General features: G+C 68.7%; 83 protein-coding genes, 1 pseudogene and 1 riboswitch (1 of these 85 cut by a window edge). Of the genes and pseudogenes, 56 read left to right on the plus strand and 28 right to left on the minus strand.

The window, feature by feature from the left end; all coding sequences use genetic code 11:
- The 13 genes from HDC36_RS20355 to pbpC all read left to right on the plus strand — a co-directional run.
- Positions 1 to 516 carry the end of a nucleoside hydrolase gene (locus HDC36_RS20355; protein WP_179570686.1) on the plus strand. Its footprint begins 531 nt before the window's first position, so the window shows 516 of its 1,047 coding nt (coding positions 532–1,047); the start codon falls outside the window, past its left edge; the stop codon is at positions 514 to 516.
- Positions 517 to 1,543: 1,027 nt separating this feature from the next.
- Positions 1,544 to 6,481: an alpha-2-macroglobulin gene (locus tag HDC36_RS20360; RefSeq protein ID WP_255432842.1), complete on the plus strand. Its 4,938-nt coding sequence runs from the start codon at positions 1,544 to 1,546 to the stop codon at positions 6,479 to 6,481.
- 540 nt (positions 6,482 to 7,021) lie between these two features.
- On the plus strand, positions 7,022 to 9,922 hold the full coding sequence (locus HDC36_RS20365) for a TonB-dependent receptor (RefSeq protein ID WP_179570687.1): 2,901 nt from the start codon (positions 7,022 to 7,024) through the stop codon (positions 9,920 to 9,922).
- Positions 9,923 to 9,952: 30 nt separating this feature from the next.
- Positions 9,953 to 10,900: a glycerophosphodiester phosphodiesterase family protein gene (locus HDC36_RS20370; RefSeq protein ID WP_179570688.1), complete on the plus strand. Its 948-nt coding sequence runs from the start codon at positions 9,953 to 9,955 to the stop codon at positions 10,898 to 10,900.
- Between the two features lie 150 nt (positions 10,901 to 11,050).
- Positions 11,051 to 12,301 carry an HlyD family efflux transporter periplasmic adaptor subunit gene (locus HDC36_RS20375; RefSeq protein ID WP_179570689.1) on the plus strand — a complete coding sequence of 417 codons (1,251 nt, stop codon included), beginning with the start codon at positions 11,051 to 11,053 and terminating at the stop codon, positions 12,299 to 12,301.
- Positions 12,302 to 12,319: 18 nt separating this feature from the next.
- The gene (locus tag HDC36_RS20380; protein WP_179570690.1) at positions 12,320 to 13,090 is read left to right on the plus strand and encodes an ABC transporter ATP-binding protein; all 771 of its coding nucleotides are present in this window, start codon (positions 12,320 to 12,322) and stop codon (positions 13,088 to 13,090) included.
- Positions 13,087 to 15,528: an ADOP family duplicated permease gene (locus HDC36_RS20385; RefSeq protein ID WP_179570691.1), complete on the plus strand. Its 2,442-nt coding sequence runs from the start codon at positions 13,087 to 13,089 to the stop codon at positions 15,526 to 15,528. The genes HDC36_RS20380 and HDC36_RS20385 overlap by 4 nt, the downstream gene beginning before the upstream one ends.
- An 88-nt stretch (positions 15,529 to 15,616) precedes the next feature.
- Positions 15,617 to 17,011, plus strand: a complete 1,395-nt coding sequence (locus HDC36_RS20390; RefSeq protein WP_179570692.1) for a sigma-54 dependent transcriptional regulator — start codon at positions 15,617 to 15,619, stop codon at positions 17,009 to 17,011.
- An 805-nt stretch (positions 17,012 to 17,816) separates the two neighbouring features.
- Positions 17,817 to 18,323 carry an ATP-binding protein gene (locus tag HDC36_RS23345; protein ID WP_343204366.1) on the plus strand — a complete coding sequence of 169 codons (507 nt, stop codon included), beginning with the start codon at positions 17,817 to 17,819 and terminating at the stop codon, positions 18,321 to 18,323.
- A 323-nt stretch (positions 18,324 to 18,646) separates the two neighbouring features.
- Positions 18,647 to 19,831 carry an MFS transporter gene (locus tag HDC36_RS20400; RefSeq protein ID WP_179570694.1) on the plus strand — a complete coding sequence of 395 codons (1,185 nt, stop codon included), beginning with the start codon at positions 18,647 to 18,649 and terminating at the stop codon, positions 19,829 to 19,831.
- Positions 19,832 to 19,853: 22 nt separating this feature from the next.
- A complete protein-coding gene (locus HDC36_RS20405; protein ID WP_179570695.1) occupies positions 19,854 to 20,501 on the plus strand; it encodes an HAD family phosphatase in 648 nt (215 codons plus the stop codon).
- Positions 20,498 to 21,301 (plus strand): DeoR/GlpR family DNA-binding transcription regulator, encoded by an 804-nt coding sequence (locus HDC36_RS20410; protein ID WP_179570696.1) that lies wholly within the window; start codon positions 20,498 to 20,500, stop codon positions 21,299 to 21,301. The genes HDC36_RS20405 and HDC36_RS20410 overlap by 4 nt, the downstream gene beginning before the upstream one ends.
- A gap of 21 nt (positions 21,302 to 21,322) precedes the next feature.
- On the plus strand, positions 21,323 to 23,746 hold the full coding sequence (pbpC, locus tag HDC36_RS20415) for a penicillin-binding protein 1C (RefSeq protein WP_179570697.1): 2,424 nt from the start codon (positions 21,323 to 21,325) through the stop codon (positions 23,744 to 23,746).
- Positions 23,747 to 24,204: 458 nt separating this feature from the next.
- On the opposite strand, the gene HDC36_RS20420 is transcribed toward pbpC, so the two are convergent.
- Complete coding sequence (locus HDC36_RS20420) at positions 24,205 to 24,780, minus strand: ferritin-like domain-containing protein (RefSeq protein ID WP_179570698.1); 576 nt, start codon at positions 24,778 to 24,780, stop codon at positions 24,205 to 24,207.
- Between the two features lie 36 nt (positions 24,781 to 24,816).
- Positions 24,817 to 25,317 carry a peroxiredoxin gene (locus tag HDC36_RS20425; protein WP_179570699.1) on the minus strand — a complete coding sequence of 167 codons (501 nt, stop codon included), beginning with the start codon at positions 25,315 to 25,317 and terminating at the stop codon, positions 24,817 to 24,819.
- Positions 25,318 to 25,487: 170 nt separating this feature from the next.
- On the opposite strand from HDC36_RS20425, the gene HDC36_RS20430 reads away from it, so the two are divergent.
- Together HDC36_RS20430 and HDC36_RS20435 are read left to right on the plus strand one after the other, a co-directional pair.
- Positions 25,488 to 25,955 (plus strand): Hsp20/alpha crystallin family protein, encoded by a 468-nt coding sequence (locus HDC36_RS20430; protein WP_179570700.1) that lies wholly within the window; start codon positions 25,488 to 25,490, stop codon positions 25,953 to 25,955.
- Positions 25,956 to 26,091: 136 nt separating this feature from the next.
- Positions 26,092 to 26,982 carry a DnaJ C-terminal domain-containing protein gene (locus HDC36_RS20435; protein WP_179570701.1) on the plus strand — a complete coding sequence of 297 codons (891 nt, stop codon included), beginning with the start codon at positions 26,092 to 26,094 and terminating at the stop codon, positions 26,980 to 26,982.
- Positions 26,983 to 27,184: 202 nt separating this feature from the next.
- Here the strand turns inward: HDC36_RS20435 and pilH are convergent, their stop codons facing one another.
- Complete coding sequence (gene pilH, locus HDC36_RS20440) at positions 27,185 to 27,568, minus strand: twitching motility response regulator PilH (RefSeq protein ID WP_145701440.1); 384 nt, start codon at positions 27,566 to 27,568, stop codon at positions 27,185 to 27,187.
- 82 nt (positions 27,569 to 27,650) lie between these two features.
- A complete protein-coding gene (locus tag HDC36_RS20445) occupies positions 27,651 to 28,655 on the minus strand; it encodes an acryloyl-CoA reductase (protein WP_179570702.1) in 1,005 nt (334 codons plus the stop codon).
- A 143-nt stretch (positions 28,656 to 28,798) separates the two neighbouring features.
- Between HDC36_RS20445 and hflK the strand changes: the two genes are divergently transcribed.
- The 4 genes from hflK (at position 28,799) to HDC36_RS20465 (ending at position 32,753) form a co-directional block, all read left to right on the plus strand.
- Complete coding sequence (gene hflK / locus HDC36_RS20450) at positions 28,799 to 29,950, plus strand: FtsH protease activity modulator HflK (RefSeq protein WP_179570703.1); 1,152 nt, start codon at positions 28,799 to 28,801, stop codon at positions 29,948 to 29,950.
- Positions 29,947 to 30,810, plus strand: coding sequence for a protease modulator HflC (locus HDC36_RS20455; RefSeq protein WP_179570704.1), 864 nt, complete (start codon positions 29,947 to 29,949; stop codon positions 30,808 to 30,810). Before hflK ends, HDC36_RS20455 begins: the two co-directional genes overlap by 4 nt.
- A gap of 198 nt (positions 30,811 to 31,008) precedes the next feature.
- Complete coding sequence (locus HDC36_RS20460) at positions 31,009 to 31,194, plus strand: DUF2065 family protein (protein ID WP_179570705.1); 186 nt, start codon at positions 31,009 to 31,011, stop codon at positions 31,192 to 31,194.
- A 266-nt stretch (positions 31,195 to 31,460) separates the two neighbouring features.
- Positions 31,461 to 32,753, plus strand: a complete 1,293-nt coding sequence (locus HDC36_RS20465; protein ID WP_179570706.1) for an adenylosuccinate synthase — start codon at positions 31,461 to 31,463, stop codon at positions 32,751 to 32,753.
- A gap of 211 nt (positions 32,754 to 32,964) precedes the next feature.
- Here HDC36_RS20465 and HDC36_RS20470 read toward each other — a convergent pair whose 3' ends face one another.
- Positions 32,965 to 33,948 (minus strand): helix-turn-helix transcriptional regulator, encoded by a 984-nt coding sequence (locus HDC36_RS20470; protein ID WP_179570707.1) that lies wholly within the window; start codon positions 33,946 to 33,948, stop codon positions 32,965 to 32,967.
- 243 nt (positions 33,949 to 34,191) lie between these two features.
- Between HDC36_RS20470 and HDC36_RS20475 the strand changes: the two genes are divergently transcribed.
- From HDC36_RS20475 to HDC36_RS20525, 11 genes are all read left to right on the plus strand, one after another.
- Positions 34,192 to 34,476 (plus strand): DUF1778 domain-containing protein, encoded by a 285-nt coding sequence (locus HDC36_RS20475; protein ID WP_179570708.1) that lies wholly within the window; start codon positions 34,192 to 34,194, stop codon positions 34,474 to 34,476.
- A 1-nt stretch (position 34,477) separates the two neighbouring features.
- Complete coding sequence (locus HDC36_RS20480) at positions 34,478 to 34,777, plus strand: type II toxin-antitoxin system RelE/ParE family toxin (protein ID WP_179570709.1); 300 nt, start codon at positions 34,478 to 34,480, stop codon at positions 34,775 to 34,777.
- Positions 34,778 to 34,822: 45 nt separating this feature from the next.
- Positions 34,823 to 36,049: a hypothetical protein gene (locus HDC36_RS20485; protein ID WP_179570710.1), complete on the plus strand. Its 1,227-nt coding sequence runs from the start codon at positions 34,823 to 34,825 to the stop codon at positions 36,047 to 36,049.
- Positions 36,050 to 36,184: 135 nt separating this feature from the next.
- Entirely contained in the window at positions 36,185 to 38,872 is a 2,688-nt protein-coding gene (locus HDC36_RS20490; RefSeq protein ID WP_179570711.1) for a M1 family metallopeptidase, read from the plus strand.
- A 108-nt stretch (positions 38,873 to 38,980) separates the two neighbouring features.
- A complete protein-coding gene (locus HDC36_RS20495) occupies positions 38,981 to 39,631 on the plus strand; it encodes a MarR family transcriptional regulator (protein ID WP_179570712.1) in 651 nt (216 codons plus the stop codon).
- Entirely contained in the window at positions 39,615 to 39,812 is a 198-nt protein-coding gene (locus HDC36_RS20500) for a hypothetical protein (RefSeq protein ID WP_179570570.1), read from the plus strand. Before HDC36_RS20495 ends, HDC36_RS20500 begins: the two co-directional genes overlap by 17 nt.
- Positions 39,813 to 39,843: 31 nt before the next feature.
- Complete coding sequence (locus tag HDC36_RS20505) at positions 39,844 to 40,785, plus strand: hypothetical protein (protein ID WP_179570713.1); 942 nt, start codon at positions 39,844 to 39,846, stop codon at positions 40,783 to 40,785.
- A gap of 10 nt (positions 40,786 to 40,795) precedes the next feature.
- Positions 40,796 to 42,802: a hypothetical protein gene (locus HDC36_RS20510; protein ID WP_179570714.1), complete on the plus strand. Its 2,007-nt coding sequence runs from the start codon at positions 40,796 to 40,798 to the stop codon at positions 42,800 to 42,802.
- Positions 42,799 to 43,716 carry a hypothetical protein gene (locus HDC36_RS20515; RefSeq protein ID WP_179570715.1) on the plus strand — a complete coding sequence of 306 codons (918 nt, stop codon included), beginning with the start codon at positions 42,799 to 42,801 and terminating at the stop codon, positions 43,714 to 43,716. Before HDC36_RS20510 ends, HDC36_RS20515 begins: the two co-directional genes overlap by 4 nt.
- 103 nt (positions 43,717 to 43,819) lie before the next feature.
- Positions 43,820 to 45,067: an N-6 DNA methylase gene (locus HDC36_RS20520; protein WP_179570716.1), complete on the plus strand. Its 1,248-nt coding sequence runs from the start codon at positions 43,820 to 43,822 to the stop codon at positions 45,065 to 45,067.
- A gap of 359 nt (positions 45,068 to 45,426) precedes the next feature.
- Positions 45,427 to 45,723 (plus strand): hypothetical protein, encoded by a 297-nt coding sequence (locus HDC36_RS20525; RefSeq protein WP_255432843.1) that lies wholly within the window; start codon positions 45,427 to 45,429, stop codon positions 45,721 to 45,723.
- Between the two features lie 136 nt (positions 45,724 to 45,859).
- Here HDC36_RS20525 and HDC36_RS20530 read toward each other — a convergent pair whose 3' ends face one another.
- The 4 genes from HDC36_RS20530 to HDC36_RS20545 form a co-directional block, all read right to left on the minus strand.
- The gene (locus HDC36_RS20530) at positions 45,860 to 46,837 is read right to left on the minus strand and encodes an XVIPCD domain-containing protein (protein ID WP_179570718.1); all 978 of its coding nucleotides are present in this window, start codon (positions 46,835 to 46,837) and stop codon (positions 45,860 to 45,862) included.
- A gap of 27 nt (positions 46,838 to 46,864) precedes the next feature.
- On the minus strand, positions 46,865 to 47,224 hold the full coding sequence (locus HDC36_RS20535) for a hypothetical protein (protein ID WP_255432844.1): 360 nt from the start codon (positions 47,222 to 47,224) through the stop codon (positions 46,865 to 46,867).
- A 254-nt stretch (positions 47,225 to 47,478) separates the two neighbouring features.
- Positions 47,479 to 48,246: a LytTR family DNA-binding domain-containing protein gene (locus HDC36_RS20540; protein ID WP_179570720.1), complete on the minus strand. Its 768-nt coding sequence runs from the start codon at positions 48,244 to 48,246 to the stop codon at positions 47,479 to 47,481.
- Positions 48,243 to 49,343, minus strand: coding sequence for a histidine kinase (locus tag HDC36_RS20545; RefSeq protein ID WP_179570721.1), 1,101 nt, complete (start codon positions 49,341 to 49,343; stop codon positions 48,243 to 48,245). The genes HDC36_RS20540 and HDC36_RS20545 overlap by 4 nt, the downstream gene beginning before the upstream one ends.
- 6 nt (positions 49,344 to 49,349) lie before the next feature.
- Between HDC36_RS20545 and HDC36_RS20550 the strand changes: the two genes are divergently transcribed.
- Positions 49,350 to 49,937: a hypothetical protein gene (locus HDC36_RS20550; RefSeq protein ID WP_179570722.1), complete on the plus strand. Its 588-nt coding sequence runs from the start codon at positions 49,350 to 49,352 to the stop codon at positions 49,935 to 49,937.
- 210 nt (positions 49,938 to 50,147) lie between these two features.
- Here the strand turns inward: HDC36_RS20550 and HDC36_RS20555 are convergent, their stop codons facing one another.
- Positions 50,148 to 50,414 carry a hypothetical protein gene (locus tag HDC36_RS20555; protein WP_179570723.1) on the minus strand — a complete coding sequence of 89 codons (267 nt, stop codon included), beginning with the start codon at positions 50,412 to 50,414 and terminating at the stop codon, positions 50,148 to 50,150.
- Positions 50,415 to 50,627: 213 nt separating this feature from the next.
- On the opposite strand from HDC36_RS20555, the gene HDC36_RS20560 reads away from it, so the two are divergent.
- Positions 50,628 to 51,212: an alpha-ketoglutarate-dependent dioxygenase AlkB gene (locus tag HDC36_RS20560; protein ID WP_179570724.1), complete on the plus strand. Its 585-nt coding sequence runs from the start codon at positions 50,628 to 50,630 to the stop codon at positions 51,210 to 51,212.
- 67 nt (positions 51,213 to 51,279) lie between these two features.
- Positions 51,280 to 51,930, plus strand: a complete 651-nt coding sequence (locus HDC36_RS20565; RefSeq protein WP_179570725.1) for an HD domain-containing protein — start codon at positions 51,280 to 51,282, stop codon at positions 51,928 to 51,930.
- 417 nt (positions 51,931 to 52,347) lie between these two features.
- Here the strand turns inward: HDC36_RS20565 and HDC36_RS20570 are convergent, their stop codons facing one another.
- Positions 52,348 to 52,878, minus strand: a complete 531-nt coding sequence (locus HDC36_RS20570) for a DUF1993 domain-containing protein (protein ID WP_179570726.1) — start codon at positions 52,876 to 52,878, stop codon at positions 52,348 to 52,350.
- A gap of 472 nt (positions 52,879 to 53,350) precedes the next feature.
- On the opposite strand from HDC36_RS20570, the gene HDC36_RS20575 reads away from it, so the two are divergent.
- The 3 genes from HDC36_RS20575 (at position 53,351) to HDC36_RS20585 (ending at position 59,004) form a co-directional block, all read left to right on the plus strand.
- Entirely contained in the window at positions 53,351 to 55,057 is a 1,707-nt protein-coding gene (locus HDC36_RS20575; protein ID WP_179570727.1) for an FAD-dependent oxidoreductase, read from the plus strand.
- Entirely contained in the window at positions 55,054 to 55,359 is a 306-nt protein-coding gene (locus HDC36_RS20580; protein ID WP_179570728.1) for a UBP-type zinc finger domain-containing protein, read from the plus strand. The genes HDC36_RS20575 and HDC36_RS20580 overlap by 4 nt, the downstream gene beginning before the upstream one ends.
- A gap of 1,128 nt (positions 55,360 to 56,487) precedes the next feature.
- Positions 56,488 to 59,004, plus strand: a complete 2,517-nt coding sequence (locus tag HDC36_RS20585; protein WP_179570729.1) for an excinuclease ABC subunit UvrA — start codon at positions 56,488 to 56,490, stop codon at positions 59,002 to 59,004.
- 349 nt (positions 59,005 to 59,353) lie between these two features.
- Here the strand turns inward: HDC36_RS20585 and HDC36_RS20590 are convergent, their stop codons facing one another.
- From HDC36_RS20590 to HDC36_RS20610, 5 genes are all read right to left on the minus strand, one after another.
- Positions 59,354 to 61,636: a glycoside hydrolase family 3 N-terminal domain-containing protein gene (locus HDC36_RS20590; protein WP_179570730.1), complete on the minus strand. Its 2,283-nt coding sequence runs from the start codon at positions 61,634 to 61,636 to the stop codon at positions 59,354 to 59,356.
- A 188-nt stretch (positions 61,637 to 61,824) separates the two neighbouring features.
- Positions 61,825 to 62,424 (minus strand): hypothetical protein, encoded by a 600-nt coding sequence (locus tag HDC36_RS20595; RefSeq protein WP_179570731.1) that lies wholly within the window; start codon positions 62,422 to 62,424, stop codon positions 61,825 to 61,827.
- 144 nt (positions 62,425 to 62,568) lie between these two features.
- Positions 62,569 to 63,177 (minus strand): DUF4291 domain-containing protein, encoded by a 609-nt coding sequence (locus tag HDC36_RS20600; protein WP_343204363.1) that lies wholly within the window; start codon positions 63,175 to 63,177, stop codon positions 62,569 to 62,571.
- A gap of 131 nt (positions 63,178 to 63,308) precedes the next feature.
- Positions 63,309 to 63,578, minus strand: coding sequence for a hypothetical protein (locus HDC36_RS20605; protein WP_179570733.1), 270 nt, complete (start codon positions 63,576 to 63,578; stop codon positions 63,309 to 63,311).
- 248 nt (positions 63,579 to 63,826) lie between these two features.
- Entirely contained in the window at positions 63,827 to 64,894 is a 1,068-nt protein-coding gene (locus HDC36_RS20610; RefSeq protein ID WP_179570734.1) for an NAD(P)-dependent alcohol dehydrogenase, read from the minus strand.
- A 119-nt stretch (positions 64,895 to 65,013) separates the two neighbouring features.
- On the opposite strand from HDC36_RS20610, the gene HDC36_RS20615 reads away from it, so the two are divergent.
- From HDC36_RS20615 to HDC36_RS20625, 3 genes and pseudogenes are all read left to right on the plus strand, one after another.
- Positions 65,014 to 65,610 (plus strand): TetR/AcrR family transcriptional regulator, encoded by a 597-nt coding sequence (locus HDC36_RS20615; RefSeq protein ID WP_255432845.1) that lies wholly within the window; start codon positions 65,014 to 65,016, stop codon positions 65,608 to 65,610.
- A 676-nt stretch (positions 65,611 to 66,286) separates the two neighbouring features.
- A complete protein-coding gene (locus tag HDC36_RS20620; RefSeq protein ID WP_179570736.1) occupies positions 66,287 to 67,732 on the plus strand; it encodes a DUF763 domain-containing protein in 1,446 nt (481 codons plus the stop codon).
- A 499-nt stretch (positions 67,733 to 68,231) separates the two neighbouring features.
- Positions 68,232 to 68,726, plus strand: a pseudogene (locus HDC36_RS20625) (DUF6496 domain-containing protein); the annotation flags it as partial.
- A gap of 238 nt (positions 68,727 to 68,964) precedes the next feature.
- On the opposite strand, the gene HDC36_RS20630 reads toward HDC36_RS20625, so the two are convergent.
- From HDC36_RS20630 to HDC36_RS20660, 7 genes are all read right to left on the minus strand, one after another.
- Entirely contained in the window at positions 68,965 to 69,315 is a 351-nt protein-coding gene (locus tag HDC36_RS20630) for a nucleotide pyrophosphohydrolase (protein ID WP_179570737.1), read from the minus strand.
- Positions 69,316 to 69,388: 73 nt separating this feature from the next.
- Positions 69,389 to 69,691 (minus strand): hypothetical protein, encoded by a 303-nt coding sequence (locus tag HDC36_RS20635; protein ID WP_179570738.1) that lies wholly within the window; start codon positions 69,689 to 69,691, stop codon positions 69,389 to 69,391.
- A 330-nt stretch (positions 69,692 to 70,021) separates the two neighbouring features.
- On the minus strand, positions 70,022 to 71,230 hold the full coding sequence (locus HDC36_RS20640) for an SGNH/GDSL hydrolase family protein (protein WP_255432846.1): 1,209 nt from the start codon (positions 71,228 to 71,230) through the stop codon (positions 70,022 to 70,024).
- A 24-nt stretch (positions 71,231 to 71,254) separates the two neighbouring features.
- The gene (locus tag HDC36_RS20645; protein ID WP_179570739.1) at positions 71,255 to 72,007 is read right to left on the minus strand and encodes a glucose 1-dehydrogenase; all 753 of its coding nucleotides are present in this window, start codon (positions 72,005 to 72,007) and stop codon (positions 71,255 to 71,257) included.
- A gap of 39 nt (positions 72,008 to 72,046) precedes the next feature.
- Positions 72,047 to 73,351, minus strand: coding sequence for an MFS transporter (locus HDC36_RS20650; RefSeq protein ID WP_255432847.1), 1,305 nt, complete (start codon positions 73,349 to 73,351; stop codon positions 72,047 to 72,049).
- Between the two features lie 8 nt (positions 73,352 to 73,359).
- Complete coding sequence (locus tag HDC36_RS20655) at positions 73,360 to 75,603, minus strand: oligoalginate lyase (protein WP_255432848.1); 2,244 nt, start codon at positions 75,601 to 75,603, stop codon at positions 73,360 to 73,362.
- Positions 75,600 to 77,795, minus strand: coding sequence for a polysaccharide lyase 6 family protein (locus HDC36_RS20660; protein WP_179570741.1), 2,196 nt, complete (start codon positions 77,793 to 77,795; stop codon positions 75,600 to 75,602). Before HDC36_RS20660 ends, HDC36_RS20655 begins: the two co-directional genes overlap by 4 nt.
- Positions 77,796 to 78,076: 281 nt before the next feature.
- Between HDC36_RS20660 and HDC36_RS20665 the strand changes: the two genes are divergently transcribed.
- The 9 genes from HDC36_RS20665 to HDC36_RS20705 all read left to right on the plus strand — a co-directional run bounded on the left by HDC36_RS20665 (position 78,077) and on the right by HDC36_RS20705 (position 95,821).
- Positions 78,077 to 81,004 carry a TonB-dependent receptor gene (locus HDC36_RS20665; RefSeq protein ID WP_179570742.1) on the plus strand — a complete coding sequence of 976 codons (2,928 nt, stop codon included), beginning with the start codon at positions 78,077 to 78,079 and terminating at the stop codon, positions 81,002 to 81,004.
- A gap of 105 nt (positions 81,005 to 81,109) precedes the next feature.
- On the plus strand, positions 81,110 to 81,853 hold the full coding sequence (locus HDC36_RS20670; RefSeq protein WP_179570743.1) for a FadR/GntR family transcriptional regulator: 744 nt from the start codon (positions 81,110 to 81,112) through the stop codon (positions 81,851 to 81,853).
- Positions 81,854 to 82,330: 477 nt separating this feature from the next.
- A complete protein-coding gene (locus HDC36_RS20675; protein WP_255432849.1) occupies positions 82,331 to 91,009 on the plus strand; it encodes a glucoamylase family protein in 8,679 nt (2,892 codons plus the stop codon).
- A gap of 35 nt (positions 91,010 to 91,044) precedes the next feature.
- Positions 91,045 to 91,230, plus strand: a complete 186-nt coding sequence (locus HDC36_RS20680; RefSeq protein ID WP_241093206.1) for a hypothetical protein — start codon at positions 91,045 to 91,047, stop codon at positions 91,228 to 91,230.
- A gap of 186 nt (positions 91,231 to 91,416) precedes the next feature.
- On the plus strand, positions 91,417 to 92,580 hold the full coding sequence (locus HDC36_RS20685; RefSeq protein ID WP_179570745.1) for a zinc-dependent alcohol dehydrogenase: 1,164 nt from the start codon (positions 91,417 to 91,419) through the stop codon (positions 92,578 to 92,580).
- 223 nt (positions 92,581 to 92,803) lie between these two features.
- A complete protein-coding gene (locus HDC36_RS20690; RefSeq protein ID WP_255432850.1) occupies positions 92,804 to 93,784 on the plus strand; it encodes an acyl-CoA dehydrogenase in 981 nt (326 codons plus the stop codon).
- Positions 93,772 to 94,533 carry a PIG-L family deacetylase gene (locus HDC36_RS20695; protein WP_179570746.1) on the plus strand — a complete coding sequence of 254 codons (762 nt, stop codon included), beginning with the start codon at positions 93,772 to 93,774 and terminating at the stop codon, positions 94,531 to 94,533. Before HDC36_RS20690 ends, HDC36_RS20695 begins: the two co-directional genes overlap by 13 nt.
- Positions 94,530 to 95,126: a class I SAM-dependent methyltransferase gene (locus HDC36_RS20700; RefSeq protein ID WP_179570747.1), complete on the plus strand. Its 597-nt coding sequence runs from the start codon at positions 94,530 to 94,532 to the stop codon at positions 95,124 to 95,126. The genes HDC36_RS20695 and HDC36_RS20700 overlap by 4 nt, the downstream gene beginning before the upstream one ends.
- Positions 95,123 to 95,821, plus strand: coding sequence for a glycosyltransferase family 2 protein (locus tag HDC36_RS20705; protein WP_179570748.1), 699 nt, complete (start codon positions 95,123 to 95,125; stop codon positions 95,819 to 95,821). The genes HDC36_RS20700 and HDC36_RS20705 overlap by 4 nt, the downstream gene beginning before the upstream one ends.
- Positions 95,822 to 96,924: 1,103 nt before the next feature.
- On the opposite strand, the gene HDC36_RS20710 is transcribed toward HDC36_RS20705, so the two are convergent.
- Positions 96,925 to 99,027, minus strand: a complete 2,103-nt coding sequence (locus tag HDC36_RS20710; RefSeq protein WP_179570749.1) for a catalase — start codon at positions 99,025 to 99,027, stop codon at positions 96,925 to 96,927.
- A 475-nt stretch (positions 99,028 to 99,502) separates the two neighbouring features.
- Between HDC36_RS20710 and HDC36_RS23580 the strand changes: the two genes are divergently transcribed.
- Entirely contained in the window at positions 99,503 to 100,972 is a 1,470-nt protein-coding gene (locus HDC36_RS23580) for a GGDEF domain-containing protein (RefSeq protein ID WP_179570750.1), read from the plus strand.
- An 80-nt stretch (positions 100,973 to 101,052) separates the two neighbouring features.
- Positions 101,053 to 101,778, plus strand: a complete 726-nt coding sequence (locus tag HDC36_RS20720) for a hypothetical protein (RefSeq protein ID WP_179570751.1) — start codon at positions 101,053 to 101,055, stop codon at positions 101,776 to 101,778.
- A 78-nt stretch (positions 101,779 to 101,856) separates the two neighbouring features.
- Here HDC36_RS20720 and gcvP read toward each other — a convergent pair whose 3' ends face one another.
- Entirely contained in the window at positions 101,857 to 104,718 is a 2,862-nt protein-coding gene (gcvP, locus tag HDC36_RS20725; protein WP_179570752.1) for an aminomethyl-transferring glycine dehydrogenase, read from the minus strand.
- Positions 104,719 to 104,819: 101 nt separating this feature from the next.
- Positions 104,820 to 104,927, minus strand: a riboswitch (glycine riboswitch).
- Positions 104,928 to 105,258: 331 nt separating this feature from the next.
- On the opposite strand from gcvP, the gene HDC36_RS20730 reads away from it, so the two are divergent.
- The 4 genes from HDC36_RS20730 to HDC36_RS20745 all read left to right on the plus strand — a co-directional run bounded on the left by HDC36_RS20730 (position 105,259) and on the right by HDC36_RS20745 (position 108,100).
- The gene (locus HDC36_RS20730; protein WP_179570753.1) at positions 105,259 to 106,509 is read left to right on the plus strand and encodes a multidrug effflux MFS transporter; all 1,251 of its coding nucleotides are present in this window, start codon (positions 105,259 to 105,261) and stop codon (positions 106,507 to 106,509) included.
- A 52-nt stretch (positions 106,510 to 106,561) separates the two neighbouring features.
- Entirely contained in the window at positions 106,562 to 106,975 is a 414-nt protein-coding gene (locus HDC36_RS20735) for a hypothetical protein (RefSeq protein WP_179570754.1), read from the plus strand.
- Between the two features lie 4 nt (positions 106,976 to 106,979).
- Positions 106,980 to 107,510 carry a GNAT family N-acetyltransferase gene (locus HDC36_RS20740; protein ID WP_179570755.1) on the plus strand — a complete coding sequence of 177 codons (531 nt, stop codon included), beginning with the start codon at positions 106,980 to 106,982 and terminating at the stop codon, positions 107,508 to 107,510.
- A 95-nt stretch (positions 107,511 to 107,605) separates the two neighbouring features.
- Positions 107,606 to 108,100, plus strand: a complete 495-nt coding sequence (locus HDC36_RS20745) for an SEL1-like repeat protein (protein WP_179570756.1) — start codon at positions 107,606 to 107,608, stop codon at positions 108,098 to 108,100.
- Positions 108,101 to 108,190: 90 nt separating this feature from the next.
- Here the strand turns inward: HDC36_RS20745 and HDC36_RS20750 are convergent, their stop codons facing one another.
- The 3 genes from HDC36_RS20750 to HDC36_RS20760 form a co-directional block, all read right to left on the minus strand.
- The gene (locus tag HDC36_RS20750; protein WP_179570757.1) at positions 108,191 to 110,164 is read right to left on the minus strand and encodes a M2 family metallopeptidase; all 1,974 of its coding nucleotides are present in this window, start codon (positions 110,162 to 110,164) and stop codon (positions 108,191 to 108,193) included.
- Positions 110,165 to 110,269: 105 nt separating this feature from the next.
- Entirely contained in the window at positions 110,270 to 111,955 is a 1,686-nt protein-coding gene (locus tag HDC36_RS20755) for a phosphoethanolamine--lipid A transferase (protein ID WP_179570758.1), read from the minus strand.
- Positions 111,952 to 112,734, minus strand: a complete 783-nt coding sequence (locus tag HDC36_RS20760) for a phosphatase PAP2 family protein (protein ID WP_179570759.1) — start codon at positions 112,732 to 112,734, stop codon at positions 111,952 to 111,954. Before HDC36_RS20760 ends, HDC36_RS20755 begins: the two co-directional genes overlap by 4 nt.
- Positions 112,735 to 113,041: 307 nt before the next feature.
- On the opposite strand from HDC36_RS20760, the gene HDC36_RS20765 reads away from it, so the two are divergent.
- Positions 113,042 to 113,743 carry a response regulator transcription factor gene (locus HDC36_RS20765; protein ID WP_179570760.1) on the plus strand — a complete coding sequence of 234 codons (702 nt, stop codon included), beginning with the start codon at positions 113,042 to 113,044 and terminating at the stop codon, positions 113,741 to 113,743.
- Positions 113,733 to 115,025, plus strand: coding sequence for a HAMP domain-containing sensor histidine kinase (locus HDC36_RS20770; protein ID WP_179570761.1), 1,293 nt, complete (start codon positions 113,733 to 113,735; stop codon positions 115,023 to 115,025). The genes HDC36_RS20765 and HDC36_RS20770 overlap by 11 nt, the downstream gene beginning before the upstream one ends.
- The last annotated feature ends 318 nt before the right edge of the window (positions 115,026 to 115,343 follow it).

Raw genomic sequence — 115,343 nt, forward strand, 5'->3', positions numbered from 1 at the left:
GGCTATGGCAAGTCGCGCTACCGGCCGCCGAGCGCGCCGGCGCCGGAATACAACATCGTCTCCGACATCGGCGCCGCGCAGCGCGTGTTCGCCGCCGGCGTGCCGATCGTGATGCTGCCGCTGGACGCGACCCAGGTGACCCTGGAGGAACCGGAGCGGGTGGCGCTGTTCGCGCATGGCGATCCGCTGACCGATGCGCTGACCCAGCTCTACTACCAGTGGCGCGACACCGACCAGCCCTGGGCCAGCGCCACGCCGACCCTGTTCGACGTGGTGCCGGTGGCGCAGCTGCTCGACCCGAGCCTGTGCCCGACCGTGCCGTTGCGCATCGCGGTCGACGACCAGGGGTATACGCGGGAAGTGCCGCCTGGCGCGAGCGCGGCGGGCGGCGCTGCGGCCGTCGACGGTTCGGCGGATGGCGGCCATGCGGCGCCCGGCGCCGCCAACGCCCAGGTCTGCCTTGCGCTGGACCGGTCGCGGCTGATCGCGCTGTACATGCAGCGCTTGCTGCATTGAGGCGGCGGCGAGTCCGCCGCTTCGCTCGTCGCGGCTGAAGCCGCTCCTACAGGGAACTTGCGGCCATCCAACCGGCTGCACTGTAGGAGGGGCTTCAGCCCCGACCGATGGCCGAACCGTCGCGATTCCAGGCTTCGCTCGTCGCGGCTGAAGCCGCTCCTACAGGGAACTTGCGGCCATCCAGCTGGGTGCACTGTAGGAGGGGCTTCAGCCCCGACCGATTGCCGAAACCGTCGCGATTCCAGGTTCCGCTCGTCGCGGCTGAAGCCGCTCCTACAGGGAACTTGCGGCCATCCAGCTGGGTGCACTGTAGGAGGGGCTTCAGCCCCGACCGATTGCCGAACCGTCGCGATTCCAGGCTCCGCTCGTCGCGGCTGAAGCCGCCCCTACAGGGAACTTGCGGCCATCCAACTGGGTGCACTGTAGGAGGGGCTTCCAGCCCCGACCGATGGCCGAACCGTCGCGATTCCAGGCTCTGCTCGTCGCGGCTGAAGCCGCTCCTACAGGGAACTTGCGGCCATCCAACTGGGTGCACTGTAGGAGGGGCTTCAGCCCCGACCGATTGCTGAGCCGTCGCGATTCCAGGCTCCGCTCGTCGCGGCTGAAGCCGCTCCTACAGGGAACTTGCGGCCATCCAGCTGGGTGCACTGTAGGAGGGGCTTCAGCCCCGACCGATGGCCGAACCGTCGCGATTCCAGGCTCCGCTCGTCGCGGCTGAAGCCGCTCCTACAAGGGCTTGCGGCCGACTCCTACAAGGGCTTGCGGCCGACTGGTCGGGTGCACTGTGGGAGGGACTTCAGTCCCGACGGCATCCGGTCTGGGTAACCTGTGGCCTCATCGGCTGCTTCCACAGAGCCCGCACCGCATACACAGAAATCGCCGCGTGCACGGTCCGGCGGCGGGCGCCCGCCGCCGTCCCCGGCCGCCTTGCCGGGCGCCGGCGAACGCCGCGTCCGCAATCTCGATTTCGAGTCTCCGGCGGTCGCGTCCGCGTTCTATACTCGCGCCACTTTCACGGAGCGAACGTATGCACACGGATTCGAAGCGGCAGTGGCGCCTCCTGCGCGCAGGGTTGTTGAGCACCTTCCTGCTGCTGGGCCTGGCGTTGGCACTGGGCGGCTGCAAGCGCAACGAATCCGGGCAGTTGCCCGACGCCAGCGGCGAGCCGGTCAAGGGCCAGAAGGAAGCGATGAAGGGCTTCGGCCTGGTTCGCGCCTATCCCGACCAGAAGGGCGACGGGCTGTCGCTGGCGCTGGAGTTCTCGCGGCCGCTGGTCGGCACCCAGGACTTCGACAAGCTGCTGCGCTTCGAAGAGAAGGTCGGCACCGACGACAGCGCCTGGTCGCTGTCCGACGACGGCAAGACCCTGCGCTATCCGTACGTGGAGGCGGCCAAGGACTACACCGTACTGATCTCCGCGGACCTGCTCGCCGCCGACGGCAGCCGCCTGGGCAAGCCGCTCAAGCAGAAGGTCTACACCGGCGAACTGGAGCCGGCGGTCGGCTTCGCCTCGCAGGGCAGCGTGCTGCCGGCGCGCGAGAGCCGCGGCCTGCCGGTGGTGTCGCTCAACGTGCCGGAAGTGGACGTGGAATTCATGCGGGTCAAGGAAGGCTCGCTGCCGGCGTTCTTCGCCCAGTACCAGCGCGGCGGCCGCCGCGGCAGCTGGGAAATGGACAGCGACTACAGCGACCACACCCCGATCTCGCAGCTGGCCGAGTCGGTCTACGTCAACCGCTTCGTGCTCGGCGGCGACAAGAACGAGCGCGCGCTGACCTATCTGCCGATCCAGGACATCAAGGAACTGCAGGAACCGGGCCTGTACTTCGCGGTGATGAAGCGCCCGGGCCGGTTCGAGAACGAATACGACACCGCGTTCTTCACCGTCAGCGACATCGGCCTGCACGCGCGCGCCTACAAGGACAAGCTGTTCGTGCACACCGCCTCGCTGCAGAGCGGGGAGCCGTTGAAGAAGGTGGAACTGCGTATCCTCGACGCCAAGGGCGAGCTGTTCCTGAAGGGCGAGACCGACGCCAACGGCAACGCGCTGCTGAACTACACCCTCGACGCCGGCCAGGTGCTGGTGGCGCGCAGCGGCACCGACCTGTCGATGCTGCCGTTCAACCAGCCGGCGCTGGACCTGAGCGAGTTCGCCGTGGCCGGGCGCGAGAACGCCTGGTTCGACGTGTTCGCCTGGTCTGGCCGCGACCTGTACCGCCCCGGCGAGACGGTGCGCGTGTCGGCGCTGCTGCGCGACAACGACGGCAAGCCGGTGGCGACCAGCGGCAAGGGGGCGCAGCCGGTGTTCCTGCGGCTGAAGCAGCCCGACGGCAAGATCTTCCGCGAGACCCGCCTGCAGCCGGGCGAGCAGGGCTATTTCAGCTTCGAGCAGCTGATTCCCGCCGATGCGCCGACCGGGCGCTGGCAGGTGGAGTTCCGCACCGATCCGTCCAGCAAGGAAGCGGTGCAGGGCATGACCCTGCGCATCGAGGAGTTCCTGCCCGAGCGGATGAAGCTGGACCTGGACAGCGCGCAGAAGACGCTCAAGCCGGGCGAGCCGTTCAAGCTGCAGGCCACCGCCGCCTACCTGTACGGCGCGCCGGCCGACGGCAACCGCTTCACCGCCAAGCTGGCGGTGGCGGTCGAGCAGCATCCGGTCGAGTCGCTGCCCGGCTATTTCTTCGGCGACTCGACGCTGCAGCTGCCGCGCGAAGCCAAGGACGTGATCGATACCGAATTCGGCGCCGACGGCAAGATCGCCGAAGACCTGGCGCTGCCGGACGAAGCCAAGCCGACCAGCACCATCGCCGCGCTGGTCTCGGCCAGCGTGTACGAGACCGGCGGTCGCACCGTCACCCGCACGCTCAAGCGCGTGCTGTGGCCGGCGCCGGCGCTGGTCGGCGTGCGCCCGCTGTTCGACGACAAGGACGGCGCCGATGCCAACGCCAACGCCCGCTTCGAGCTGATGCGGGTCGACGCGCAGGGCAAGCCGCAGCCGGCCAAGGGGCTGAAGGTGACCCTGGTGCGCGAGCTGCGCGACTACCACTGGGCGTTCGCCGACAACCGCTGGGACTACGATTTCACCCGCCGCTTCGAAAACAAGCAGACCATCACCGTCGATGCCGGCAGCGCCGCGGCCAAGTTCGATTTCCCGGTGGAGTGGGGCGAGTACCGCGTGGACGTGTTCGATCCGTCCACCGGCCTGACCACGCGCTATCCGTTCCGCGCCGGCTGGAGCTGGAACGACGAGAACCGCGGCCTGGACGCGCGCCCGGACAAGGTCAAGCTGGCGCTGGACAAGACCGGCTACAAGGCCGGCGACACGCTCAAGGTCACCCTGACCCCGCCGCATGCCGGTCCCGGCGTGCTGATGGTCGAGAGCGACAAGATGCTGTACGTGCAGGACATCGACGTGAAGCCGGGCAGCAGCTTCGAGATCCCGGTGACCAAGGACTGGGAGCGCCACGACGTCTACGTCACCGCGCTGGTGTTCCGCGGCGGTTCGGCGCCGAGCAAGATCACCCCGGCGCGTGCGGTCGGCGTGGCCTTCGTGCCGATGGAGCGCAAGACCCGGCGCGTGGCGGTGGGCCTGGTCGCGCCCAAGCAGATGCGTCCGGAGCAGCCGCTGCCGGTGACGGTCAGCGTGCCGGAACTGGCCGGCAAGCAGGCGCACGTGACCATCTCCGCGGTGGACGTGGGCATCCTCAACATCACCCGCTTCCCGGTGCCCGACGCCAACGCGCAGTTCTTCGCGCAGCGGCGCCTGGGCGTGGACGCGTACGACATCTATGGCCGGGTGATCGAGAGCTTCGAGGGCGGGACCGGCAAGCTGCGCTTCGGCGGCGACATGGCATTGGCGGCATTGCCGCAGGCCAAGCGTCCGACCGCGCGGGTGCAGACCGTGGACTTGTTCTCCGGTTCGGTGAAGCTCGACGCCAAGGGCAACGCGCGGGTGCAGCTGCCGGTGCCGGACTTCAACGGCACGCTGCGGGTCTCGGCGCTGGTGTATTCGGACGAGCGCTACGGCAACCGCGACGTGGAGACGCTGGTGCGCGCGCCGATCGTGGCCGAGGCCAGCATGCCGCGGGTGATGGCGCCGGGCGACCGCAGCACGGTCACCCTGGACGTGCAGAACTTCACCGGGCAGGCGGGCGAGTTCAAGGTGCAGGTGGACGGCGAAGGCCCGCTGGCGATCGCCGAGAACGCGCGCAGCGCCAAGCTCGGCAAGGACGGCAAGGCCACGCTCAGCTTCCCGCTGGTGGCGCAGGAGGGCTACACCGTGGCCAAGGTGCGGGTGCGGGTCGACGGCAACGGCTTCAGCGTCGACCGCCGCTACGACCTGCCGGTGCGCGCGGCGTGGCCGTCGGTGCTGCGCGCGCAGACCCGCGTGCTGGATCCGCTGGCGCCGGTGACGCTGGGCATGAGCGATGCCGAAGGCCTGATGGCCGGTTCGGTCAACGCGCGCATGCTGGTCAGCGCGTTGCCGCCGATCCCGTTCGCCAGCGCGCTGCAGGGCGCGCTGAACTACCCGTACGGTTGCGCCGAGCAGACCACCAGCAAGGGCTACGCCGCGCTGCTGCTCGACGACGCCACCGCCAGGCTGCTCGGCGCCAAGGGGCTGGACGCTGCGACCCGCCGCGAGCGCATGGAAGGCGCGTTCGGCCGGCTGGCCTCGATGCAGATCTCCAGCGGCCACTTCTCGATGTGGGGCGACGACGGCTACGTCAATCCGGGCCTGACCCCGTACATCGCCGAGTTCCTGCTCGACGCCAAGGACGCCGGTTTCGCGGTGCCCGACAACGTGCTGCAGAAGGCCTTGAACCGGCTCAGCGAGGACCTGCTGTCCGGCGGCAACAACTTCTACGGCCAGGACCGCCGCGAGAACCTGAAGTTCGCCAACCAGGCCTGGTCCGGCTACGTGCTGGCCCGCGTCAATCGTGCGCCGCTGGGCACGTTGCGTGCGCTGTACGACAACGACCGCGGCAAGGCGCTGACCGGCCTGTCGCTGGTGCACCTGGGCGTGGCGTTGTCGCTGCAGGGCGACAAGAAGCGCGGCGAAGCGGCGATCGCGGCCGGCTTCGCCAAGGACAGCGGCGACCGCCCGCCTTACTTCGGCGACTACGGCAGCGTGATCCGCGACGACGCGTTGATGATCGCGCTGCTGCACGAGCGCGGCCTGGCCAAGCCCGAGTACGACGCGCGCGCGGTGGCGCTGGGCCGCGAGATCGACGCGCGCCGCCGCAGCGGCTGGCTGTGGCTGAGCACCCAGGAGCAGGTGGCCCTTGCGCGGATGGGCAAGGCCTTGCTGGTCAACCAGAGCAAGCTGGTGTCCGGGCAGTTGGCGGTCGGCGACAGCAGCGAGGCGATCGGCGCGGCCAAGGCGTTCGGCCGCCAGTTCGGCGAGGCCGAGCTGGCGCGCGGGGTCAGCTTCGTGCCGCAGGGCGAGGCGCCGCTGTACGCCAGCCTGGAAATCGCCGGCATCCCGCGCAAGGCGCCGGAGGTGGACGAGAGCACGCTGAAGGTGGAGCGCGAGTGGTACGGCACCGACGGCAAGCCGTGGACGCCGCGGCCGCTGAAGGAAGGCGAGGCGCTGATCGTGCGCGTCACCATCACCTCCAACGTGGGCATGCCCGACGCGCTGTTGACCGACCTGCTGCCGGCCGGCCTGGAGATCGAGAACTTCAATCTGGGCGATGCCAAGCAGTGGGCCGACGTGGTGGTGGACGGCATCGAGATCAGCGACCGTTCCAACGCCGCCGACGTCAAGCACGAGGAGTTCCGCGACGACCGCTACGTGGCCGCGCTGAGCCTGGCGCAGGGCGGCAAGGCGCAGGTGTTCTACCTGGTGCGCGCGGTGACCCCGGGGACCTACACGGTGCCGCCGCCGCTGGTCGAGGACATGTACCGTCCCGACCTGCGCGGGGTGGGGCGCAGCAACCCGGGCACGATCAGCGTCGTGCAGCCCTAGCGGGCGACGGTCCGGGCACGCGCCAGCGTGCCGGCCGCAGGTAGAACGGAGACGACGATAGGGCCCTTGCGGCCCTATCGTCGTTTTGGGCGGCTGTGTGCCGTGCGCCACCGTCGCGGCGCCACCGTCGCGGCGCTGCCGCGCCGTGCTGGACAATCGCTAGCGGCGCATTGTGCGGATGGTTCGTGGCCTTGTTGCTTGCAGTCCCTGCATCCGGCGCCGTCCGCACCTGCCGGCGTCTCCCTTCTCCCTGCGGGAGAAGGTGCCCCGAAGGGGCGGATGAGGGTACGGCGAAGCCTTGAACGTTTTCGGCATCGCCAGGCGGTCGCTTCCACCGCCCTCTCTCTTCCAATCCCTCCGCCGCGCTCTCGACACCCTGGACTCCATCGCCCACACCTGGCGCCCGCAGCGGCGGACCTGCAGCCAACCCGCCGCTCTCGCAACTGCCAACCCGGTGACATGGGCCTGTCATCGCCCCCTGGATAAAATTAACTACTTTGAAGTTATTAATTAATTTTGAAATTTTCCAGGGGATACGAGATGACGCGATCGCACCACCGCCACCAGCGCACGTTGCTGGTGTGCCTGCTTGCCGCCAGTTGCCAGGCCGCCCTCGCGCAGCAGGCCACGAGGCCGTTGCCGCCTTCCGCCGCGGACGGCGACACCACCGATATCGCCGCCGCTGCGCCGGCCGCTGCATCGCCGCCGGCCGCCGCCGCTGCGGGCGCGGCCAAGACCCTGGACAGCGTCGTCGTCACCGGCGTGCGCAAGGCCAATGCCGCGGCGATGGAGAGCAAGCGCGCGGCGACCAACATCACCGACGTGGTCAGTTCCACCGACGTGCGCGCGCTGCCGGACACCACCATCGTCGAGGCGCTGCGCCGCATCCCCGGCCTGTCGGTGCTGCCGGCGACCGACAACGAGCATCCGCGCGACGAGGCCGCCACGCCGGTGCTGCGCGGCCTCGGCCCGTCCTACAACAACGTCACCATCGACGGCCTGACCGTGGCCTCGCCGGGCACGCCGAACGGCACGCTCGGCTCGATCACCCGCGGCGTGCGCCTGGACATCCTGCCGGCGTCGATGGTCAGCGAACTGCAGGTGGTCAAGACCTTCACTCCCGACCTGGATCCCAACGCCACCGGCGGCGCGATCAACCTGCGCACGCGCAGCGCGTTCGAGAACGGCGGCAAGCCGTTCTTCACCAGCGAAGCCTCGCTCGGCCATGCCAACGACGTCGGCAAGCCGCGCGACCAGGACGATCCCGGTTATCGCCTCGGCGCCACCGGCAGCACCACCTTCGGCAGCGACCGGCAATACGGCCTGACCCTGTCGGGCAACTACCAGACGTTGAGCAGCTACACCGAAACCCACATGACCACCGACACGGTGCACTACGGGTTCTACGACGGCAACGGCGTGCTGCTCAGCGGCAGCAACCTCGGCAACGGCTGGGCGGTGCCGCAGCAGGACAAGTACTGGTACGTGATGGACAAGCGCGACCGCTACGGCCTGACCGGCAAGTTCGAGGCGCATCCCAGCGCCGACCTGCAGGCCTACGTCACCGCCGGTTACTACTATTTCAAGGACGACATGCAGCGCAACGAGCTGATCATCGATCCGCGCAACCGCAACCGCGTCGCCAACCAGACCGCGACCTCCGGCAGCTATCCGGCCGGCGACATCGAGGTCGGCTATTCCAACCAGATCACCACCACCCGCACCAAGCTCGGCCAGGCCGGCATGGAATGGCGGCCGGACGACCACCAGATGTTTTCCGCACGCGGTTCGTGGTCGGATGCGACCTACGACGAGCCGATCCAGATGTTCAAGTACGTCACCGGCGCATCGCGCCCGGCGGCGGTTCCGGTCGGCCAGACCGGCCCCGGCGTTACCGTTGTTCCCAGCGCCGACTACGCCTTCACTTACGACACCTCGGCGTTGAACCAGCGCTTCCCGGTGGCGCCGCAGGCGTACTCCAACTACGACAACTACAGCCTGTTGTACTGGCGCCCGGACTACAAGCGCAGCGCGCGCGACCGCATCCTCACCGGACGCCTGGACTACGGCTTCAACCAGGGCGAGCAGGACCGCGGCCTGGGCTTCGGCGCCGGCGTGTCGTACACCACCGACAAGCCGTCGTTCGACATCTACCGCGACGACTACGAGCCCAACCGCAGCGCGCCGGCACTGAACATCGCCGACGTGCTGGCGCCGTCCAACGCGCCGCTGCGCTATCTGGGCCTGAACCTGATCACCATCGATCCGAACAAGGCGCGGCACGTGCTGCAGTCCACGCCGCTGAGCGCGTTCAACAGCACCGATCAGTCGGCCTTCAGCAACCAGGACAACTTCACCCATACCGAAAAGATCTTCGGCGCCTACGGCCTGGTCAGCTACCGTGCCGAGGCGTTCAACGTGGAAGCAGGCCTGCACTACGACGACACCGACCAGTCCACCGTCGGCCGCCAGCGCCAGCTGGATACGGCCAGCGGCAAGTACGTCTACGTCGATGCGCCGACCGATTCGCACTACGCCAACCTGCTGCCGTCGGCGATCATGACCTACCACCTCAGCGAGCGCCTCGACCTGCGCGCCGGCGCCAGTCGCACGCTCGGCCGTCCGCCCTACGACGCCTACGCCGCGCGCACCTCGATCGGCTTCGTCAACAGCACCGATGCCGGCAATCCCAACGCCCAGGGCGTGACCGTGACCGTGGGCAATCCCGACATCAAGCCGCGCGTGTCGACCAACCTGGACCTGTCGCTGGAATGGCGCCTGCCCGACGAGGTCGACGGCATGCTGGCCGCGGCGGTGTTCGACAAGCGCATCCAGGACGAGATCTTCACTCTGTCGCGCACCGACCAGTTCAGCTACAACGGCACCACCTATTCGAACGTGCTGATCAGCACCCCGGCCAATGCGTCCAAGGCGCATATCCGCGGCCTGGAACTGAGCGCGGTGCTCAACACCTTGCTGCCCGGCGTGCCGGCGCTGTCCGGGCTGGGCGGCAGCGCCAACCTGGCCTTGTTCGACGGCGGCATGGACGTGCCGTACAGCGTCGGCAGCGCGCCGAACGTGAGCCAGCGTCAGCGCAGCGTCGATCGCCTGGTCGGCCAGCCCGGCTACACCGCCAACGCCTCGCTGTTCTACAGCGTCGGCGGGCTGGAGCTGCGCGCGGCCTACAACCGCCAGGGCAAGGCGCTGCGCGCCATCGTCAGCAACATCGACTGGCAGGATCTGTACTGGGCGCCGCGCTCGCAGCTGGACCTGTCGGCGACCTATGCGATCAACAAGCAGGTCAGCGTGGTCGGCCAGGTCAGCAACGTCACCCACAGCCGCATCACCAGCGTGACCGGGCCGGGCGAGAACCTGTTGAAGGACACCTACTCGGTGCCGACCACCTACTGGTTCGGCATCCGCTTCACGCCTTCTCTTTAAACCCTTTCAATCCTTCGGACGCCCATCGCCATGAAATCCACTCTGTTGCCGCTCCTGCTGCTGGGCAGCGCGCTGACCGGTCCCGTCGCTGCGGCCCCCGCCGGCAGCGCCGCCAGCCAGGCGCGCCTGGCCGATCCCGCCGGCGGCATCTTTGTCGTCGCCCATCGCGGCTGCCACAATCCGGCGCCCGCGCATGGCTTCCCCGGGCATGCGCCGGAGAACTCGCTGTCCGGCCTGGAGCGCTGCGTGGCGCTGGGCGTGGACATGCTGGAAACCGACATCCGCCGCGCCGCCGACGGCACCCTGGTGATGTTCCACGACGCCACCGTCGAACGCACCACCGACGGCAGCGGCAAGGTCGCCGAGCTGACCTGGGCGCAGCTGTCGCGGCTGCGCCTGCGCGACGACGAGGGCGGCGCCGATGCGCCGCTCACCGACCAGCATCCCGTGACCCTGGAGCAGATGCTGGCCGCGGCCAAGGGCCGGATCATGCTCAATCTCGACGTCAAGGCGCCGATCTATGCGGAGGTGGCGGACGCGGTGCGGCGTGCGGGCATGCAGCGCCAGGTGGTGCTCAAGACCGAGGCCGGCGTGTACAGCCAGCCGCTGGCGTCGTTGCCGCCGTTCGACCAGATCAACTTCACCCCGGTGCTGCTCAATCCGCCGGGCACCGACGACCTGCTGCAGACCGTGCGCACCCAGATCGGCGGCAAGGTCCGCCCGGTGGCGATCGAACTGCCGCGGATGCGCGCCGAGCAGTTGCCGGCGCTGGCCGCGTTGACCAGGCAGCAGCAAGTGCGGCTGCTGGTCAACACGCTGTGGGAAGGGTTCGTCGCCGGCTACGGCGGCGACGCCGACGCGGTGCGCGATCCGGATGCGGTGTGGGGGCGGCTGTACCGCGACGGGATCGGCGCGTTCCAGACCGACGAGCCGGAAGCCCTGCTGCGCTACCGCGCTTCGCTCGAAAAAAAGCCCTGACCGCGCGCGGTTCGCCGCGCAACTGTCCGTAATCGGTCGCCGATCGTCCGCTTGCGGACGCGGCGGCCGCGCCCGATGCGGGCGCCATGCAGTCGTTTCAATGGGTTATCGCGCTTCGCCGATTGGCATGCGGCCTGCTCTGCAGTAGGCATGGATATCGCGAAGTCTCCCAACCGTTCGATCTGGCGCCACCGGCGCCGCTGGCTGGCGCTGGCCGTGGCGGCCGTGCTGCTGCTCGGCGTGGTCCTGTTGGGTGCGGGCCGCGCCGCGCCGCAGGTAAGCCGCAGCGAGCTGTGGATCGACGCGGCCACGCGCGGCGAGATGCGCCGCGAGATCCGCGCCAACGGCGTGCTGGTGCCGCGGCAGATCCGCTGGATCACCGCCGGCGCCACCGCCACCGTGCAGCAGCAACTGGTCGATGCCGGCGCGCGGGTGCAGGCGGACACGCTGATCCTGCAACTGGCCAATCCCGAGCTGGATGCCGGCCTGGACCGCGCCCGCGCCGCACTGGCCGGCGCCGATGCCGACCTGGCCGCGCTGCACGCGGCGCTGGCCTCGCAACTGCTGGACCAGCAGGCGCTGCAGGCGCAGGCCGCGTCCGATCTGCAGATCGCGCAGATCAAGGCGCAGGCCTACCGGCGCGGCCACGACGGCGGCGCGATCTCGGCGATCGACCTGACCCAGAGCCAGATCGTCGAAGCGCAGCAGCGCGGCCGCGCCGGCATCGAAACCCAGCGCGTGGCCGCGTTCCGGCAGAACATGGCCGCGCAACTGCGCGCCGCCCAGGCGCGGCGCGCACAGGCCGCCAGCGCGCTGGCCATCGCCGCGCAACAGGCCGTTTCGCTGCAGGTGCGCGCCGGCAGCGACGGCATCCTGCAGCAGGTGGACGTGGAACCCGGCCAGCGCGTCGAGGCCGGCGCCAAGCTGGCGCGGGTCGCGCGCCCGGACGACCTGCTGGCGCGGCTGCAGGTGGCCGAGGTGCTGGCCAAGGACGTGATCGACGGCCTGCCGGTGGCGGTTGATACGCATAACGGCGTGGTCGGCGGGCGGGTGGCGCGGATCGACCCGGCGGTACGCAGCGGCAGCGTGGTGGTCGACGTGCGCCTGGCGCCGCCGCTGCCGCCGGGCGTGCGCCCGGACCTGTCGGTGGACGGGCGCATCGTGCTCGGCACCCTGCGCGACGTGGTCAGCATCCCGCGCCCGGCACTGGCCGCCCCGAATACCGCCGGCAGCCTGTTCGTGCTGCGCGACGGCGGCGCGCGCGCGCAGCGCATCCGCGTGCGCTTCGGCGCCGCCTCCAGCGACCGCATCGAAGTGCGTGCCGGGCTGCGCGCCGGCGAGCAAGTCGTGCTGTCCGACACCAGTCAGTGGAATGCCTACGCCACCCTGCGCTTACGCTAGCGCTCCAGGAGACCCAGAATGACCGCAATTCCCGTAAGTTCCGCCGAGCCGCTGATCCACCTGCACGGGTTGGGCAAGGTGTTCCATACCGACGAAGTGGAGACCCACGCGTTGGCCGAGATCGCGCTGGACGTGGCGCGCGGCGATTTCGTCGCCATCACCGGGCCGTCCGGCTGCGGCAAATCGACCCTGCTGTCGATCCTCGGCCTGCTCGATGCGCCCAGCGGCGGCACGTACCGGCTCAACGGCCGCAGCGTCGCGGAGCTGGACGCGGTCGGTCGCGCGCGCATCCGCAACGCCGAGATCGGCTTCATCTTTCAGGCCTTCAATCTGATCGCCGACCTCACCGTGGAAGAGAACGTGGCGCTGCCGCTGACCTATCGCGACGGCGCCGAGCGCGGCCAGATCCGCCAGCGCGTGCGCGAGGTGCTGGAGCTGGTCGGCATGCACCATCGCCACAAGCACTATCCGGGGCAGCTGTCCGGCGGCCAGCAACAGCGCGTGGCGGTAGCGCGCGCGCTGGCCGGCAACCCCTCGATCCTGCTCGCCGACGAACCCACCGGCAATCTGGACACGCGCAACGGCGAGGCGGTGATGCAATTGCTCGAACAGCTGCACGACAACGGCACCACCTTGTGCATGGTCACCCACGATGCGGCGTTCGCGCGGCGCGCGCAACGCATCGTGCACATGCTCGACGGGCGCATCGTCGACGAGGACACCTTCGAGCGCCTGCGCCACGAGCAGGACGTGGTGCTGCCCGCACGCGCCGCGGAGCAGGCGCGATGAGCGCCGCCGTGTACTGGGCCGAGGCCCGGCAATCCTGGCGCACGCTGGCGCGCAAGCCGGGCTATCTGCTGCTGGCGGTGCTGACCCTGGCACTGGGCGTGGCCACCACCACCGCGGTGTTCGCGTTGCTCGACCAGGCCTTGCTGAAGCCGCTGCCGTTTCCGCAGCCGCAGCAGTTGGTGACCCTGGGCAAGGCCGTGGATGGCGGCCACAACGTCGCCGCGCCGGGCTATTACCCGCCGCTGCGGCGCATGCCCGTCCTGCAGTCCATCGGCATCCTGCGCGGGTTTCCGGTGCCGGCCAACATCGCCCGCGGCGACAGCAGCGAAGTGGTCGCGGCGATCAGCGCCGACGCGGGCTTCCTGCGCACGTTGGGGCTGCCGATGGCGGCGGGGCGCAACTTCAACGCCGAGGAAGACCGGCCCGGCGGGCCGCAGGCGGTGATCCTTGCGCATCGTTTCTGGCAGCGCTATTTCGGCGGCGATCCGGCGGCGGTGGGGCGAACGCTGCAGGTGGAGGGCAAGCCGGTGCAGATCGTCGGCGTGTTGCCTGCGGACTTTCCCTGGGCCGAGCCGTTCGACGTGGTCCGCAACATGCAGCCGGACCTGGCCGCGACCAATCTGTCCACCAACGAGATCATCGTGGCGCGCCTGCGTCCGGGCGTCAGTGTGGCGGCCGCCTCCGCGCAGACCGCGGAGGTGCTCAAGGGCGTGCTGCGCAACAGCCGCTACATGACCGACGACTGGTGGCGCGAGCTGCAGCGCGAACCCCCCAATGCGTTGCCGTTGCAGGACAGCCTGTACACCTCCTACAGCGGCAACACGCTGTGGCTGTTCTTCGCCGCGGCCGCCTGCGTGCTGCTGATCGCGGCGATCAACCTGACCAGCCTGATGCTGCTGCGCGCGCTCGGTCGCAGCCACGACAGCGCGGTGCGCGCCGCGCTCGGCGCGCCGTGGCTGCGGCTGAGCCTGCCGGCGCTCGCCGAAGGCGTGCTGATCGGCGCGCTCGGCAGCCTGACCGGGCTGGCCTTGGCCTGGCTCGGCCTGCGCCTGCTCGGCGGTTGGGTGCCGCTGCTGTGGATGCGCGGCGCGGCCCCGCAGCTGACCGGCGCCAGCGCGCTGTTCGCCATGCTTGCCGGATGCGCGACCGCGGTGCTGGCCGCGGCGCTGGGCATCGTTCGCGGCCGTCGCCGCAACCTGGTCGCGGAACTGGCCGGCGGTGGCCGTGGCGGCTGGAGCCTGCAGACCGGCCGCCTCGGTCGCACCCTGGTGATTGCGCAGGTGGCCATTGCGGTCGTGTTGCTGATCGGCGCAGCGCTGTTCACGCGCACCCTGCAGAAGCTGGCCGAGGTGCCGATGGGCTTCGAGAGCCGCGCCGCGGTGGTGTTCACCCTCTCGCCGGTGAAGGAGCGCTACGCCATCGTGCAGGATGCGGTGGAGCAGACCCGGCGCATCGTCGCGCGGCTGCAGCAGGTGCCGGGCATCGAACGCGTCGGCGTGTCCAGCAATCCGCCGACGGCGACGCAGCTGAGCTGGAGCGTGGAGGTGGACGGGGCGTCCACCATCGATAGCCAATACCGCGTGGTCACGCCGCAGTTCCTGGAGGTGTTCCGCATTCCGTTGCTGGCCGGTCGCGGCATCGCCGACAGCGACGTGGCCGGTGCCGAGAACGTCTGCCTGGTCAGTGCGGCGTTCGCCGAGCGCTACCTGCACGGGCAGGCGCTGGGCAAGATCGTGACCGTCCCCGACGATGGCGACAACCACCGTTTGTCGATGCGCGTGGTCGGCGTGGTCGGCGACGTGCGCCACACCAGCCCGGCCGAGCCGCCGGAGCCGACGGTATACCAGCCACTGGCGCAGATGAGCGAGCCGATGTGGCAGATCATGCGCAGCTTCGGCGCGTTGACCTATGCGGTACGGCTGCATGCCGGCGCGTTGGGCGCCGACGAGCGCGCGCTGCGCGCGGCGATCGACGAAGTGGCGCCGCAGCAGCCGATCGCCGATCTGCAGCCGATGCAGGTGCTGGTCGCCAGCACCACCGGCGAACAGAAGCTCAACCTGTTGCTGGTCGGCCTGTTCGCGGCGCTGGCGCTGTTGCTGGCCGCGGTCGGCCTGTATGCGGTGATGGCGGTGGCGGTGGCCGCGCGCCAGCACGAATTCGGCGTGCGCGCCGCGCTCGGCGCGCCGCCGGCGCGGTTGCGGCGGCAGGTGCTGCGCGAGGCCGGCCTGCAGATCGGGATCGGGCTGCTGCTGGGCCTGGGCGTGGCGATGGCGCTGTCGCGGCTGCTGCAGCGCTTCCTGTTCGAGGTGCGGGTGGCCGATCCGCTGGCGATCGCCGCGGTGTTGCTGGTGCTCGCCGCGGCCGGCCTGCTCGCGGCGCTGGCGCCGGCGCAGCGTGCGGCCAGAGTGCCGCCGATGCAGGCGTTGCGCGCCGAATGAGGCAGCCGATGCACACGCAACGGATCGGCACCGTGCGCGCGGCGGTACTGGCGCATGCCGCAGGTGCCCAGCCGCTAGACTCTGCGCCATGAACGACACTCGCACGCCGCCATCGCCGCGCATCCTCGTCGTCGACGACCAGGCGGACGTGCGCGAGGCCTTGCGCATGCTGCTCAAGAGCGCCGGCTACGGCATGGTCGGTGCCGAGTCGCCGGAGCTGGCGCTGGCGTGCCTGCGCGGCGACGACTTCGCCGCGGTGCTGGTGGACATGAACTACGCCCGCGACACCACCTCCGGCGCGGAAGGATTGGCGCTGATCGCGCAGATCGCCGCGCAATGGCCCGGATTGCCGGTGATCGCGATGACCGCCTGGGCCAGCATCGAACTGGCGGTGGCGGCGATGCGCGACGGCGCGGTGGATTTCATCGAGAAGCCCTGGCAGAACGCGCGCGTGCTCGCGGTGCTGGACAGCCGCATCGCGCTGGATCGCAGCCGTCGCAACGCGCAGCGGCTCGGCGAGGCGCAGGCCTTGCTGCTGCAGGACGGCGCCGCCGGCTTCGTCGCCGAATCGGCGCCGATGCAGCGCCTGGTCGAGGACCTGCTGCGCATCGCCGGCAGCGGCGCCAACGTATTGCTGCTGGGCGAGAACGGCACCGGCAAGAGCCTGCTCGCGCAACTGCTGCACCAGTGGTCGCCGCGCCGCGCGCAGGCCTTCGTCAAGGTCAACATCGGCGGACTGGCGCCGACCCTGTTCGAAGCCGAACTGTTCGGCCATGTGCGCGGCGCCTATACCGACGCACGGCAGGACCGCGCCGGCCGCTTCGAACTGGCCGACGGCGGCACCCTGTTCCTGGACGAGATCGGCAACCTGCCGTTGCAGCAGCAACCCAAGCTGCTGCGCGCGATCGAGGATGGCGAGTTCGAGCGGCTCGGCTCCTCGCGCACGCAGCGCGTGGACGTGCGCATCGTCGCGGCGACCAATGCCGACCTGGATGCGGAAGTGGCGGCCGGGAATTTTCGCCAGGACCTGCTGTACCGGCTCAACACCTTCCAGCTGCGGGTGCCGCCGCTGCGCGAGCGCGGCGCCGACATCCTGCCGCTGGCGCGGCATTACCTGGCCGCCGCCTGCACGCGCTACCGGCGGCCGCTGCCGGCGCTGGCGCGCGACGCCGAGCGCGCCTTGCTCGGCTACGCCTGGCCCGGCAACGTGCGCGAACTGGCGCATGCGATGGAACGCGCCGCGCTGCTCGCCGACGGTACGACGCTGGGCAGCGACGACCTGCGCCTGCAGCCGGCGGCGGCTGCCGCGCCGGCCTTGTCGAGCCAGCTGACGCTCGAAGAAGCCGAGGCGTTGCTGCTGCGCCAGGCATTGGCGCAGCAGCAGGGCAATCTGCAGCGCGCCGCCGACCAGCTCGGCATCACCCGGCAGAGCCTGTACCGGCGCCTGGGCAAGCACGGCCTGCGCAGCGATGACGGCGGCTGAGCGGCAGCGGCGGCGACCGTTGTGGCTGGCGGCGCCGGCCTTGCTGGCGTTGGCGCTGGTGCTCGCGGTCGGCACGCCGCGGCCGCCGGAGGCGGTGTTGTTGATGCTGTGCGTGCTGGCGCTGACCGCGGCGCTGTGGCGCTGGCAGCAACGCGATGCCGGCCTGCGCCTGCGCACGCTCGGCGGCCTGCTCGAGGCGCTGCGCGAGGGCGATTACAGCGTGCGCGTGGCGCAGGACGCACGCGATCGCGACAGCGATGGCCTGCTGCGGCGTTTCAACGCGCTGGCGCAGCGGCTGCAGGACGAGCAGCGCGATTCGCACGAGAGCCTGCAGCTGCTGAGCAAGACCCTGGCGGCGCTGGACGGGGCGGTGTTCGCGTTCGAACAGGACCAGCGCCTGCGCCTGGTCAACCCGGCCGGCGAACGCCTGCTCGGCGCCGCCGCCGAGCACCTGATCGGACAGTCCGCACAGGCGCTGGGCCTGGCCGGATTGTTCGCGTTGCCGTCGGGCAGCATCCACGCGCATGCCTTCGCCGGCCAGCAAGGGCGCTGGCAGATCGGCCACGCCGCGTTGCGCAGCCGCAGCCAGGCCGGACAGCTGCTGCTGGTGCAGCCGATGGAGCGCGCGTTGCGCGAGGAGGAGGCGCAGGCCTTCCGCCGCCTGTTGCGCGTGCTCGGCCACGAGATCAACAACTCGCTGGCGCCGATCGGCTCGATCGCCGATACGCTCGGGCGCCTGCTCGCGGCCGCGCCGGACACGCTCGACGCCGAGCTGCACGAAGACCTGCGCAACGGCCTGGGCGTGATCGAACAGCGCAGTGCAGCGCTGCAGCGCTTCCTCGGCGGCTACGCGCGCCTGGCCAGGTTGCCGGCGCCGGTGCCGGCCACCGTGGAGCTGGCGCCGCTGTGCGCGCGGGTGCGGCGGCTGCTCGACGATGCGCGGGTGCGGGTCGAGGTCGATGCGCAGTTGCGGCTGCACGCCGACGCCGACCAGCTCGAGCAGGTGCTGATCAACCTGCTGCGCAATGCGCTGGAATCCGGCGGGAGCGCGCCGGTGACGCTGCGCGCGCGCCGCGACGCCAATGCCGCGCTGATCGAGGTCATCGACGGCGGCGCCGGGCTGCCGCCCAGCGACAACCTGTTCGTGCCGTTCTTCACCACCAAGCCCGGCGGATCGGGCATCGGCCTGGTGCTGTCGCGGCAGATCCTGGAGGCGCAAGGCGGCAGCCTGAGTCTCGAAGCGCGCACGGATGCCGCCGGCAGCGTGGCCACGCTGCGCCTGCCGCTGGCGGCGGACGGCTGCGGGGAGTAACGCCGGCTGCGCGGCCCTGTAGTCCGGGAGCGCAGGCGGCGATGTCGCAGATGCCGTCCCTGCACGGTCGGGCAGGGCGGTGCCATGCAGGCGTATGTGGGCGCTTGGGGATTCCGTAAGCGTGGCGTGTTTCTTCGAGCTCGACGCCTTGCCGGTGAAGCGTCGGGGCTGAAGCCTCTTCTTGCATGGTCGGCGTCGGGCAGCAGCGTGCACCGCGGCTCGTCTCCAAATGCGCGGCTTCGCCACGACATTTCGTCCGCGCCTGTCTATGCGTCATTTTGCGTTATGTTGCACGATTATGCGCGTTTCAGTACAGTCGCCGCATGCCTTTCGACCCACCCATCGCCACCGCGGATCGCGTCGCTTCCGCCGTCCCCGACGCCGCCGCCAGGCCCGCGATCCGCGCCACCCGCTGGGTGTTCCTGCTGTCCGGCATCGCGATGGCCGCGTGGGCGCCGATGGTGCCGTACGTGAAAGCGCGCTTCGCGCTGGACGATGCCGCCCTGGGCCTGGTGCTGCTCGCCTTCGGCGGCGGCTCGATCCTGGCGATGCCGCTGGCCGGCGTGCTCAGCCACCGGGTCGGCAGCCGCGCGGTCATGGTCGCTTCCGGGCTGGCGCTGTGCCTGGGCCTGCCGCTGGTGGCGCTGGCGCCGACCCTGCCGGGCGTGGTCGCCGCGCTGCTGTATTTCGGCGCCGCGCTCGGCGCGCTGGACGTGGCGATGAACGCGCACGGCGTGGAAACCGAAAAACGCGCCGGACGTCCGGTGATGTCCAGTTTCCATGGCGTGTTCAGCGTCGGCGGGCTGAGCGGCGCGGCGGCGATGAGCGCGCTGCTCGCGGTCGGCGCACCGCTGCTGGCGGCCACGCTCGCGGTGTCGGCGCTGCTGCTGGCATTGCTGCTGTGGCAGCGCTCCGGCCTGCTGCGCGTCGCCGCCGGCGACCCGGCGCAGCGCATCCCGCTGCGCCTGCCGCGTGGCGTGGTGCTGGTGCTGGCGGCGCTGTGTTTCATCTGTCTGCTCGCCGAAGGCGCGATGCTCGACTGGAGCGCGGTGCTGCTGCGCGAGTTCCATGGCGTGGAGACGCGTTACGCGGGCGTCGGCTATGCGCTGTTCTCGGTGGCGATGGCGGCCGGCCGCTTCGGCGGCGACTGGGTCGTCGCGCGGATCGGGCAACCGGCAATGCTGGCGGCCGGCGCCTCGCTGGCCGCCTGCGGCCTGCTGCTGGCCACGCAGGTGCCGGGCGTCGCCAGCGGCCTGCTCGGCTACGCACTGGTCGGCCTGGGCGTGTCGAACCTGGTGCCGATCCTGTTCGGTGCGGCCGGACGCCTGCCCGGCACCTCGCCGGCGGTGGCGATCGCCGCGCTGACCACGCTCGGCTATACCGGCCTGCTCGCCGGCCCGGCGCTGATCGGCTTCCTCGCCCACGCCAGCAGCCTGCCCACCGCGTTGCTGGCGGTGGCCGGGCTGTTGCTGCTGGTGGCGATGGGGTCGCGGCTGCTGCGGCACTGACCCGACCTAGGAGCACCACGCCATGCCAGCCACTCCCGCGCACGCGCCGCACACCGTGATCTTCGACCTCGGCGGCGTGCTGATCGACTGGAACCCGCGCTATCTGTACCGGCAACTGTTCGACGACGCCGCCGAGATGGAGCGCTTCCTCGCCGAGGTGTGCTCGCCGCAGTGGAACGAGCGCCAGGACGCCGGCCGGCCGTGGCGCGAGGCGGTCGCCGAATTGAGCGCCCTGCATCCGGCGCAGGCCGAGCGGATCGCCGCCTACCACCTGCGCTGGGAAGAGACGCTCGGCGGCCCGCTCGACGCCAGCGTGCAGATCCTGGAAGAACTGCACGCCCAGGGCGTGCGCCTGTACGCGCTGACCAACTGGTCGCAGGAGACGTTCCCGGTCGCGCTGCAGCGCTATGCGTTCCTGCAGCGCTTCGCCGGGATCCTGGTGTCCGGGCAGGAGCGCCTGGTGAAGCCGGATCCGGCGATCTTCGCGCTGCTGCTGTCCCGCTACGGCATCGATCCGGCGCGCGCGGTGTTCATCGACGACGCGCCGCGCAACGTCCACGCCGCCGCCGCGCAGGGACTGCACGCGTTGCAGTTCCGCGACGCGGCTACGCTGCGTGCCGAGCTGCGCGCGCTGGGCTTGCCGCTGCGCAGCGCCGGGTCGGGCGCATGACGACCGCCGCCGACGCGCTGCCGCAGGAACGCCAGCAGGCGATCCTGCAGCGCCTGCGCGAGCACGGCCGGGTCGTGGCCACGGAGCTGGCCGCGGCGTTCGCGGTGTCGGAGGATTCGATCCGCCGCGACCTGCGCGACCTCGCCGCGCAGGGCCTGTGCCGCCGCGTCTACGGTGGCGCGCTGCCGCCGACGCCCGACGTCGCGCCGCTGCCGCAGCGGCACGAGGAACATGCCGAGCGCAAGCGTGCGCTGGCGCAGGCGGCCGCCGCGCTGGTGCGTCCCGGGCAGGTGCTGCTGATCGACGCCGGTTCCACCAACAGCGCCATCGCCGCCGCGCTGCCGCCGCGGCAGCGCCTGACCGTGATCACCAATGCGCCGGACATCGCCCAGCTGCTGATGCCGCGCGAAGGCGTCGAGATCCTGCTGATCGGCGGCCGGATCGATCCGCGGATCGGCGCGGCCGTCGGCGCGCAGGCGCTGCAGCAACTGCGCCAGGTCCGTGCCGACCTGTGCTTTCCCGGCGCCTGCGCGATCGATGCCGAGCGCGGGCTGTGGGGCGTGGACGGCGAGGAGGCGCTGTTCAAGCGCGCGATGATCGAGGCCAGCGGCGAAACCGCGGTGGTGGTCACCGTGGACAAGCTCGGCGCGCATGCGCCGCATCTGGTGGCCGCGGTGGCGGCGATCGACCATCTGGTGGTGGAGCACGATGCGGCCCAGGCGCGGTGCGCGCCGTTCCTGGCGCAGGCGGTGCAAGTGCATCGCGCGGATGCGCCGGCGCCGCCGCAACGGGCAAAATAGCCGCTTCCATCGGGAGCCCGCATGTCACAGGACGTCTCCGCCGCCACGCCCCGCGCGCGGCGCACCCGGCGCTGGACGCGCCTGCTGCCACGGCCGCAGTGGGGCCGCCTGCATTGGCGCCTGCTGCGCTGGGGCACGGCCGCGCTGCTGGCCACGCTGTTGCTGCTGGACCTGGCGTTCCCGCTGCCGCTGCCGAAATCGCGCGACACCTCGACCCTGGTGGTGGCCGCCGACGGCACGCCGCTGCGCGCCTTCGCCGACGGCAACGGCGTGTGGCGCTACCCGGCCACGCCGCAGAGCGTGTCGCCGCTGTACCTGCAGGCGCTGCTGAACTACGAGGACCGCTGGTTCTGGCATCACCCCGGGGTCAACCCGTGGGCGCTGCTGCGCGCCGGCAAGCAGTGGGTGTTCTCGCGCCGCATCGTCTCCGGCGGTTCCACCCTGACCATGCAGGTGGCGCGGATCCTGATGCCGGACGACGTCAGTACGCGCAGCCCGCTGGGCAAGCTGCAGCAGCTGTTGCGCGCGCTGCAGCTGGAAGTGCACCTGAGCAAGCGCCAGATCCTGCAGCTGTACCTGGAGCGCGCGCCCTACGGCGGCACCATCGAGGGCGTGGACGCGGCCAGCTGGGCCTACCTGGGCAAGCCGGCGTCGCGCCTGTCGCAGGCCGAGGCGGCGCTGCTGGCGGTGCTGCCGCAGGCGCCGAGCCGGCTGCGCCCGGACCGGCATCCGGAGGCCGCGCGTGCCGCGCGCGACAAGGTGCTCGAGCGCATGGCCGACCTGCACGTGTGGTCGCGCGAGCAGGTCGACGACGCGCGCATCGAGCCGGTGGTGGCGCGTTCGCTGCAGTCGCCGATGCATGCCGCGCTGCTGGCCGAGCGCCTGCGCCGGCAAGCGCCGCGCGCCGCGCACATCGTCTCCACCCTCGATGCGGATCTGCAGCGCACCCTGGAGGATCGGGTCAGCGCGTATTTCTCGCAGCTGCCCGAGCGCACCTCCGCGGCGTTGCTGGTGGTGGACAACCGCGACCTGCAGGCGCGCGCCTACATCGGCTCGGTGATGTTCGGCGACCGCAAGCGGCTCGGCGACGTGGACATGGTCCAGGCCTGGCGCTCGCCCGGTTCCACGCTCAAGCCATTCCTGTACGGCATGGCCCTGGACGACGGCCTGATCCACTCCGAAAGCCTGCTGGTGGACGCGCCGCAGAGTTTCGGCGATTACCGCCCGGGCAATTTCGACGAGGCCTTCAACGGTCCGGTCGGCGCGGCCAGCGCCTTGCGCCTGTCGTTGAACGTGCCGGCGGTGGACCTGCTCGAGCGGGTCGGCCCAGCGCGCTTCGCCGCGCGCCTGAACAATGCCGGCATCGGCCTGAAGTTTCCGCGCGGCAGCACGCCGAACCTGGCATTGATCCTCGGCGGCACCGGCGCGCAGCTGGAAGAACTGGTCGGCGCCTTCGCCGCGCTGAACCGCGATGGCATCGCCGGGCACGTGCGCTACACCGCCACCGACAAGGTCATCGACCGGCGGCTGATGTCGCCCGGCGCGGCGTGGATCGTGCGCGAGATCCTCGAGGCCAACCCGCGCCCCGGCTACGGCATCGGCACCTTCGACGTCGGCACGCGCCCGCGCGTGGCGTGGAAGACCGGCACGAGCTACGGCTACCGCGACGCCTGGGCGATCGGCAGCACCCGCCGCTACACGGTCGGGGTCTGGGTCGGGCGCCCGGACGGCACCCCGCTGCCCGGCCAGTACGGCGCGGTGACCGCGCTGCCGCTGATGTTCGAGACCATCGACAGCCTGCCGCGCGCGCGCGGCGACAACGCGCCGCGGCCGATGCCCGACAACGTGCAACAGCTGGACGTGTGCTGGCCGCTGGGCATCGCCGCCGAACAGACCCCGCCCGCGCTGTGCCAGCGGCGCTTCTCCGCCTACGCGCTGGACGGCGCGGTGCCGCCGACCTTCGCCGAGCGCGACGCGCGGCTATGGAGCGCCGGCCGCGACACGGTGCAGGTGGACGCGCGCAGCGGCCTGCGCCTGTCGCCCGACTGCGCGCGGCCGCACCAGGCGGTGCAGCGCGAACTCGCGCGCTGGCCGGCGCTGCTGACGCCATGGCTGCACGCCAGCGAACGCCAGGCCGGGCAACTGCCGGCGCTGGCGCCGGACTGCCGCGACGACGGCCGCGGCGGCAACGACGTGCTGCGCATCGAAGGGCTCAACGACCGCGCCACCCTGGCGCGCGCGCCGGGCAGCCCCAGCGTGCGCCTGCAGGTACGTGCGCTGGGCACCACCGCGCCGGTGGATTGGCTGCTGGATGGCCGCTGGATCGCCCGCACCGAAGGCGCGCGCAACTTCCAGCGCGATTTCGCCGATGCCGGCGACCACACCCTGACCGCGCTGGCCAGCAATGGCGCGTGGACCCAGGTGCGGTTCCGGGTGTTGCATTGAGTGCGCTTGCGCGCGCATTGCGCGACGAAATGTAGAACATTCGACTGTGGCGCTCACAGCCGAGAGAGTGTTGTGGGAGCGACTTCAGTCGCGACGGGCTTTACCGGGAATGCCCGTCGCGACTGAAGTCGCTCCCACAGGGACTACGGTTGCCTGCAAAGGCCAGCGCTTGCGAACGGTTGCGGAGATTGTCGCGGCATCCTTGTGAACGGCGAAAGCGCCGGAATATGCATGTCCCCTGTAGGAGCGGCTTCAGCCGCGACAAGTGCCTTCGGTAAGTTCATGTCGCGGCTGAAGCCGCTCCTACAGGGAGCGCCAGCCTCGCCACGCAGACGCACGATCTTTGTATGAGGGGTGCTAACCGCGACAGGCTTTTATCGGCGAATCCGGTCGCGGTTGCCACAAAAAAGCGCCCGGCATTTGCCGGGCGCTTTTTTTACTGCAGACGACCAGGCGACCTACTTCCCGATCCACCCTTCCAGCATGTCGGAGAACTCGTCGGCATGCTCTTCTTCCTGGGCCAGGATGTGCTCCAGGATGCGCTTGGTGGTGGTGTCCTTGTCGCCGATGAAATTGATCATCTCGCGGTAGCTGTCGATGGCGATGCGCTCGGCGATCAGGTTTTCCTTGACCATGTCGCGCAGGTCTTCGCCTTCCTTGTATTCGGCATGCGAGCGCGCGGTCAGCGTGTCGGGATTGAGGTCCGGCTCGCCGCCCAACTGCACGATGCGTTCGGCCAGCTTGTGCGCGTGTTCCTGTTCCTGCTGCGCATGCTCCAGGAACTCGGCCTTGACCGAATCGGCGAGCATGCCCGAGGCCATGAAGTAGTGGCGGTAGTAGCGCAGCACGCAGACGTACTCGGTGGCGAGCGCATCGTTGAGCAGCTTGATCACCGCCTCGCGGTCGGCGCTGTAGCTCTTGGTGATCGCACCGTCCTCGATGCTCTGGCGTGCATTGGCGCGCAGCGTGGCGGTATCGGTGAGGCCGGCGGTGTGCTGCAGCGGCTTGGCGTCGTTGGCTGGCTTGTTGGACATGGCTGGCCGGTTCCTGTGTGGTGGGTGAAAGAAAGATTAGGTGGGGAGATGCTGCGGGTCGGGAAGGTGCTGCAGCACGTAGTCGGCAGCGGAGACCTTGAATTCGCCCGGGGCCTCGACGAACAGCGCGCGCACCACGCCGTCCTCGGCGTACAGCGCGAAGCGCCGCGCCCGCACGCCCATGCCGTAGCTGCTGGCGTCCATTTCCAGGCCCAGCGCCTTGGCCAGTGCGCCGTTGCCGTCGGACAGCATCTGCAGGCCGTCGGGCACCAGCTGGCTCTTGCCCCAGGCCTGCATCACGAACGGGTCGTTGACCGCCATGCAGTACACCTCGATGCCGCGCTTGCGGAATTCCTCGAAGTGCTCGACATAGCCGGGCAGGTGCTTCTCCGAGCAGGTCGGGGTGAACGCGCCGGGCACCGCGAACAGCAGCACGCGGTGGCCGTCGAACAGGCTGCGGGTGTCCACCTGCTCCACGCCCTCGCGGATGCGTTGCAGGACCACTTCGGGAATGCGTTCGCCGGGCTGGATGGGCATATCGGGCTCCTTGGATGAATCGAGTCTAGAAATCGGAATGGGAAGGCAGCGTCAAGGCCCCTTGAAAAGCGCAGGGCCATTCCTATCTGGCAGGCATGGCGGCGGGCCTGGCCCGGCGCCGCGAACCACCCGTCAGGGTTTATCCCATTCACGTTGCAGGAGACTACGAGATGAGCATCGTCCGTTATCGCCCGTTGCCGGCCCAGGCCGCCTTCCAGAACGAGATCAAGCAGGTGTTCGACCGCTTCTTCGACCCCAACGGCGGCACCGACGAGTCGGCCGTCGTCACCGCGCAGTGGGTGCCGCGCGTGGACATCAAGGAGGAAGCCGAGCGTTTCGTGCTGTACGCCGACCTGCCCGGCATCGACCCGGCCGAGATCGAGGTGTCGATGGACAAGGGCATCCTGTCGATCAAGGGCGAGCGCAAGAGCGAGTCCACCGCCGACAGCGAGCGCTTCTCGCGCATCGAGCGCCGCTACGGCAGCTTCCACCGCCGTTTCGCGCTGCCCGACAGCGCCGATCCCGACAACATTTCCGCCACCGGCTACCATGGCGTGCTGGAAGTGCGCATCCCCAAGCGCCCGGCGAGCACGCCGCGCCGGATCCAGGTCGACACCGGGGCCACGATCGTGCAGTAAGCGCCCGCCCGCGCCGGCGACGCCGCGGCGTCGCCGCGCCTTCGCGGCCGGCCAGTAGAATGGCCGGGCGATGGTGCGCAGCATGCAACCGGCCCGTTGCCGCAAGGCGGCGGGCCGACTCTTTTTGAGGTGATGGATGGAATTCAAGGATTACTACGCGACCCTGGGCGTGGAGCCCAGCGCGGGCGACGCCGAGATCAAGACCGCCTACCGGCGGCTGGCGCGCAAGTACCATCCCGACGTCAGCAAGGAGGCCGGCGCCGAGGACAAGTTCAAGGCCATCAACGAGGCCTACGAAGCGCTGCGCGATCCGCCCAAGCGCGCCGCCTACGATCAGCTGCGCGCGCAGGGCTACCGGCCCGGCGAAGAGTTCCAGGCCCCGCCCAACTACGGCGGCGCGCAGGGCTACGACTTCGAGGAAGTGTTCGGCAACGGCGGCGCCGGCGGCGGCTTCAGCGATTTCTTCGAGAGCCTGTTCGCGCGCCAGCAGCGCGCGCGCCAGGGCGGTGCCGGCCCCGGTCCCGGCCCGGGCGCGGCGCCGCGCGGCGACACCCGCGCCAAGCTGGCGGTGCCGCTGGAGGCGGTGTACGCCGGCGACAGCGTGCGCATCACCATCAACGGCAAGCAGCTGGACGTGCGCGTGCCCAAGGGCGTGCGCCCCGGCCAGGTGATCCGGCTGAGCGGGCAGGGCAACGGCGGCAGCAACCTGCTGCTGGAGATCGAATACGCCGCGCACCCGCAGTTCGAGGTGGACGGGCTCAACATCCTGTACACCCTGCCGGTGACGCCGTGGCAGGCGGCGCTGGGCACCAGCATCAGCGTGCCGACCCTGGGCGGTGCGGTGGAGCTGAAGATCCCGCCGGAGTCCGACGCCGGGCGCAAGCTGCGCCTGCGCGGCCGCGGCCTGCCGGGCACCCCGGCGGGCGACCAGATCGTGGAACTGGAAGTGCTGGCACCGGCGCCGGAGACCGAGGCGCAGCGCAAGGCCTATCGCAGTCTGGCCAAGGCGTTCGGCGAGGCAGTGTGAAGCCGGGATTCGGGATTCGGCATTGGGGATTCGAGTTTCCCAGGCCTGCCGCAGCGTCTGCTTTCCTGTGGGAGGGGCTTCAGCCCCGACGCCTTATCTGTAACGCGTCTGGGCTGAAGCCCCTTCACAAAAGGCGCGGGGCCGGGAGCGCAGGCAGCCTCGGCTTCCCAATCCCGAATCCCGAATTCCCAATCCCGGCCTTTCAGCCCTTCGGCGGATCCTCGCCGCTGAACACCCGCTCGATCACCTCGGACAGCTCGTCCTCGGAGAACGGCTTGGTGATGTAGGCGCGGGCGCCCTGGCGCATGCCCCACATGCGGTCGGTGTCCTGGTCCTTGGTGGTGACCAGGATCACCGGGATGTTCTGCGTGCTCGGCTCGCGGCGCAGCGTGCGGGTGGCCTGGAAACCGTTGAGGTTGGGCATCACCACGTCCATCAGCACCAGGTCCGGCAGCGCCGCCTTGGCCGCTTCCACGCCGGCCGCACCGTCGGTGGCGGTGAGCGTTTCGTGGCCCAGCTTCTCGACGATGCGCTGGATGCCGAGCAACTGCGACGGCGAATCGTCGACGATCAGGATGCGTGCCATGTGTTTCCCCCTTGGAGCCACGAGTGTAGTGGCAGCGGCGCGCACCCGGAAAGCGGTGCGCGTCACAAACCCCCGGGCACGTCTACGCCGCCGGATCCAGCCGCACCACGGTGCGCCCGAACGACTGCCCGGCGAGCATCGTCGCGAACACTTCGGGCAGGCCGGACAGGTCCACTTCGCGGGTGCAGATCGCGTCCAGGTGGCGCGGTTTCCAGTCGCTGCCCAGGTGCTGCCAGATCAGGTCGCGCAGGTCGCGCGCGGTGCCGGCCGAGCCGATCCCCAGCAGCGACACGCCGCGCAGGATGAACGGCATCACCGTCATGTCCAGCTCCGGGGTCGCCGCCAGCCCGGCGCTGGCGACGTTGCCGTACGGGGCCGTCTGCGCCAGCAGGCTGGTCAGCATCGCCCCGCCGACGTTGTCCAGGCCGCCGCCGAAGCGCACCGACTCCAGCGGGCGCTTGGTCTGCAGCGCGTCGCGGCCCAGCACCTGGCTGGCGCCCAGCGCCTTCAGGTGCTCGGCGCGGTCGGCCTTGCCGCTGACCGCATGCACTTCGAAGCCGGCGCGGCTGAAGATGTCGATCGCCAGCGAGCCGACCCCGCCGGTGGCGCCGGTCACGCACAGCGGGCCGTGGTCCGGGGTCTGCCGGTTGTCGAGCAGGCGCAGCAGCGCCAGCGCCGCGGTGAAGCCGGCGGTGCCCAGCACCATGCTCTCGCGCAGGCTCAGCCCGGCCGGCAGCGGCACCACCCACTTGGCCTCCAGCCGCGCGTACTGGCTGTAGCCGCCGTCGCGGGTCTCGCTCAGGCCGCAGCCGGTGACCAGCACCGCATCGCCTTCCTTGAAGCCCGGATCGCTGGAGGCGACCACGTGCCCGGCCACGTCGATGCCACCGACCAGCGGGAACCGGCGCAGGATCTTGCCCTGGCCGGTGCCGGCCAGCGCGTCCTTGAAATTCACCGACGACCAGGCGCCGCGGATCACCACTTCGCCGGGACTGAGCTGGTCCAGCCCCACCGGTTCGACCGCGGCGCGGTAGCCGGCATCGTCCTGGTGGATGCGGAAGGCGGGGAAGCTGGCGGGGAGCGACATGGCGAAAACCTTGGTCGGCGCGAAGGAATGCACCAAGATAGCCCTTTCGAAACGTCGGATCTGCCCCATCTTGTAGAATCGGCGACTCACTTACGGTGACCGGCGCGGACCGACGCGCCGCCACCTACCTTCTTGGAGCATGCATGGCCTGGAATACACCCGGCGGCAAGGGCGGAGATGGCCCGGACAATAACGGGCGCAATCCCTGGAAGCCTCGTGGCGGCAATGGTGGCGGCAAGTGGGGCGGGTTGCCCGGTCCGTTGAAGGACCTGTTCGGCGGCGACGGCGCCAACATCGGCCGCTGGGTGTTGGCGGCGGTGGTGCTGTTGCTGCTGTTCAGTTGCTTCCAGCTGATCGGCGAGCAGCAGCGCGGCGTGGTGCTGCGCTTCGGCCAGTTCTCGCGGATCCTGCAGCCGGGCCCGAACTTCAAGCTGCCGTGGCCGATCGAATCGGTGCGCAAGGTCAACGCCACCGAGATCAAGACCTTCAGCAACCAGGTGCCGGTGCTGACCCGCGACGAGAACATCGTCAGCGTCTCGCTCAACGTGCAGTACCGCATCGACGACCCGCGCATGTACGTGTTCGGCTCGCGCAACGCCGACCAGGTGCTGGAGCAGGCCGCGCAGAGCGCGGTGCGCGAACAGGTCGGCCGCGCCGACCTCAACGTGGTGCTGAACAACCGCGGGCCGATGGCCACCGCCGCGCGCGACCGCCTGCAGGCCGCGCTCAGTGCCTACCGCACCGGCCTGATCGTGACCGGGCTGACCCTGCCCGACGCGCGCCCGCCGGAAGAAGTGAAGCCGGCCTTCGACGAGGTCAACGGCGCCCAGCAGGTCAAGGAGCGGCTGATCAACGAGGCTCAGGCCTACGCCGCCAAGATGGTGCCGGAAGCCCGCGGCCAGGCCGCGCGCACCCGCACCGTCGCCGAAGGCTACAAGGAAGCGTCGATCGCCCGCGCGCAAGGCGATGCCGAGCGCTTCACCCTGCTGCAGCAGCAGTACCAGAACGCGCCGGAGGTCACCCGCAAGCGGCTGTGGCTGGAGACGGTGCAGAAGGTGCTGTCGGAGAACCGCAAGGTCATCGGCGGCGACGGCCGCCAGCTGATCTACGTGCCGATGCCGGCCGACGGCGGCAAGAGCGGCGCCAGCGCCGCGCCGGCGCCGTCCGCCAGCGGCGGCATGCCGACGCTGCCGCAGGAAGTCCTGATGCCGTCGCTGTCCAGCAGCCCGGCCGAAAGTATCCGCAGTCCGGAGCGCACGCCGCGCCCGAACGGCCGTGAGGAGGTGCAGCCATGAGAATTTCCCTGTGGGCGGGCGTTGCGGTCGTGGCGCTGTTCGCGCTGCTGAGCTCGGTGTTCGTGGTGCGCGAAGACCAGACCGCGATGGTGCTGAACCTTGGCCGCGTGGCGCGTGCCGACCTCAAGCCGGGCCTGCACTTCAAGCTGCCGCTGGTGGAATCCACGCGCGTGTTCGATCGCCGCTTCCAGGTGCTGGACACGCCGCCGGCGCGCTACTTCACCGCCGAGCAGAAGGACGTCAGCGTCGACTTCTTCGCCATCGGCTACATCTCCGACGTGCGCGCGTTCTACCGCGCCACCGGCGGCGACGAGAAGGTGGCCAACGCGCGCCTGGCGCCGATCATCATCGATTCGCTGCGCAACCAGATCAACGCGCGCACCTTGCAACAGCTGGTGTCCGGCGACCGCAGCGAACTGATCGCGCAGCAGCTGAGCGCGATCAACGCCGCCGGCAAGACCCTGGGCATGCAGATCACCGACCTGCGCATCAAGCAGATCGACCTGCCGACCGACAGCCAGGTGATCACCGACGTGTACGAGCGCATGCGCGCGCAGCGCAAGCAGGAAGCCAGCAAGCTGCGCGCCGAAGGCGAAGAGCAGGCGCTGACCATCCGGGCCCAGGCCGACCGCGAGAGCACCGTGCTGGTCGCCGAGGCCGAGCGCGACGCGCAGAAGCTGCGCGGCGAAGGCGATGCCGAGGCCGCCAGCATCTACGGCAAGGCAGGCTCCGCCGACCCGTCGTTCTACGCGTTCTACCGCAGCCTGGAGGCCTATCGCGGCGCCATGGCCGACGGCAACGCGGTGATCGTGCTGGACAAGAACGATCCGTTCCTGCAGTACCTGAAGAGCGAGCGCTGATAGAGCCGGGATTGGTTATTCGGGATTCGGGATTCGCAAGCGCGGATCCCGGTCCCCGCAGTCCCCTGTTGTAGGAGCGGCTTCAGCCGCGACAGGTCCTCTCCGGCAAGGTAAATGTCGCGGCTGAAGCCGCTCCTACAGATGGTTCAAGGCGCTCCAGCGCTGACGCGTTCGCCCGTTCCTCTTGCCCGAGACCCTATGCACGATCTGATCGCCGCGGTGTGCCTGATGATCGTCTTCGAGGGGCTGGTGCTGCTGGTCGCGCCGGAGGCCTGGAAGCGGCTGGTGCAGCAGATGCTGGCCGTGCCGGCCGCGCAGTTGCGCATCGCCGGCGGCGTGGCCCTGGCGGTGGGGCTGCTGGCCTTGCTGTGGGTCCGCGCCTGATCCGCATCCGGTTCGCTCCAGCCGGGTACGTCGCTGAACGCGGCCGCGGAAGGGGTGGTGACCGCCACCCAAAACCCGGATAATGCACAAAAGCCGGCCGGGCCCGCTCCACACGAGCGCCTCGACCGGCTTTTTCCGTGTAAGGGCCTGCCGCCGCCTGGACGCTCCCCGATGGAGCGGCCGTACCGGCGCCGGCAAGACCCGTGCATGGCCACCACATCCGTGCGGCCCCGATGGCTGCGCAGCAAACCAGGAGTTACCCAGCCATGGGTCAGTCAGTTGTCGTGCTCGGCGCCCAGTGGGGCGATGAAGGCAAAGGCAAGATCGTCGATCTGCTCACCGAGGAAATCGGTGCCGTCGTGCGCTTCCAGGGCGGCCACAACGCCGGCCACACCCTCGTCATCAACGGCAAGAAGACCGTCCTGCACCTGATCCCGTCGGGCATCCTGCGCGAAGACGCGCTGTGCCTGATCGGCAACGGCGTGGTGATCTCCCCGGCCGCGCTGATCAAGGAAATCAGCGAGCTGGAGGAGGCGGGCGTGGAAGTGCGTTCGCGCCTGAAGATCTCCCCGGCCGCTCCGCTGATCATGCCGTACCACATCGCCCTGGATCAGGCCCGCGAGAAGGCCGCCGGCGGCAAGGCCATCGGCACCACCGGCCGCGGCATCGGCCCCGCGTACGAAGACAAGGTGGCACGCCGCGGCATCCGCATCGCCGACCTGCACTACCCGCCGCAGCTGGAAGAACTGCTGCGCACCGCGCTGGATTACCACAACTTCGTGCTGACCAAGTACCTGGGCGTGGAAGCGGTCGATTTCCAGAAGACCTTCGACGAGGCCCTGGCCTTCGGCGAGTACGTACAGCCGATGAAGTACGACGTGGCCGGCATCCTTCACGAGCTGCGCAAGCAGGGCAAGCGCGTGCTGTTCGAAGGCGCGCAGGGCGCGCTGCTCGACATCGACCACGGCACCTACCCGTACGTCACCAGCTCCAATACCACCGTCGGCGGCGCGCTGGCCGGCACCGGCGTCGGCGCCGATGCGATCGACTACGTGCTCGGCATCGCCAAGGCCTACGCCACCCGCGTCGGCGGCGGCCCGTTCCCGACCGAACTGGACGACGAAGTGGGCCAGGGCATCCGCGACCGCGGCGCCGAGTACGGCGCCTCCACCGGCCGCCCGCGCCGCTGCGGCTGGATGGACATCGTCGCGCTCAAGCGCGCCGTGGCCATCAACGGCATCTCCGGCCTGTGCATCACCAAGCTCGACGTGCTCGACGGCATGGAGAAGCTGAAGATCTGCATCGCCTACGAATACCGCGGCAAGCGCACCGAATACGCGCCGCTGGACGCGCAGGGCTGGGAAGAGTGCACCCCGGTGTACCTGGAGTTCCCCGGCTGGACCGAGAACACCCATGGCATCACCGTGTGGGACGAACTGCCGCCCGCCGCCCGCGCCTACCTGCGCGCGCTGGAGGAACTGGCCGGCTGCCCGATCTCGATCGTCTCCACCGGCCCGGACCGCGACCACACGATGGTGCTGCAGGATCCGTTTGCGTAGGCAGGCTGCCCTCCGCCCTTTCTTCCGAATATGGTAGAAATGAGACGAGCCTCAGTGAAGAGCCCCGCGACAGCGGGGCTTTTTAATTGAGAATCAGATATTCATATTTTTTAATTCATCGCGCCAGAACGTGCAGGCCAAGATTTGGTCAGTAGCATCAGGTCTTCGTTCTCTCAGCTGCACTATTGCTTGAGAGTAATCGGCAGCTGGATCATGCGTCTTCATCTTCCTCGAGCATCCTGGCATCAGCCTCTTCTCTTCCTCGTTCGAAGCGATGGGTTGGCAGCATCACGTAGTCGAGAGCCGAGTTGTTGATGAAAGCTGTACGGTGCCAGCCTTCGATGGAAACTCGTGTTAGTTCCCCTTCCGCGTCGCCGACGTCGTCGCAGAAATCTACCAGCTCATAGAATGAGTCGAAAAGTTCTTCATCGTCTGGGATGTGTAAAGTTCGTTGTTTCCCGTTCGAAAGCTGGTACTTAACGTAAGTTGCAAGCTCAAAAATCCTCTTCGTCGTAATAGAGTTTTTATGCTTTTCGCTTTCGAGCTCTTCTGGTTTTATCCTTCCCTCCGCGACTAGCGCATCATATTGAAGATCTGTAATCATTATGGCTTCAGAGACGCGCTTGACGTCTTTGGCGGAGAATTTGGCGAGTTCTCCATCAAAACTGAGTTCTTCCACAATTTCCCAATCACGCGCATCTGGCATCTGCAAGACGGCATGATCTACGTAGGTGTCGTGCTCTGGGCCGAAGTCATCGTACGCCTCGCTTGAGAAATACAAGTCAGCGATCGATCCCGCCCGAATCACAACTGTCTGATTCGACAGACTCTCGACTGTCACGAATTTAGGTTGTTGCTGGAGTGCGCGGTGTAGGCGACTAAATGCACCGTCTGTGATTGAAAGCAATAGAGGGGCGCCGCCGCCTAAGAAGTGAATCGCGACTTCACCATAGTAGTTGAGATCTTCTCCGACGGACTTGTCGTAGAACCCGGCGAGGATTGGCGGATGCTTTCCAAGCAGAGTGTCCGGGTTTGTCTCCAGCACTTTTGCTAATTTCACGAGCTTGTCTTTCGGAATAGGGGAGGCTCCGCTCTCCCAGCGCTGATAGTTGGGTTGTGAGACTCCCACTGCCTTGGCTAACTTGGCTTGGCTGAGCATTGCTTTTACGCGGAACTGCTTAAGTTTGAGCGCCATGAGAAATCCATTGTATGGATATACGTATATTAAACGTATCACATGTCTTGGGTTGATGCCACGCCGATGCATCGTGCTGGGGAGAGGGATGCATAGTCCCTGATCGAGATGGTCCTTCTCGGTAGTCGCAGTCCCATGTGAGGATCGGACTTCTCGTCTTGGATTTCGCTCCCAAGTGCAGTCTCGCCCGTGTGGCACAAAAGTGCTACATTCGTCGCGGGCACGACGTGCCCGGAGGATTCCATGAGCACCACCACCATCCGTCTACCCGACGAGCTCAAGGCGCGGATTGCCGCAGCGGCGAAGCGCGACGGCACCACGCCGCACAATTTCATCCTGCAGGCCATCGCCGAGAAGGCCGAGCTGGCCGAGCGGCGCGCCGACTTCCACGCCCAGGCCGATCAGCGCTGGGCCGAGTTCCTGGAGACGGGTGAGACGATCCCGTGGGACGAGGCGCGCACCTACTTCAGGGCCCAGGTGGCAGGAAAGCCTGCGAAGCGGCCAATGGCGCGCAAGCTGGAAGACTGAAGTGGCGCGCATTCGCCTCGGTCCCGGCGTGATCGAGGATCTGGAGCGGATCGCCGCGTATTTGCGCGACCACGAGAGCGCGCATGCAGAACAGAGAGCCGAGGAGATCGTCAGCGCGTTCGACGTGCTGGCAGGCAATCCGTTGATCGGCCGCCCGGTCCATGGAGACAGCCGCGAACTGGTGATGGGCCGCGGTTCGCGCGGTGACGTGGCGTCGTATCGCTATGTGGATGTGACCGACACGGTGATCGTGCTGGCGATTCGCGCACAGCGAGAGGCGGGCTATGCACGCGATGCATGAAACCGAGGCGCGGACGCCCGCGCCAACCACCAAGGAAGACCACTGATGCTCACAGCACTGTTCGACAAACTGCTCACGCGCAAGACCAGCCCGGATGCGTTCGCCAAGCTGTTCGAGGAGGCGTTGCGCGCGCAGGGCTACCGGGAGGAGCTAACGTACCGACCGGACGAATTCCGCCTTGTCGCGCCACGCGGGCGCATCATCAATCTGCACAACGCCTACCACGACTACACCACCGCCGATCGCCAGCGCCGCGCCGAGGTGCTGCGCAGCTATGCGGCGGCGTTCGTGGAGGAGGGCGGCGAAGACAACCAGATCGAGACGTTGGAACAGGCGCGGCCGATGCTGATGCCCGTCGTGCGCCATCGCGCCATGTTCGAGGAAATGCGCCTGGAGCATGTCCGCGCGCATGGCTGGGAGAAGCCGTTCACGACCGTCTGGCGCGAGCTGAGTGAGGACTGCGTCGAGTTGCTGGCGATCGACCGCCCCGATTCGACCTCGACCCTGCTCGCTGGGCCGAAGGACGCATGGGGCATCACCTTCGAGCAAGCGCTGGCCATCGCCCACGACAACCTGCGCGACGCCACGCCGGACCGCTTCGTCGAGGTCGCCCCAGGCATCTTCCAGGGTGCCTGGCACGACGCCTACGACACCAGCCGCGTGGTGCTGCCCGACGTGCTGCAGCGCGTTCCGGTGAAGGGGCGGCCGGTGTTCATGCTGCCCACCCGCGATTGCCTGCTGGTGGTGGGCGACCGCGACGAAACCGCGATGGCGGGCATGCTGGAACTGAGCCTGGACGCGGCCGCGAACGGGCGCTGCATCTCCTCGCTGGCCTTCGCCTACGACGACGCGCGCCGGATCGTCCCATTCGCGCTGCCGCAGCCCGAGCACCGGCGCCGCCAGGCCGATCTGCAGCGCATGATGGATGCGCCGGCCTATTCCCTGCAGAAGGATCTGCTGGAAAAGATCCACGCCGCGAACCACACCGACATCTTCGTCGCCTCCTATCGCGTGTTCGAGGAGAACGACGGCAGCGGCCGGCAGTTCTCGCTGGCGACCTGGACCCGCGATGTCGACACCTCCTTGCCGAAGGCCGATCGCATCGCCTTCGTCGTGCCGAAGGACGAGGGCGACGCGGACATGGTGGTCGCGGACTGGGACAAGGCCGTCGCGGTGGTCGCCGAACTGATGGAGCAGGAACCGGATTTCTATCCACCGCGCTTTCGCGTGCGTGACTTTCCCAGCGAGGCGCAACTCAGGCAACTGGCGTGACCTAGCCGCTGCCCTCTGATGGGCAGGGCGGGGTCCTGGAGGCGCGAGCTGATTGCCCGCTGTCTGCGTTGCACGCGTCCGCGTCGAACGCGCCGCGCCGTCTGTATCCTGCGCCGGCCCCTTCGAAGAGCCCCCATGCGCCAGATCCTCACGACCGCCATCGCCCTGGCCCTGGCCAGCGTCTCGCCATGCACGTTCGCCCAGCCGGAACGTCCTGCATCTAGCATCGTCGCCGCGCCGGCCGCGCCGGCCGCGCCGGCCGCGTCGGTCACCACGCAATTGCCGCGCACTGCCAGGCCGCGCCATTACGCGCTGGAGATCACCCCGCACGCCGACACGATGACGTTCGACGGCAAGGTCCGCATCGCGCTCGACGTGCTGCAGCCCACCGACCGCATCGTGCTGCAGGCCGCCGACCTGCGCTTCGGCCAAAGCACCCTGACCGGCGGCAAGGCCAAGGCGGCGCTGGTGGCCAAGGTCGCCACCGACGCCGACGCGCAGACCGCCAGCTTCGTGTTCGCCAAGCCGCTGGCCCCGGGCAGCTACGTGCTGTCCATCGCCTACAGCGGCGTCATCAACACCCAGGCCAACGGCCTGTTCGCGCTGGACTACGCCACCCCGCACGGCCAGCGCCGCGCGCTGTACACGCAGTTCGAGAACTCCGACGCGCGCCGTTTCCTGCCGTCCTGGGACGAACCCGACTTCAAGGCCACCTTCGACCTGACGGTGAACGCGCCGGCCGCGCAGATGGTGGTCGGCAACATGCCCGTGGCCGCCACCACCGACCTCGGCCATGGCCTCAAGCGCGTCGCGTTCCAGACCACGCCGAAGATGTCCACCTACCTGCTGTTCCTGGGCGTGGGCGAGTTCGAGCGCACCGCGCTCAAGGGCGACAACGGCACCGAGATCGGCGTGATCGCCCAGCAGGGCAAGGCCGACCAGGCGCGCTTCGCGCTGGAGTCCGGCCGCGACGTGCTGCGCGAATACAACGACTACTTCGGCGTGCGCTATCCGCTGCCCAAGCTGGACAACATCGCCGCGCCCGGCGGCAGCCAGTTCTTCAGCGCCATGGAGAACTGGGGCGCCATTTTCACCTTCGAACATTCCCTGCTGCTGGACCCGGCGGTGTCGGACGTGACCGATCGGCAGCGCGTGTTCACCACCGCCGCACACGAGATCGCGCACCAATGGTTCGGCGACCTGGTGACCATGGCCTGGTGGGACGACCTGTGGCTCAACGAAGGCTTCGCCACCTGGCTGGAAGGCCGCACCACCGCCAAGCTGCATCCGGAATGGGATATCGACAAGACCGGCCCGGCCTACGTCAGCCGCGCCGCCATGGGCAGCGACGCCTACGCCACCACCCACCCGGTGGTGCAGAAAGTGGACACCGTCGAACAGGCCAGCCAGGCCTTCGACGGCATCACCTACGAAAAGGGCTCGGCGGTGATCGGCATGCTGGAGGACTATGTCGGCGCCGACGCATGGCGCGACGGCGTGCGCCGCTACATCGGCAAGCGCGCCTACGGCAACGCCGTCACCGGCGACCTGTGGCAGGAAATCGACGCCGCCGCGCCGGGCAAGCAGTTCCTGCAGGTGGCGCACGACTTCACCCTGCAGCCGGGCGTGCCGCTGATCAAGGTCGCCGCCAGCTGCAACGCCGGCACCACCGTCGTGCGCCTGGAGCAGGGCGAATACACCCTCGACCGCCCCGACAAACAACCGTTGCGCTGGCACGTGCCGGTGGCCGTGCGCAGCGGCGACAATGAAGTGCGCGTGCTGGTGGATGGCAGCGCGCAACTGCAACTGCCCGGCTGCACCGCGCCGGTGCTGGTCAACGCCGGGCAGAAGGGCTACTACCGCACGCTGTACGCACCCGCGCAGTTCAAGGCGCTGACCGCCGGCTTCGCCACATTGCCGGTGGTGGACCAGCTCGGCGTGCTGCTGGATACCAGCGCATTGGCCACTGTCGGCCTGCAGCCGCAAGCGGACCTGCTCGGCCTGGCCGACACCGTGCCGGTGGGCGCGGCGTCGGACCTGTGGGTCACTGTCGCCACGGTCTACGCCGGCATCGACGACCTGTTCCAGGACGACCCGCAGAGCCAGGCCGCCTGGCGCCGCTACGCGCTGTCGCGGCTGGCGCCGGAGTTCGCCACGCTGGGCTGGGACGACCGCGCCAGCGACGCCGCCCAGGCCAAGCAACTGCGCGCGCACCTGATCGACACGCTCGGCGGCATGGGCGACGCCCAGGTGATCGCCGAAGCGCGCCGCCGGTTCGCCGCATTCCAGGCCGACCCGACCGCCTTGTCGCCGGAACTGCGCAACAGCGTGCTGGGCATCGTCGCGCGCCATGCCGACGCCGCCACCTGGGACGCGCTGCACCGGATGGCGCAGAAGGAGACGTCCTCGATGATCCGCGACCAGGACTACCTGCTGCTGGCCGGCGCCAAGGACGCCACCCTCGCGCAACGCGCCCTGGACATGGCGCTGACCGACGAGCCCGGCGCCACCAACAGCGCCTCCATGATCACGACGGTGGCGGGTGAGCATCCGGACCTGGCCTTCGATTTCGCCGTGGCCCACCGCGACCACGTGGACACCCTGATCGACACCACCTCGCGCGCCCGCTACTACCCGCGCCTGGGCGCCGGCTCGGTCGACCTGAAGATGGTCGACAAGATCCAGGCGTATGCGCAGCGCTACCTCGCCGCGACCTCGCGCCGCGATGCGGACGCGGCCATCGCCGACATCCGCACGCGGGTGAAGCTGCGTGCGCAGCGGGTGCCGCAGATCAAGGCGTGGTTGGCGGGGCGGAAGGGGTGAGGGTGGGTGGTGGCTCGTTGAGTAGCGCTGGCTCCTGACCAGGGAGGCTTCGCCCGGCCTAGCCAAAAAGCTTTGCAAATACCCAGATTGGGTAATAACCTACCCATTATGGGTAACGAGGCCGCCATCGCCACCGCAAAGACCGAAGCGCCGCGTGCTGCAAGCGCGCGGCCATCGGGCCTGGCCGATGCCTTGTTCACCCGCACCCAGCAACGCGTGCTCGCCCTGCTGTACGGCCAGCCGCAGCGCGACTTCGGGGTCGGCGAATTGATCGCGGCCGCCGGCGCCGGCAACGGCGCGGTGCAGCGCGAACTGGCCAAGCTGGCCGACGCCGGCCTGCTCACGGTACAGCGCACCGGCAACCAGAAGCGCTACCAGGCCAATCCGCACTCGCCCATCCACGACGAACTGCTCGGCATCGTGCAGAAGACCATCGGCCTGGCCGGCCCTCTCGGCGAGGCCTTGCAGCCCATCGCCACGGACATCGTGGCCGCCTTCGTCTACGGCTCGGTCGCCAAGCACAGCGACACCGCGCGCAGCGACATCGACCTGATGGTGATCTCCGACACGCTGGGCTATGCCGACCTGATGCGCGCGCTGGATGGCATGCAGGCGCGGCTGGGCCGCCCGGTCAATCCCACGCTGTACGCGCGTGCCGATTACGCCAAGCGCCTGCGCGACGAAAACGCATTCCTGCAGCGCGTGCTGCAGCAACCCAAGATCTGGGTGATTGGAGGAATGGATGACCTCGCCACTTGAAAACCTGTCCGGCCCCGGCAAGCAACTCAGCGCCGAACCGACCGACCAACGCGAATTCGACGGCCTGATCCGCTCCGGCCTGGCCCGCCTGGGCGACGCCAAGAACGCCACGCTGGCCCTGGAAAGCCGCTTCGACTTGGCCTGCAACGCCGCCTGTCGGATAGATTTCGGCATGCACTAAGGCGATGATACAAGAGCACCCGTTAGGTGCATTGGAAGCCGAACTCAGGGAGAGGGTTGTGCCGGTAATCGTCCCATCGGGCCATGAGGGCCTTTCGCGTCATGTGTTCCAGCGGTTTCGCTCGCTCGTAGTAAATCAGGTAATCGATATTATAAGCCCTACAGACTTGGATGGCTGGCTGCGAAATTTTGAGACGCCCCAAGCTCAATACCTCGCCGCGCAACTTCTTAGTGCTGCCGTGATCCGTACGCCAAAAATGATCACGAGCAGCTACCGGCATATTGCCGAGGTTATCCTTCCGGACTTGATGAGATCCTCGAGTCTTTGGGATTTTGCTTGCATCGAGGATTTTGCAACAGCCCTTGGTAATAGGAGTCCCTGCATATCGCTGCGAATCATGCCCGTGGATGGCATCAAGATCGACCGACGTCCGGGTAATAGCGCCGAGACTGTTGTCCGTAATTTTTCCATCGCCGCGAAGGTCGGTGATGGCTATCTGTGGCGGGCAGATGATCCCAATGCTTGGCAGAACTTTCCTGGTCTTCTTATCCTAATTGATGATCTTCTTGGGACCGGGCGCCAGTTCAGCCGCTTCGCCGAAAAATACGATCTGAAGAGCCTTCCACCCGAGACGCGCTGTGTCTATATCCCGCTTCTGGCTACAGCCAAGGGACTGGCGGCCGTTCGCGAGGCCTATCCCACGGTAGAGCTTAGGCCGGTCGAAACGTTGCATGAGAATGCTGGATTCTTCACCGGGATGGCTGACGGATCGGGTATATGGGTCCGCGATCAGGTCAATACAGTTGCTGATATGCGAGCGCTTTACCAGAACATAATGCGCGCAAAGCAGGTTCCGAGGGAAAGTGCTTATTCACTCGACCTGACGGTGCTTCTTCCAGGGCGCACCCCCAACAATTCGCTACGCGCTTACTGGAATTCAACCGGCCAATGGCGGCCTTTGATGCCTCGCTAAGGGGGTTTTCGTGAAATTGGAAAACATCGTCGATGAGTTCGTCAATAATCGAGCGGAGCAACTCGACGCGGACGTGACTAACGAATTTATTGTGCCTCACTACTTCGATAAGCTTACGCTGCATCGGGATCGAAAGTCGGTCCGGGTCATTGGCGGTCGAGGGTGTGGTAAGACAATCTTCTTACGCTACTTCTCGCACTGCACGCAACTGAGTGTTAAGCAGTCGCAGATAACTTCTGACGTGTTTTCCCAGGGTATCGGTCTCTACTGGCGAACCGATACCGGGTTCTGCGATCTCATGAAGCCGGAATGGCTCGGTGAGGAGCAGGCGTATCGAGCGTTCCTGCATTACATCGCAATTGTGGTCTTGGAGGAAGTCGCGCTCTTCATCAATAATTTGGCAAAGGCTCCTCTGTCGGGAGAAATAATCGACCTGCGGATGCGCCAGTTGCCGGCATCCACCGAAATCTTGCTATCGAAAAAGGTCGGCACCTATGCGGATCTGCGAGATTTCGCCAAGACCCGCCGTTTTGAGTTGAGCCGATGGGTGCAAAATCCTGGCACCGATGCTCCTTTGTTCCTTCGGATCGATGAGGTGCTGAGCGAGATCGCGGAAGATATTGCTGAGGCCGACGCACGGCTGAGAAAAATCTTCTTCCGGATATTCGTTGATGAGTTTGAGAATCTAAAGGACAACCAGCGCCAGCTTGTGTGCGACTTGGTCAAGCATCCGCGACCTCGCTATTCCTTCAATTTCGCCATGCGTAAGGACTCGGTAGACCAATTTGTCACCAGTGGTGGCGAGCAGATCGTAGAGACCCACGACATTCGCTCAATCGACTTGGAAAAGCTAGTCAGCGAGAACGAAAGAACATTCAAGCTTCTGGCGGCAGAGTTGCTTCTCATGAAGCTGGCAAAGCAAGGGTTTGATGCGGGCTGCCCCGAATTTGAGGTCAATCGGCTCCATGCGCCGAGTCGGCTTCATGAGCGAATCGATGAGGGATATATCCGTGCAATCCGAGCTGCGGCCGGAAGGCTTTTGCCCGGCCGATCGGCAGCCGACATCGCCAAGGGCGTGTTCGATGATGCGCCGCTGCTACGACGGTTGACCGATGTCGCGACAAAGGGCCTGCAAAAGCATAGGATGACCAGGCTGTCTGCTGCCCAGTTTCAGTGCGTCGAACAGCCTGTGGCAAGTATCGTCGCGGCTTTCGTACTCAATCGCGACAAGCCCGGCCCTCAGGCGGTGCTCGACGCTCTAGATAGCTTTGGTGGGCGCAGCGGACCAGCGAATCCCTTCAATGACTGGGAAAGTAACAATCTTCACGGTGCGCTGTTTTACCTCTATGACGGTTTGCCAAATCGTGCCAATCCGCTGTATGCAGGGTTCGACCGATATTGCCAAATGTCCGCACCCAACCTCAGGTTCTTTCTGGAGTTCTGCCATACCGCCCTACGTGATGTCACGCTGAGCCCCGAAAGTCGTGTGTCAGGCGACTTGCAGTGCGTTCCGTGGGAGGTGCAGGCGTTGGCGGCGAAAGACACAAGCTCGGTACTTCTGAAAGACATCCCCAACCTGGGATTGCGTGGGCGCGATCTGCAGATGCTCGTCAAACGGCTCGGACGACTTTTCCAGACCGCGCACCGTCGTGCCTCATTGAGTGAGCCTGAAATCAACCACTTTTCGATCGATGAGGCGGATAAGGAGGCACTTTCGGATGCAACACGAAGTCTACTTCGCGAGGCCCTCATCTGGTCGGTGCTGTACGAGGAGAAAGATACAAAGAACAAAAGTGACTCATCGCTTGCCCAGCACGACTACATCCCGAATCCTATCTTTAGTGCTTATTTTGGAATCAGCTACAGAAAGCGAAAGAAAATCACCCTGAAAGCATCAGAAATCAATGTCATCTTCTCTGGTAGTGACGCCCATTTTGAAACGCTGCTACGTAGTTTCATGTTGAAGTGGGATCAGACGTTGGCAGTGGCTGATGCCCATCCGGGACTGTTCGAGTGATCCGGTTTGTCGATATGCGGCAACTGGCGACCGATGCCGGTAGGGCGCCTGAGGACTTCGATATCGTCTTCCATGGACAGGCTATCGATGATCGTGGCGACCTGTCATTGCGGATAGCAATCGCCAGCGCGCCAGTATCGGTATCGGTTAGCTACGACCCGCACAATTTCCAGATCAGCCTCAACGGCACGCCGCTGCGAGTGGCGGACTTGGAGCGATTGCGGGAGTCCTATCTCGGACGCCGGGTTCTCCTTGATGCCACGTCATTGGATGCCGTCGAAATACTAATCCTGACTCGGGCATTCTTGCACTGCGATTCACCGCGAGAGCTGGGCTACCTTTATGCCGAGCCGGAGCACTACCATCCAGCCAGCGATGACATCAGCATGGATCTATTCTTCTCTTTCGCCGACCAGTTCATCGGGCTAAAACCGGTGCCGGGATTTGCGCCTGAACTTCGCCCTGATGAACCGGGTCGCCTCGTGGCGTGCCTTGGTTTCGAGCCTGACCGTTTGGACCGAATCCTCCAAGACGACGACGGCAACTTCATTAAGCACACAACGCTGATTTTCGGTGTGCCGCCTTACCGGACGACCTGGGAGATGCATGCCCTTCTACCCCATGCCCGTCTCATCAACCAGAACCGAGATCGGGAAGTGGCCTTTGCCGGTGCCAGCAATCCCAAGGCTACATTCGAGCAACTCAGCGCCGCCGCAAGAGCAATTGACAACAGCATAAATGAGCGCTTGCTCATCGCGCCGCTCGGCTCCAAGCCAAGTTCCATCGGCGTCGCGTTGTTTGCCTGCTGTCGCGACGATATTCGACTTAAATACGACTTCCCGGTCAGGTCGCGTCATCAAACCAGTGGCGTAGGCGCCATCCACCGATACCTTGTAAAAAGGCTTTCGTGTTAAAGCTGACTAAGCTGGATCAAGCTGGTACAGGTGAGGGCACGTGCGAGCAGGGAGATTTTTATTTTTCGGCTGATGTGGCTATCATGCCGTTTCGGAGACCCACATGTTGAATCTGAGTACAGTTCCAGCGCGGGTCCGCTCCCGTGTCTTAGAACAATATTTCACCCGGCCTGAGATCGGGGACCTGCTTGTTGGTCAAATGACGCTTGCCAGTGCGGCCCATGTGGTCGAGCTCGGTGCGGGAGAAGGCTCGCTGTTAGCAGCTGCCCGGCGTCGTTGGCAGGCTGCGCGCCTGACATCGGTCGATATCGATCGAACCCTTCGCGTGGTTGACGAAGCCATCGATGGCCATAAGCACCTGGTAATGAACGTGCTTTCGCCTGCATTTGCGCGTAATCGTAGGCTGGACCACATGGAGTTCGATGCTGCTGTCTGCAATCCACCCTACCAAGTCACCGAACTAGCGGTTCCCTACCGCTCATTGCTGAAGAGGGTCGGTCTCCAGGCGGCGCTGCCCCGTGAGGGTGGTATGCCCGCTGACTTGGTCTTTCTCGCCCATAATCTCCGGCTGCTTCGGCATGGCGGACAGATGGGCATTATCGTCCCCGACGGCACCGTCACTGGTTCACGCAGTCGACCGTTACGAGAAGCACTGCTCGCATCGCATGCCCTCCATAGCGTGATCGAGTTGCCCTCGCGGGCCTTCCCAGGCACGGACGCAAAGACATTCATCCTAACGCTCGAAAAGGGCGGTGTATCGCCGGATCGTATCCCGCTCTATTGCGCGGACCATAATGCGTATCTGAGCGATCCACTCTATATCTCGGTAGAAGAGGCGGTCTGCCGCATGGACTATCGCTTCTACGCGTGGCGGCGGTCGGCAACCATTCCCTCAGTCCGGTCGCTTGGGGATTTTGCCGGTGTGCAAATCATTCGTGGTCGCTGGAACGCAACCGAGGCGCGTAGCGCTGGATTGCCGATCCTCCACTCTACGAACATTCCAGGGGCAGGCGTAAGCCGCAGTCTGTCGCTGTCCCAGGCCTCGATTCGCCGAGCATATGGGGACGCACCCCGCGCGAGCGCTGGCGATATCGTGCTCACGCGTGTTGGACGGCACTTGGAAGAGCGTTTTGCTCGTGTTGCCTCGGGCGAGTCGGTCATCAGCGACTGCTTGTACGTAGTCCGCGGGCCCGCAACGATCATGGCCCAGTTTTGGCGGTCCCTGAACTCAGCACAGGGACATGCTTACTTAGCCGCAAACGCAAGAGGTGTATGTGCACGCGTACTCAATCGATCGTCATTGCTGGACTATCCGCTTCCTTTGACGGACATGGCTGATGACTGCGGATAGTGGTAATAGCCGCGGATGCTTTGGAGTAATATGTATACATATCCGATGTGTACTGGTTGCCATTTGCTGCAAGTGAGAACTAGTCGATAGAACGACTTGACGCGTCACGCCGTTGGTAGCAAAATTACTAAACGGAGCCTAGAAACTCCGCAGACAGCGGTACCCACCTCCGACAAACCGGTGGGTTTTTTGTGCCTGCGTGCTTTGCAGGTGCAACCGACGCGGCCTCTGCGTCGGGAGGGCGGTGAATACAAGACCCGCAAGGGGAATAAGCCCGCCGGCTGTCTGCGGTTTCTAGCCTCCCGACTTCCCGTCCGCCATTGGCGGCGGACGGCCACTTCATGGAAGGAGAGGCGACGATGTCGGACGACAGAACAGACGATCTTGAAATGCCGGGCTATTTCCTGCCCGAAGAAAGCCAGTTCCGGCTGGTGCGGCTGGGCGAGTTCATCAGGTTCCTCGCACGACTGGCAGAGCCACGCAGCGTGGCCGAGGAGCGCGAGGCCGCGCCGAAGGTGCGTGCGGGCGAGCTGGCGGTGTGCATGGAACTGCTCGCGGAGCAGATGGACATGGTGCTGCGCGAGGTGTCGTGGCCGGCGCAGCGTCAGTCCCCGTATCAGGCGCAGAGCCATGGAGCCGGGATGGATGCGCCATGAGACACCAGTTATACCGGCCACACCGCTGGTCAAGTGATCGATTGCTTGTTTCCAAAAAATGGTCGTTACGCTCGGGCTAGCAGTCGATATGCGGCCACCCTGTGGTAGCGGTGGCCGTCAACTGAAAGCAGAAGCGCTACAGCGCCTGCACCATCGGCCGCTGCTGCGCTTCCTGCACCTGAACCTGGTTCTGCACCTGCGGGTTGTGTTGCTGCGCTTGTGCCTTTTCGAACGATTGCTCGACCGGCGTCTGCGCCGCTTCCGCGGTGGGCATGTGCGCGCGCAGCTTGGCCGGGTCGTCGGACGCGCCCTGCACGATGAAGATGTTCTCGCCAGCCGGGGCGGTCCTAGTCTTCTCGCTGAGTGCGATCTGGTCGACGCTGCTGAAGTTGTTCTGCTTGGCCAGTGCGTACAGACTGGCGCTGACGCGGTCGTTGTCGGCCGGGTCCAACTGGCCGGGACCGTTGAGGCCTTCGACCTTGCCGCGGATCTGCTGCAGCATGGCGGGGTCCTGGTGTCCATGGCGCGCAGGGGCGTCGGCCGGTGCGGGCGCACGCTGCCGGTCCTGGTCCGGTTGCTCGCGGTAGCGCAGTGCCTCGGTGCGTTCCTGCGACAGCATGCGGTTATCGATGCCCGGCTCGACCCTGCCGGGGAAATCGTTCACTGGCACGTCCATCAGTTCGCCGAAGGTGCGGTAGGCGGAGTTGCTGTTGACGGTCTCGCCGAAGACCTTGAAGCCGTAATTGGGGTAGTTCAGGTCCTGCGCATTGAGTTCGGGGACGGCGCTGACCGCGGTGTTCCAGCGCGCCAGGATCTGGTCCTTGTCGCCGGTGAGGACGGTGCGCGAAGGCTGGCCTTCCTGGATGTAGCTGGTGCTGTCGACCTTGGCGCCGATGGAGCTGGCGTAGCCGGCGTCGTGCGGGTAGTGCCAGGCGCGCAGCGAGTGCTTGCTCTCGTCGGTGCCGATCGGGATGGCTTCGCCGGTCTGCCGGTCCGTGGCCAGGCCGTGCAGTTCGGCCAGGGCCTTGCCGTGCTCGTCGCGCAGTACCCAGTAGTCGTGGCCGGCCACGCCGGCGACGCCGAGCGAGCGTGCTTCAATCGAATAATCGGGCATGTCTGTCTCCTTCCTTGGTGATCGGGGTTAGTGCGGTTGGGTGGCCACGCAGCTTTCGAGCGAGGTCTTGAGGTCCTTCATCGCCTGTTCCACGCCCAGGTCGACGAAGTAGGCGCCGGCGCCCTTGAGGGTGATCTTGGCCTGGCTGGCGCCTTGCGCGCGCTCGATGTGCATGCGGAAGCCGCTGCGGTTCTCTTCTTCGAAGTTGCCCGATTCCAGCACGCCCTTGGCGTTGTCCTTGCGCGTGATCTTGGGCCAGGAGCTGCTGGTCTCGGACAACTTGGTGATGCTGGTCTCGGCGCAGTCGAACAGGCGCTGGGTCGGCAGGTCCGCGGGCACTGCCAGGATATCAGAGGCCATCGGGGTCTTCTTTGCGGCGGCGGACATGCTGCATGCTCCTGCGACGAACAAGAGGCCGGCGATCTGGGCGGCGGCGAGCCACGGCTTCATGTGCTTCTCCTTGTGTGGCCCGGCGTGTCGCACTGCGGTGCTGCGGCGAGGCGATGTGCCCACTGTAAATGCGCCGGCTGCGCCTGTCGATTCGGTGTCTGGGCTGCGCGAGCTGGTGCCGGACGGTGTGCGGTGGAGCGCTTGGCGCGGAGCTAGGCCGAGGTCCTGCGCTTACGGCCGCCGCGCCCGCCTCATTCCCCACCGCCATTGGTCACCAAACGCAGAAACACCTCATGCTGGTACCGGCTCATACGCAGCTGCTGGCCGTTGTCCATGGTCACCACGTGGTGGCCGTTGAACCAGGGGTGGATGGCCTTGACCCGGCGCACGTTGATGATGGCCGAGCGGTGCACGCGGGCGAAGTGGCGCGGGTCCAGGCGCGCGCCGAGGGCGGCCATGGTTTCGCGCAGCTCGTGCACGGCGCCGGCCACGTGGAGTTGCACGGTGTTGCGGTTGGCCTTGATCCAGACGATGTCGTCCACGGCGACGAACACCACGTGTTCGTCCACGCGCACGGCGATGCGCTGCAGGTAGGCATCGCGCTGGCGCAGTGCGTCCAGCGCCTGCAGGAGGTGGGCGGGGTTGTTGCCGGCGCCGCCCAGCCGCGCCTTGGCGCGTTGCAGGGTGGCGGCGAAGCGCTCGCGGCTGAAGGGCTTGACCAGGTAGTCCAGCGCATTGGCTTCGAAGGCGCGCACGGCGTACTGCTCGTAGGCGGTGACGAACACGGTGGCGGGCATGCGCTCGGCGCCGATCTGCGCGACCACGTCCATGCCGGTCATTTCCGGCATCTGGATGTCCAGGAACACCAGGTCCGGCGAGTGTTCGCGGATCGCGGCCACCGCGGCGGCGCCGTCGCCGCATTCGCCGAGCAGGGCGATGTCGGCGTGCTCGCGCAGCAGACGCACGATGGCGTGGCGGGCGATCGGTTCGTCGTCGATGACCAGCGTGGCGATGCTCATGCGGGCACGTGCTCCGGCGCGCCTTCGGCATCCTCCATTTCGCGGAACGGCATGCGGATGCGGCACGCCACGCCTTGCGGCCAGATCATGTCCAGGCGGAGTTCGGCGGCGTCGCCATACAGTTCCTGCAGCCGCAGCCGGGTGTTGGAGAGGCCGATGCCGTGGCCTGCGTTGCCGCTGCCGTCGCCCAGGGTGCTGTTGCGGTTGCGCACTTCGATGCGCAGCTGGCCGTCTTCGCGCCGGCTCTCGATCTCCACGCAGTCGGCGCCGGCATGGCGGCCGATGCCGTGCTGGATGGCGTTCTCCACGATCGGTTGCAGCAGCAGGCTCGGCACCGCGCAGTCCAGGGTATCCGGGTCGATGTACAGGCGCGTGGTCAGGCGGTCGCCGAAGCGCTTGCGCTGGATGCCCAGGTACAGGTCGAGCAGGGTGAGTTCGTGGCGCAGGGTGATTTCCTGGCCGTCGAATTCCTCCAGCAGCGCGCGCAGCAGTTCGCTCAGGCGCAGCAGCATGTCCTCGGCCGAGGCGACATCGTCGTCGAGCAGGGTCACGATGGCGTGCAGGGTGTTGAACAGGAAATGCGGTTGCAACTGGGTCTTCAGCGCCTGCAGCCGCGATTGCGCCAGTTCCGTGGCCAGGCGGCCGGCTTCCAGTTCGCGGCGGTCGCTCTCGCTGCGATAGTGCAGCGCCTGTTGGATCGCCAGCAGGCCCCAGTAGGTGAGCAGGCCGGTGGCGAAGTGCTTGCCGATGAACTGCCCGAGCTGGTCGAAGAATGCGCCCGGCGAGACGACTGCGCCGATGAACATCGCCAGCGCGGTGACGCCGATGCTGGCGAGCAGCTGCCGTCCCAGCGAACGCAGCTGCAACGGCGAGGGGATCGGGTAGCGCTCGCCCAGGCGGAACACAAGTGGCGCCAGCGCGGCCCAGGTGTACCACTGGATCATCGACCAGCGCAGGTAGTCGCCGAGCTGCCAGCTGTGGCCGTCGTTGACGGAGTCGTACAGACAGCCCTGCACGGCGAACGCCACGACGACGGCCGTCCACAGGGTCAGGTATCGGGTCAGGCCGATTTCCGTGGAACCCAGGCGGATCTTCATCGGGCGATGCTCGAACGGGATGCGCCGATCCTAAGCGCGGTGGTGCGCGCTGAGAAGCGCGGCGACCAATGGCGACGATTGGGCACGCCGGTACGACGATTCGTCCCGGATCGCTGGGCTTGGGGCAGGGCAGGCGCGCCAGATGTGCGCACCGCTGCCGCTGCGCGATGCGCGCTGGGCGGTATCCCTTCCTGCTGGAGATTCCCCGTCATGCCTTCATTTCGTACCGTTTGTCTGGCCAGTGTGCTGCTCGCCGCAGTGGCTAACGCCCATGCGCAGGACGCGAGCCGCACGCACTACGTCATGTTGGTCAACCGCGCGCACGACAGCGTGACCGCGCTGGCAGTCGCCGACCCCGGCAGCAGCACGTTTCGGGATGTGGCGTTGGATCCGCTGCGTGGCGGCGGCGATTCGGCGACCGTCGGCGTCCACGGCGCCGGCTGCCGCTACGACCTGCGTTTCGCGTTCGACGATGGCCGCACCCTGGTCTATCAGGATCTGGACGTGTGCCATTACGGCCTGGTGCGGATCCGGCCGCTGCCGCGCAAGGGCGTGTACGCCGCCACGCAATTCACGGTATCGATGGCGCGCTAGCGGCCATGCATGAGTAGGCTGCAGCGGCAGCCGCTTTGGGGCGATTGCGTGGCAGCAGCTCGGGATGGCTAAAGGCTATTGGAATAGCCGGTGTCCTCTAGCGCCCGGGCAAGCAAGGCATCTCAGCCTCATGCTGAGAGGGGATGGACACGTTCGGGCGCTCCTGCATGCTGCTGCCGCTAGGCAGCAGCGCCCCGTCGTCGCAATCGGCTAGCGCCGCGCGCGCCGCCAGGCGATCAACGCGGCGACCGCCGCCACGGCGGCAATCGTGCCGACCGCGGCCACCCGGGTCGCCAGCTGCACACGCTCCGCGCGTCGGCGCAGATCGCTGTCGGCGCTGCCCGCGGACAGCGGCGACTGGAACACCTCGCTGCGGTTGGACCGTGCGCCGCGTGCGGCGGGTGCCTGGGCGCCGTTGTTGGCGGAGGCATCGGCGCCATGGGCGCTGTGGAGGGGCGTGGCGGCTGCTGTGGTCATGCTTTCCGTCGTCCTGCGCGCTGCTGTCATGCGGGCGTATCGCCTGTGCTGTTGGGGTGGGACAGTGTGCATGCTCCCAAGCACAACGTTAACGCAGCGCGGGCGAAAAGTAAGAATTCCCATTGCGAGCTGCGACATTTGGCCGCGTCGCAGCCGCTGATCCGTTCAGATGCTGGAATGGTGCCTCCTTCGCCGCGCCCCCATCTTGTGCCCATGGACCTGTTCGCCCAGCCCGACGACGCGCCGCATTGCCTGGTGCCCGATGCCGAGGGCGGTATCCGCTATTGGCCGCAGCTGCTCGATCCGGAGCAGGCGCAGGCGTGGTTCGCCGCCTTGCGCGACGGCGCGCAGTGGCAACAGCTGCGCCGGCCGATGTACGACCGGGTGGTGGACGTGCCGCGGCTGGTGGCGGCGTACGGGCTGCACGAGCTGCCCGAGGCGCTGCCGTTGCGCGCGCTGCATGCGGCGGTGCAGGCGCGGCTGCCGGCGCCGTACACCGACGTGGGCCTGAACCTGTACCGCGACGGCCGCGACAGCGTGGCGATGCATCACGATAAGCTGCATACGCTGCTGGCGCCGCACCCGATCGCGCTGGTGTCGCTGGGCGCGCCGCGGCGCATGAACCTTCGCGCCACCGCCGGCGCGCACAGGACCATCGGCGTGGAATTGGCGCCGGGCAGCCTGCTGGCGATGAGTCATGCGTCGCAGCTCACCCACGAACACGGCATCCCCAAGACCGTCAGGCCGGTGGCGCCGCGGATGAGCGTGGTGTTCCGGGTACGGCCGCCGTCGGGCTGAACCGTTCGCGCCGCTACGGCGTGCGGATTCCGCAATAATGCGGGTCTGCCCTCGTCAGGAAGACCGCATGACCGCTCTCACCGAACTCTATGCGCGTGCCGTGGACTACGCGCGCATCGCCCACGCCGGCCAGTTCCGCAAGGGCGGCACGGTGCCGTATTTCAGCCATGTGCTGGGGGTCTCGACGCTGGTGCTGGAGGCCGGCGGCAATGAAGACCAGGCGATCGCGGCGTTGCTGCACGACGTGGTCGAGGACTGCGGCGCGGGTCATGAGGCGGTGATCCGCGCGCAGTTCGGCGATGCGGTGGCGGAGATCGTGATGGGCTGCACTGACGCCAGCGCCGAGCACAAGGCGGCGCAGGAAGACGTGCCGGCCAGGCGCCGCGACTGGCGCACCCGCAAGCAGGCGTATCTGGCGCATCTGCGCGAGGCGCCGGATGCGGTGTTGTTGGTGTCGGCCTGCGACAAGCTTTACAACGCGCGCAGCATCGTCGCGGATCTGGAAGATCCCGAGGTGGGCACCGCGGTGTTCGAGCGTTTCACTGCTGGCCGCGAGGGGACGTTGTGGTACTACGCCGCGCTGCATGCGGTGTTTGCCGAACGCGGCGTGGCGGTGCTGCGGCCGTTCGCGGCGGCGGTGGCGCGGATGCATGCGTTGGCGGGTGTGGCGTTTGCGGCGGACGATGCTGGTGCGTTTGCGGTGCCTTCGTTGGCCTAATCGCCTGGCGCCGACAGGCGCGGCCTCCGACGCTGACAGGCACAGCCTCGTGTGCTCGGATCCGCGAGTCGCTTTCGCGCCGTACCCTCACCCCAACCCCTCTCCCGAGGGGAGAGGGGCTCAAGCGCTGCGGCTGTTCCCTTCTCCCACCGGGAGAAGGTGCCCCGCAGGGGCGGATGAGGGTACGGGCGAAGCCTCGTGCGTCTGGATCAGCGAGTCGCTTTCGCGCCGTATCCTCACCACAACCCCTCTCCCGAGGGGAGAGGGGCTCAGGCGCTGCGGCTGTTCCTTCTCCCGTCGGGAGAAGGTGCCCCGCAGGGGCGAATGAGGGTACGGGCGGAGTCTCGTGCGTCTGGATCAGCGAGTCGCTTTCGCGCCGTACCCTCACCCCAACCCCTCTCCCGACGGGAGAGGGGCTTACGCGCGCTCGGTTTCTGCCGTGTCGAACGGTCCCAGGTAGTCGAGCTTGCCCACCGCCACGCCTTGCTGGCGCAGGATCGCGTGCGCGGTGGCGACATGGAAGAAGAAGTTCGGCAGGGCGAAGGTCAGCAGGTAGTCGCTGCCGTTGAAGTCGGCCTTCAATTTGCCGGCGCTCAGCGACACCGCGCGGTCCTGCGCTCCATCCAGGGCGGCAGCCTCCACGCTGTGCAGAAAGCGCTGGGTGGCGGCGATGCGCTCGCGCAGCTGTGCCAGGGTGGTTTCGTCGTCCGCCATCTTCGGCGGCACGATGTCGCTGAGGCGGCCGATGGTGTTCTTCGCGGTGTCCGAGGCGCGCTGGATCTGCGCGGCGAAGCCGAACATGTCCGGCGCCAGGCGTGCGTCGACCAGCGTCTGCGGATCCAAGCCCTGGTCCTGCGCATGGCGCTCGGCCAGGTCCACGTAGTGCTGCAGCACGTCCAGGCCACGCAGGAACACCGGGACGGTAAGGCGGTACATCGAGACGGACATGGGCGGTTTCCTTGAGGACGATAGGGGCGGGACGGACGCCGAAGACGGCGCAGCACGAACTGGATGGGGGATTGCGGATCGAACACAAGGGCCGCCATTGCGGCAGCCGGGTGCGGCGCGCGCCATACCTGCGCGTACTGGCTGCGCGATGGGGGTGCTGCGTCGCGACGAAAGATCGTCGTGTGCGGTGATCGCGAGGCTCGTCCGTCGCACCATCCGGCCCTGCGGGCCATCCTCGCCCAAGGGAACAGCCGCAGCGCCTTGGCCCCTCTCCCCTCGGGAGAGGGGGTGGGGTGAGGGTACGGGCGCGAAGCGCCTCGGCGACCGAGTGTGCAAGACGCGTCCCTCCGCCCCCGCCGAGAACGTAGCCGCACCGCTGCCGCGCACGCGCCTCTTCCCAGAATGGGTGATTGCCCGCCGCGCCCACGCGTCGCATGCTGTGCGTTGTCGCCCGCTGCCCACAAGGATGCCGATGAGCCTGGCCGATACCCGTCGCCATCAGATGTTCCCGGTGCTCGAGCCGGCGCAGGTGGAGACCGCGCGCCGCTTCGCCAGCGGTGCGCCGCGCACGTTCGCGCCGGGCGAGGAAGTCTTCGCCGTCGGCGACCATCCGGCGCCGGTGTGGCTGGTGCTGCAGGGCACGATCGCGGTGGTGCGCCGTGATGGACTGGGCCACGAGAAGCCGGTCACCGAGCATGGCGCCGGGCAGTTCACCGGCGAGGTCAGCCAGTTGGCCGGCCGTGCGTCGCTGGCCGGCGGACGTGCCGGGGCGCAGGGCTGCGTGGCGGTGCCGTTCGATGCGGCGCATCTGCGCTCGCTGATGATCAGTTCGGCCGATGTCGGCGAGATCGTGATGCGCGCGTTGATCCTGCGCCGGGTCGGGCTGATCGAAGGCGATACCGCCGGCTCGGTGCTGATCGGCGAGCCGGGCGAGGCGCGCTTGACCCGCCTGCAGGGCTTCCTGACCCGCAACGGCTATCCCAACACCTTCCTGGATGCGGCCAACGACGACGAGGGCCGCGCGCTGGTCGAGCGCCTGGGCATCCATCACGACGAACTGCCGCTGATGGTCTGCCCCAGCGGCACTGTGCTGCGTCGTCCCAGCGATGCCGAGGCCGCGCATTGCCTGGGCATGACCCCGGAGCTGGACCCCGACAAGCGCTACGACGTGGCGATCGTCGGTGCCGGCCCGGCCGGCCTGGCGACCGCGGTGTATGCCGCGTCCGAAGGGCTGTCGGTGCTGGTGCTGGACCAGCGCGCGATCGGCGGCCAGGCCGGTGCGTCGGCGCGGATCGAGAATTACCTGGGGTTTCCCACCGGCATCTCCGGCCAGGCGCTGGCCGGGCGCGCCTACAACCAGGCGCTGAAGTTCGGCGCCGAACTGGCGTTGCCGCTGGAAGTGGCGCAACTGCATTGCGACGCGGCCACCTCCGAGGACTGCAGCGCCGCGCCGCTGCAGTTGCAGATGCGCGACGGCCTGCGCGTGCAGGCGCGTACCGTGGTGATCGCGTCGGGCGCGCGCTACCGGCGCCCGGACATCGCCAACCTGGCTGCGTTCGAGGGCAACGGCGTGTCGTACTGGGCTTCGCCGGTGGAAGCGCGGCTGTGCGAAGGCGAGGAGGTGGCCCTGGTCGGCGGTGGCAATTCCGCGGGCCAGGCGGTGGTGTTCCTGGCGCCGAAGGTGAAGCGCCTGCACCTGATCGTGCGCGGCGCCGGGCTGGAGGCGTCGATGTCGCGCTACCTGATCGAGCGCATCGCCGCGTTGCCGAACGTGGAATTGCATACCGGCACCGAGGTGGTGTCGCTGCAGGGCGATGCCGCGCAGCGCCTGGAGAGCGCGGAGTTCCGCGATCGCGCGAGTGGCGCCACGCATCGCTGCGCCTTGCACCATCTGTTCCTGTTTGTCGGCGCCGATCCCAACAGCGCCTGGGTGGACGGCTGCGTGCAGCTGGACCACGCCGGCTTCGTCGTCACCGGCGCCGACCCCATGGCGGGCCAGGTGCCTGCGCTGCCGTTGGAGACCGACCGGCCGGGCGTGTTCGCGATCGGCGACGTGCGCGCCGGGTCGGTCAAGCGCGTGGCTGCGGCGGTCGGCGAGGGCGCGGCGGTGGTCGCGCAGATCCATCAGTTCCTGGCGCGGCGCAGTGCGCCCGCCCCCATCGAGAGGGCCAGCCCATGAGTGCGCGTTGTTCCCATCTTTCCACCATCGTCGAGGTCACGCCGAGCGCGCGCGGCTGCGAGGAATGCCTGAAGATCGGCAGCCCCTGGGTGCACCTGCGCCTGTGCCGCAGCTGCGGCCACGTCGGTTGCTGCGACGATTCGCCCAATCGCCACGCGACCAAGCATTTCCACCAGACTGCGCACCCGATCATCGAAGGCTACGACCCGCCCGAAGGCTGGGGCTGGTGCTATGTGGACGACACCGAAGTGGAGCTGCCGGACCAGACGCCGCAGCTGGGGCCGATTCCGCGCTACGTGTAGCGGAAGGGGGCAGCGTCGGGACTGAAGTCCCTCCCACAGTGCACCCGGCCAGTTCGCCGCAAGTCCCCTGTAGGAGCGGCTTCAGCCGCGACAGGCAGCATGGGTGTCGACAATCCCGATCGGGGCTGAAGCCCCTCCGGCAGTGCACCCAGCCGGCTCACCGCAAGTCCCTGTGGGAGCGACTTCAGTCGCGACGAGCGAAGCGGTGCACTCGACGGCTGCGGACAGCGTCGGGACTGAAGTCCCTCCCACAGCGCGCCCAGCCAGTTCGCCGCAAGTCCCTGTAGGAGCGGCTTCAGCCGCGACAGGCCGCATGAAGTGCCGACAAATCCCGGTCGGGGCTGAAGCCCCTCCTACAGTGCACCCAGCCGGCTCGCCGCAAGTCCCTGTAGGAGCGGCTTCAGCCGCGACAGGCAGCTTGGAGTGCCGACAAATCCTGGTCGGGGCTGAAGCCCCTCCTACAGTGCATCCAGGCGGCTCGCCGCAAGTCCCTGCAGGAGCGGCTTCAGCCGCGACAGGCCGCATGAAGTGCCGACAAATCCCGGTCGAGGCTGAAGCCCCTCCCACAGTGCACCCAGCCAGTTCGCCGCAAGTTCCCTGTAGGAGCGGCTTCAGCCGCGACAGGCAGCATGGGTGTCGACAATCCCGGTCGGGGCTGAAGCCCCTCCTACAGTGCACCCTGCCGAATTACCGCAAGTCCCTGTGGGAGCGACTTCAGTCGCGACGAGCGAAGCGGGACACTCGTCGGCTGCGGACAGCGTCGGGACTGAAGTCCCTCCCACAGTGCACCCGGCCAGTTCGCCGCAAGTCCCCTGTAGGAGCGGCTTAGCCGCGACAGGCAGCATGGGTGCCGACAAATCCCGGTCGGGGCTGAAGCCCCTCCTACAGTGCACCCAGCCGAATTACCGCAAGTCCGTGTGGGAGCGACTTCAGTCGCGACGAGCGAAGCGGTGCATTTGACGGCTGCCGATAGTGTCGGGGGCCGAAGCCCCTCCTACAGCGGCGTCTCGATTGGCTGGTGGGCATCATGTTGGAGGCGATGCCGCATGCGCCGCGCCGGCCCATACACGGCACAGCCAACCGACCCGCTAAGCTTGTCCGCGTTCTCGCAGATGTGTCTTCCAGCCAATGCCAAAACCGCCTGCTTCCCCCGCCTCCGGTTTCGTCCGCGTCCGCGGCGCCCGCGAACACAACCTCAAGGATGTGGACGTGGAGCTGCCGCGCGATGCGCTGGTGGTGTTCACCGGCGTGTCCGGCTCCGGCAAGTCCTCGCTGGCGTTCGGCACGCTGTTCGCCGAGGCGCAGCGGCGCTATCTGGATTCGATCTCGCCCTACGCACGGCGCCTGATCGACCAGGCCGGCGTGCCGGACGTGGATGCCATCGAAGGCCTGCCGCCGGCGGTGGCGCTGCAGCAGCATCGCGGCGCGCCGAGCACGCGCTCGTCGGTCGGCAGCGTCACCACCATCTCCAATTCGCTGCGCATGCTGTATTCGCGCGCCGGCGACTATCCGCCGGGGCAGGCCATCATCTATGCCGACGGCTTCTCGCCGAACACGCCGGCCGGTGCCTGTCCCACCTGCCACGGCCTGGGCCGCATCTACGACGCCACCGAGGCGTCGATGGTGCCGGACCGCTCGCTGAGCATCCGCGAGCGCGCCGTCGCCGCGTGGCCGCCGGCCTGGCACGGGCAGAACCTGCGCGACATCCTCACCACGCTCGGCCACGACGTCGATGTGCCGTGGGCGAAGCTGCCGAAGAAGACCCGCGACTGGATCCTGTACACCGACGAGCAGCCGACGGTGCCGGTGTATCCAGGCTTCACCCTCGCCGAGACCCAGCGCGCACTGCGGCGCAAGCAGGAACCGGCCTACATGGGCACCTTCAGCAGCGCGCGCCGCTACGTGCTGCACACCTTCGCCAGCACCCAGAGCGCGCTGATCAAGAAGCGCGTGTCGCAGTATCTGCTGAGCACGCCATGCCCGACCTGCGACGGCAAGCGCCTGCGTCGCGAGGCGCTGTCGGTGACCTTCGCCGGACTCGACATCGGCGCGTTGTCGCAGCGTCCGCTCACGCAGGTGGCCGAACTGCTGCGTCCTGCTGCAGAAGGCCGCACCCGCGACGCCAAGCGGCATCCCGAACAGGCCATCGCCGCGCAGCGCATCGCCCAGGATCTGCTGGCGCGGATCCAGATCCTGCAGGAGCTGGGCCTGGGCTATCTCACCCTGGAACGCAGCACGCCGACGCTGTCGCCGGGCGAACTGCAGCGGCTGCGCCTGGCCACGCAGATCCGCTCGCAGCTGTTCGGCGTGGTCTACGTGATGGACGAGCCGTCCGCCGGCCTGCATCCGGCCGATGCGCAGGCGCTGCTGGCGGCGCTGGACCAGCTCAAGGCCGCGGGCAATTCGCTGTTCGTGGTCGAGCACGAGATCGATGTGATCCGCCATGCCGACTGGATCGTCGATGTCGGTCCCGGCGCGGGCGAGCAGGGCGGGCAGGTGCTGTACAGCGGGCCGCCTGCGGGGCTGGCCCAGGTCGCCGCCTCGTCCACGCGCCGCTACCTGTTCGCCGAGCAGGCGCCGATCGCGCACGCGCCGCGCGCGCCGGGCGCGTGGCTGCAGCTGCGCGGCATCACCCGCAACAACGTCGCCGCGCTGGACGTGGACATTCCGCTGGGCGTGTTCACCACGGTCACCGGCGTGTCCGGCTCGGGTAAGTCGTCGCTGGTCAGCCAGGCGCTGGTGGAGTTGCTCGGTGCGCATCTTGGCCAGGAGCGCGTCGATCCGGAAGAAGGCGTGGATCCGCTGGAACGCAGTACGCAGGCGGCGACCGACGGACGCATCGCCGACGGCCTGCAGCACGTGCGGCGGCTGGTGCAGGTGGACCAGAAACCGATCGGCCGTACGCCGCGCTCGAACCTGGCCACCTATACCGGCTTGTTCGACCACGTGCGCAAGCGGTTCGCCGCGACGCCCGCGGCGCGCAAGCGCAAGTACGACGCCGGCCGTTTCTCGTTCAACGTCGCCAAGGGCCGTTGCGAAACCTGCGAAGGCGAGGGCGCGGTGTTCGTGGAGCTATTGTTCATGCCTAGCGTCTATGCACCGTGCCCGACCTGCCACGGCGCGCGCTACAACGCCAAGACGCTGGAGATCGAACTGCGCGGGCAGACCATCGCGCAGGTGTTGCGCATGACCGTGGCGCAGGCAGCGGACTTCTTCGCCGACGACGCGGCGATCGCGCGGCCGCTGCAGGTGCTGGGCGAGGTGGGGCTGGGTTATCTGCGGCTGGGCCAGCCGGCCACCGAGCTGTCCGGCGGCGAGGCGCAGCGCATCAAGCTCGCCACCGAGCTGCAGCGCGCGCAGCGCCGCGACACCGTCTACGTGCTCGACGAGCCGACCACCGGCCTGCATCCGGCCGACGTGGACACGCTGCTGCGCCAATTGCACGGGCTGGTGGAGGCGGGCAATACGGTGGTGGCGGTCGAGCACGACATGCGCGTGGCCGCGGCCAGCGACTGGATCATCGATATGGGGCCGGGCGCCGGCGATGAAGGCGGCAAGGTGGTCGTCGCCGGCGAACCGCAGGCGGTAGCGCGGCATGCGCGTAGCCGGACTGCGCCATTTCTCGCCGAGGCGATGCAAGGCTAGCGTGGCTTCTCTCTCATCTGTTGCAGGCAGTGAACCCTGTGGGAGCGACTTCAGTCGCGACGGGCTCTATCGGTGACGCCCGTCGCGACTGAAGTCGCTCCCACAATGATCTGTCTGCCGCGGATCGCTCCCGCAAGCGCATCGCATCGCCAAGGGTGCCGCCGACATGTACAACCGATGCTGTTCGGGCCGCTGCCGGCAGCCGCATTGCGCGGTTCATGTCGAAGGCGCTGCGGGGCTGACACGTTGCATCCTGCAGGAGCGGCTTCAGCCGCGACGGGCTTTACGGATGGTGTCTGTCGCGGCTGAAGCCGCTCCTACAGGGTTCGCTGTCGCGGAACGCTCCCGCTCAGTCCACCAAGTCGAAGCTCGCAGATAGGCCAGCCGCTTCGGCCGAGGGCGCCACCCACACATCGAACACGCCCGGCTCCACCGTCGGCTTCAACGCCTGCCCGACGAACAGCAGATCCTCGCGGCGCAGCACGAACTCCACGCCGACGCTGCCACCGGCCGCCACCGCCACCTTGCGGAAATCCTTCAGTTCGCGCACCGGGCGGGTGACGCTGGCGCTGCGGTCGCGTACGTACAACTGCACCACTTCCTCCGCATCGCGCGTGCCGCGGTTGTGGATCCGCGCGCTGATCCGCAGCGTGCCGCCGGCGGCGAGCCGCGCGTCGCTCAGCGCCAGTTCGCCGTATTCGATGCGGCCGTAGGTCAGGCCGTGGCCGAACGGGAACAGCGCGGCATTGGGCACGGTGCGGTAGTGGGTCTTGTACGGCTGCAGCGCGTCCGGACGCGGATCGGGGCGGCCGCTGGGCTTGTGCGCGTAGCTGTACGGCACTTGCCCGGCTTCGTGCGGGAAACTCACCGGCAGGCGCCCGGACGGGCCGTGCGTGCCGAACAGGATGTCGGCCAGCGCCGCGCCGGACGCCGAGCCCAGGAACCAGCTCACCAGGATCGCCGGCGCTTCCAGCACCGCGCCGTCGAGCACCAGCGCGCGGCCGTTGCTGAGCACCACCACCACCGGCGTGCCGGTCGCCGCCACCGCGGCCAGCAACGATTGCTGCGCCGGCGGAATGACGATCTCGGTGCGCGACTGCGCTTCGCCGGAATAGCGCAGCGGCTCGCCGATCGCCAGCACCGCCACGTCGGCGCCGACCGCGGCGGCGACCGCGGCCTGCACGCCGCCGGGCAGGCTGTGTTCGAACGCGCAGCCTTCCACCACCTGCAGCGTAGTGCGGTCGGCCAGTTGCGCGCGCAGCGCGGTGGCCAGGTCGTTGCCGCTGTCGTCGCCGCCGAACAGCGTCCACGGGCCGGCGCTGTCCACCCAGTTGGCGGCCATCGGCCCGATCAGCGCGATGCGCTGGCCGCGGCGCTTGAGCGGCAGCAGCTCGCCGTCGTTCTTCAGCAGCACCACCGACTTGCGCGCCGCCTCGCGCGCCAGCGCCAGCGTTTCCGGGCGCCGCTGCCGCGCCTGCGCGCGCTCGGGCACGATGCGCAGGAACGGGTCGTCGAACAGGCCGAGGTCGGCCTTGAACCGCAGCACGCGGCGCACCGCGGCATCGAGTTGCGCCATCGTCACCGCGCCGTCGGCGACCAGGCCGGGCAGGTGCTGCAGGTACAGCCCGCTCTGCATGCTGATGTCCACCCCGGCCAGGAACGCCAGCCGTGCCGCATCGCGCGCATCGGTGGCGAAACCGTGCGCGATCAGTTCCTGGTCGCCGGTGTAGTCGGACACCACCAGCCCGCGGTAATCCCACTCGCCGCGCAGCACCTCGCTCAACAGCCAGGTGTTGGCGGTGGCGGGAATGCCGGCGATCTCGTTGAATGCGGCCATCGTGGTCACCGCGCCGGCATCGAATGCGGCCTGGAACGGCGGGAAATACACCTCGCGCAGGGTGCGCTCGGAAATGTCGACGGTGTTGTAGTCCAGCCCGGCCTCGGCCGCGCCGTAGGCGGCGAAATGCTTGGGGCAGGCGGCCAGCGCATCGGCGTGGCCGATGCCCTCGCCCTGGAAGCCGCGCACCCGCGCCTGGGCGAAGCGACGGCCGAGCAGCACGTCCTCGCCGCTGCCTTCCACGCCGCGGCCCCAGCGTGCGTCGCGGGCGATGTCGACCATCGGCGCGAAGGTCCAGTCGATGCCGACCGCGCTGGCTTCCAGCGCCGCCGCGCGCGCGGTGCGCTGCGCCAGGTCCGGCTCGAAGCTGGCAGCCTCGGCCAGCGGCACCGGGAACACGGTGGTGAAGCCATGGATCACGTCGGCGGCGAACAGCAGCGGGATCTGCAGCCGGCTCTGCAGCGCCGCCTGCTGCAGCTGCTGGTGCCAGCGCACGTTGGAGCCGTTGAAGATGCCGGTCAGGCGCCCGGCGCGCGCCGCGGCCAGCTGGCCCTCGGCGGTGGGCCGCACGTTGACCGGATTGGCCGCGGCGGCGGCGTCGGTCTGCTGCGCCGAGCCGGACAGGGTCAGCTGCCCGGCCTTCTCTTCCACGGTCATGCGCGCGATCAGCGCATCGATGAAGGCCGGGGTCTTCGCCGCGCCGCGCGGCAGGGCGAAGCCCACCGGCACCTGCGACAGCAACGCGAACGAACCGGCGCCGAGCAATAGCCCGCGCCGCGTGGTGCGAAACGCCATGTGCGACTCCCCGTCAGCCCAGACGTAACGCTAACGGATCGGCTAGGAAAAGTTGTGATGCGCTGCACGATCGGCTGCGGCGTCAGGCGGTTCCCAGGATGCTGCGCGATTGGCCCGGAAACGCCACGACGATGCTGCCGTCACCGGCATGTGCGGCTCGGTCTTGCAGCAGCCCGCGTCGGGCGGGTTCAAGCCTGGTACCACTCCAACGCATCCAGAAACTGTGTGGCCTGCGCGGTGCTGCCCAGGTACGACGCCAGGGACGAGGCGACCGCCGCGCGCGCCGTTGCGCGCAACTCGTCGGTCTCGTCGAATGCGTCGTCGCCCAGTTCCGCCATGGCGTTGGCGATGGTGGCCAGGCCGCCGAATGCGCTGTCCAGGCTGGCGGCCAGCCGCTTCGGTTGCCACGCACCGGCACCGTGAAACGCGAACAGCACCTCGCCGCTGGCGACGTCGAGAATGATGGGGTCCGCGCCCTGGTCGGCGACCACCAGCCACTGTTCGCTCCAGTCCGCAAGGCGTTCGCCGCTGACGGCATTCCACCGGTATCCGGCTTGCAGTTGCCAGAGCTTGTGCAGCGGCGGAATGTCGACCGGGTTGCCGCCGATGTCGAGCGACACGCCGGTCGGGCCCACGTGCGCGTGGTAGGTCTCGCCCCACGGCCCCACCTGCGCGTAGAAATCGGCGAGCGTCGCCGGCAGCGGGATCGGTCCCTGCCAGTCGGACACCGGTTGCGGGCGTAGCTCGCCCCAGGGAGCGAGCAGGGTGCGAAGTGCGGCGTAGGACATCGGTTTCCTGCGGCAGTCGGGATGGCCGACAGTATGCCCGCGCACGCCGGGTCTCACGTGCCGTGCGCGGTGCGCGGTCGTGCAGCGCCACGCTGGCGTGCATGCGCGCCGCGCAGGGCGTGCGCCGCCGCTATCGGCGCCGCCTCAGAGGTCGAGGCCGACGGCGTGCGCGGCGGTCGCTTCGGGCAGGTAGACCCGTTCGTGCGGCACGCACAGCGACGCCTCGCCGTGGCGCAAATGGGCGGCCTGTGCGTGCACGAAGTCGGTGACGTCGGTGATCGCCATGGCCTGCTGCGCGCCGTAGCGGCGCAGCGCCTCGCCGCGCAGGCCCAGTTGCAGCGCGCGACGTTCCAGGGCGGTGCCGTCGGGCGCATGGTCGGGATCCCATTGCAGGCGCACGTCGGAATGGCGGATCGCGGCCTGCCACTCGGCGTGGCTGGAAAAGCGCGACGGGTCGAACGCGGAAGGAACCGCCGCGCGCAACAGCGCATCGAAGAACGCACGCGGCAGGCGCACCGCCAGGATCCGTTCCTGTCCTTCCTTTTGCGCCCATCCCGAGCGATACATCATCCACAGGAAGTTCGGCTTGATCCAGCTCATCCGCTCGTAGCTGAATTCTCCCCCGAAGCGTTGCTGCGCGACCGCGAACTGCGCGATCGACGGGCGGTACGCCTGGTAGACGACGATCGATTCGGCGTCGAAGTGCGCCAGGATGTGGCGGCCCTGCCGCGGCCAGGTGGCTTGCAGTGCCACGTACGATGCTTGTTTCATTGCCGCGGAAGTGTACGCAGATGCGCTGCCGGGGTCGATTCCGCTGGCCGCGGGCGCGCGATCGCGGGCCGCTGAGCATGTGCTTCGCGCGGCGACTGGGCGCGTTGGGACGCCTACTGCCGGTCGACTGCGGCAACCTGCGCGTCGCGCGCATTGTCGCGTTGCGCCAGGTCCTTGCCGATGCCGTAGCCGAAGGCGACGAGCAGGAACAGGAACGCGAGCCCGGCGTACAGCTGTCCCTGGCGCGTGTCGTTGCGCATGGCCATGATGGCGACGCAGACCAGGGCCGCGCTGAAGTAAAGGGGGCTAACGCACAGGCCGAGTACCACGAACAGGCTGATGGCGCCGGAGAGAGCGGGCGCGACGGTTTTGTTGGCGGACATCAGGATTCTTCCTTGTTGGCGCGGCTCAGGAGGGTCGCGCAGCGTGGCCGACTGCGCGGATGCTGTGCGGCGGCATCGGCCGCCGCGTCGAGCATCGCCTGCGCGGCGGGGGCGGTCAAGCCAGGCGGGGACGTCCCGATTTCCCTGCGCTGGCGCTGCCGCGCAGACAGTGTTTGGGGCGCCGGTTCGCGCGTCCGGCCCGCTACAACGTTTTGCCGTGCAGCGCCGCCGCCGCTGGCCAACCCCGGCTACAGCGCCGAGCGCGCCATGTCGATCACGAAGCGGTAGTGCACGTCGCCTTTCTGCAGTCGCGCGAATGCCTCGTTGATCTGCTCCATCGCGATCACCTCCACGTCGGCGACGATGCCGTGCTGCTGGCAGAACGCCAGCATCTCGTGGGTGTCGGCGGTGCCGCCGGCGCCGGAACTGGCGATGCGGCGGCGGCCCATGGCCAGGGTCATCGGAGCGAAATCCAGCGTGTCGGGCAGGCCCAGCGAGCACAGGGTGCCGTCGAGTTTCAGCGCCTGCAGCATCGGGTCCAGCGGGTAGGTCGAGGACACCGTGTCGAGAATGAAGTCGAAGCGGTAGGCCTGCGCCTGCATCTGTTCGGGATCGGTGGACAGCACCACCTCGTGCGCGCCCAGGCGCTGCGCTTCGGCGGCTTTCTTCGGCGAGGTGGTGAAGGCCACCACGTGCGCACCGAGCGCGCGTGCGAACTTCACCGCCAGGTGGCCCAGGCCGCCGATGCCGACGATGCCCACGATCGTGCCCGGGCCGACCTTCCAGTGCCGCAGCGGCGAGTAGGTGGTGACGCCGGCGCACAGCAGCGGCGCCGCCGCGGCCGGATCCAGGCCGTCGGGCAGCGGATAGACGAAATGCGCGTCGGCCACGTAGTACTCGGCATAGCCGCCGCGGGTGCGGCTGCCGTCGATGCGATCGATGCCGTCGAAGGTGGTGGTCGGGAATTCGCGGCAGTACACCTCCATCTGCGCGCGGCAAGGTTCGCACACGCGGCAGGAATCGACGATGGTGCCGATCATCACCCGCTGGCCGACCGCGAACCCGGACACCGCCGCGCCCACTTCCACCACTTCGCCGACGATTTCGTGGCCGGGCACCAGCGGGAATTCGCCGCCCCAGCGGTTCACCGAGTGGATGTCGGAATGGCAGACGCCGGCGTACAGCACCTTCACCGCCACGTCGCGTTCGCGCACGGCGCGGCGCTCGAAATGCCAGGGCACCATCGCGCCGCCTTTTTCCAGGGCGGCGTAGGCGCGGGTAGGGCGGGGCTGGGCCGGCGGGGCGATGGCATTCATGCGGGGCTCCGGTGCTTTACAATTTGGCTGGAAATGTAATGTTGACAACTTTACAAATTATGTCAAGTGTAAAATCCGCTGCACCTGTTGCGGCTTTGCCGAGCAAGGAGACGCGCATCATGGATGCCGCCTTCCAGCTGTTCCTGCGCCACGGCTACCGCAAGGTCGGCATCGGCGATATCGCCGCGGCGGCGCAGATGTCGCGGCCGTCGCTGTACGCGTCGTTCCCGAACAAGGAGGCGATCTTCGCGGCGATGGTGCTGCGCCAGCGCGACCAGTGCCTGGCCGAATCCGGCGTGCGGTTGCGTCCGGGGCAGGACCTGGCGACGCGGCTGCGGCATCTGTTCGACATCTGGGTGCTGGAACCGGTGGCCGCGGTGATCGATTCGGAAAACGCCACCGAGCTGCTGGCCAAGTGCGGCGACTACGCGCCGGAAGCGCTGGCTGCGCTGTACGCGCAGTTCGAGGCGCAACTGGTGGCGACGCTGCAGCCGGAAGTGCAAGCGCAGGCGCCGCTGTCGGCGGCCGATCTCGGCTACATCCTGCGCCTGGCCACCACCAGCCTGAAGGCCTCGGCCGACAACGAGGCCGACCTGCGGCGCCTGATCGGCGGACTCATCGCGATGACGCTGGCGACGGTGCGCGCGGGTGAGGGGGCAGGCAAGGCTGTAGTTGCGGCGACGGCGACGGCGAAGCGGAAGCGCGGCAGCGACTGAGTCGTTGGATCATCGCGATTCGCGCTGCGGATCGTTCCTCAAGCAAGGGCTTCGGCGCCGATCGAGTCCGACGCCGTGAAGTGCACCGCTTCGTTCGTCGCGACTGAAGTCGCTCCTACAGGGGCATGCGGCGAACTGGCTGGGTGCATTCTGGGAGGGGCTTCAGCCCCGACTGCATGAGGTTGGAAGTCGCGCGGCTTTTTGGCTTTGTGTTGTGGTGGAGGTTTGTGGTGGACTTGCGGTCGGTCTCTCAGCCATCACAGGCTGATAGGCGCGTCGTTTGGCGTGTCGCGGCTGAAGCCGCTCCTACAGGGGCTTGCGGTGAGTTGGCTGGGTGCATTGTGGGAGGGGCTTCAGCCGCGACTGCATGAGGCTGGAAGTCGCGCGGCTTTTTGGCTTTTGTGTTGTGGCGGAGGTTTGTGGTGGACTCGCGGTCGGTCTCTCATCCATCACAGGCTGATAGGCGCGTCGTTTGGCGTGTCGCGGCTGAAGCCGCTCCTACAGGGGCTTGCGGTCGGCCGGGTGCACTGTGGGAGGGGCTTCAGCCCCGACTACATGGAGATGGAACTCGCATGGCTTCCTCGCTGAATCACTCAGTCTCGCCACGGTCGACGAATCGCGCGATGCGACGCGGGCTGGCTACGCTGGCGATCCGTTTTTCTCCGGAGTTCCGCGCATGAGCCGACGTTCCGGCAGCGCCGATCTGCCCCTGCACGGCGGCCGCGTGCCGCATTGGCTGGGCGAGCGCATGACCCGGCTCGGCGCGGTGATGTGCCAGGCCATCGTGCACAGCTATGGCCGCGACGAACTGCTGCGGCGCCTGGCGCATCCGTTCTGGTTCCAGTCGCTGGGCGCGGTGATGGGCATGGACTGGCATTCCTCGGGCATCACCACCAGCGTGCTGGGCGCGCTGAAGCGCGGGCTGACGCCGCTGTCCGCCGAATTGGGCATCCATGTCTGCGGCGGCCGCGGGCGGCATTCGCGCGCCACGCCCGACGAATTGTGCGCGGTGGGCGAGCGCACCGGGCTGGACGGCGCCGGCCTGGCGCGCGTCAGCCGGCTGGTGGCGAAGGTGGACAGCGCCGCGGTGCAGGACGGGTTCGATCTGTATCTGCACGGGTTCATCGTCAGCGACGACGGGCAGTGGGTGGTGGTGCAGCAGGGCATGAACGGGGCCAGCAAGCAGGCGCGGCGCTATCACTGGCTGTCCGAGGGGCTGAACAGCTTCGTCGATGCGCCGCATGCGGCGATCGACGGGCCGGGGCAGGGCCGCATCGTCAATCTTGCCGACCATCGCGCGGCCGCCTCGCGGGCGGCGCAGGTGGAACTGCTGCAGGCGCTGGGGCCGGACCGGATCGCGCAGGAATACGGCGCGTTGCAAGCGTCTTCGGCGAACGCGGCGGCGTCCGCGCCGCGTGCGGCGACAGTCGCCGGCGCGAACTCGGTGCACGGCGCGATGGTCGCCGCGCACGCGGCGCCGGGCGCGCGCAACGTGGCGGCCGACACGCTGTTCGCGCCGAGCGGCGACCTGTTCGCCGCCACGCCCGAGGCGATGCCGGCGCGCAGGCCGCCCGGTCTGCCGCACCTGTCGCTGCCCGACCACCACGACGTGCGTGGCAGCGACATCGTGACCCGGCGCCTGCACGGCAACCTGGCCGCGGCGGCCGAATGCGGGCCGCAGGATTTCACCGAACTGCTGCAGGTGCCGGGCGTCGGCGCGCGCACCGTGCGCGCACTGGCGCTGGTGGCCGAGGTGCTGCACGGCGCGCCGTGCCGGTTCACCGATCCGGCACGGTTCTCGATGGCGCATGGCGGCAAGGATGGGCATCCGTTCCCGGTGCCGACCCGCGTCTACGACCACACCATCGGTGTGCTCAAGACCGCGGTGGCGCAGGCCAGGCTGGGCCGCGAGGAAAAGCTGGAGGCGATCCGCCGGCTGGATGCGCAGGCGCGCCTGCTCGAGCCGCACGCGCGCGGGCCGTCGGTGGAGGCGCTGATCGCCGAGGAGCGGCGCGCGTCGCACGGGTACGGCGGGCGCAGCGTGTTCGGCTGGGAGCCTGCTCCGGTCGACGCGGCGAGTGCCGCCGGCGATGCGCCAACCCGACGCGTGCGTCGCCAGTAGCTCGCTGCACCAGGAGCGGTGCGCGCGCCGGCAGCGGCGCGCGGGAGCCCGATCGCCCGGCAATGCCAGGCGCTTGGTGCGCTGGTCGACGTCCGGCGGGGACGAAGCGCGAGATCTGCCGGCAGCCAGGGATGACGACTTCGGGAACATCGCCCAGGAAACGTCGCGTGGCACCGGCAATGCGATGCGTGCGCAGCGTGGCCGCCCGGATCTGGCGAGCGCGCTGCGGTGGCGGCATGGCGGCGTGTATCGCGTCTTGCCAGGGCGGGTGAGCGACACGTTCGAACGCAAGTGCGGTCTGTCTTGCGTATCACCCGGTCATGTCGAGCTGCGCGCGTACGTGTCGGCCGGCGTGTGCTCGCGGCATCGCACCGCTGCGCACCCGCAAAGCGCACTGCGCGCAGTGCACATCGGCTTCGCATGGTCTATGCCGGTTCTTTACTTTTTGTTTGTTACACCTGTGGCGATGGCCAGTTCCGGCCGCATGCAGGAGAACGACATGCCGACGCAATCCACCACCGCCCGCGTCAAGCGCGCCAAGCGCGAAGGCAAGGCGGGCAGCACCCAGGCCGGCGAATTCGTCCGCGAGGAGATCGACCGGGTGCGCGAGGGCAAGACCACGGTGAAATCGACCAAGCAGGCGATCGCCATCGGCCTGTCCAAGGCGCGCCGCGCCGGGGTCAAGACCGGTGCGTCCAAGACCGCGTCCAAGTCCACCAAGAACAAGGTCGCGCAGGAAGAGGCGAAGGGCGGCAAGGCCGGCGCGCCATCGCCGACGCGTTCGCGCGGCGCCAAGAAAGCCCTGAAGACCGCCAGCAAGGGCAAGACCGCCACGCGGACCGTGGGCAAGAAGGCCTTGTCCACGCAGGCCAAGACGGCGGCCAAGAAGCGCACCGCCAGCAGCCGTTCGGCCGCGGCGAAGAAAGCCGCACAGACCAAGGGCGCCAGCGTGCGCAAGAGCGCGGCGAAGAAGGCGGCGCGGACGCGGGCGAAGAAGGCCGCGAGCGGTGCCACCACTGCAAGGAAACCCGCGGCGAAGAAGACGGCGGCCACGAAGCGTGCGCCGCGCAAGCGTGCTGCGAAGAAGGCCGCCGCGCGGTAGGGGGCAAAGGCCTTGAAGGCTTCTTTCACCCCTCAATCTCTTGTAGGAGCGGCTTCAGCCGCGACAGACGCTACGGATAGAGCCTGTCGCGGCTGAAGCCGCTCCTACAACGGCGGGCGTGAGGCGGCGCCTACAATTCGGTGTATTTGGTGATGCGGCCCCTGGCGCGATCCACCGGGTACTTGGCGGCATTGACCTGCATCTTCTGCCGCGCCGCTTCGATCGGGTCGATGCCCAGCTTGTCGCACAGCTGCAGCAGGTACAGCAGCACGTCGGCGACTTCGCTGCCGACCTGGGCCTTCTTGTCGTCCGACAGTTGCCGGCTCTGCTCGTCGGTGAGCCACTGGAAATGCTCGAGCAGTTCCGACGCCTCGACCGACAGCGCCGCGGCCAGGTTGCGCGGGGTGTGGAACTGGCCCCAGTCGCGTGCGTCGGCGAACGCGCGCTGGGCGGCTTGCAGGTCGTGGAGGCTGTCGGGCATGGGCTGGATCCGCGGGCGGGAACGTGCATGGTAATGCACCGCCGGATCCGCTCGCGGCGGCCGCGGCGCGGCCTCAGTGGCCGCTTTCCTCGCGCCAGCGGGCGATGGCATCGGATACCGCTTCGCCGTGATCGCGCGACGCATCGCGCGGGTGCCGCGGCGACGCGGTGTCGCGGATTCGGGTGGCCAGGGCGTCGCAGGCGGCGTGTCCGCCCTGCTGTACCTGTGCGCATTCGTCGGGGTCGAGCCGGATCAACAGCGAGTAGCCGAACGCGGACGCGTTGCAGTTCACGTCCAGAAAGCGCTCCGTGCCGGATTGCAGCAGGAACCAGGCATGCGCGGCGTGGTCCAGTACGCGGAAGTGCGCGGCGCTCATGATGCGGCTGTCTGGTGGCGCGTCCCGTTCGCGCAGCGGCCGTGACGACGCGGGAGGGGCGGGAGCGCGACGTGAGTGCGGCCGAGCGGGCAGGGCTGGGTGTGCATTGTCATGGGGATAGCCTATCCCGATCGCATCGACGGGCCTCAGCGCTTGCTCGATCCAGATCGATGCCGTCTGTGCGGGGCGTCTGCCGGTGATTTCGGGTCTTCGCTCGCGAAGGGCTTGGTCGGTCATGCCCGTCGCGACTGAAGTCGCTCCCACAGTGTCGGGGATCTCTGTAAAAAAGGAGCTTGCCGACAGGCCGCGGTCGCGGAAGCGGCGCCGCCGTCAGCGCGCCTTGCAGCCGAACAGCGACAGGTCGATGGCGTTGGCCATGCGCGCGTAGCCGGCGTCGTTGGGATGCAGGTGGTCGCGGGTGATGGCGGCCGGCAGCGATTCGGGGTTGTCGGGCATGCGCAGGATCGCGTCGAAGTCGATCACCGCGTCGAACGTCTTGCCGTCGCGGATGAAGGCGTTCAAGGCCTGGCGCGTCGCGGCGGACACGGGTTCGTAGCGTTCCGATGCGCCGAACGGGGTCAGCGTCGCCCCGATCGTGGCGATGCCGTGCTGGCGCAGGCGTTCGACCACTTGCCGGTAGCCCAGTTGCATGTCCGCCGCGGTGCGTCCGGGCGCGAACGCCGGCGGCCCGCTGTGGCGGATGTCGTTGATGCCTTCGAACAGCAGCACCTGGTCGACGCCGGGCAGCGCCAGCACGTCGCGGTCCAGGCGCGCGAGGGCGCTGGGGCTGCGGCCGGCGTCGAGCAGCTTGTTGCCGCTGATGCCGGCGTTGAGCACCACCACCTGGCCCGGGCAGGCCTGCTCCAGGCGCTTGCCCAGCAGCGCCGGCCAGTCGCCGTTGCTGCCGCGCGCGGCGGTGGCGCCTTCGGTGATCGAATCGCCCAGCGCCACCACCACCCGCGGCGCCGCGGTGGTCTGCGCGTACACCGCCGACACCACGTTCTGCCGGTAGCTCAGCGCGGTGGCGTCGCTCACGTCGACATCGCCCTCGGCCACGCGCACCGCCGTGCGGCGCACCGCCGGCCGCGTGGCCTCCGGGAAATACAGGGTCAGCGCGATCTCGGCCAAGGCCGGCGCGCGCAGCGCCACCGGATCGCTGAGCAGGACGCCGCCGGGCGGCAGCACGATCTCGCGGCGGCCGTCGAACAAGACCGGCTGCGCCGGCCGGGCGGCACCGGCCAGGCGCACCGATGCCGCGCCGATCTTCAGCGGCGCGGTGCCCAGTTCGTTGCTGATGCGGAAGCGCAAGGCCTGCGCGGCGGTGCCCAGGCGCATGTCCTGGCGCACGCTCTGCCGCTCGAACTGCAAGGAGCTGCCGGCCGGACCGTCGAGCCGGTCCGGCGTGGGCGAGGCGATCCACGCCGGCAGCCAATGCGCGGCTTGCTGCGCCGCCGCCGGCAGCGCCATGCACAGCGCGAGCGCGGCGGCGACCGCGCCCCTCCACAACAACGGCCGCAAGGGCGGGAATCGCAACGACATGAGCGTGGCTCCTACGCGTTCGGGTCAGGAAAAGTACACGCCGCCGTTGACGTCGAGATTGGCGCCATTGATGAAGCTCGCGGCATCGGAGGCCAGGTACAGCGCCGCGTCGGCGGCTTCCTCGGCACGGCCTTCGCGGCGCAGCGGGGTGGCGTTGGCGACGAAGGCGCGCACTTCCGGCTTGGTGAAGTCGTCGTGGAAGCGGGTGGCGATCATGCCGCAGCACAGCGCGTTGACGCGGATGCCGCGCGGGCCCAGTTCCTTGGCCATCGCCCGCGAGAAGGTCATCACCGCGGCCTTGGCGGTGGCGTAGATCGCCGCGCCGGGACCGCCGCCGTCGCGGCCGGCCAGCGAGGCGAAATTGACGATCGCCGCGCCGGCCTGCATGTGCGGCGCCACCGCCTGCGTGGTCAGGTACACCGACTTCAGGTTGAGGTCCATGACCTGATGGAAGAAGGCTTCGTCGATGTCGGCCAGCGGCTTGCGCGCGAGCATGCCGCCGGCGACGTTGACCAGCACGTCGATGCGCGGGCCGAACGCCTGTTGCGTCGCCGCGACCAGCCCGGCCACGGCCTGCGCGTCGGCGGCATCGGCGCGGTGCACGATGGCCTGGCCGCCGGCGGCCTGGATCTGGCGCAGGGTTTCCTCGGCGCTGGCCGCGTCGTTGGCGTAGTTGATGCACACCTTGGCGCCGGCCGCGGCCAGCTTCAGCGAAACCTCGCGGCCGATGTCGCGGCCGCCGCCGGTGACGATGGCCACCTTGTCTTTGAATTGCATGCGCGATGAGTCCTTGCGTTGTGGGGAAAGGGGATGCGATCAGCCGCCGGTGGCGGGATCGTCGAGTTTTTCGATGCGGCCGGTCACCAGCCACAGCGCGGCCAGCGAGGCCGGCACCAGGGCGGCGACGAGAATGAACATCGGCGCATAGGAGTGGGCGGTCATCACCGGCACCAGCCACGTGGTGATCAGGGTGCCGGCGACCGCGGCCATGCCGCCGATGCCGGCCAGCGAGCCGACCGACTTGCCGTCGAACAGGTCGCCGGGCAGGGTCTGGATGTTGCCGATCGCGATCTGGAAACCGAACAGCACCGCGGCGATGGTCAGCACCGCGATGGTCGGGTCGGCGGCGAGCACCGCGCCGAGCAGCGCCGGGGCCATGATCGCGCCGCCCAGGGTGATGGTCCATTTGCGCGCGCGGTCCACGCTCCAGCCGGCCGCGATCAGGCGCCCGGACAGCCAGCCGCCGGACAGGCTGCCGAGCATCGCGCCGACGAACGGCACCCAGGCGAACGCGCCGATCTGCTTGATGTCGAAATGGAAGGTCTCGGCCAGGTAGATCGGCAGCCACGACACGAACAGCCACCAGATCGGGTCGATGAAGAAGCGCGACAGCACGATGCCCCAGCTCTGCCGGTGCGACATGATCTGGCGCAGGCTCGGCAGGTAGGCCGGCTTGTCCGCGGCGCTGCCGTCGGCGGGCGCGTCCAGGATCAGCGCGCGTTCGGCGGCATCCACCCAGGGGTGTTTGTCGGGGCCGGCGCGGTAGATCACCAGCCACGGCAGCAGCCACACGAAGCCGAGCGCACCGACCAGCACGAAGGTGCCTTTCCAGCCCAGCCACAGGAACAGCAGCGCGATCAGTGGCGCCGACACGATCGCGCCGATCGAGGCGCCGGCGTTGAAGATGCCCTGCGCCAGCGCGCGCTCGCGCGCCGGGAACCACTCGGCGTTGGCTTTCACCGCGCCCGGCCAGGCGCCGGCCTCGCTGATGCCGAGCATCGCCCGCACGATGCTGAAGGAGACGATCGAATGGGTCAGCGCATGCAGCGCGATCGAGATCGACCACACCGCGATCGACAGCGCGAAGCCCATGCGCGTGCCGATGATGTCGAACAGGCGCCCGAACACGAACTGGCCGGCGGCGTAGAACAGCATGAAGATGGTCACCAGCAACGCGTAGTCTTCCTTGGTCGCGCCGATGTCCTGCGAGATCGCCGGCCACATCACCGCCAGCGCGTTGCGGTCGATGTAGTTGATCACCGTGGCCACCGCGATCAGGCCCACGATCATCCAGCGCACCGCGCTGCGCTTGGTTGGTCTTGCCGCGCCTGCACCGGACATGGGCGTGCTCATTTGCCGCCCGCCGCGCGGTCGAAGCGCGCATAGCCGCCGCGCCACGTGTAGCGCTGGCCCTGCGCCTGCACGCTGTGTTCGCGCTCGGCGGCGGCATCGTCGGCCACGGCCAGCGCCAGGGTCTTGCCCGAGGTCAGGGTCAGCACGATCACCTCGGCATCGTCCCCGCGCACGCGGGCGATGGCGCGGATGCGGCTGTCGGCGCCGTGCACGTATTCGGCGGTGCCGTTGTATTCGCCATGCGGTTCCAGCACGCCGAAGAAGCTCACGTCGGCCTGGCCGTCCACGCGCTGCAGCAGCATCGGTTCGCGGCGCAGGTTGAAGTCCGGGTCGTTGGCGCCGCTCTCGGCCAGGATCGCGCGCGACGGCCCGCTGCTGCCGAAGCGATACGTGTAGAAGCGCCCGTCCAGCAGCCAGCTCAGGCTGCGCGGCGCTTGCGACGCGTCGCTGCTCGCGTCCACCCACAGGTGCTGGTAGCCGTTGGCCTTGCCCAGCACCGGGCGTTCGGCCAGCGCGCGCTTGGCGTCGAAGCCGACCTGCATGATGTGGCCGTTGAAGTGCAGCGGCAGGTCGTAGCGTGCCGGCTTGGCGCCGTGCACGCGCAGCAGGTCGATCACGATCGGCAGGCCGAGATCCGGATGCGTCAGCAGCGCCTGGGTGCGGGTGAAGCTGACGCCTTCGTAGGCGTGATCCATGCGCGCGGACACGATCTGGGTGTCGGTGTCGCGGGCGAACAGCAGCGGCGTCGGCGCGTAGTCCTCGCCCACCCGCCAGTCGCCGTCGAAGTGGCTGCGTTCGTTCACCACCAACGTGTTGTGCGCCACCGTGGTCTTGGCCCAGCTGGTGTTCTCGGGCAGGTAGATGCCGCCGGACTTGGCTTCCACGTTGAGGAAGCGCGCCGCGCCGTAGTCGGTGACCACGCGCTGGCCGTTGTCGTAGAACAGCCAGTTCAACTTGTCGAAGTGGCCGTGGCCCATGCCCTGCGAGGTGTTCTTCATCACCAGGGTCTGGCCGTCCTCGCCGCCGGCGCGCAGGATCGCCAGCGCGCCGTGATCGCCATCGGCGCCGTCGCGCAGCAGCGCGGAGCGGAACGCGAACGGCTTGGCCTTGTCCTGCGCCAGCGCCGCGGCCACGCCCAGGCCCTCGGGCGTCAGCAGCACGCGCTGCTGGCGTTGCGCGATCGACAGCAGCCGCGCGTCGTGGGTCTGCGCGTAGGCGATGCCGAGGCCGGCGACCAGTTCCTCGGTGTCCAGGCCCTTGTCCAGGATCGCGTCGTTGATCGGGAAGAAGTAGCCGGCGTAGCTGCTCTGCACCAGCGTATCGACCGCCTTCAGCAGTACGCCGTCGCGGCGCTGGAAGATCTTCTGCTGCGGCTGGTTGCGGTCGATCGCGTTGGCGAACAGCACGAACGGCGCCAACGCGTAGCGCTGGTAGTAGGGGCCTTCGGCGTAGTAGCCGTCGGGCGAGAACAGTTGATCGATCTGCTTGAGGAAGCCGGCGTTGCCGTCCTGCCTGCTGCCGCGCAACGCCTTGTCGACCAGCGTCCGGTCGCGCAGCACGTAGCCGGTCATGCCGACCGCGGCCACCGCCCAGGTGGCGTGGTTATGGATCTTGTCGAAGTTGTCCGCGCTCTCGTCGCACAGGAAGTGCGCCATGCGCCGGAACACCTGCTGGTCGATGGTGTCGCGATCGGCAGGGGTGAGGCTGTCGCGGATCGCGTCGTAGCCCTGCGCGGCGTAGACCAGCCACACCGAGTCGTTGAGCGATTGCCAGAACAGCCGGCCCGGCACCTGGCCGCGCCCGGCCGGATGCGCGCCCAGGGTCGGGTACAGCTTGGCGTAGGCCAGCAGCAGGTCGCGCGCGTAGTCGGCGTAGGCGCGCTCGCCGGTGAGCCGGTACAGCGCGCCGGCGGCCTGGATCGCCTGGTAGTTGCGCTTGTGCTGCTCGTGGCTGGCGCCGCCGCCGGGGTCCTTCGGCAGCGGCACGTCGATGCCGGCCTGCATCGCCTTGCGCAGGCTGGCTTCGGCGCGCGCCTGCTCGCGCGCGAACAGCGGATAGCGCGCGCCATCGCTGGCCATCTGCCGCCATTGCGCGGCGGTGACCAGCACCGGGGCGGCGTCGCTGGCGGCAGTGTCGCTCGCGGCCGGGGCCGCGGGCGTCGCGGCAGGCGCGGCCCAGGCGGCGGGCGCGCTGGCGGCGACGGCCAGCACCAGCAGCATCAGGCGAGTGGATCGGGTCATAGCAAAGGCTCCGCGCCGGCATCGGCCGGCAGGGCCGGGGTGCCGAGGAATTGGTTGCGGGTGGCGATCAGTTGCGGCGTGCCGGTGGTGCGCACGTCGCTGATCGCGGCGCTGTCGATGAAGTGGTTGTCGTGCAGGAAGGTGCGCTGCACGCCGTGCAGGCGCAGCGACGGCGCATCGGCGCCGCCGACGCGCTCGAAGCGCGAGCGGTCGATCGTCAACACCGGGCCGAAGGTGCTCTCGTCGCGGCCGCCGCGGTACAGATCGACCGCCGGTCCGCCGATGCGGCGGAACTGCGCATCGGCGATCTCCACGTACTCGGCGTTGTAGGTGCCGCGGTCGTCGGTTTCCGCATGCGCCGACAGCACCGCGCCGGAGACGTCTTCCACCACCACCCGGCGCAGCGCGATGCGCTCGGCCAGGGTGCCCTTGCCCAGCGCGATCACGTCGAAGCCGCGGTTGACGGTGAGGCCGTGGATGCGGCTGTCCTCGACGATCAGGGCGTAGTTGGCCGCATTGGAACCGGGCGCGGTGCGGATCACCGCATTGCCCACTTCGTCCGGCGCGGCACTGCCGTCGATCTGCAGCCGCGCCAGCTTCAGCGCGCCGCCGGCCTCGATCTGGAACAGGGTGGCGCGCGAGAACGCGATCTGCGCCTGGCCGCGGGCCGGGCCTTCGACGCTGAGCGGATGGCGCAGCGCCAGCACCTGGTCGATCTGGTAGCGGCCGGCGTCCAGTTGCAGGCGATCGCCGGCACCGGCGGCGGCCACCGCGTGCGCCAGCGTGTCGTTGCCGGGCCGCACGCGCTGGCGGCGGCCGCTGTCCAGCGCCACCGGCACCGTCTCCTTCGCATACCAGGCCACGCCGACGTCGTCGCGCGGCACATAGGTCAGCGCCGGATCGGCACCGATGCCGCCGGCATCGGCGGCGACCAGCAGGCCGGTCGCGGCGCGCGTCATGCTCAGCGTGCGGCCCGTCACCCCGCCGGGCAGGCGCGGCGAGGCGGCCGGGCTTTGCAGGTTGCCGACGAAGGCGATGCCGGACAGGTCGCCGAGCACGCGCACCGGGTCGTGCTCGGCGACGATCAGGTTGTCGGCGAAATCGCTGTCGATCGGCGCGGCGGTGCGTTCGTCGTCCTTGCCGGCGCCGAAGAACAGCTGCTTGCCGGCGACGAAGGTGTTGTGCTCGATCAGCGCTTGCTGCACCTGCACGTAGCGGTTGGCCGGCGAATCGGGCACGCCGTACATGATGCTAAGCGCGGAGGAATAGCCGTCGCCGGCCAGCCCTTCCAGGTAGTTGTTGCGCACGGTCTGCCTGCGGTTGATGACGCGGATGCCGCCGGTGTCGTCCTTGCCGTCGCCGAAGAACACGTTGTTCTCGACCAGGTTGCCGTCGCCGTGGCGCAGCACCAGCGCGCCGCGCGAGCGCTTGAACACGTTGCCGCGGTAGGTGTTGCCGCCGGACTTGTTGGAGACGATCTCCACTTCGCCGTCGCAGCCTTCGAACCAGTTGTTCTCGACCAGCGAGTTGGAAGCGGAGCTGGCGTCGTTGCTGGTGCCGATGCGCAGGGTCTCGCCGCCGTTGGCGCCCAAGTTCGGGCGCGGGCCGAACCAGTTGTGGTCGATGCGGTGGCGGTTGTCCAGGCCCTGCACCGCATCGCGGACCACGACCATGGTCGGGCCGGCGTTGTTCTTGCCGACCAGCTGGTTGTGGTCGAAGCGGTTGTGGCTGTCGTACATCGCCACCCAGTTGTCCGAGCGGCTGCGCTCGGGCTGGTTGAAGCGGTCGACCACGACCCGGGTGATACGGCTGTGGCGCGCCCGCTCCTTGCTGGAGACGCGGTAGGACAGCACCGCCTCGGTCGGGCTGTAGCCGTCGCGGAACACCAGGTCGCTGACCACCAGATAGGCGCCGGCCATGCGCAGATTGGACTGGCCGGTGATGATGACCTGGCCCGGGGTCTGCGCGCTCAGGCGGATCGGTTGCGCGGCGGTGCCGGTGCCGGCGAACACGATCTGGAAGTCGCGCCACTCGCCGTTGGCCAGGATCACGTGGTCGCCGGGTTGCAGGGCGCCGGTGGCGGCGCGGTACTCGGCCGGGGTGGCGACGAGGATGTCGGCGGCATCGGCCTGGCCGGCGGCCAGGGCGAGGAACAGCAGGGCGAAGCGGTTGCACGCGGCGTTCGATGCCATGGTCTGCCTCCTCTCGATGCGTGCCGTGGCGGCGCCGCCGTGGGCCGGATGGTAGCAGAGGTCGAACGCTCGTCAACCAGATCTGCATACCAAAAATCATTTATCTGGAAAGGTAATTTGGCGCGGAATTCGTGCTGCAAGCGCACATAAAATAAGATCAATCGCACGTACCAATTGGCCTGGACGGATATTTCTACCAATTTGTTGACATTGGTCGGGGACCGGTGAAGGCTCCGCTCCCAAGTCGTAGCCCTTACGGCGTTCACTCGGGAGGAGAGACCATGCGGCACCCCTATGCGGCCCCGTCCGCCAAGCGCGCCGGCGCGCGTTCGTTGCGCAGCGTCCTGGCGTGCGCCATCGCGGCCTCGTTGACCAGCGGCGCGGCCTGGGCGCAGGAGCCACCTGCCGCTGCGGCCACGACCGCCACGGCGCCGGCGCCGGCGAGCGGGGCGACGACGCTGGACCAGGTGCAGGTCACCGGCATCCGCGGCTCGATCCAGTCCTCGATCAACAAGAAGCGCGACGACACGGTGATCTCCGACGTGCTCTCGGCCGAGGACATCGGCGACCTGCCGGCGCCGTCGCTGGCCGACGCGATCGAGACCCTGACCGGCGCGGCCTCCACCCGCGACAAGACCGGCGCCTCGGAAATCTCCATCCGCGGCCTGGGCGCGTTCCTCAGCAGCACCCAATTCAACGGCCGCGAGATCACCAACGGCAGCGGCGACCGTTCGGTGAACTTCAACATGTTCCCGGCCGAACTGATCAACACCGTGGCCATCTACAAGACCCAGCGCGCCGACCTGATCGAAGGCGGCGTCGCCGGCACCATCGGCCTGGAGACGGTCAAGCCGCTGGACTACGGCAAGCGCGCGATCCAGTTCGACGGGCGCGGCAGCTGGGCCGAGTACGACAGCAAGTACCGCGACAAGGACGGCATCGGCTGGCGCGGCACCGCCAGCTACATCGACCAGTTCGAATTCGCCAACGGCGGCAAGCTCGGCGTGTCGATCGGCCTGCAGGCGCTGGACGGCACCGATCCGGAAGAGAGCATGACCAGCGGCTCCACCTGGTACGCCTGCGACGGCACCCAGAACGTGCGCAACGCCAATTGCGCCGAGGTCGGCGCCAACGCCATCGCCAACGGCGCGCCGTACTACCTGGTGCCTAGCAGCCGCATCTACCGGCTCAAGCAGGAGCGCAACGACCGCCAGTCCGAGTTCGCCGCGGTGCAGTGGAAACCCAACGAGGTGCTCGAGGTCAACGTCGACTACGAACACACCGACCGCAACTGGCACGAGAAACGCTCCGACCTGAGTCTGTCCAACACCCGCCGCGGCATCGTCGATCGGCAGGTCGACGACAACGGCGTGCTGCGCAGCTATTCGGGCAACACCTCGATCGATTCCACCTCGACCCTGTACGACCGCAACGAGGAATACACCGGCGGCGGCCTGAACATCGTGCTGCGCCCGAGCGTGGCCTGGGAGATCGCCACCGACCTGTCCTACTCGCACACCGTGCGCGAGGACACCCAGCGCATGACCCGCCTGCGCGCCAACGCCCGCGACGTCAACAACGCGGTGGTGCCGGGCATCAGCAGTGGCGCCACCGGCTACGTCAACTACGACTGGGACAACCGCGGCGACGTGCCGAGCATCGCGCTCGATCCGGCGTTCGACGTCAACGACTGGGACGCCTATACCGGCGCGGCACGGGTCACCTCCGAAGAGGAGAAGAACGACCACCGCATCCGTGCCGGGCGGTTCGACGTCAGCTACCTGCCCGAAGACGGCCTGCTGACCAAGCTCAGCTTCGGCCTGCGCGCCAGCCAGGCCGACTACCGCTACTTCGACAACACCATCACCACCGACATCGCCTCCAGCGGCACCGGGCGCGCGCAGATCGTCGCCGCCAACCAGGCCTGCCGCGCGGCGTTCCCGCAGGACGATTTCCTGGACGCGGCCAGCGGCAATACCATCTCCAGCTGGGCGTACTTCGATCCGGGCTGCCTGTACGAAGCGTTCCGCGGCAGCAGCGCCACCGGCGTGGACCCGGACTACATGGATCCGAACAACGTCGACGTGGTGGAGAAGACCAAGGCGCTGTTCCTGATGGCCGACTTCCGCAGCACGCTGTTCGGGCTGCCGGTGTCGGGCAACATGGGCCTGCGCTGGGTCAAGACCGACGTGCGTTCGCAAGGCGTGCGCGCCGACCTGGACCTGATCGACAACGGCGCCGGTACCTTGCGCCTGCAGCCGACCGGCCGCTATCAGACCCTGGTCGCCAAGGCCGGCAACGACAAGCTGCTGCCCAGCGCCAATGCCTCCTTCGAACTGCGCGACAACCTGCTGCTGCGCGTGGCCGGCTACCGGGCGATGTCGCGTCCGGACATCGCCGCGCTGGGCTCGGGCCGCAACGTCAACCTCACCGGCACCGAGAACTTCACCAGCCTGGAAGAAGCGCTGGCCGGCATCACCGCCACCGGCAACCCGGAGGCGAAGCCGTTGATGTCCTGGAACGGCGACGTGTCGCTGGAGTGGTATCCGAACGAGGACAGCATGCTGGCCGGCGCGGTGTACTGGAAGCAGTTCAACGGCGGTACCGAGACCGCGCTGTTCGACGAGACCTTCGTGGTCGATGGACAGAGCGTTACCGTGCCGGTGCCGCGCCAGGTGACCACCGACAAGAAGAGCACGCTGACCGGCTTCGAGCTCAGCGCCGCGCACCGCTTCTCCTACCTGCCCAAGCCGCTGGACGGGCTCGGCTTCAAGCTCAGCTACAACTACGCCGACACCGACTACGAGACCCAGGATCCGCGCCTGGGCGAGCAGGTGGATGCGGTCACCGGCACGGTGATCCCGGCGATCGTGGCCCCGGCCGGGCTCAGCGGCTTCTCGCGGCATGTGCTGTCCGGCTCCCTGTACTGGGAACTGGGCCGCTTCGACATGCAGGCGATCGGCAAGTACCGCTCCAAGTACTACCAGGACTTCACCGGCAACACCGCGCAGCAGAACCGCTACTACGACGACAACACCAGCGTGGATTTCCGCGCGCGCTACCGGGTCACCAAGCAGCTGTCGCTGTCGCTGGAACTGATGAACCTGACCAACGAACCGCGCGTCGCATCCCAGCCTGTCTACGGCAACTTCCGCGAGTACGTGAGCTACGGGCGGCGCGCATATTTCGGTGTACGATACAAGTTCTGAACGCAGCGGCGCGGCTCCCGGGTCGCGCCGTTTTTCGAGCCGCAGCAGGCGCCGGCGCGTCGTCCCGGCACCGCTGTGGAATTCACCGACGGGTCCTTAGCGCGAATGTCCGAAAGCCGCCTCTACCAATCCATCGCCGCAAAGATCCTGTCGCTGATCGAATCGGGAGAATTCCCGACCGGTTCGCGGCTGCCGGGCGAGCGCGATCTGGCCGAGCGGTTCGGGGTGAGCCGGGTGACCATCCGCGAGGCGGAGATCGCGCTGGAAGCGCAGGGCTGGATCGCGATCAAGACCGGCTCGGGCGTGTACGTGCGGCCGCGTCCGATCGATGCGCAGGGCGCGCTGCCCGACGTCACCGCCTTCGACCTGACCGCCGCGCGCACGGTGATCGAGGCCGAAGCCGCGGCGCTGGCCGCCGGGCGCCTGACCGATGCCGACATCGAGGAACTGCAGACCCTGGTGACGGCGATGTCCGATCCGGCCACCACCGAGGAAATGGCCGGCGAATACGACCGCCGCTTCCACCTGGCGATCGCGCGCCTGTCCGGCAATCCGGTGGTGGAATACTGCATTCATCTGATCTGGCGCATGCGCAACGAACTGCCGCGGGTGCGCCAGGTGTATGCGCACGTCTGCCACCAGGACGATGCGACCCGCACCGACGAGCATGCCGCGATCCTGGAAGCGCTGAAGACGCGCGATCCGGCGGCCTCGCGCAACGCGATGCGCAATCACTTCCAGCGCCTGTTCGAGTCGATGCTGGAAGCCACCGAGAGCCAGGCCCTGGCCGAGATCCGCCGCCGCACCCAGCAGGACCGCGAGCGCTTCCTGGCCACCACGCGGATCTGAGCCGGGTGCTGCTGCCGGCGTTGCAGCCGGTGTCGGCGGTGCGGCGTGACGCGCGTCCGCACATGCGTGCGCGGCGTGTCGTTGCCGCCGCTATCGGCCATCGTCGGGACGTGTTCGCCTCGTTTTGCGGCGTCCGCCTGTTGCGCAATCGCGCCGCAATCGCGGCCCATTGCGCCACGCGGCGACGGCGCAGACATCGGCACCTGAACGCCATCGGCGCGCCGTGCGCCGACCGCAGCGTCAACCGCAGCGCGGCTGTGTCTCGCGCAGCGACGCAAGCACGGCGGGCAATCGCGTGCACCGCGCTGCCCGCATTCACGCCTGGCGCTGCCGGCGCCTGTTAAGCATGAAGCCAAGCGGGCTCTTTGGCCCCTCTGGATCATCATGGCGTCCCCCTGGCGTGCGTTGCGTAGACGGCTGCTTCCTTATCGGCGCGGCCTCTCCGGCGTGCGCGCGATGTTCCTGCAGCATGGCCGCATGCGGCTGCCGACCGAGGAGCCGCTGCGCGCGCAACTGCTCAGCGCCGAACAGATGGCCGCGCACGGCGAAGCCCTGGCGCGTAGTCACCGGGTGCGCGGCGGACGCAGCCCCGAGGTGTTGCTGGCGCGGCTGAAACAGAACGAGGACGTGTTGCGCGACGCCCTGGCGATGCTCGCGGCGATGGTCCGCGACGACATCCGCGTCACGCCGGCCGGCGAGTGGCTGCTGGACAACTTCTACCTGGTCGAAGAACAGATCCTGATCGCGCGGCGCCATCTGCCCGCCGGCTACAGCCGCCAGCTGCCGGCGCTGGCGCAGGGCGCGTCGGCCGGGTTGCCGCGCGTCTATGCGTTGTCGATGGACGCGATCGCCCACGGCGACGGCCGTATCGATGCCGACATGGCCAGCCGCTTCATCGCCGCCTACCAGACGGTGACACCGCTGAAGCTGGGCGAGCTGTGGGCGATTCCGATCATGCTGCGCCTGGGCCTGCTGGAAAACCTGCGCCGGGTCGCGGCGCGGGTGATGCGCGACGGCATCGACCACCGCCTGGCCAGCGACTGGGCCGACCGGCTCAATACCGCCGCCGTGCAGGACCCCAAGAGCGTTGTGCTGGTGGTCGCGGACATGGCGCGCTCGCAGCCGCCGCTGTCCGGCGCGTTCGTGGCCGAACTGGTACGCGGGCTGCACGGGCGCGGTGGGGTGCTGGCGATGCCGGTGACCTGGGTCGAGCAGTGGCTGGCCGACGGCGGCCAGCGCATCGACCAGATGGTGCATGCGGAGAGCCAGCAGCAGGCGGCCGACCAGGTCTCGATCAGCAACAGCATCGCCAGCCTGCGTCTGCTGGCGACGATGGACTGGCGCGAGTTCGTCGAGGAGCTGAGCGCGGTCGAAGCGCACCTGCGCCGCGATCCGCACGGCACCTACGCGCAGATGGATTTCCAGACCCGCGACAGCTACCGGCACAGCGTCGAACTGCTGGCGCGGCGCAGCGGCGCCAGCGAGGACGCGGTGGCCGAGTGCGTGCTGCAGCTGGCGCAGGCGGCGGCCGTGGACGACCGGCGCCATGTCGGCTACTACCTGGTCGACGATGGCCAGCGCGACCTGTCGGCGGCGATCGCCGCGTTGCCGCGCGCACGTCGGCGGCCGCACGTGGCGCGGCGCACGCTGCCGCTGCCGGCGTACCTGCTGCCGATCGCGGCCATCGCCGCGTTCGGCAGCTGGAAATTGCTGGCCCAGCTGCATGCGCTGGCCACGGTGCCGGCATGGCTATGGGCGACGACCGCGCTGCTGGGCGTGCTGGTGTTCAGCGAACTGGGCGTGGCGTTGGTCAACTGGGCGGCGACGTTGCTGGTGGCGCCGCGCACGCTGCCGCGGATGGACTTTTCCAAGGGCATTCCGGCGGGCGCGCGCACCCTGGTGGTGGTGCCGAGCATGCTCAGCGACGCGGCCACGATCGACGAACTGGCCGAAGCGCTGGAAGTGCGGTTCCTGGCCAATCGCGATGTGCAGCTGCATTTCGCGTTGCTGACCGATTTCCTGGACGCCGCGCAGGCGACGCTGCCCGGCGACGCGGCGCTGCTCGACCACGCCGCGCAGCACATCGCGCGGCTCAACCAGCGCTACGCGCCGGAACGCGGCGACCGCTTCTTCCTGCTGCACCGCCCGCGCCTGTGGAGCGCCGGCGAGCGCGCCTGGATCGGCCACGAGCGCAAGCGCGGCAAGCTGGCGGCGCTGAACCGGCTGTTGCGCGGCGGGGCCGCCGACGCCGATTTCGGTGCGGTGATCGGCAGCACCGCGCTGCTGGCGCAGGTGCGCTACGTGATCACCCTGGACGCGGACACGCGGCTGCCGCGCGACGCGGCGCGCGAGTTCGTCGCGACCCTGGCGCATCCGCTGAACCGCGCGCGCATCGATCCGGCGCTGGGCCGGGTGACCCGCGGCTACGGCATCCTGCAGCCGAGCGTGGGCAGCAGCATGAGCGGCCATCGCATCACCCGCTACGCGCGCCTGTTCGGCAGCGAACCGGGCATCGACCCGTATACGCGCACCGTGTCCGACGTGTACCAGGACCTGTTCGGCGAAGGCTCGTTCGTCGGCAAGGGCATCTACGACGTGGATGCGTTCGAGCAGGCGCTCGACGGCCGCCTGCCCGACAACCGCATCCTCAGCCACGACCTGCTGGAAGGCTGCTACGCGCGTGCCGGCCTGGTCAGCGATGTGCGCCTGTTCGAGGACTACCCGGCGCGCTATGCGGCCGACGTGAAGCGCCGCGCGCGCTGGATCCGCGGCGACTGGCAGCTGTTGCCGTGGCTGTTGCCGTGGGTGCCCGACGCCGCCGGCCGTTACCGGCGCAATCCGCTCTCGGCGCTGTCGCGCGGCAAGCTGCTGGACAACCTGCGCCGCAGCCTGGTGCCGATCGCCGCCACCGCGTTGCTGGCGACCGGTTGGCTGTGGCTGCCGCGGCCGGCGGCGTGGACCGCCTGGCTGCTGGGCCTGTTCGTGCTGCCGATCGTGGTGCCGGCGTTGCACGACATCGTCGCCAAGCCGGTGGACATGGCCTGGCGCATGCACCTGGGCACGCTGGGCAAGGCCTGGGCGACGCAGCTGCAGCGCGCACTGGTGGCGCTGGCGTGCCTGCCGTACGAGGCCGGCTACGCGGCGTCGGCGATCGTGCGCACGCTGTGGCGCATGCTGGTCAGCCGGCGCCGCCTGCTGCAATGGCATGCATCCGGCGACGTGGCGCGCAGCCTCGGTCGCGGCAATGCGGCGGAGCTGGGCGGGATGGCGCCGGCGGCGCTGTGCGCGCTGGCGCTGCTGGCCGTGCTGGCCTGGCGGCAGCCGCATGCGCTGTGGGTCGCCGCGCCGATCGTGGCGCTGTGGATCGTCGCGCCGGCCGTGATGGCGTGGATGGGTCATGCCGCCGCGCCGCGCCGCGCGCAGCTGGCGCCGCCGCAGCGCGCCTTCCTCGGCCGGCTGTCGCGCCGCACCTGGGCGTTCTTCGAAGTGCACGTGCGCGCGCAGGACCATTGGCTGCCGCCGGACAACGTGCAGGAACATCCGCAACTGGTGGTGGCGCGGCGCACCTCGCCGACCAATATCGGCCTGGCCCTGCTCGGCAATCTGGCCGCCTACGACCTGGGCTACCTGCAGCCGGGCGGGGTGATCGAGCGCACCCGGCTGACTCTGGCGACGATGGAGACGCTGCCGCGCCATCGCGGCCATTTCTACAACTGGTACGACACCGAGACCCTGCTGCCGCTGCCGCCGGCCTATCTGTCGACGGTGGACAGCGGCAACCTGGCCGGGCATCTGCTGACCCTGCGCCAGGGGCTGCTGGCGCTGTGCGATGCGCCGCTGCTGGCCACGGCCACCTTCGACGGGCTGGCCGACACGTTCGGCGTGCTGCGCGAGGCCGCGCACGACAATCCTGCCGCAGCGGCGGTGCCGCAGGCGGCGCTGCACGACGTCGATCAGCGCCTGCAGGCGCTGTGCGCGGCCCCGCCGCAGACGCTGCCGCAGACCTGGCATGCACTGGCTGCGCTGGCCGTGCAGGCGGCCGCGATCGCCGAGCGCTGGCCGCCGCCGGCCGCCGCTACGGAGCAGTCCGCCGACGCGTTGGCGCCGCACTGGCCGCAGGTCCTGCTGGACGCGTGCAACGCGGCGCAGCAGGAACTGCACGAATTCGCGCCGTGGGCGACGGCGCCGGATCGCGACGACGCGTGCCTGCCGGCGACCGAGGCGGCGTTGCCGACGCTGCGCGCGCTGGCCGCGCAGACCTGCAACGCCGAGGCCGCCGAGCGCGCACGCGCGCGCATCCACCAGCTCGAGCGCCTGGCGCATATCGCCGGGCAACTGTCGCTGATGGAATACGGCTTCCTCTACGATCCGGCGCGGCGCCTGCTGGCGATCGGCTACAACGTCGACGAGCGGCGCCTGGACCAGGGCTACTACGACCTGCTGGCGTCGGAGGCGCGGCTGTGCAGCTTCGTCGCCATCGCCCAGGGCCAGCTGCCGCAGGAAAGCTGGTTCGCGCTCGGGCGCCAGCTCACCGAGGTCGACGGCGAAGCGACGCTGCTGTCGTGGAGCGGCTCGATGTTCGAATACCTGATGCCGCAGCTGGTGATGCCCAGCTATGCCGACACCTTGCTCGACCAGACCGCCGTGCATGCGGTCAACGCGCAGATCGCGCACGGCGCGCGGCACGCGGTGCCGTGGGGCGTCTCCGAATCCGGCTACAACGCGGTCGATGCGCGGATGAACTACCAGTACCGTGCGTTCGGCGTGCCCGGGCTGGGCCTCAAGCGCGGGCTCGGCGACGATTTGGTGATCGCGCCATACGCCAGCATGATGGCGCTGATGGTGGCCCCGGAAGCGGCCTGCGCCAACCTGCAGCGGCTTTCCGAGTCCGGTTTCGGCGGCCGTTTCGGCCTGCACGAGGCGATCGACTACACCCCCAGCCGGGTGCCGCCCGGGCAGGACCATGCGCTGATCCGTTCGTACATGGCGCATCACCAGGGCATGGGCCTGCTGGCGCTGGACCATCTGCTGCGCGAGCAGCCGATGCAGAAGCGTTTCGCCGCCGATGCCGAATTCCAGGCCACCTTGCTGCTGCTGCAGGAACGGATCCCGCGGGTGGGCGTGTTCCATCCGCAGGAGGCCGACGGCGCCGCACGCAGCCCTCAGGACGCGCGCGAGGACGAGACCCAGCTGCGCGTATTCCGCGATCCGAGCGCGCCGCGGCCGGCGGTGCAACTGCTCTCCAACGGCCGCTACCACGGCCTGCTGACCAGCGCCGGCGGTGGCTACAGCCGCATGCGCGACATGGCCATCACCCGCTGGCGCGAGGACGCCACCCGCGATCATTGGGGCAGCTTCTGCTACCTGCGCGACGTGGACAGCGGCGACTACTGGTCGGCCGCCTACCAGCCCACCGCCGTGGCGGTGGACCACTACGAGGCGATCTTCTCCGATGCCAAGGCCGAGTTCCGCGGCCGCAAGCGCGGCTTCGACACGCACCTGGAAGTGGCGATCTCCGCCGAGGACGACATCGAGCTGCGCCGCCTGCGGGTCAGCAACCGTTCGCGGCAGCCGCGCACCATCGAGATCACCACCTATGCCGAAGTGGTGCTGGCGCCGGCCATCGCCGACGAACTGCACCCGGCCTTCAGCAACTTGTTCGTGCAGACCGAGATCGCCCGCGACACGCAGGCGCTGCTGTGCACGCGGCGCACCGGCGCGCACGACGAGGTGGCGCCGTGGATGTTCCATCTGGTGGCGGTACACGATGCGCACATCGGCGCGATTTCCTACGAGACCGACCGCGCGCGCTTCCTCGGCCGCGGCAATACGGCACGCACCCCGCGCGCGCTGAGCCGGGATGCGGCGCTGTCCGACACCGCCGGTTCGGTGCTCGACCCGGTGGTCGCGATCCGCTGCCGGATCGAGCTGGCACCGGAGCAGACCGCGATGATCGACATGGTCTACGGCGTCGGTGGCGACCGTACCGCGTGCATGGCGCTGATCGACAAGTACCGCGACCGGCGCCTGGCCGACCGCGTGTTCGACCTGGCCTGGACCCACAGCCAGGTGGTGCGCCGCCAGATCAACGCCTCGCAGGCCGACGCGCAGCTGTACGAGCGCCTGGCCGGGCTGATGGTGTACGTGAACCCGGCGCTGCGCGCCGACAGCGAACTGCTGCTGCAGAACCGGCGCGGCCAGTCCGGGCTGTGGGGCCATGCGATCTCCGGCGACCTGCCGATCGCGCTGCTGCAGATCGGCGATGCCGACAACATCGAACTGGTGCGGCAGATGGTGCAGGCGCACGCGTACTGGCGGCTCAAGGGCCTGCATGCGGACCTGGTGATCTGGAACGAGAGCCAGAGCGGCTACCGGCAACAGCTGCAGGAACAGATCCTGGGCATGGTCGCGGCCGATCCGGACGCCAGCGTGCTGGAGCGCCCCGGCGGCATCTTCGTGCGCCCGGTGCAGAACATCTCGCAGGAGGACCGCATCCTGCTGCAGGTGGTGGCGCGGGTCATCGTCAGCGACCAGCGCGGCACCCTGGCCGCGCAGATCGGCCGGCACCTGCCGCCGCCGCGCGGCATGCCGGAACTGGTGCCGTTGCCGGCCGCCGCGCTGGCCGAGGCGCAGGAGCACGCACAGGCGCTGGCGCCGTTCGCGGCCGCCAGCGGCGACCCGCACGAGGATCCGTGGCCGTTCGCGCCGGCGCAGGGCGAGGTGCTGTTCGACAACGGCACCGGCGCCTTCGCCGCCGACGGCCGCGAATACCTGGTGGCGCTGCGCGAGGGCGCGCCGACGCCGGCGCCGTGGTCCAACGTGCTGGCCAATGCGCAGCTGGGCACGGTGCTCAGCGAAAGCGCCGCCGGCTACACCTGGTTCGAGAATGCGCACGAGTTCCGCCTGTCGCCCTGGCACAACGACCCGGTCGCCGACACCTGCGGCGAAGCGTTCTACCTGCGCGACGAAGACAGCGGCCGGGTGTGGTCGCCGCAAGCGCTGCCGCGCCGCGGCGAGGGCGACTACCGTACCCGCCACGGCTTCGGCTACAGCGTCTACGAGCATGTGCAGGACGGCATCGCCAGCGAGCTGTGGGTGTACGTGGCGCTGCACGAAGCGGTGAAGTTCTCGGTGCTGAAGCTGCGCAACCTGTCCGGGCGCAGCCGGCGCCTGTCGGCGACCGGCTATGTGGAATGGGTGCTGGGCGACCTGCGGGTGAAATCGCAGATGCACGTGGTCAGCGAGCAGGACGGCACGCACGGCGCACTGCTGGCCTGCAATCCGTACAACGCCGAGTTCGCCGCGCGTACCGCGTTCTTCGACGTGGATGCGACCGCGCGCAGTTGCACCGGCGACCGCAACGAATTCCTCGGCCGCAACGGCGACATGGCCCACCCGCAGGCGCTGCGCCGCGAACGCCTGTCCGGGCGCCTCGGCGCCGGGTTGGATCCGTGCGCGGCGATCCAGGTGCCGTTGACCCTGGCCGCCGGCGCCGAGTGCGAGACCGTGTTCCGGCTCGGCGCCGGCAAGGACCGCGATGCCGCGGTGGACCTGGCGCGGCGCATGCGCGGCCGCGACGCCGCGCACGACGCGCTGGATGCGGTGCGCATCCATTGGCGCCAGCTGCTTGGCGGGCTGCAGGTGAAGACGCCCGATCCCAGCGTGGACCTGCTGGTCAACGGCTGGCTGCCGTACCAGACCCTGGCCTGCCGCTACCTGGCGCGCAGCGGCTATTACCAGTCCGGCGGCGCGTTCGGTTTCCGCGACCAGCTGCAGGACATGATGGCGCTGGTCCACGCCACCCCGGAACTGGCGCGCGAGCACCTGCTGGCCAGCGCCGCGCACCAGTTTCCGCAGGGCGACGTGCTGCACTGGTGGCATCCGCCGCAGGACCGCGGCGTGCGCACGCGCTGTTCGGACGACTACCTGTGGCTGCCGCTGGCGGCGTGCCGCTACCTGCAGGTCACCGGCGACCGCGGCGTACTCGACGAAGACGTGCGCTACATCGAAGGCCGCGCCGTCGGCGCCGACGAGGAGTCGTACTACGACCTGCCGGCGCCGTCGAGCCAGCGTGCGCCGTTGTATGCGCACTGCGTGCAGGCGTTGCGCCGCGGCATGGCCCTGCTCGGCGAGCGCGGCCTGCCGCTGATCGGCACCGGCGACTGGAACGACGGCATGAACCGGGTGGGCGAGGGCGGCAAGGGCGAGAGCGTGTGGCTGGGCTTCTTCCTGTACCACGTGCTGCAGCAGTTCGCGGCGCTGGCGCGCAGCCGCGAGGATGCGGCCTTCGCCGACGAGTGCGATGCGGCGGCGCATGCGCTGCGCGGCAATCTCGAGGCGCACGCCTGGGATGGCGGCTGGTACCGGCGCGCGTGGTTCGACGACGGCACTGCGCTGGGTTCGGCGCAAAATGCCGAATGTCGCATCGATTCGATCTCGCAGAGCTGGTCGGTGCTGTCCGGCGCGGCCGAACCGGCGCGCGCGCGGCAGGCGATGGCCGCGCTGGACCGGCATCTGGTCAAGCGCGACGCCGGCCTGATCCAGCTGCTGGAGCCGCCGTTCGACCGCATCGAGCACGATCCGGGTTACATCCGCGGCTACGTGCCGGGCGTGCGCGAGAACGGCGGGCAGTACACGCATGCGGCGGTGTGGGCGGCGATGGCCTTCGCCCGGCTCGGCGACGGCGAACGCGCCTGGGAACTGGCGCGGATGATCAACCCGATCCAGCACAGCCTGGATGCGATGGCCAACGAGCGCTACAAGGTCGAACCCTACGTGCTCGCCGCCGACGTCTACGGCGTGGCGCCGCACGTGGGCCGCGGCGGCTGGACCTGGTACACCGGCTCGGCCGGGTGGATGTACCGGCTGCTGGTCGAATCGCTGCTCGGCCTGCAGCGCGAAGGCGACTGCCTGCAGCTGCGGCCATGCCTGCCGGCCGATTGGGAGCGCTGCGAACTGCAGTACCGCCATGGCGGCAGCACGTACCACATCGAACTGCTGCAGCACGCAGCGGAGCAGGCAGGCGATGCCGCCGATCCTGCCGACAGCGCCGGCCTGTTCGTGGACGGCGTGCGCCAGCGCGATGGGCGCATCGCGCTGGCCGACGACGGCAAGACGCATCGCGTGCAATGGCGGCAGCCGCGCGCGCCGGCATGAACACGCGTGCGCAAACGCAGGCGGCGTTGGCGCATATGGCGGCGATGCTGCCCGAATGGACCGCGCATCTGCGCCATCCGGACGAGTTCTGGCCGCAATTCAGCGCGCTCGCGCAGGAGCTGCTGGATGCGGCGGACCCGGACGATCGCGTGCAGGCACGCCAGGCACTGGCGGCGATGCTCGCCGAACACGCGATCGATACGCGGCTGCTGCCGCACTGAGCCGCGTTGTCGCTCGGTGAGCGCACGCCATCGTGCGAATCGCCCGGCAATCGGTGGCAGCCCTCAGCGCCGCGGCGTATGGCGCTGCGCCGATCCCGCCACACTGGCCTCACGGCATGGTCACCCTGGTTGCACGTCGCCTGCGGCAACACTGCGCTCCACGCCGTCGCAAGAGGACACCATCCGATGCAAGCTCTCACCTATCACGGCACCAAGGACGTGCGCGTGGAAACCGTTCCCGATCCGGTCCTGGTCGATGCCGACGACATCGTGCTGCGGGTTACCGCCACCGCGATCTGCGGCTCGGACCTGCACCTGTACCGCGGCAAGATTCCCGACCTGCACAGCGGCGATGTGCTCGGCCACGAGTTCATGGGCGTGGTCGAAGACGTGGGCCCCGGGGTGACGCGGGTGAAGAAGGGCGACCGCGTGGTGATCCCGTTCGTGATCGCCTGCGGCGAGTGCTTCCACTGCCGCCTGACCGAATACGCCGCCTGCGAGACCACCAATACCGGCAAGGGCGCCGCGCTGAACCAGAAAGGCATCCGCCCGCCGGCGGCGCTTTTCGGCTACAGCCATCTGTACGGCGGCGTCGCCGGCGGCCAGGCCGAGTACGTGCGCGTGCCCAAGGCCAACGTCGGCCCGCTGGTGGTGCCGGACGCGCTGCACGACGAGCAGGTGCTGTTCCTGTCCGACATCCTGCCCACCGGCTACCAGGCCGCGCTCAATGCGGGCGTAGGGCAGGGCAGCACGGTGGCGATCTTCGGCGCCGGTCCGGTCGGGCTGATGACCGCCGCCTGCTGCCGCATGCTCGGCGCCGAACGCATCTTCATGGTCGACCGCTATCAGTACCGGCTGGATTTCGCGCAGAAGACCTATGGCGTGATCCCGCTCAACTTCGAACAGATCGACGATCCGGCCGACATCATCGTCGGCCAGACCGATGGCCGCGGCGTGGATGCCAGCATCGATGCGGTCGGCTTCGAGGCCAAGGGCAGCACCGTGGAAACAGTGATGGCCACGCTGAAGCTGGAAGGCAGCAGTGGCACCGCGTTGCGCCAGTGCATCGCCGCCACGCGCCGCGGCGGCACGGTCAGCGTGCCCGGCGTGTACGCCGGTTTCATCCATGGCTTCCTGTTCGGCGACGCCTTCGACAAGGGCCTGACCTTCAAGATGGGCCAGACCCACGTGCAGCGTTTCCTGCCGGAGCTGCTGGAGCATATCGGCGAAGGCCGGCTCAAGCCGAACGAGATCATCACCCACCGGATGGGCCTGGCGCAGGCCGCCGACGGCTATGCGATCTTCGACAAGAAGGAACAGGACTGCCGCAAGGTGATCCTGACGCCGTAACGCGACGCGACCGTCGCCTCGCTGCCGTCGCGCTGTACGCAGCCGACGGTGGCCGAGGCCGGCATCGTGCATGAACTCTTTATCGATGTGCACGTCGCGGTGCGGCGTGCACACGCTGCGTGGGCGCCGTGCCTGGTGTGATCGCGGCTCACCCATGCATCGCCTGCCGCGCATCCGCCGCGCCATCGCGTGTGTCGTTTTCCGAATTGCCTGAGAGACGTCCTTGACCGAACTGCTTTCCCCTGCCGCCTTGGGCGACGCCTGCGATCTGCGCGGTGCCGCCTTGCGCGTGCTCAAACGCTATCCGCAACTGCCGCTGCCCGGCGCCGGCAACACCCTGGACCGCTGGCGGATCCTGTCCGAGATCGCCGCGACCGACGTGTGCCTGGCCAAGGTGCTGGAGGCGCATTACGACGCGCAGGCGATCCTGGCCGAGCTGGGCGCCGCACCGCCCGCGCCTAGGCAACTGTTCGCGGTGTGGGCCGCCGAAGCGCCGGATGCGCGTCTGGCCTATCGCATTGATGCCGGGCGTGGCGAAGTGCACGGCCGCAAGGCCTGGTGCTCCGGTGCCGGCCTGGTCGATTGCGCGCTGCTCACCGCGCACGACCAGGACCGCCAGCAACTGGCGCAGGTGCAACTGCGCCAGCCGGGCATCGCCATCGATACGCAGGCGTGGGCCGCGGTCGGCATGGCGCGCGTGGTCAGCGGGCCGGTGACGTTCGATGCGGTGCCGGCCAGCGCGATCGGCGCGCCGGGCGAGTATCTGACGCGTCCGGGGTTCTGGCATGGCGGCGCCGGCATCGCCGCCTGCTGGTTCGGCGCGGCGGCCGCGGTGGCCGAGCGCTTGCGCGCGCATCCCAAGCTGCAGCGCGATGCGCATGCGGCGATGCATCTGGGCGCGATCGACCAGCAGCTCGGCGCGGCGCGCGCGCTGTTGCGCGAACTGGCCGCGGCGATCGACGCGGCGCCCGAGCACGATCACCGGCACGCGGTGGTCCGCTTGCGTTCGTTCGTGGAGCGGGCGGCCAGCGACGTGCTCGATCGTGTCGGCCGCGCGCTGGGCCCGGCGCCGCTGTGCAGCGATCGCGAACACGCCATGCGCTGCGCCGACCTGGCGGTGTTCGTGCGGCAGAGCCATGCCGAGCACGATTGGGCGGCGCTGGGCCAGGCGCTGGCCGAACAGGTGCAGCCATGGCGGTTGTGAGCGCGGCGCAGATCCACGGCGACGGCACGCCCGAGTCGGCGTGGCAGCGCTCGCCGTGGCTGGCGGGCTTGCCGCAGCGCCGGATCGAAGACCTGCTCGCCGGCGCACGCCGGCTGGTGGTGGTGTCGCCGCATCCGGACGACGAAGCGCTGGGCTGCGGCGGCGCGGTCGCCTGTGCGCGGCGGCTGCGCGTGCCGGTGTGCCTGATCGCGGTGACCGATGGCGAAGCCTGCTATCCGGACGATCCTTACTGGACGCCGCAGCGCCTGCGCGACGTGCGCCGCGCCGAACTGGCCGCCGCCGCGCAGTGCCTGGGTCTGGACGCCGATGCGATCTGCCACCTGCGCATCGCCGACGGCCAGGTCGGCCAGCGCGAATTCGTGGTCGCCGAACAGATCCACGCGCACTTGCACGCAGGCGATCTGGTGCTGACGACGTGGCGCCACGACGGCCATCCCGACCACGAAGCCGCCGCGCGCGCGGTGCGGCGCGCCGTCGCCGCCTGCGATGCGCGCATGGCCGAATTCCCGGTCTGGGCCTGGCACTGGATGGACGCCGGCGCGCCGCAGCAGGCGCTGCCTGGCGCGGTCCGCTACGCGCTGGACGATGCCGACTGGCAAGCCAAGCAACAGGCGCTGCGTTGCTTCGCCTCGCAGCTGGGCACCGCGCAACCGGCGGTGCCGGCGCCGATCCTGCCGCCGCAGGTGCTGGAACGTTTCGCGCGCCGCTTCGAGGTCTTTGTCGCATGAGCGCGGTGCAGCAGTATTTCGGCGACATCTACCGCGACGACGACCCGTTCGGCTATCGCGAACGCTGGTACGAGGCGCGCAAGCGCGCGCTGCTGCTGGCCAGCCTGCCGCGCGCACGCTTCGCTCGCGCCTGGGAATTGGGCTGCTCCAACGGCGAACTGACCGCGGCGCTGGCGCCGCGCTGCGACGCGCTGCTGGCCACCGACCTGTCCGAGCGTGCGGTGGCCCTGGCCGCACAGCGCAATGCGGATTTTGCGCACGTGCGCGTGCAGCAGGCCGAGCATCCGCGCAGCTGGCCGCCGGGCCGTTTCGACCTGATCGTGTTCAGCGAGGTCGGCTATTACCTGCCGTTGCCGCTGCTGCAGGACTGCATCCAGCGCCTGCGCGCCTCGTTGACCGAGCAGGGCGTGCTGGTCGCCTGCCATTGGCTGCATCCGTTCGCGCAGGCGTGCATGGACGGACGCGCCGTGCACGCCTGCCTGGCGCAGACCCTGCAGTTGCCGCGCCTGCTGCATTACCAGGACGACGACGTGCTGCTCGAAGCCTGGAGCGCCACCCCGTATTCGGTCGCGGCCGCGGAGCGGCTGCGGTGATCGCGGTCCTGATTCCGGCACACGACGAGGAACGGCTGATCGGCGCCTGCCTGCGCTCGGTGGCGACGGCGGCGCAATGCGCCGGCCTGCGCGGCGAGGCGGTGCAGGTGTTCGTCGCCCTGGACCGCTGCAGCGACGGCACCGCCGGCATCGTCGCCGCGCACGGCGCGCAGGCCATCGTGCTGCAGTCCGGCAATGTCGGCAGCGCGCGCGCGGCCGCCGCCGAGGCCGCGCTGGCCGCTGGCGCGCGCTGGCTGGCCTGTACCGACGCCGACTCGGTGGTGCCGGCGAACTGGCTGTCGGCGCAGCTGGACTGCGCCAGCGACGCGTTCTGCGGCATCGTCACGGTCGGCGACTGGGACGACTACGACAGCGCGATGCGCGATGCCTACCGCGCCGGCGAATGCCGCCGCGACGACCACCCGCACGTGCATGGCGCCAACCTGGGTCTCAGCGCCGACCTGTACCGGCGCTGCGGCGGCTTCCTGCCGCTGGCCGCGCACGAGGACGTGGCCCTGGTCGAGGCGATGGTGCGCGCGGATGCGCGGATCGCACGCCGCGCGCAGCCGGTGGTGGTCACCAGCGCCCGACGCGTGGCGCGTGCGCGCGGCGGCTTCAGCGATTACCTGAAGCAAATGGAGCGCAGCCTGGCCGAATCGCTGCTGCCCACGCCCGGTGGCGACGTGCTGGCTTGAGCCGAGGTGCATAGCCCCTCTCCCGTCGGGAGAGGGGTCGGGGTGAGGGTCCGGCGCGAAGCGACTCGCTGCGATGGGGTGCGCGAGGCTGTGCCCGTGCCCTCATCCGCCCCTGCGGGGCACCTTCCCCCGAAAAGGGGGCCATGGTCCCGAGGGGAGAAGGGAACGGCCTAGCCCCTCTCCCGTCGGGAGAGGGGTTGGGGTGAGGGTCCGGCGCGAAGCGGCTCGCTGCGATGGGGTGCACGAGGCTTCGCCCGTACCCTCATCCGCCCCTGCGGGGCACCTTCTCCCGACGGGAGAAGGAACCGCGGCTAGCCCCTCTCCCCTCGGGAGAGGGGTTGGGGTGAGGGTCCGGCGCGAAGCGACTCGCTGCGATGGGGTGCGCGAGGCTGTGCCCGTACCCTCATCCGCCCCTGCGGGGCACCTTCCCCCGAAAAGGGGGCCATGGTCCCGACGGGAGAAGGGAGCGATCAGGCACCACTCCACGCCCATGTCCGTCTCATGACGGCGACGACCCAACGGCCTGCGCAGGGCGCGACCACCGCCAGGGCAACGCGCATTCAGCCAGGAACGCGGAACCGCGCCCGCAGCGGACAGGCCTCGGGATAAGTTTTGTCTCGGGTTTGTTGCGGGACAGCAGCCAGCCCGGGCGTGGTTCCGCGTTTGTCAATAGGCGCCAAGTGGTTTCTTTTGTTTTTCAATCACTTGCTTCATGGCGCCCGCTGCGCCGGCGAGCGCGAGGTTGTCCACAAGGGGTGTGGATGACTTCTGCATAAGGGTGTGGATAAGCCCATCGCGGCCACGTGCCACAAGACTGTCAAGAGACATGGCGAAAAATTAGACAGGCCGATGTGCGGCGCCCGGCTTCGTCCCGATTTCGGATGCCGGCAACGCCGTTCGTCGGCTCCGGAGAGGACGAGGCCGGACCGCCGCTACGGCCATGACACGGATGGGGTGGCGGGTGCAGGGGGGGCTCGGGAGGCCGTACTACGTCCTGCCGGGGTGACCACCTCTGCGGTCCGGCGCTTCCGCCGCCGCAAACCAAAACCGCGCCATGCGGAGGCATGGCGCGGTCGGGGCAGGGTGCCGCTGGCGATGCTGGCTCAGGCGAGCATGCGCAGCTTCGGTTCGCGGTCCCACTGGCGGGTCTTGGCCGCCTCGATGAAGCCCTTGCCGTTGCCGGCATCGAGCACGCCGGCGTCCTTGACCACGTTGCCGGCCTTCAGCAGCGGCTGCGCGCCGGCATCGGCGGCGATCGCCTTCAGGTGCGCGAAGGCGTTGCTGACGAAATCGACCGCCGCCGACTCCTTGCTCAACTGCTTGCCGGCCTCGGCCGACAGCACCACCGCCACCGCGTCGAACACGAACGACGGGGTGCCGGCCAGTTGCCCATCCGCGGCCAGCTTCCTGCCGTCGCTGAGCTTGGCGCCGCCCAGCTTCGGCGCGACGATCTTGACCGTGGCGCCGGCGTCGCGCGCTGCCTTCTGCAGGTTCTTCACCGTCGCCGCGTCGGACCCGTCGTGGACCAGGATGCCGATCGCACGGCCCTGCAGGGTCGGCTTCATCTTGCCGATCAGCTGCAGCGCCGGCGACGGCGGCATGTCCTGCGGCGCGACCGCGGCCGGCGGTGCCGGCGGCAAGGTGTCCATGCCCAGGCCGTCGGCCACGCGCTGCGCCAGCGCCGGATCGACGTGGCGCAGGTGTCCGACCACCGCCTCACGCACATGCGCGGTCTCCACCTTCGACAGCTCGAACACCAGCGCCGAGGCGACGTGCGCCTGCTCCGGCTTGCTCTGGCTGCGGAAGAACATGCGCGCCTGGCTGTAATGGTCGGCGAAGCTCTCCGCGCGCACGCGGCCCTTGGCGCCGTCCTCGCTGGGCGTGGCGTGGCTGGGGAAGCCGCGCGCGCTTTCGCGCGGGGTGTCGTCCTGCAGCGAGCTGGGCTCGTAGGCGACGCGGCCCTTGGGCACGCCCATCTGCATGTGCCCGTCGCGCTGCATATTGGCGAACGGGCACTTCGGCGCGTTGATCGGGATCTGGTGGAAGTTCGGCCCGCCCAGGCGGCTGAGCTGGGTGTCCAGGTAGGAGAACAGGCGGCCCTGCAGCAGCGGATCGTTGGAGAAGTCGATGCCGGGCGCGATGTTGGCCGGGCAATACGCCACCTGCTCGGTCTCGGCGAAGAAGTTGTCCGGCCAGCGGTCCAGCACCATGCGCCCGACGATCTTCAGCGGCACCAGTTCTTCCGGGATCAGCTTGGTGGAATCGAGATGGTCGAACGGGAACTTGTCCGCCTCTTCCTCCGTGAACAGCTGCACGCCCAGCTCCCATTCCGGGAAATCGCCTTGCTGGATCGCCTCGAACAGGTCGCGGCGGTGGAAATCCGGATCGGCGCCGGCCAGCTTCACCGCTTCGTCCCACACCGTGGACTGCAGGCCCAGCTTGGGCCGCCAGTGGAACTTGACGAAGGTGCTGTTGCCGTTCGCGTCGAGCAGGCGGAAGCTGTGGATGCCGAAGCCTTCGATCATGCGCAGCGAGCGCGGAATGGTGCGGTCGCTCATCGCCCACATGATCATGTGCAGCGATTCGGGAGTCAGCGAGATGAAGTCCCAGAACGTGTCGTGCGCGCTGGCCGCCTGCGGGAAGCCGCGGTCCGGCTCCATCTTCACCGCGTGGATCAGGTCCGGGAACTTGATCGCGTCCTGGATGAAGAACACCGGGATGTTGTTGCCGACCAGGTCCCAGTTGCCTTCCTTGGTGTAGAACTTGACCGCGAAGCCGCGCACGTCGCGCGGCGTGTCCACCGAGCCGGCGCCGCCGGCGACGGTGGAAAAGCGGGTGAACACCGGCGTCTTCACCCCGACCTCGGTGAGGATCTTGGCGGTGGTGTACTTGTCCAGCGAGGCGGTCAGTTCGAAATAGCCGTGCGCGGCGCTGCCGCGCGCGTGCACGATGCGCTCGGGGATGCGTTCGTGGTCGAAGTGGGTGATCTTCTCGCGCAGGATGAAGTCTTCCAGCAACGTCGGCCCGCGCGGGGTGGCGCGCAGCGAGTTCTGGTTGTCGGCGATCGGAATGCCCTGGTTGGTGGTCAGCGGCGGATGCGTGCCGCCGGCGTGCTGGTGCAGTTCGTCGCCGCGACCGCGCTGGTCGGCGACGGCGCTGGTATCGACGGGCGTGCTGGATTTGCTGGGCTTGCGAGGGCTGGCCATGGATGTGCGCTCCGGGGGATGAGGCGGGGACGGCGGAAGGGATTCGCGCTGCAATGGCTGCACAATGCGCGGGAGAGAGAGGGTGTCAGGGGTCTGACCGATGCTGGGCCGGCAGGCGTGAACGGTCCGTGCAACCTGTCCGAGCATGGCGTGAGGACGGCGCGGCGGCGTGTGGTGCGGTTCGCACAACGCGCAGAGGCGCGAGTGGCGTGCATTCGCCGTGTAGCGACGCGGCTCGCCGCCGTCGCCCGCGGCCTCTGCGGCGAACCGCGGTCGTACCGCTGCAGCTGGCCGTCGGGAGGCCGCAAGCGCCGCCAGGTGCGGGCGTTGCCGCCAAGCCGGGGCTACAGGACGGCGCCGCGCGGCCGATAGTGCGTTGCGCGGCGCTCCTTCCAGGGGCTGCGAGCGCGGGGACGGCGCAACGGCAGCGGCCGATGCAATGCAGCATGGCGTGCGACGGAGACCGAACGTGTTCTTGCCCATCCTCGTCATCGGCTTGTTGCTCGCCCATGCGCTGGCCGCGCACGCGGGCGGCAGCGCCGCGCCCGCCGCGCAATGGTGCGGCCTGGCGGTGCAGGCGATGGCGGTGCTGGCCGTGCTGCGCCGGCTGCGGCGTGCGCCGGCGATGGACCGGATGCCGTGGCGGCTGCTGGGCGCCATGGTCGGCGTGCAGATGTTGTGGACCGGCTGCAACCTGCTGGCATTGCTGTTCCCGCCGCACGGTCCCGCGCTGCAGAAACTGGGCGTGATGTTTTCCGGCTCGTCGATGATCCCGGCGCTGTACCTGATCGCGCGCTCGTTCAACCGATCGCAGCCGCGGCTGATCGTGGCACTGGATGCGGTGCTGGCGCTGGTCGGCGCCGGCCTGCTGTTTCTGCTGATCGACCTGGCGCTGTCGTCCAGCAATGGTTTCTCCGAACCCGACGTCAACCTGATCATCAATCACGCCGATGCGATCGACCTGCTGCTCGCGTCGATGGCCACGCTGCGCCTGCTCGGGGCCGGCGGCTGCAGCCGCCGCCATTTCTATCTCAGCGCCAGCGCCTACCTGTGGATCAACGGCGCGGTGGCGGCGCTGTACAACCGCATCGAACTGGGCGGGCTGCCGTGGTGGGGCGGGTTGCTGATCGATCTGCCCGGCATGGCGCTGGTGCTGGTCGCGTCGCTGCCGCGGGGGCGCTGGCTGCGCCACGCGCGGCCGAGCATGCGCAGCGCGGAACTGATCGCCGCGTTCGCGCCGATCGTGTTCTCGCTGGCGGTGCTGTTGCTGGCGATCAGCGTGTCGCGGGTCAGCTTCTTCTGGGGCATGGCCGCGGCGACCCTGGCGGTGATGGTGTACGGGGCGCACGTGGCGTTCCTGCACAGCGAGCATCTGGAGATCCAGCGGCTGAGCCGCGTGAGCACGCGCCGTCTGCAACAGCAGGTGGCGCGCGATCCGCTGACCGGCATCGCCAACCGGGTCGGCCTGGCGGCGCGGCTGCGCGATATGGACGACGGCCGGGACTGTTCGCTGCTGATGATCGACATCGACTTCTTCAAGCAGTTCAACGACAGCCACGGCCATGTACGCGGCGACGCCTGCCTGGTGGAGGTGGCCACCGCGCTGGCCGAGGCCTTGCCTGCGCAGACCGCCACGGTGGCGCGCTACGGCGGCGAGGAATTCGCGGTGGTGCTGCCGGACACCGTGGCCGATGCCGCGCACGCGATCGCGCGGCGCCTGCTGGCCGCCATCGAGCAGCGGCAGATCCCGCACCCGGCCAGCCCGCTGGGCGTGGTCACGGTCAGCATCGGCATCGCCACCCGCCCGGCCAGCGCCGAGGCGGCGATCGATCTGCTGCACCAGGCCGACGCCGCGTTGTACCGCGCCAAGCGCAATGGCCGCAATTGCTGTGCGCATGCGCAGGACGCGGCGGCGGAGATGCAGGGCGTCGCTGCGCCGGGTTGAGCGTGCGCGGCGAACGCTGCGCGGAAGCGTCGCCGAATCGTGCCACCATCGCGGTTCCATTCCCGCACGCCGATCCCGCGATGCCGCTCAGATCCCCCTGGCCGTGGTTCCCCCTGTTGCTGGCCGTCGCCGGCGCCGCGCAAGCGCTGGATCCGCCGGCGGTGGTCTATCCGCAGTTGCCCGCGCAAGGCCGCGATGCCGCCGCATTCGTGCCGGGCGGCTGGACGCTGGAGTTCGAGCGCCGCGGCGATCTGAACGGCGATGGCCGCGCGGACCTGCTGCTGGTGCTGAAGATGGCCGATCCGCGCAACGTGCTGGACAACGCCGGCTTCGGCCCGGATCGCTTCGACACCAATCCGCGCATGCTGGCGGTGGCCTTCGCCGAGGGCGATGGCTACCGGCTGGCGCTGCGCGATCACGCGTTGATCCCGCGCCCGGACGCGCCGAATATGGAGGATTACCTGGACGGCGGCGAACCCGCCATCGCGCGCGGCGCGTTCTCGGTGAACCTGCACCAGTTCTCCAGCGCCGGGAGCTGGAGCACCTCCGAGACGACCTTCCTGTTCCGCTACCGGCAGGACTGCTTCCAGCTGATCGGCTACGACATGCGCGGCCTGCACCGCGGCAGCGGCGAGGTCGACGAGATCAGCGTGAACTACCTGACCGGCAAGGCCAAGCTGCGCACCGGCAGCATCGAAGACAGCGCGCTGCGCACGCAATGGCGGCAGTTGCCCAAGCAGCCGCTGCGCTGCCTGCAGCAGGTCGGCGACGGCCTGGCCTTCGATCCCGGCGTGGAGCGCGACTGAGCGCAGCGCCTTCGGCAAAAAAACGCCAGCCCCGACATGCGGGGCTGGCGTGGCGATACGCGACAGGGCGGGTGGGCGTTACGCCACCACATCGTCCTTGTACGCATCCACCGGGATGCACGCGCACATCACGTGCTTGTCGCCGTAGACGTTGTCCACCCGCGCCACCGGCGGCCAGTACTTGGCCTGCTTGAGCGTGGGCAGCGGGAACGCGGCCAGCTCGCGCGGGTAGGCGTGGGTCCACTCGCCGGCGGTGACCTGCGCGGCGGTGTGCGGGGCGTGCTTGAGCGGGTTGTCCTCGCGGTCCAGGCGGCCGTCCTCGATCGCGGCGATCTCCTCGCGGATCTGGATCATCGCGTCGATGAAGCGGTCCAGTTCGTGCAGCGATTCGCTCTCGGTCGGCTCCACCATCAGCGTGCCGGCGACCGGGAAGCTCAGCGTCGGCGCATGGAAGCCGAAGTCGATCAGGCGCTTGGCCACGTCCTCGGCGCCGATGCCGGTGCTCTTCTCCAGCGGGCGCACGTCGAGGATGCATTCGTGCGCGACCAGGCCGTTGCGGCCGGTGTACAGCGTCTTGTAGTGCGGGGCCAGGCGCTTGGCGATGTAGTTGGCGTTGAGCAGCGCGACCTGGGTCGCCTTGCGCAGGCCGGCATTGCCCATCATGGTGATGTACATCCAGCTGATCGGCAGGATCGAGGCGCTGCCGAAGCTGGCCGCGCTGACCATGCCGACGTCGCCTTCGCCGCCCAGCGTCTTCGGCAAGTAAGGGGCGAGATGCGACTTCACCGCGCAAGGACCCACGCCCGGGCCGCCGCCGCCGTGCGGGATGCAGAAGGTCTTGTGCAGGTTCAGGTGCGACACGTCCGAGCCCCACTTGCCGGGCTTGGCCACGCCGACCAGCGCGTTCATGTTGGCGCCGTCGGTGTAGACCTGGCCGCCGTGCGCATGCACCGCCTCGCAGATCGCCACCACGTCTTCCTCGAACACGCCGTGGGTGGACGGGTAGGTGATCATCAGCGCGGCCAGGCGATCGCTGTACTTCTCGGCCTGGGCGCGGATGTCGTCGACATCGACGTTGCCGTTGGCGTCGCACTTGGTGACCACGACCTTCATGCCGCACATCTGCGCCGAGGCCGGGTTGGTGCCGTGCGCGGACTCGGGGATCAGGCAGATGTCGCGATGCGCTTCGCCGCGCGAACGGTGATAGGCGCGGATCGCCAGCAGGCCGGCGTATTCGCCCTGCGCGCCGGAGTTGGGCTGCAGGCTGACCGCGTCGTAGCCGGTGCATTCGACCAGCATCGCTTCCAGTTCGTCGATCAACTGCGCGTAGCCGGTGGATTGTTCGGCCGGGGCCAGGGGGTGGATCGCGCCGAACTGCGGCCAGGTCACCGGGATCATCTCGGCGGTGGCGTTGAGCTTCATCGTGCAGCTGCCCAGCGGGATCATGGTGCGATCCATCGCCAGGTCCTTGTCGGCCAGCGCGCGCATGTAGCGCAGCAGCTCGTGTTCGCTGTGGTGGGTATTGAACACCGGGTGCTGCAGGAACGCGCTGCTGCGCTTGAGGTCTTGCGGCAATGCGTCGGCAGTGGCCGCATCGAGCGCATCGACATCGGCGCTCGCGCCGAACAGCTGCGCCAGCGCGACCACGTCGGCGCGGGTGGTGGTCTCGTCCAGGCTGATGCCCAGCGCCTCGCTGTCGATCGCGCGCAGGTTGATGCCGGCGGCCACGGCCTTGGCATGGATCGCATCGGCGTCGATGCCCTTGACGTGCAGGGTGTCGAAGAAGCGCTCGCCGACGCTGATGCCGGCGCTGCGCAGCGCCGCGGCCAGGATCGCGGCCAGGCGATGGGTGCGCCGCGCGATGCGGGTCAGGCCGTCGGGACCGTGGTACACCGCGTACATCGCCGCCATCACCGCCAGCAGCACCTGCGCGGTGCAGATGTTGGAGGTGGCCTTCTCGCGGCGGATGTGCTGCTCGCGGGTCTGCAGGGTGAGACGGTAGGCGGGGTTGCCGGCGGCGTCGATCGACACGCCGATCAGGCGCCCCGGCATCGAGCGCTTGTAGGCGTCGCGGCAGGCCATGAACGCGGCGTGCGGGCCGCCGAAGCCGAACGGCACGCCGAAGCGCTGCGAGTTGCCGACCACGATGTCCGCGCCCCATTCGCCGGGCGCGGCGATCAGGGTCAGCGCCAGCAGGTCGGTGGCCACCGCGACCAGGCCGCCGCGCGCATGCACGGCGTCGGCCAGCGCCTTGTGGTCGCCGATGTGGCCGAAGCTGTCCGGGTACTGCAGCAGCACGCCGAAGCACTCGGCCTGCAGCGCTTCCTCCGGCGTGCCCACGCGCAGCACGATGCCCAGCGGCTCGGCGCGGGTGCGCAGCAGCTCCAGGGTCTGCGGATGCACCGCGTCGTGCACGAAGAAGGTGTCGGACTTGGCCTTGGCCGAGCGCTTGGCCAGGGTCATCGCCTCGGCCGCGGCGGTGGCCTCGTCCAGCAGCGAGGCGTTGGCGATCTCCATGCCGGTCAGGTCCGCGCACATGGTCTGGAAGTTGATCAGCGCTTCCATGCGGCCCTGCGAGATCTCCGCCTGGTACGGCGTGTAGGCGGTGTACCAGGCCGGGTTCTCGAGGATGTTGCGCAGGATCACCTTCGGCGTATGGGTGCCGTAGTAGCCCTGGCCGATGAAGCTGCGCAGCACCTGGTTCTTGTCGGCGATGGCGCCGATCTTGGCCAGCGCTTCCTCTTCGGTGATCGCGTCGGGCAGCGCCAGTGCAGCCGGCGACTTGATCTTGCCCGGCACGATGGCGTCGGTCAGCGCGTCCAGCGAGTCGTGGCCGACGGTGCGCAGCATGTGCGCGATCTCGGCGTCGTTCGGGCCGATATGGCGTTCGACGAAGGCCGAGTGGTGTTCGAGGTCGCGCAGCGAGGGGGTGTTAGACATGGCGGTCGTCCGGCAGAGGAGGGCACGAAGGGCGGAGGACGCACGGATGCCGCCGTCGGCCGCAGCTGCGGACACGACCGACGGGAAGCCACATGTCTTCCCACTGCCCCTCTGTCCTTTTGCCTGAGAGTTTGGAAGCGGCGGCGGGCTGCGCTGCGCTTCGTGCCCCTTCGGCGCCGGGTTGGACCGGTCTCTCCAGAGTCTTGGTGCGGGTGGTATCGGGCCTGAGCGATTACGGGCGTTTGCGCCTTCGGCAGCGGGTCGCCCCGCTTCTCCCACCATGCTGCCCGGCGATTATAGCGTGGCCGGCGGCGCCCACGGCGGCCTCCGCACGGCCTGCCCGGCGGGCCTGCCGCGGCTCGCTGAACATGCGGGCCTGCGCCCCGCTGCGGCGTGGCCGCGGCCGCGGCGCTTAACGCGGCACTGGCAAGGGTCTATCATGGCGGCATTCCCTCTCCCCCATCGTTCCGTCCCTTGGACGGTGTCGTCGCGTGTTCGCCCACCCGGGCTGCGTGCGGCCGGCTTTCCAGGATCCTGCGCATGACGCTCCCGACGATCTCGACCCGCCGCCTGGCATTGCTGCTGGCCGGGCTGGCGATGTTCGGCCCGTTCTCGATCGACACCATCTTCCCGGCGTTCCCGCAGCTGGCGCAGCGCCTGCGCGCCGATCCGGTGGCGATCCAGCAGACGGTCAGCGTGTACCTGCTTGCCTACGCGCTGATGGGCCTGGCGCACGGGCCGCTGTCCGACGCCTGGGGCCGCAAGCGGGTGATCGTCGGCGGGCTGGTGGTGTTCGTGCTGGCCTCGGCCGGCTGCGCGCTGTCGCGCGACTTGCCCACCTTGCTGACGTTCCGCGCGCTGCAGGGCGTTTCCGCCGGCGTCGGCATGATCGTCGGCCGCGCGGTGATCCGCGACCTGTACCAGGGCCACGACGCGCAGCGGCTGATGAGCCAGGTGTCGATGATCTTCGGCATCGCCCCGGCGATCGCGCCGATCATCGGCGGCTGGATCCTGGCCACCGGCGCCGGCTGGCCGACGATCTTCTGGTTCCTGGTCGGGTTCTCGCTGCTGTTGCTGGTCGCCACGCTGCGCTGGATGCCGGAGACGCATCCGCCGCAGGCGCGTACCCCGCTGGCGCCGCGCACGCTGCTGCGCGACTACATCGCCATCGCGTTCAACGCGCGCTTCCAGCGCCTGGCTGCCGCCGGCGCGTTCAACTTCGCCGGCGTGTTCCTGTACATCGCCTCGGCGCCGGTGTTCATCATCGACCTGCTGCACCGGACCGAGCGCGATTTCGCCTGGCTGTTCATTCCCACCATCGGCGGCATGACCCTGGGCTCGTTCCTGTCCGGGCGCATGGCCGGGCGCATCGGGCCGATGCGGCAGGTGCGCATCGGCTTCATCTGCTGCGGCGTGTCGATGGTCGGCAACATCGCCTATACCGCGATCGCGCCGCAGATCGCGCTGCCGTGGGCGGTGCTGCCGATCTTCGTGGCCGGCCTGGGCATGGCGCTGATCTTCCCGATCCTGGCGCTGGCGGTGCTGGACATGTACCCGCGCCAGCGCGGGCTGGCCTCGTCGCTGCAGGCCTTCACCCAGCTGATGCTCAATACCGTGGTGGCCGGGGTGCTGTCGCCGCTGCTAAGCGGCCGGCCGATGCACCTGGCGCTGGGCTCGGGCGCGTTCTTCCTGATCGGCTGGGGCTTCTGGCGCTGGGAGCGGCGCAGCGGCAAGCGCCTGCCGCGGCCCGGCAGCCAGGTGCCGCAGCTGGAGCCGGCCGATCCGGTGTGACGCCGGCGCCGCGGTTGGGCTATCGTCGCCGGGTCATCGTTGAGGAAACCGCATGTCCATCCAGTCCAAGCAGCGCCGCGACGTGCGCAAGAAGCTTGCCGAACGCCTGCGCCACCGCAGCGAGGCCGCCGCCGTTGCGGCCACCGCGATCGAACCGCACGCCGAGCTGCGCGACCAGCAGCGCACCTTGCTGGCCGGCATCGTGCGCCGCGACGGCGAGTGGGTGCTGGGCATGGACGGGCGCATCGCCGGGCAGAGCGAGAGCGCGGCGCAGGTGCTGTCGCTGATCATGCAGGCCGCGGAGCTGCACGAGCGCGCCGGCACGCCGGTGCGGCTGGTGTATTCGGATGCGCTGAAGGACGCCGCGCACGCCGATGCGCTGGCGCAGGGGCTGAGCTTCGACGAGTTCAAGGATCGCCACGCGCAGGTCATGCAGCGCGGTGCCGGCGCGGCGTTGCCGGGCTGAAGGCATGGGCCAGAGCGCGAGCCAGGCCGCGGACGCCGCCGTGTCGCTGGCGCGGGTGCGGCGCCGCGATGGCCTGGCGCTGATCCAGGCGCACCGTGCCAGCACCGCCCTGCATCATCCGTGGACGTATCCGTTCACCGACGTGCCCGGCTTCAACGCCTGGTACGCGCAGACCCTGGACGGCAGCAACGTCGCACTGCTGGCGCGCGCGCGCGACAGCGGCGAGATCGCCGGCCTGTTCACCTTCAGCCAGGTGGTCGGCGGCTGTTTCCAGAGCGCCTACCTGGGCTACCACGCCATGGCCGGCTGCGAAGGCCGCGGGCTGATGACCCATGCGTTGCGGCTGTGCGTGGCCTATGCGTTTTCCGAACTGGGCCTGCACCGGGTGGAGGCCAACATCCAACCGGATAACTCGCGCTCGCTGGCGCTGGTCAAACGCGCAGGTTTCCGCCACGAAGGCTATTCGCCGCGCTACCTGCGCATCGGTGGGGTGTGGCGCGACCATGAGCGTTGGGCGCGGCTGGCTGACGATTGAGTCGGTGCAAGGCCTGGCACAACAGGAAAGCGTGAGAAGGGAAGGGCAAGAGCAAACCAAAACCAAACCAGACAAATCTGGTGGAAGGAAGGGCGATGACAGTAGAGACCCGTAGGGTGAGAGGCCACCAGGCCACAAAGGTCCTTGGCCGCCAAGAAAGTAATAAGAAATACGACGCTGCTTTGCGTGCGGCAAGATCGATGAGATCTGACAGCGACCGAGGAGACCTTGCTCCAGTCGCCAAGTTGCTTGAGGAGGCGCATACACATGGTGACAAGCGCGCTACCTATGCGCTTGGTACTTGGCACTTTCATGGCCAGTTCTTCAACAAGGATGAAAAGAGAGGCTTTTCCTTGATGTTGGAAGCGGCTGAAAATTTTGTTCCGGATGCGTGCTTCGACGTCGCTGTCAGCTATGAAACGGGAAAAGGCGTCAGGAAGAGCTTAAAGAAGGCTGGCATTTACTACTTCAGGGCCATGATGTTGGGAGAGAAGCAATCGGTCGCCGAAGTTGGGCGATTGTTTTATTGGGGGATTGGCGTTCCCGAAAATCGAGGTATCGCTAAGGAGCTTCTGAACTTTTCAGGCTAACGGGGGCGGAGGCAGTTATCTTCACCCATGACGCACAAGGCCCGCATCAGCGGGCCTTGTCGTTTAATGTCAGGCTCTTCCGAGCAATATTTACTTTTGCCCTGCCGCCTGCACCGCCTTCGGCGCCTCCCACCCGCACATCTGCCCCTGGTTCTGCTGCTTGAGCCACTCCTGCATCGGCGCGAAGTATTCCAGCAGCGGGGCGGCGTCGAGCTTGTCGTTGCCGGTGAGTTCCTTCAGCGTCTGCTGCCAGGGCTGGCTGCCGCCACGCTGCAGCATCGACCAGAATTTCTGCCCGGCTTCCTTGTTGCCGTAGAAGGTGCACTCGTACAGCGGGCCCTTGTAGCCAGCCGCGTCGCACAGGCCCTTGTAGAACTGGAACTGCAGGATGTGCGACAGGAAGTAGCGCGTGTACGGGGTGTTGCCGGGCACGTGGTATTTGGCGCCGGGATCGAAGAAGTCCTCGCCGCGCGCCGTCGGCGGAGCCACGCCCTGGTACTTGGCCTTCAGTTCCCACCATGCCTGGTTGTAGTGCTCCGGCGCGATCGAGCCGTCGAACACGCCCCAGCGCCAGCGGTCGATCATCAGCCCGAACGGCAGGAACGACACCTTCGCCAGCGCCATGCGCATCTGCGCGTTGATCAGTGCTTCGCGGCTGAGTTGCGGCGCTTCGACCAGGCCGATCGAATGCAGGTACTGCGGGGTCATCGCCAGCACGATGGTGTCGCCGATCGCCTCGTGGAAACCGTCGTTGGCGCCGCCCTGGAACAGCGGCGGCAGGGGATTGTAGGCAAGGTCGTAATAGATGTGGCCGAGCTCGTGGTAGATGGTGGTGAAGTCTTCCTCGTTCGGCTTGATGCACATCTTGGTGCGCACGTCGCCGGCCATGTTCATGTCCCAGGCGCTGGCGTGGCAGACCACGTTGCGCTCCAGCGGCTTGATGAACTGGCTGCGCGCCCAGTAGCTGTCGGGCAGCTTGGGCATCGCCAGCGAGGTGTAGAAATCCTGCGCGCGCTCGGTCATCTGCTTGGCGCTCTGCAGCTGCGCGTCGCGCTGGGCCATGAACCGCGCTTCCGGCGAGGTGTCGCCATTGCGCCGCGCCAGCGCCGCGCCGAGGTTGCTCTGGTACTGCTTCTCCAGCGTGTCGGTGATGTCCAGGCTGCCGGCGCCAGGGTAGGGCTGCAGCAGGTCCCACAGATTGCTCCAGTCCTGCTGCCACATGTTGCCGAGCAGGTGCGCGGGCAGCAGGCCGCCGGCGACCTCGCCCTTGTCCTTGCCGTACTCGGCGTCGAGCTTGCCGCGGGTGTAGCAGTGCAGTTGCTCGTACAGCGGCTTGACCTGGGCCCACAGCCGGTCTGTCTCGGCGGCGATCTGCGCCGGCGGCATGTCGTAGCCGCTGCGCCACATCGCGCCGGTGTCGGCGTAGCCCATCTCGCGCGCGCCTTCGTTGACCAGTTCGACGAAGCGCTGGTAGTCCTTGCGCATCGGCTGCGCGGTGCCGTGCCAGCCTTGCCACGCGTCGAGCTGCTGGTCGTAGTCGCGGCTGCGGCGCAGCACGTCCTCCAGTTCGCCCAGTTGCCGGCAGCGGCGCGCGTCGCCTTCGCCGGTGCAATAGGCGGCCGCGCCATAGGCGCCTTCCATCTTCGAGGCCAGCGTGGCCAGTTCGGCCAGCTTGGCCGGGTCGCGTGGCGCCGGCATCGCGGTCATCAGTTTCAGCAGCTGCAGCGCACGCGCGCTGTCGACGGACATCGGCTTGCCTTCGTAGCGCTTGGCCTGCGCGATCCAGCCGTTGAGCGTGGTCAGCCAGCGCTCGTTGGCCTTGGATACCAGCCGCTCCGAATCGCCGTTGATGTAGGTGATCGACAGCCATTGCGCCGAGGTCAGCTCCGGCAGCAGCGCGCGGTATTCCTCGTTGATGCGGGCGACGAACTGGTCGGCGCTCTCGCCGGGCGCGGCCGGCGCCGGCGCGGTGTCGGGTTCGGTGGTCGCTTCCTTGCGGCACGCGGACAGCGCAAGCACGCTCGCGCCGATGCACAGCGCAAGCAGCAGAGGGCGGTGGTTCACGGCGGATCCCTTCGGTGACGAATGCGACGAGGCTAGTGGTCCGCCCCGCCCGCCGCAAGGGCCGCCCCGCCGACTGCGCAGGCGGCGCGCCGCCACCGCCGTCGCTTAGCGGCTTCCGGCGCCGGCGGCGATTGCGCTGCCGCTACCCGTGCAGGGCGCGAACAGGTCGCGCGAACGTTCGTAGACCCCGGTCTTGACCTGCATCAGGCCCAGCACCGACGGGAACAGGTTGTCCTGGTCGGCGTACTGGCGCGAGCGCGCACGCACGCAGGCCAGATCCAGGCCGCGGTCGCTGGCGAAGCCGGGCGAAAACCACATCACCATCGGCACGTGGGTCTGCTCCTGCGGGGCGATCGCATACGGCACGCCGTGCAGGTACAGGCCCTTCTCGCCCAGCGATTCGCCGTGGTCGGACAGGTAGATCATCGCGGTGTCGTAATCGGGCATCGCTTCCAGCGTGGACACGGTGCGCGCCAGCAGGTGGTCGGTGTACAGCAGCGAGTTGTCGTAGGCATTGGCGATCAGGTCGCGCTCGCAGTGGCCCAGGTCGGCGGTGTCGCAGGTCGGCGTGAAGCGTCGGAAGCCGGCCGGATAGCGTTCGAAATAGCTGGGGCCGTGGCTGCCGAGCTGGTGCAGCACGACCACACGGTCGCCGGGCTTGGCGCGCACCTGGGTGGCCAGGTCCTGCAGCAGGATCTCGTCCATGCAGCGGCCGTCCTTGCACAGCTGCGGGTCCTTGGCGTCGTCCAGGCGTTGGATCGTCAGGCCATCGCACACGCCCTTGCAACCGGACTGGTTGTCGCGCCACAGCGTGGCGATGCCGGCGTGCTCGAGTACGTGCAGCAGCGACTGGTGCTTGCGGATGTTGCCTTCGTTGTAGTCGTGGCGGCCGAACGGGGAGAACATGCACGGCACCGAGACCTCGGTGCTTGTGCCGCACGAATGCATGTCGGGGAAGTTGATCACGTCCAGCTGCGCCAGCTGCGGCGTGGTCTGGCGCACGTAGCCGTTCAGGCCCCAGTTCTGCGCGCGCGCGGTTTCGCCCAGCACGACGACCAGCAAGCGCGGCTTGCTGCCGGACGCGCGCGGCGTGGCGATCGCATCGTGTTCCAGCGGCAGCTTCGGCGCCTTGTGCGTGGGGCTGTCGGACTTGAGGTTCTGCCGCAACGCGACCAGATAGTTGATCGGCGTGGCCAGGTAGCGGATCTCGCGATGGTTGCGCATCATCGCAGACAGATCCTGGAACGACAGCATCGCGCCGACGCCGCCCAGCGCCAGCATCGCCAGCAGGAAGCCGGCGCGGATCGCCAGCGCCTTGCCTGGCGAACGCCGGATCAGGCGCAGCCGCCACAGCGCCAGGATCGGCAGCGCAGCGTAGAACAGCAGCGGCGCGATCAGCGCCGGGGTCATCAGTTCGCGCGATTCCTTGTGGTCGGTGGCCAGCACGTTGCGCAGCATGTCCGCGTCCAGATAGACGCTATAGCTGTTCATGTAGTGCGTGGCGAACGCGGTGGTGAGCAGCAGCACGCTCAGCAGCGGCTTGGATACGCCGCGCCACAGCAGCAGGCCCAGCAGCAGCCCGTGCACAGACAGCAGCAGCAGGAACAGCGACACGCCCAGCTTCAGGTCGCCGGGGTGGCCGCTCATCGCGCTGCGCCAGAACATGTCGTTGCAGGCCAGGGCGAAGAACGCGCTGGCGGCCAGCGCCAGGGTCTCGTTGCTCAGCAGCGGGCGGTAGCTCCACCAGCGGGTCTTGGAATGGGTGCCGGGATGCGGCAGCGAAACGCTCATGCGCGACTTTCCTTCACGACAGGCAAGGGGAGATGCATGGATCGGGCCGAAACCTGCGGCCGCCACAGCAAAACACGGTACAGGCCCAGGGCCACGCACCAACTCAGGGACAGCGTCCACAGATCGTGGGACAGGAAGTGCGCGCCGCGCAGCTGTTGGCCGAACCCGAACAGCAGCCCGGCGCCGAGCCCGACCGCCAGCGCCGGCCAGCGCCAGGCCGGTTTCAATGCCAGCGCGACGAAGTACAGCGCCACCCAGGCATAGCCGGCGCTGGAATGCCCGGCCGGGAAGCAGGCCGCATGCGGCATGCCGGCCGGCCGCGCCTCGAACAGGCCAATGTACGGCAGGCGGCCGCCGTAGCGGCTCAGGTCCCACGGGCAGTCCATGTGGGTCAGCGACTTCAGCAGCGATACCACGCCGGTGCTCAACGCCACCGCCAGCGCCAGATACAGCAGCGGCAGCCGGTAGCGCTGGCCGTCGGCGCGGCGCCAGGCCCAGGCCGCCAGGGCGGCGGTCGCCACCCAGGCCACGGTGCTGAGCAGCTTGCCGTCGTGATGGATCAGGCTGCGGGTCAGCGCCGCGTTCTTCAGCGCCCAGTGGCCGCCTTCCCAGCGGTACAGCAGGTCGGCGAACCAGAAATCCCCGCCCAGGCCCATCAGCACGGTGCTGGCCAGTAGCGTCGCGGCCAGCGGCAGCAGGGCGTGGGACAGATAGAAATGGCCATGCGCGCTCGGATTGCTTGCGCTCACGGTGGGCATGCCAAGGGACGGACTATGCATAGTCTGCAGACGCAGCCTGGGACGGTAAGAGTGGATATGGTCACCGTGCCCGTGTCGGAGAGTGGTCGGACTGTGAAGGTAGCGGCGCTGCGGGCTTCAGCTGCAGTTGTATTTCTGCAGCACTGGATGCGTATCCCAATCGGCGTCATTGCTGCGATGCCGCATGCCGAGCCGCGCGGTGAAGGCGATGCGTGGGTCAGGGTCGCCCAGCGTGGCCCGCAGAGACGCAGCGTTCCGACCGCGTTCCGACGCGCATCCGCTAGCATGGCGCCCATCCCCCCGTCGTCCCGGAATGCGAGCGAGTGCCATGCGGCTGTTGGTGATAGAGGACAACCGGAACCTGGTCGCGAACCTGTTCGATTATTTCGAGGTGCGCGGCCACACCCTGGACGCGGCGCCGGACGGCGTCACCGGCCTGCACCTGGCCACCACCCAGCACTACGATGCGGTGATCCTGGACTGGATGCTGCCGCGTCTGGACGGCCCGCAGGTGCTGCGCGCGATGCGCGAGCAGCACCGCGCCGAGGTGCCGGTGATCATGCTCACCGCGCGCGACGAACTGCCTGACAAGATCGCCGGTTTCCGCGCCGGCGCCGACGACTACCTGACCAAGCCGTTCGCGCTGCCGGAGCTGGAAGTGCGGCTGGAGGCGCTGCTGCTGCGCGCGCAGGGCCGCGGCCGCAGCAAGCTGCTGCGCGTGGGCGACCTGCAGCTGGACCTGGGCACGCTGGAGGCGACCCGCGGCGGCCGCACCCTGCACCTGTATCCTGCCTGCCGCAAGCTGCTGGAAGTGCTGATGCAGGCCAGCCCGGCCGCGGTCACCCGCGATCGTCTGGAGCAGGCGCTGTGGGGCGACGAGCCGCCGGACGGCGACATGCTGCGCTCGCATATCTACGACCTGCGGCGCAGCGTGGATGGCCCGTTCGCGACCAAGCTGATCCACACCCTACCGCGCATCGGCTACCGGCTTGCGGTGGTGGATCCGCACGAGCAAGAGCATGCCGCGTAGGACCGGGCTGCGGCAGCGCATCACCCTGTGGCTGGTCGGCTATGCGGCGCTGCTGTCGCTGGCGGTGTTCGTGCATGGCTACATCGTCAACGACCAGGCCGAGCAACTGACCTGGCGTTCGCTGCTCAGCTCGGAGCTGGAACATTTCCTGGCGCGCAGCGCGGTCGATCCGGACTACCGCTGGATCGACACCCGCACCGTGAGCCTGTACGGCGACGAAGGCGGCGAGCCGCTGCCGCCGGCGGTGGCGGCGCTGGCGCCGGGCCTGCACGACGACGTGCCGCTGGAAGGCCGCGACAAGGTGGTGCTGGTGCAGGACGTGCGCGGCCGCCGCCTGGCGCTGTCGCTGGACATCACCGAGCTGCAGAAGCACGAGGAGAACCTGGCGCTGTGGATGCTGCTGTCCAACGTGATCGCGGTGCTGCTGCTCGGCGCGCTGGTGGCCTGGGGCCTGGGCCGGGTGGTGCAGCCGCTCACCGACATGGCGCAACGCATCGGCAGCCTGCGCCCGGACCGGCCGGGCCAGCGCATCGAAGTGCATCCGCGCGCCAGCGCCGAACAGGTGGTGATCGCCGATGCGTTGAACGACTACCTGCTGCGCAACGACCTGTTCGTCGAGCGCGAGCGCGCCTTCATCGACAGCGCCAGCCATGAATTGCGCACGCCGGTGGCGGTGATCGGCGGCGCCGCCGAACTGGCGCTGGAGCAGTCCGACATCCCGCCCAGCGCGCGCAACCAGCTACTGCGCATCCGCCGCACCGCCAGCGGCGTCGGCCAGCTGATTTCGTTGCTGCTGGTGCTGGCCAAGGATCCGGCGCGGCTGGCGCGCGGCAGCGACCTGGTGCGGCTGGACCAGTTGCTGCCGGACATCGTCGAGGACCATCGCCACCTGTGCGCCGACAAGCGCCTGGAACTGGTGCTGGCGCCGTTGCCGCCGTGCGAGGTGCTGGCGCCGCTGGCGATCGTGCAGGCGGCGATCGGCAACCTGCTGCGCAACGCCATCGAGAACAGCGACCAGGGCGTGATCCAGATCGCGATGCCGGCGCCGGGCGTGGTACGCATCGACGACCCCGGCCACGGCATGGCGCCGGAAGAGATCAGCGCGATCTACATGCGCATGGCGCGCGGCGGCGGCCGCGAGGGCAGCGGCATCGGCCTGGACCTGATCGCGCGGCTGTGCGAACACCTGGGCTGGTCGCTGCAACTGGATTCGGATGCAGGGCAGGGCACGCGGGCGACATTGGACCTGAGTCCGGCATTGAAGGACGGCGGCGCGGCGTAGCGCGTTGCCGCTCTTGCCCGAAGCGGCATCGGCATCGCGGCTCTGGCCGCGCAACCTGTAGCGCAACCTGTAGGAGCGGCTTCAGCCGCGACTGCGTCCGCAGCCGGGTTGGCATCCGTGCCCTGATGGCATCCGAAGTCTGTGCGCTATCCCGCTTCGTTCGTCGCGACTGAAGTCGCTCCCACAGTGGCCTGCGGCAGATTGGCTGGTGCACTCTGGGAGGGACTTCAGTCCCGGCCGCATGCGTAGCCGGTTGGCATCGGTGCTTCGTTCGTCGCGGCTGAAGCCGCTCCTACAGTGGCTTGCGGCAGATTGGCT

The sequence above is a fragment of the Xanthomonas sp. JAI131 genome (assembly GCF_013410075.1).
In the GTDB taxonomy this organism is placed as follows: Bacteria; Pseudomonadota; Gammaproteobacteria; order Xanthomonadales; family Xanthomonadaceae; genus Xanthomonas_A; species Xanthomonas_A bonasiae.

Excerpts from the sequence above, each read along its gene's own strand:
- HDC36_RS20360 (WP_255432842.1), top strand. The coding sequence starts at position 1,544 with ATGCACACGGATTCGAAGCGGCAGTGGCGCCTCCTGCGCGCAGGGTTG.
- HDC36_RS20365 (WP_179570687.1), top strand. The coding sequence starts at position 7,022 with ATGACGCGATCGCACCACCGCCACCAGCGCACGTTGCTGGTGTGCCTG.
- HDC36_RS20370 (WP_179570688.1), top strand. The coding sequence starts at position 9,953 with ATGAAATCCACTCTGTTGCCGCTCCTGCTGCTGGGCAGCGCGCTGACC.
- HDC36_RS20375 (WP_179570689.1), top strand. The coding sequence starts at position 11,051 with ATGGATATCGCGAAGTCTCCCAACCGTTCGATCTGGCGCCACCGGCGC.
- HDC36_RS20380 (WP_179570690.1), top strand. The coding sequence starts at position 12,320 with ATGACCGCAATTCCCGTAAGTTCCGCCGAGCCGCTGATCCACCTGCAC.
- HDC36_RS20385 (WP_179570691.1), top strand. The coding sequence starts at position 13,087 with ATGAGCGCCGCCGTGTACTGGGCCGAGGCCCGGCAATCCTGGCGCACG.
- HDC36_RS20390 (WP_179570692.1), top strand. The coding sequence starts at position 15,617 with ATGAACGACACTCGCACGCCGCCATCGCCGCGCATCCTCGTCGTCGAC.
- HDC36_RS20400 (WP_179570694.1), top strand. The coding sequence starts at position 18,647 with ATGCCTTTCGACCCACCCATCGCCACCGCGGATCGCGTCGCTTCCGCC.
- HDC36_RS20405 (WP_179570695.1), top strand. The coding sequence starts at position 19,854 with ATGCCAGCCACTCCCGCGCACGCGCCGCACACCGTGATCTTCGACCTC.
- HDC36_RS20410 (WP_179570696.1), top strand. The coding sequence starts at position 20,498 with ATGACGACCGCCGCCGACGCGCTGCCGCAGGAACGCCAGCAGGCGATC.
- pbpC (WP_179570697.1), top strand. The coding sequence starts at position 21,323 with ATGTCACAGGACGTCTCCGCCGCCACGCCCCGCGCGCGGCGCACCCGG.
- HDC36_RS20420 (WP_179570698.1), bottom strand. The coding sequence starts at position 24,780 with ATGTCCAACAAGCCAGCCAACGACGCCAAGCCGCTGCAGCACACCGCC.
- HDC36_RS20425 (WP_179570699.1), bottom strand. The coding sequence starts at position 25,317 with ATGCCCATCCAGCCCGGCGAACGCATTCCCGAAGTGGTCCTGCAACGC.
- HDC36_RS20430 (WP_179570700.1), top strand. The coding sequence starts at position 25,488 with ATGAGCATCGTCCGTTATCGCCCGTTGCCGGCCCAGGCCGCCTTCCAG.
- HDC36_RS20435 (WP_179570701.1), top strand. The coding sequence starts at position 26,092 with ATGGAATTCAAGGATTACTACGCGACCCTGGGCGTGGAGCCCAGCGCG.
- pilH (WP_145701440.1), bottom strand. The coding sequence starts at position 27,568 with ATGGCACGCATCCTGATCGTCGACGATTCGCCGTCGCAGTTGCTCGGC.
- HDC36_RS20445 (WP_179570702.1), bottom strand. The coding sequence starts at position 28,655 with ATGTCGCTCCCCGCCAGCTTCCCCGCCTTCCGCATCCACCAGGACGAT.
- hflK (WP_179570703.1), top strand. The coding sequence starts at position 28,799 with ATGGCCTGGAATACACCCGGCGGCAAGGGCGGAGATGGCCCGGACAAT.
- HDC36_RS20455 (WP_179570704.1), top strand. The coding sequence starts at position 29,947 with ATGAGAATTTCCCTGTGGGCGGGCGTTGCGGTCGTGGCGCTGTTCGCG.
- HDC36_RS20460 (WP_179570705.1), top strand. The coding sequence starts at position 31,009 with ATGCACGATCTGATCGCCGCGGTGTGCCTGATGATCGTCTTCGAGGGG.
- HDC36_RS20465 (WP_179570706.1), top strand. The coding sequence starts at position 31,461 with ATGGGTCAGTCAGTTGTCGTGCTCGGCGCCCAGTGGGGCGATGAAGGC.
- HDC36_RS20470 (WP_179570707.1), bottom strand. The coding sequence starts at position 33,948 with ATGGCGCTCAAACTTAAGCAGTTCCGCGTAAAAGCAATGCTCAGCCAA.
- HDC36_RS20475 (WP_179570708.1), top strand. The coding sequence starts at position 34,192 with ATGAGCACCACCACCATCCGTCTACCCGACGAGCTCAAGGCGCGGATT.
- HDC36_RS20485 (WP_179570710.1), top strand. The coding sequence starts at position 34,823 with ATGCTCACAGCACTGTTCGACAAACTGCTCACGCGCAAGACCAGCCCG.
- HDC36_RS20490 (WP_179570711.1), top strand. The coding sequence starts at position 36,185 with ATGCGCCAGATCCTCACGACCGCCATCGCCCTGGCCCTGGCCAGCGTC.
- HDC36_RS20495 (WP_179570712.1), top strand. The coding sequence starts at position 38,981 with ATGGGTAACGAGGCCGCCATCGCCACCGCAAAGACCGAAGCGCCGCGT.
- HDC36_RS20500 (WP_179570570.1), top strand. The coding sequence starts at position 39,615 with ATGACCTCGCCACTTGAAAACCTGTCCGGCCCCGGCAAGCAACTCAGC.
- HDC36_RS20520 (WP_179570716.1), top strand. The coding sequence starts at position 43,820 with ATGTTGAATCTGAGTACAGTTCCAGCGCGGGTCCGCTCCCGTGTCTTA.
- HDC36_RS20525 (WP_255432843.1), top strand. The coding sequence starts at position 45,427 with ATGTCGGACGACAGAACAGACGATCTTGAAATGCCGGGCTATTTCCTG.
- HDC36_RS20530 (WP_179570718.1), bottom strand. The coding sequence starts at position 46,837 with ATGCCCGATTATTCGATTGAAGCACGCTCGCTCGGCGTCGCCGGCGTG.
- HDC36_RS20535 (WP_255432844.1), bottom strand. The coding sequence starts at position 47,224 with ATGTCCGCCGCCGCAAAGAAGACCCCGATGGCCTCTGATATCCTGGCA.
- HDC36_RS20540 (WP_179570720.1), bottom strand. The coding sequence starts at position 48,246 with ATGAGCATCGCCACGCTGGTCATCGACGACGAACCGATCGCCCGCCAC.
- HDC36_RS20545 (WP_179570721.1), bottom strand. The coding sequence starts at position 49,343 with ATGAAGATCCGCCTGGGTTCCACGGAAATCGGCCTGACCCGATACCTG.
- HDC36_RS20550 (WP_179570722.1), top strand. The coding sequence starts at position 49,350 with ATGCTCGAACGGGATGCGCCGATCCTAAGCGCGGTGGTGCGCGCTGAG.
- HDC36_RS20555 (WP_179570723.1), bottom strand. The coding sequence starts at position 50,414 with ATGACCACAGCAGCCGCCACGCCCCTCCACAGCGCCCATGGCGCCGAT.
- HDC36_RS20560 (WP_179570724.1), top strand. The coding sequence starts at position 50,628 with ATGGACCTGTTCGCCCAGCCCGACGACGCGCCGCATTGCCTGGTGCCC.
- HDC36_RS20565 (WP_179570725.1), top strand. The coding sequence starts at position 51,280 with ATGACCGCTCTCACCGAACTCTATGCGCGTGCCGTGGACTACGCGCGC.
- HDC36_RS20570 (WP_179570726.1), bottom strand. The coding sequence starts at position 52,878 with ATGTCCGTCTCGATGTACCGCCTTACCGTCCCGGTGTTCCTGCGTGGC.
- HDC36_RS20575 (WP_179570727.1), top strand. The coding sequence starts at position 53,351 with ATGAGCCTGGCCGATACCCGTCGCCATCAGATGTTCCCGGTGCTCGAG.
- HDC36_RS20580 (WP_179570728.1), top strand. The coding sequence starts at position 55,054 with ATGAGTGCGCGTTGTTCCCATCTTTCCACCATCGTCGAGGTCACGCCG.
- HDC36_RS20585 (WP_179570729.1), top strand. The coding sequence starts at position 56,488 with ATGCCAAAACCGCCTGCTTCCCCCGCCTCCGGTTTCGTCCGCGTCCGC.
- HDC36_RS20590 (WP_179570730.1), bottom strand. The coding sequence starts at position 61,636 with ATGGCGTTTCGCACCACGCGGCGCGGGCTATTGCTCGGCGCCGGTTCG.
- HDC36_RS20595 (WP_179570731.1), bottom strand. The coding sequence starts at position 62,424 with ATGTCCTACGCCGCACTTCGCACCCTGCTCGCTCCCTGGGGCGAGCTA.
- HDC36_RS20605 (WP_179570733.1), bottom strand. The coding sequence starts at position 63,578 with ATGTCCGCCAACAAAACCGTCGCGCCCGCTCTCTCCGGCGCCATCAGC.
- HDC36_RS20610 (WP_179570734.1), bottom strand. The coding sequence starts at position 64,894 with ATGAATGCCATCGCCCCGCCGGCCCAGCCCCGCCCTACCCGCGCCTAC.
- HDC36_RS20615 (WP_255432845.1), top strand. The coding sequence starts at position 65,014 with ATGGATGCCGCCTTCCAGCTGTTCCTGCGCCACGGCTACCGCAAGGTC.
- HDC36_RS20620 (WP_179570736.1), top strand. The coding sequence starts at position 66,287 with ATGAGCCGACGTTCCGGCAGCGCCGATCTGCCCCTGCACGGCGGCCGC.
- HDC36_RS20630 (WP_179570737.1), bottom strand. The coding sequence starts at position 69,315 with ATGCCCGACAGCCTCCACGACCTGCAAGCCGCCCAGCGCGCGTTCGCC.
- HDC36_RS20635 (WP_179570738.1), bottom strand. The coding sequence starts at position 69,691 with ATGAGCGCCGCGCACTTCCGCGTACTGGACCACGCCGCGCATGCCTGG.
- HDC36_RS20640 (WP_255432846.1), bottom strand. The coding sequence starts at position 71,230 with ATGTCGTTGCGATTCCCGCCCTTGCGGCCGTTGTTGTGGAGGGGCGCG.
- HDC36_RS20645 (WP_179570739.1), bottom strand. The coding sequence starts at position 72,007 with ATGCAATTCAAAGACAAGGTGGCCATCGTCACCGGCGGCGGCCGCGAC.
- HDC36_RS20650 (WP_255432847.1), bottom strand. The coding sequence starts at position 73,351 with ATGTCCGGTGCAGGCGCGGCAAGACCAACCAAGCGCAGCGCGGTGCGC.
- HDC36_RS20655 (WP_255432848.1), bottom strand. The coding sequence starts at position 75,603 with ATGACCCGATCCACTCGCCTGATGCTGCTGGTGCTGGCCGTCGCCGCC.
- HDC36_RS20660 (WP_179570741.1), bottom strand. The coding sequence starts at position 77,795 with ATGGCATCGAACGCCGCGTGCAACCGCTTCGCCCTGCTGTTCCTCGCC.
- HDC36_RS20665 (WP_179570742.1), top strand. The coding sequence starts at position 78,077 with ATGCGGCACCCCTATGCGGCCCCGTCCGCCAAGCGCGCCGGCGCGCGT.
- HDC36_RS20670 (WP_179570743.1), top strand. The coding sequence starts at position 81,110 with ATGTCCGAAAGCCGCCTCTACCAATCCATCGCCGCAAAGATCCTGTCG.
- HDC36_RS20675 (WP_255432849.1), top strand. The coding sequence starts at position 82,331 with ATGCGGCTGCCGACCGAGGAGCCGCTGCGCGCGCAACTGCTCAGCGCC.
- HDC36_RS20680 (WP_241093206.1), top strand. The coding sequence starts at position 91,045 with ATGGCGGCGATGCTGCCCGAATGGACCGCGCATCTGCGCCATCCGGAC.
- HDC36_RS20685 (WP_179570745.1), top strand. The coding sequence starts at position 91,417 with ATGCAAGCTCTCACCTATCACGGCACCAAGGACGTGCGCGTGGAAACC.
- HDC36_RS20695 (WP_179570746.1), top strand. The coding sequence starts at position 93,772 with ATGGCGGTTGTGAGCGCGGCGCAGATCCACGGCGACGGCACGCCCGAG.
- HDC36_RS20700 (WP_179570747.1), top strand. The coding sequence starts at position 94,530 with ATGAGCGCGGTGCAGCAGTATTTCGGCGACATCTACCGCGACGACGAC.
- HDC36_RS20710 (WP_179570749.1), bottom strand. The coding sequence starts at position 99,027 with ATGGCCAGCCCTCGCAAGCCCAGCAAATCCAGCACGCCCGTCGATACC.
- HDC36_RS20720 (WP_179570751.1), top strand. The coding sequence starts at position 101,053 with ATGCCGCTCAGATCCCCCTGGCCGTGGTTCCCCCTGTTGCTGGCCGTC.
- gcvP (WP_179570752.1), bottom strand. The coding sequence starts at position 104,718 with ATGTCTAACACCCCCTCGCTGCGCGACCTCGAACACCACTCGGCCTTC.
- HDC36_RS20730 (WP_179570753.1), top strand. The coding sequence starts at position 105,259 with ATGACGCTCCCGACGATCTCGACCCGCCGCCTGGCATTGCTGCTGGCC.
- HDC36_RS20735 (WP_179570754.1), top strand. The coding sequence starts at position 106,562 with ATGTCCATCCAGTCCAAGCAGCGCCGCGACGTGCGCAAGAAGCTTGCC.
- HDC36_RS20740 (WP_179570755.1), top strand. The coding sequence starts at position 106,980 with ATGGGCCAGAGCGCGAGCCAGGCCGCGGACGCCGCCGTGTCGCTGGCG.
- HDC36_RS20745 (WP_179570756.1), top strand. The coding sequence starts at position 107,606 with ATGACAGTAGAGACCCGTAGGGTGAGAGGCCACCAGGCCACAAAGGTC.
- HDC36_RS20755 (WP_179570758.1), bottom strand. The coding sequence starts at position 111,955 with ATGAGCGTTTCGCTGCCGCATCCCGGCACCCATTCCAAGACCCGCTGG.
- HDC36_RS20760 (WP_179570759.1), bottom strand. The coding sequence starts at position 112,734 with ATGCATAGTCCGTCCCTTGGCATGCCCACCGTGAGCGCAAGCAATCCG.
- HDC36_RS20765 (WP_179570760.1), top strand. The coding sequence starts at position 113,042 with ATGCGGCTGTTGGTGATAGAGGACAACCGGAACCTGGTCGCGAACCTG.
- HDC36_RS20770 (WP_179570761.1), top strand. The coding sequence starts at position 113,733 with ATGCCGCGTAGGACCGGGCTGCGGCAGCGCATCACCCTGTGGCTGGTC.